The 115343-nt window shown below is 67.1% G+C and carries 101 protein-coding genes and 1 pseudogene (2 of these 102 running past the window's edge); 44 read left to right on the top strand and 58 right to left on the bottom strand.

Going from position 1 to position 115343, the window contains the following annotated elements; translation table 11 throughout:
* Positions 1-1081: the 5' portion of a M61 family metallopeptidase gene (locus ACZ1H8_RS13110; protein ID WP_465177625.1), read on the bottom strand. The gene continues 410 nt to the left of window position 1, outside the view; only the first 1081 of its 1491 coding nucleotides appear in the window; its start codon is at positions 1079-1081; the stop codon falls past the left edge of the window.
* Positions 1082-1268: 187 nt separating this feature from the next.
* On the opposite strand from ACZ1H8_RS13110, the gene ACZ1H8_RS13105 reads away from it, so the two are divergent.
* The 4 genes from ACZ1H8_RS13105 (at position 1269) to ACZ1H8_RS13090 (ending at position 4339) form a co-directional block, all read left to right on the top strand.
* Positions 1269-1811 carry a demethoxyubiquinone hydroxylase family protein gene (locus ACZ1H8_RS13105; RefSeq protein ID WP_465177624.1) on the top strand — a complete coding sequence of 181 codons (543 nt, stop codon included), beginning with the start codon at positions 1269-1271 and terminating at the stop codon, positions 1809-1811.
* Positions 1812-1843: 32 nt separating this feature from the next.
* Positions 1844-2515: a hypothetical protein gene (locus ACZ1H8_RS13100; protein ID WP_465177623.1), complete on the top strand. Its 672-nt coding sequence runs from the start codon at positions 1844-1846 to the stop codon at positions 2513-2515.
* Between the two features lie 63 nt (positions 2516-2578).
* Positions 2579-2929: a hypothetical protein gene (locus tag ACZ1H8_RS13095; RefSeq protein ID WP_465177622.1), complete on the top strand. Its 351-nt coding sequence runs from the start codon at positions 2579-2581 to the stop codon at positions 2927-2929.
* 126 nt (positions 2930-3055) lie between these two features.
* Positions 3056-4339 (top strand): M28 family peptidase, encoded by a 1284-nt coding sequence (locus tag ACZ1H8_RS13090; protein WP_465181396.1) that lies wholly within the window; start codon positions 3056-3058, stop codon positions 4337-4339.
* A gap of 18 nt (positions 4340-4357) precedes the next feature.
* Here ACZ1H8_RS13090 and ACZ1H8_RS13085 read toward each other — a convergent pair whose 3' ends face one another.
* Both ACZ1H8_RS13085 and ACZ1H8_RS13080 read right to left on the bottom strand, forming a co-directional pair.
* Positions 4358-5200: an HpcH/HpaI aldolase/citrate lyase family protein gene (locus ACZ1H8_RS13085; RefSeq protein WP_465177621.1), complete on the bottom strand. Its 843-nt coding sequence runs from the start codon at positions 5198-5200 to the stop codon at positions 4358-4360.
* An 83-nt stretch (positions 5201-5283) separates the two neighbouring features.
* Positions 5284-5688 carry a GFA family protein gene (locus ACZ1H8_RS13080; protein WP_465177620.1) on the bottom strand — a complete coding sequence of 135 codons (405 nt, stop codon included), beginning with the start codon at positions 5686-5688 and terminating at the stop codon, positions 5284-5286.
* Positions 5689-5776: 88 nt separating this feature from the next.
* On the opposite strand from ACZ1H8_RS13080, the gene ACZ1H8_RS13075 reads away from it, so the two are divergent.
* On the top strand, positions 5777-6499 hold the full coding sequence (locus ACZ1H8_RS13075) for a helix-turn-helix transcriptional regulator (protein WP_465177619.1): 723 nt from the start codon (positions 5777-5779) through the stop codon (positions 6497-6499).
* A 4-nt stretch (positions 6500-6503) separates the two neighbouring features.
* On the opposite strand, the gene ACZ1H8_RS13070 is transcribed toward ACZ1H8_RS13075, so the two are convergent.
* Positions 6504-7430, bottom strand: a complete 927-nt coding sequence (locus tag ACZ1H8_RS13070) for a DUF808 domain-containing protein (protein ID WP_465177618.1) — start codon at positions 7428-7430, stop codon at positions 6504-6506.
* 93 nt (positions 7431-7523) lie between these two features.
* Positions 7524-7721 carry a hypothetical protein gene (locus tag ACZ1H8_RS13065; RefSeq protein WP_465177617.1) on the bottom strand — a complete coding sequence of 66 codons (198 nt, stop codon included), beginning with the start codon at positions 7719-7721 and terminating at the stop codon, positions 7524-7526.
* Between the two features lie 218 nt (positions 7722-7939).
* On the opposite strand from ACZ1H8_RS13065, the gene ACZ1H8_RS13060 reads away from it, so the two are divergent.
* The 4 genes from ACZ1H8_RS13060 to ACZ1H8_RS13045 all read left to right on the top strand — a co-directional run bounded on the left by ACZ1H8_RS13060 (position 7940) and on the right by ACZ1H8_RS13045 (position 12611).
* Positions 7940-8560 (top strand): hypothetical protein, encoded by a 621-nt coding sequence (locus ACZ1H8_RS13060; protein WP_465177616.1) that lies wholly within the window; start codon positions 7940-7942, stop codon positions 8558-8560.
* Between the two features lie 129 nt (positions 8561-8689).
* Positions 8690-9436: a trehalose-phosphatase gene (gene otsB, locus ACZ1H8_RS13055; RefSeq protein ID WP_465177615.1), complete on the top strand. Its 747-nt coding sequence runs from the start codon at positions 8690-8692 to the stop codon at positions 9434-9436.
* Positions 9433-11214, top strand: coding sequence for a glycoside hydrolase family 15 protein (locus ACZ1H8_RS13050; protein WP_465177614.1), 1782 nt, complete (start codon positions 9433-9435; stop codon positions 11212-11214). Before otsB ends, ACZ1H8_RS13050 begins: the two co-directional genes overlap by 4 nt.
* Complete coding sequence (locus ACZ1H8_RS13045; RefSeq protein WP_465177613.1) at positions 11211-12611, top strand: alpha,alpha-trehalose-phosphate synthase (UDP-forming); 1401 nt, start codon at positions 11211-11213, stop codon at positions 12609-12611. Before ACZ1H8_RS13050 ends, ACZ1H8_RS13045 begins: the two co-directional genes overlap by 4 nt.
* 26 nt (positions 12612-12637) lie before the next feature.
* On the opposite strand, the gene ACZ1H8_RS13040 is transcribed toward ACZ1H8_RS13045, so the two are convergent.
* The 5 genes from ACZ1H8_RS13040 to ACZ1H8_RS13020 form a co-directional block, all read right to left on the bottom strand.
* Entirely contained in the window at positions 12638-13159 is a 522-nt protein-coding gene (locus tag ACZ1H8_RS13040; RefSeq protein ID WP_465177612.1) for a DUF3237 domain-containing protein, read from the bottom strand.
* Positions 13160-13260: 101 nt separating this feature from the next.
* A complete protein-coding gene (locus tag ACZ1H8_RS13035; protein WP_465177611.1) occupies positions 13261-13824 on the bottom strand; it encodes a hypothetical protein in 564 nt (187 codons plus the stop codon).
* A 183-nt stretch (positions 13825-14007) separates the two neighbouring features.
* Positions 14008-15495 (bottom strand): DUF4403 family protein, encoded by a 1488-nt coding sequence (locus ACZ1H8_RS13030; protein WP_465177610.1) that lies wholly within the window; start codon positions 15493-15495, stop codon positions 14008-14010.
* Positions 15496-15636: 141 nt separating this feature from the next.
* On the bottom strand, positions 15637-18033 hold the full coding sequence (locus ACZ1H8_RS13025) for a TonB-dependent receptor plug domain-containing protein (protein ID WP_465177609.1): 2397 nt from the start codon (positions 18031-18033) through the stop codon (positions 15637-15639).
* Positions 18034-18125: 92 nt separating this feature from the next.
* A complete protein-coding gene (locus ACZ1H8_RS13020) occupies positions 18126-18719 on the bottom strand; it encodes a cysteine hydrolase family protein (RefSeq protein WP_465177608.1) in 594 nt (197 codons plus the stop codon).
* 80 nt (positions 18720-18799) lie between these two features.
* Between ACZ1H8_RS13020 and ACZ1H8_RS13015 the strand changes: the two genes are divergently transcribed.
* From ACZ1H8_RS13015 to ACZ1H8_RS13000, 4 genes and pseudogenes are all read left to right on the top strand, one after another.
* Positions 18800-19000: a hypothetical protein gene (locus ACZ1H8_RS13015; RefSeq protein ID WP_465177607.1), complete on the top strand. Its 201-nt coding sequence runs from the start codon at positions 18800-18802 to the stop codon at positions 18998-19000.
* Positions 19001-19135: 135 nt separating this feature from the next.
* Positions 19136-19729 carry an SRPBCC family protein gene (locus tag ACZ1H8_RS13010; RefSeq protein ID WP_465177606.1) on the top strand — a complete coding sequence of 198 codons (594 nt, stop codon included), beginning with the start codon at positions 19136-19138 and terminating at the stop codon, positions 19727-19729.
* Positions 19729-20919 carry a zinc-dependent alcohol dehydrogenase gene (locus ACZ1H8_RS13005; RefSeq protein WP_465177605.1) on the top strand — a complete coding sequence of 397 codons (1191 nt, stop codon included), beginning with the start codon at positions 19729-19731 and terminating at the stop codon, positions 20917-20919. The genes ACZ1H8_RS13010 and ACZ1H8_RS13005 overlap by 1 nt, the downstream gene beginning before the upstream one ends.
* Positions 20920-21032: 113 nt before the next feature.
* A pseudogene (locus tag ACZ1H8_RS13000) lies at positions 21033-21813 on the top strand (SDR family NAD(P)-dependent oxidoreductase).
* A gap of 48 nt (positions 21814-21861) precedes the next feature.
* Here ACZ1H8_RS13000 and ACZ1H8_RS12995 read toward each other — a convergent pair.
* From ACZ1H8_RS12995 to ACZ1H8_RS12980, 4 genes are all read right to left on the bottom strand, one after another.
* The gene (locus ACZ1H8_RS12995) at positions 21862-24591 is read right to left on the bottom strand and encodes a valine--tRNA ligase (RefSeq protein ID WP_465177604.1); all 2730 of its coding nucleotides are present in this window, start codon (positions 24589-24591) and stop codon (positions 21862-21864) included.
* A gap of 80 nt (positions 24592-24671) precedes the next feature.
* Complete coding sequence (locus tag ACZ1H8_RS12990; RefSeq protein WP_465177603.1) at positions 24672-26732, bottom strand: ATP-binding protein; 2061 nt, start codon at positions 26730-26732, stop codon at positions 24672-24674.
* 2 nt (positions 26733-26734) lie between these two features.
* Positions 26735-28213, bottom strand: a complete 1479-nt coding sequence (locus tag ACZ1H8_RS12985) for an ATPase domain-containing protein (RefSeq protein ID WP_465177602.1) — start codon at positions 28211-28213, stop codon at positions 26735-26737.
* A gap of 97 nt (positions 28214-28310) precedes the next feature.
* Entirely contained in the window at positions 28311-29153 is an 843-nt protein-coding gene (locus tag ACZ1H8_RS12980) for an alpha/beta fold hydrolase (RefSeq protein WP_465177601.1), read from the bottom strand.
* A gap of 105 nt (positions 29154-29258) precedes the next feature.
* Here ACZ1H8_RS12980 and ACZ1H8_RS12975 point away from each other — a divergent pair, with 105 nt between their 5' ends.
* Positions 29259-32009 carry a [protein-PII] uridylyltransferase gene (locus ACZ1H8_RS12975; RefSeq protein WP_465177600.1) on the top strand — a complete coding sequence of 917 codons (2751 nt, stop codon included), beginning with the start codon at positions 29259-29261 and terminating at the stop codon, positions 32007-32009.
* A gap of 22 nt (positions 32010-32031) precedes the next feature.
* Complete coding sequence (locus tag ACZ1H8_RS12970; protein ID WP_465177599.1) at positions 32032-32415, top strand: VOC family protein; 384 nt, start codon at positions 32032-32034, stop codon at positions 32413-32415.
* A 136-nt stretch (positions 32416-32551) separates the two neighbouring features.
* Here ACZ1H8_RS12970 and ACZ1H8_RS12965 read toward each other — a convergent pair whose 3' ends face one another.
* The 5 genes from ACZ1H8_RS12965 to ACZ1H8_RS12945 form a co-directional block, all read right to left on the bottom strand.
* Positions 32552-33448 carry a glycoside hydrolase family 16 protein gene (locus tag ACZ1H8_RS12965; RefSeq protein WP_465177598.1) on the bottom strand — a complete coding sequence of 299 codons (897 nt, stop codon included), beginning with the start codon at positions 33446-33448 and terminating at the stop codon, positions 32552-32554.
* Positions 33445-33978, bottom strand: a complete 534-nt coding sequence (gene infC / locus ACZ1H8_RS12960) for a translation initiation factor IF-3 (RefSeq protein ID WP_346248166.1) — start codon at positions 33976-33978, stop codon at positions 33445-33447. The genes ACZ1H8_RS12965 and infC overlap by 4 nt, the downstream gene beginning before the upstream one ends.
* A 207-nt stretch (positions 33979-34185) precedes the next feature.
* Positions 34186-34653, bottom strand: coding sequence for an acetyltransferase (locus ACZ1H8_RS12955; protein WP_465177597.1), 468 nt, complete (start codon positions 34651-34653; stop codon positions 34186-34188).
* The gene (gene thrS / locus ACZ1H8_RS12950) at positions 34650-36653 is read right to left on the bottom strand and encodes a threonine--tRNA ligase (RefSeq protein WP_465181395.1); all 2004 of its coding nucleotides are present in this window, start codon (positions 36651-36653) and stop codon (positions 34650-34652) included. The genes ACZ1H8_RS12955 and thrS overlap by 4 nt, the downstream gene beginning before the upstream one ends.
* 131 nt (positions 36654-36784) lie before the next feature.
* Positions 36785-38875 carry a TonB-dependent siderophore receptor gene (locus ACZ1H8_RS12945; protein WP_465177596.1) on the bottom strand — a complete coding sequence of 697 codons (2091 nt, stop codon included), beginning with the start codon at positions 38873-38875 and terminating at the stop codon, positions 36785-36787.
* A 67-nt stretch (positions 38876-38942) separates the two neighbouring features.
* Between ACZ1H8_RS12945 and ACZ1H8_RS12940 the strand changes: the two genes are divergently transcribed.
* Positions 38943-40124: an acetyltransferase domain-containing protein gene (locus ACZ1H8_RS12940; protein ID WP_465177595.1), complete on the top strand. Its 1182-nt coding sequence runs from the start codon at positions 38943-38945 to the stop codon at positions 40122-40124.
* Between the two features lie 204 nt (positions 40125-40328).
* Complete coding sequence (locus ACZ1H8_RS12935) at positions 40329-40802, top strand: OsmC family protein (protein ID WP_465177594.1); 474 nt, start codon at positions 40329-40331, stop codon at positions 40800-40802.
* A gap of 7 nt (positions 40803-40809) precedes the next feature.
* Here the strand turns inward: ACZ1H8_RS12935 and ACZ1H8_RS12930 are convergent, their stop codons facing one another.
* The 5 genes from ACZ1H8_RS12930 to ACZ1H8_RS12910 all read right to left on the bottom strand — a co-directional run bounded on the left by ACZ1H8_RS12930 (position 40810) and on the right by ACZ1H8_RS12910 (position 44668).
* Complete coding sequence (locus ACZ1H8_RS12930; RefSeq protein ID WP_465177593.1) at positions 40810-42384, bottom strand: hypothetical protein; 1575 nt, start codon at positions 42382-42384, stop codon at positions 40810-40812.
* A complete protein-coding gene (locus ACZ1H8_RS12925; protein ID WP_465177592.1) occupies positions 42374-43090 on the bottom strand; it encodes a hypothetical protein in 717 nt (238 codons plus the stop codon). The genes ACZ1H8_RS12930 and ACZ1H8_RS12925 overlap by 11 nt, the downstream gene beginning before the upstream one ends.
* A gap of 89 nt (positions 43091-43179) precedes the next feature.
* The gene (locus ACZ1H8_RS12920; protein WP_465177591.1) at positions 43180-43935 is read right to left on the bottom strand and encodes a hypothetical protein; all 756 of its coding nucleotides are present in this window, start codon (positions 43933-43935) and stop codon (positions 43180-43182) included.
* The gene (locus tag ACZ1H8_RS12915; RefSeq protein ID WP_465177590.1) at positions 43932-44147 is read right to left on the bottom strand and encodes a helix-turn-helix domain-containing protein; all 216 of its coding nucleotides are present in this window, start codon (positions 44145-44147) and stop codon (positions 43932-43934) included. Before ACZ1H8_RS12915 ends, ACZ1H8_RS12920 begins: the two co-directional genes overlap by 4 nt.
* Positions 44147-44668, bottom strand: a complete 522-nt coding sequence (locus ACZ1H8_RS12910) for a DUF2975 domain-containing protein (protein ID WP_465177589.1) — start codon at positions 44666-44668, stop codon at positions 44147-44149. Before ACZ1H8_RS12910 ends, ACZ1H8_RS12915 begins: the two co-directional genes overlap by 1 nt.
* Before the next feature lie 157 nt (positions 44669-44825).
* Between ACZ1H8_RS12910 and ACZ1H8_RS12905 the strand changes: the two genes are divergently transcribed.
* Genes ACZ1H8_RS12905 through ACZ1H8_RS12895 form a run of 3 tightly spaced genes read left to right on the top strand, consistent with a single transcriptional unit; the run spans position 44826 to position 48594 of the window.
* Positions 44826-45320 (top strand): (2Fe-2S)-binding protein, encoded by a 495-nt coding sequence (locus ACZ1H8_RS12905; RefSeq protein WP_465177588.1) that lies wholly within the window; start codon positions 44826-44828, stop codon positions 45318-45320.
* Positions 45317-46333 carry an FAD binding domain-containing protein gene (locus tag ACZ1H8_RS12900; protein WP_465177587.1) on the top strand — a complete coding sequence of 339 codons (1017 nt, stop codon included), beginning with the start codon at positions 45317-45319 and terminating at the stop codon, positions 46331-46333. Before ACZ1H8_RS12905 ends, ACZ1H8_RS12900 begins: the two co-directional genes overlap by 4 nt.
* A gap of 11 nt (positions 46334-46344) precedes the next feature.
* Positions 46345-48594: a xanthine dehydrogenase family protein molybdopterin-binding subunit gene (locus ACZ1H8_RS12895; protein ID WP_465177586.1), complete on the top strand. Its 2250-nt coding sequence runs from the start codon at positions 46345-46347 to the stop codon at positions 48592-48594.
* 20 nt (positions 48595-48614) lie between these two features.
* Here the strand turns inward: ACZ1H8_RS12895 and ACZ1H8_RS12890 are convergent, their stop codons facing one another.
* Positions 48615-48911, bottom strand: a complete 297-nt coding sequence (locus tag ACZ1H8_RS12890; protein ID WP_465177585.1) for a plasmid stabilization protein — start codon at positions 48909-48911, stop codon at positions 48615-48617.
* A gap of 131 nt (positions 48912-49042) precedes the next feature.
* On the opposite strand from ACZ1H8_RS12890, the gene ACZ1H8_RS12885 reads away from it, so the two are divergent.
* Genes ACZ1H8_RS12885 through ACZ1H8_RS12870 form a run of 4 tightly spaced genes read left to right on the top strand, consistent with a single transcriptional unit; the run spans position 49043 to position 51453 of the window.
* A complete protein-coding gene (locus tag ACZ1H8_RS12885) occupies positions 49043-49555 on the top strand; it encodes a hemerythrin domain-containing protein (protein WP_465177584.1) in 513 nt (170 codons plus the stop codon).
* A 4-nt stretch (positions 49556-49559) separates the two neighbouring features.
* Positions 49560-49778 (top strand): hypothetical protein, encoded by a 219-nt coding sequence (locus ACZ1H8_RS12880; RefSeq protein ID WP_465177583.1) that lies wholly within the window; start codon positions 49560-49562, stop codon positions 49776-49778.
* A gap of 5 nt (positions 49779-49783) precedes the next feature.
* Entirely contained in the window at positions 49784-50578 is a 795-nt protein-coding gene (locus tag ACZ1H8_RS12875) for a histidine phosphatase family protein (protein WP_465177582.1), read from the top strand.
* On the top strand, positions 50575-51453 hold the full coding sequence (locus ACZ1H8_RS12870) for an NAD(P)H-hydrate dehydratase (RefSeq protein WP_465177581.1): 879 nt from the start codon (positions 50575-50577) through the stop codon (positions 51451-51453). Before ACZ1H8_RS12875 ends, ACZ1H8_RS12870 begins: the two co-directional genes overlap by 4 nt.
* A 5-nt stretch (positions 51454-51458) precedes the next feature.
* Here ACZ1H8_RS12870 and ACZ1H8_RS12865 read toward each other — a convergent pair whose 3' ends face one another.
* From ACZ1H8_RS12865 to ACZ1H8_RS12855, 3 genes are read right to left on the bottom strand one after another with little or no spacing between them, the layout of a single operon-like run.
* Positions 51459-52529 carry an LLM class flavin-dependent oxidoreductase gene (locus tag ACZ1H8_RS12865; protein ID WP_465177580.1) on the bottom strand — a complete coding sequence of 357 codons (1071 nt, stop codon included), beginning with the start codon at positions 52527-52529 and terminating at the stop codon, positions 51459-51461.
* Complete coding sequence (locus tag ACZ1H8_RS12860) at positions 52526-54121, bottom strand: carboxylesterase/lipase family protein (protein ID WP_465177579.1); 1596 nt, start codon at positions 54119-54121, stop codon at positions 52526-52528. The genes ACZ1H8_RS12865 and ACZ1H8_RS12860 overlap by 4 nt, the downstream gene beginning before the upstream one ends.
* Positions 54118-54948 carry an aldo/keto reductase gene (locus tag ACZ1H8_RS12855; protein WP_465177578.1) on the bottom strand — a complete coding sequence of 277 codons (831 nt, stop codon included), beginning with the start codon at positions 54946-54948 and terminating at the stop codon, positions 54118-54120. The genes ACZ1H8_RS12860 and ACZ1H8_RS12855 overlap by 4 nt, the downstream gene beginning before the upstream one ends.
* A 144-nt stretch (positions 54949-55092) precedes the next feature.
* On the opposite strand from ACZ1H8_RS12855, the gene ACZ1H8_RS12850 reads away from it, so the two are divergent.
* The 3 genes from ACZ1H8_RS12850 to ACZ1H8_RS12840 all read left to right on the top strand — a co-directional run bounded on the left by ACZ1H8_RS12850 (position 55093) and on the right by ACZ1H8_RS12840 (position 59747).
* A complete protein-coding gene (locus ACZ1H8_RS12850; protein ID WP_465181394.1) occupies positions 55093-56142 on the top strand; it encodes a Gfo/Idh/MocA family protein in 1050 nt (349 codons plus the stop codon).
* 99 nt (positions 56143-56241) lie between these two features.
* A complete protein-coding gene (locus tag ACZ1H8_RS12845) occupies positions 56242-58530 on the top strand; it encodes a TonB-dependent receptor (protein ID WP_465177577.1) in 2289 nt (762 codons plus the stop codon).
* Between the two features lie 11 nt (positions 58531-58541).
* Positions 58542-59747, top strand: coding sequence for an MFS transporter (locus ACZ1H8_RS12840; RefSeq protein ID WP_465177576.1), 1206 nt, complete (start codon positions 58542-58544; stop codon positions 59745-59747).
* Here the strand turns inward: ACZ1H8_RS12840 and ACZ1H8_RS12835 are convergent.
* From ACZ1H8_RS12835 to ACZ1H8_RS12825, 3 genes are all read right to left on the bottom strand, one after another.
* On the bottom strand, positions 59719-60726 hold the full coding sequence (locus tag ACZ1H8_RS12835) for a LacI family DNA-binding transcriptional regulator (RefSeq protein WP_465177575.1): 1008 nt from the start codon (positions 60724-60726) through the stop codon (positions 59719-59721). The two genes, ACZ1H8_RS12840 and ACZ1H8_RS12835, sit on opposite strands and share 29 nt — an antisense overlap.
* Positions 60727-60817: 91 nt before the next feature.
* Positions 60818-62800 carry a serine hydrolase domain-containing protein gene (locus tag ACZ1H8_RS12830; RefSeq protein ID WP_465177574.1) on the bottom strand — a complete coding sequence of 661 codons (1983 nt, stop codon included), beginning with the start codon at positions 62798-62800 and terminating at the stop codon, positions 60818-60820.
* A gap of 19 nt (positions 62801-62819) precedes the next feature.
* Positions 62820-64298 (bottom strand): serine hydrolase domain-containing protein, encoded by a 1479-nt coding sequence (locus tag ACZ1H8_RS12825; RefSeq protein ID WP_465177573.1) that lies wholly within the window; start codon positions 64296-64298, stop codon positions 62820-62822.
* Between the two features lie 279 nt (positions 64299-64577).
* Here ACZ1H8_RS12825 and ACZ1H8_RS12820 point away from each other — a divergent pair, with 279 nt between their 5' ends.
* The gene (locus tag ACZ1H8_RS12820; RefSeq protein WP_465177572.1) at positions 64578-65117 is read left to right on the top strand and encodes a DUF1826 domain-containing protein; all 540 of its coding nucleotides are present in this window, start codon (positions 64578-64580) and stop codon (positions 65115-65117) included.
* Between the two features lie 31 nt (positions 65118-65148).
* On the opposite strand, the gene ACZ1H8_RS12815 is transcribed toward ACZ1H8_RS12820, so the two are convergent.
* From ACZ1H8_RS12815 to ACZ1H8_RS12800, 4 genes are all read right to left on the bottom strand, one after another.
* Positions 65149-66102 carry a tetratricopeptide repeat protein gene (locus ACZ1H8_RS12815; protein WP_465177571.1) on the bottom strand — a complete coding sequence of 318 codons (954 nt, stop codon included), beginning with the start codon at positions 66100-66102 and terminating at the stop codon, positions 65149-65151.
* Entirely contained in the window at positions 66099-67163 is a 1065-nt protein-coding gene (locus ACZ1H8_RS12810; RefSeq protein ID WP_465177570.1) for a dipeptidase, read from the bottom strand. Before ACZ1H8_RS12810 ends, ACZ1H8_RS12815 begins: the two co-directional genes overlap by 4 nt.
* Before the next feature lie 69 nt (positions 67164-67232).
* Positions 67233-67856: an XRE family transcriptional regulator gene (locus ACZ1H8_RS12805; RefSeq protein ID WP_110149432.1), complete on the bottom strand. Its 624-nt coding sequence runs from the start codon at positions 67854-67856 to the stop codon at positions 67233-67235.
* A 164-nt stretch (positions 67857-68020) separates the two neighbouring features.
* Positions 68021-70462: a TonB-dependent receptor plug domain-containing protein gene (locus tag ACZ1H8_RS12800; protein WP_465177569.1), complete on the bottom strand. Its 2442-nt coding sequence runs from the start codon at positions 70460-70462 to the stop codon at positions 68021-68023.
* A 169-nt stretch (positions 70463-70631) separates the two neighbouring features.
* Here ACZ1H8_RS12800 and ACZ1H8_RS12795 point away from each other — a divergent pair, with 169 nt between their 5' ends.
* The 4 genes from ACZ1H8_RS12795 to ACZ1H8_RS12780 all read left to right on the top strand — a co-directional run bounded on the left by ACZ1H8_RS12795 (position 70632) and on the right by ACZ1H8_RS12780 (position 76027).
* Positions 70632-71924, top strand: coding sequence for a metal-dependent hydrolase family protein (locus tag ACZ1H8_RS12795; RefSeq protein ID WP_465181393.1), 1293 nt, complete (start codon positions 70632-70634; stop codon positions 71922-71924).
* A 65-nt stretch (positions 71925-71989) separates the two neighbouring features.
* Positions 71990-73540, top strand: a complete 1551-nt coding sequence (amaB, locus tag ACZ1H8_RS12790; protein ID WP_465177568.1) for an L-piperidine-6-carboxylate dehydrogenase — start codon at positions 71990-71992, stop codon at positions 73538-73540.
* Positions 73541-73566: 26 nt separating this feature from the next.
* Positions 73567-74562 carry a tetratricopeptide repeat protein gene (locus ACZ1H8_RS12785; RefSeq protein WP_465177567.1) on the top strand — a complete coding sequence of 332 codons (996 nt, stop codon included), beginning with the start codon at positions 73567-73569 and terminating at the stop codon, positions 74560-74562.
* 55 nt (positions 74563-74617) lie between these two features.
* Positions 74618-76027 carry an amino acid permease gene (locus tag ACZ1H8_RS12780; RefSeq protein ID WP_465177566.1) on the top strand — a complete coding sequence of 470 codons (1410 nt, stop codon included), beginning with the start codon at positions 74618-74620 and terminating at the stop codon, positions 76025-76027.
* 19 nt (positions 76028-76046) lie between these two features.
* On the opposite strand, the gene ACZ1H8_RS12775 is transcribed toward ACZ1H8_RS12780, so the two are convergent.
* The 4 genes from ACZ1H8_RS12775 to ACZ1H8_RS12760 are packed head-to-tail and all read right to left on the bottom strand — an operon-like array spanning position 76047 to position 79445.
* Complete coding sequence (locus ACZ1H8_RS12775) at positions 76047-76652, bottom strand: response regulator (RefSeq protein ID WP_465177565.1); 606 nt, start codon at positions 76650-76652, stop codon at positions 76047-76049.
* The gene (locus tag ACZ1H8_RS12770) at positions 76649-77752 is read right to left on the bottom strand and encodes a sensor histidine kinase (protein WP_465177564.1); all 1104 of its coding nucleotides are present in this window, start codon (positions 77750-77752) and stop codon (positions 76649-76651) included. The genes ACZ1H8_RS12775 and ACZ1H8_RS12770 overlap by 4 nt, the downstream gene beginning before the upstream one ends.
* A 32-nt stretch (positions 77753-77784) precedes the next feature.
* Entirely contained in the window at positions 77785-78537 is a 753-nt protein-coding gene (locus ACZ1H8_RS12765; protein ID WP_110149437.1) for an ABC transporter permease, read from the bottom strand.
* Entirely contained in the window at positions 78537-79445 is a 909-nt protein-coding gene (locus ACZ1H8_RS12760; RefSeq protein WP_465177563.1) for an ABC transporter ATP-binding protein, read from the bottom strand. Before ACZ1H8_RS12760 ends, ACZ1H8_RS12765 begins: the two co-directional genes overlap by 1 nt.
* 175 nt (positions 79446-79620) lie before the next feature.
* Between ACZ1H8_RS12760 and ACZ1H8_RS12755 the strand changes: the two genes are divergently transcribed.
* From ACZ1H8_RS12755 to ACZ1H8_RS12745, 3 genes are read left to right on the top strand one after another with little or no spacing between them, the layout of a single operon-like run.
* Complete coding sequence (locus ACZ1H8_RS12755; protein ID WP_465177562.1) at positions 79621-82812, top strand: intermembrane phospholipid transport YdbH family protein; 3192 nt, start codon at positions 79621-79623, stop codon at positions 82810-82812.
* Positions 82813-82820: 8 nt separating this feature from the next.
* Positions 82821-83036: a YnbE family lipoprotein gene (locus ACZ1H8_RS12750; RefSeq protein ID WP_465177561.1), complete on the top strand. Its 216-nt coding sequence runs from the start codon at positions 82821-82823 to the stop codon at positions 83034-83036.
* The gene (locus ACZ1H8_RS12745; RefSeq protein WP_465177560.1) at positions 83036-83413 is read left to right on the top strand and encodes a YdbL family probable chaperone protein; all 378 of its coding nucleotides are present in this window, start codon (positions 83036-83038) and stop codon (positions 83411-83413) included. Before ACZ1H8_RS12750 ends, ACZ1H8_RS12745 begins: the two co-directional genes overlap by 1 nt.
* Positions 83414-83460: 47 nt before the next feature.
* On the opposite strand, the gene ACZ1H8_RS12740 is transcribed toward ACZ1H8_RS12745, so the two are convergent.
* Genes ACZ1H8_RS12740 through ACZ1H8_RS12730 form a run of 3 tightly spaced genes read right to left on the bottom strand, consistent with a single transcriptional unit; the run spans position 83461 to position 87781 of the window.
* A complete protein-coding gene (locus ACZ1H8_RS12740) occupies positions 83461-84315 on the bottom strand; it encodes an alpha/beta fold hydrolase (RefSeq protein ID WP_465177559.1) in 855 nt (284 codons plus the stop codon).
* A complete protein-coding gene (locus ACZ1H8_RS12735) occupies positions 84287-85651 on the bottom strand; it encodes an NAD-dependent succinate-semialdehyde dehydrogenase (RefSeq protein ID WP_465177558.1) in 1365 nt (454 codons plus the stop codon). Before ACZ1H8_RS12735 ends, ACZ1H8_RS12740 begins: the two co-directional genes overlap by 29 nt.
* Positions 85652-85663: 12 nt before the next feature.
* Entirely contained in the window at positions 85664-87781 is a 2118-nt protein-coding gene (locus ACZ1H8_RS12730) for a TonB-dependent receptor (protein ID WP_465177557.1), read from the bottom strand.
* Between the two features lie 240 nt (positions 87782-88021).
* On the opposite strand from ACZ1H8_RS12730, the gene ACZ1H8_RS12725 reads away from it, so the two are divergent.
* The 3 genes from ACZ1H8_RS12725 to ACZ1H8_RS12715 are packed head-to-tail and all read left to right on the top strand — an operon-like array spanning position 88022 to position 91169.
* Positions 88022-89239: a class I SAM-dependent methyltransferase gene (locus tag ACZ1H8_RS12725; RefSeq protein WP_465177556.1), complete on the top strand. Its 1218-nt coding sequence runs from the start codon at positions 88022-88024 to the stop codon at positions 89237-89239.
* Between the two features lie 5 nt (positions 89240-89244).
* Positions 89245-89598, top strand: coding sequence for a hypothetical protein (locus ACZ1H8_RS12720; RefSeq protein WP_465181392.1), 354 nt, complete (start codon positions 89245-89247; stop codon positions 89596-89598).
* Entirely contained in the window at positions 89595-91169 is a 1575-nt protein-coding gene (locus tag ACZ1H8_RS12715; RefSeq protein ID WP_465177555.1) for an FAD-binding oxidoreductase, read from the top strand. Before ACZ1H8_RS12720 ends, ACZ1H8_RS12715 begins: the two co-directional genes overlap by 4 nt.
* Here ACZ1H8_RS12715 and ACZ1H8_RS12710 read toward each other — a convergent pair.
* The 10 genes from ACZ1H8_RS12710 to ACZ1H8_RS12665 all read right to left on the bottom strand — a co-directional run bounded on the left by ACZ1H8_RS12710 (position 91166) and on the right by ACZ1H8_RS12665 (position 100514).
* Complete coding sequence (locus ACZ1H8_RS12710) at positions 91166-91666, bottom strand: VOC family protein (protein ID WP_465177554.1); 501 nt, start codon at positions 91664-91666, stop codon at positions 91166-91168. The two genes, ACZ1H8_RS12715 and ACZ1H8_RS12710, sit on opposite strands and share 4 nt — an antisense overlap.
* Entirely contained in the window at positions 91659-92339 is a 681-nt protein-coding gene (locus ACZ1H8_RS12705) for a hypothetical protein (RefSeq protein ID WP_465177553.1), read from the bottom strand. The genes ACZ1H8_RS12710 and ACZ1H8_RS12705 overlap by 8 nt, the downstream gene beginning before the upstream one ends.
* Before the next feature lie 34 nt (positions 92340-92373).
* Positions 92374-93201 (bottom strand): alpha/beta fold hydrolase, encoded by an 828-nt coding sequence (locus ACZ1H8_RS12700; protein WP_465177552.1) that lies wholly within the window; start codon positions 93199-93201, stop codon positions 92374-92376.
* Between the two features lie 2 nt (positions 93202-93203).
* Positions 93204-94319, bottom strand: coding sequence for an alcohol dehydrogenase catalytic domain-containing protein (locus ACZ1H8_RS12695; protein ID WP_465177551.1), 1116 nt, complete (start codon positions 94317-94319; stop codon positions 93204-93206).
* Positions 94319-95179 (bottom strand): isocitrate lyase/PEP mutase family protein, encoded by an 861-nt coding sequence (locus ACZ1H8_RS12690; protein ID WP_465177550.1) that lies wholly within the window; start codon positions 95177-95179, stop codon positions 94319-94321. Before ACZ1H8_RS12690 ends, ACZ1H8_RS12695 begins: the two co-directional genes overlap by 1 nt.
* Positions 95172-95777 (bottom strand): 3-isopropylmalate dehydratase small subunit, encoded by a 606-nt coding sequence (gene leuD / locus ACZ1H8_RS12685; protein WP_465177549.1) that lies wholly within the window; start codon positions 95775-95777, stop codon positions 95172-95174. The genes ACZ1H8_RS12690 and leuD overlap by 8 nt, the downstream gene beginning before the upstream one ends.
* On the bottom strand, positions 95774-97180 hold the full coding sequence (gene leuC / locus ACZ1H8_RS12680) for a 3-isopropylmalate dehydratase large subunit (protein WP_465177548.1): 1407 nt from the start codon (positions 97178-97180) through the stop codon (positions 95774-95776). Before leuC ends, leuD begins: the two co-directional genes overlap by 4 nt.
* A gap of 80 nt (positions 97181-97260) precedes the next feature.
* Positions 97261-98214 (bottom strand): alpha/beta fold hydrolase, encoded by a 954-nt coding sequence (locus ACZ1H8_RS12675; RefSeq protein WP_465177547.1) that lies wholly within the window; start codon positions 98212-98214, stop codon positions 97261-97263.
* 16 nt (positions 98215-98230) lie between these two features.
* On the bottom strand, positions 98231-99583 hold the full coding sequence (locus tag ACZ1H8_RS12670) for an MFS transporter (protein ID WP_465177546.1): 1353 nt from the start codon (positions 99581-99583) through the stop codon (positions 98231-98233).
* Positions 99584-99611: 28 nt separating this feature from the next.
* Complete coding sequence (locus ACZ1H8_RS12665) at positions 99612-100514, bottom strand: alpha/beta hydrolase family protein (protein WP_465177545.1); 903 nt, start codon at positions 100512-100514, stop codon at positions 99612-99614.
* A gap of 185 nt (positions 100515-100699) precedes the next feature.
* On the opposite strand from ACZ1H8_RS12665, the gene ACZ1H8_RS12660 reads away from it, so the two are divergent.
* The 3 genes from ACZ1H8_RS12660 to ACZ1H8_RS12650 all read left to right on the top strand — a co-directional run bounded on the left by ACZ1H8_RS12660 (position 100700) and on the right by ACZ1H8_RS12650 (position 106297).
* Positions 100700-102208 (top strand): aldehyde dehydrogenase family protein, encoded by a 1509-nt coding sequence (locus ACZ1H8_RS12660; protein ID WP_465177544.1) that lies wholly within the window; start codon positions 100700-100702, stop codon positions 102206-102208.
* 138 nt (positions 102209-102346) lie between these two features.
* Entirely contained in the window at positions 102347-104401 is a 2055-nt protein-coding gene (locus ACZ1H8_RS12655; protein ID WP_465177543.1) for a hydantoinase/oxoprolinase family protein, read from the top strand.
* Positions 104402-104413: 12 nt separating this feature from the next.
* Complete coding sequence (locus ACZ1H8_RS12650; protein ID WP_465177542.1) at positions 104414-106297, top strand: hydantoinase B/oxoprolinase family protein; 1884 nt, start codon at positions 104414-104416, stop codon at positions 106295-106297.
* Between the two features lie 115 nt (positions 106298-106412).
* On the opposite strand, the gene ACZ1H8_RS12645 is transcribed toward ACZ1H8_RS12650, so the two are convergent.
* From ACZ1H8_RS12645 to ACZ1H8_RS12620, 6 genes are all read right to left on the bottom strand, one after another.
* Entirely contained in the window at positions 106413-107918 is a 1506-nt protein-coding gene (locus ACZ1H8_RS12645) for an aldehyde dehydrogenase family protein (protein WP_465177541.1), read from the bottom strand.
* Positions 107915-109060: an FAD-dependent monooxygenase gene (locus tag ACZ1H8_RS12640; protein ID WP_465177540.1), complete on the bottom strand. Its 1146-nt coding sequence runs from the start codon at positions 109058-109060 to the stop codon at positions 107915-107917. Before ACZ1H8_RS12640 ends, ACZ1H8_RS12645 begins: the two co-directional genes overlap by 4 nt.
* Before the next feature lie 91 nt (positions 109061-109151).
* Positions 109152-110051 carry a VOC family protein gene (locus tag ACZ1H8_RS12635; RefSeq protein WP_110149461.1) on the bottom strand — a complete coding sequence of 300 codons (900 nt, stop codon included), beginning with the start codon at positions 110049-110051 and terminating at the stop codon, positions 109152-109154.
* 31 nt (positions 110052-110082) lie between these two features.
* Positions 110083-110880 (bottom strand): SDR family NAD(P)-dependent oxidoreductase, encoded by a 798-nt coding sequence (locus tag ACZ1H8_RS12630; protein WP_110149462.1) that lies wholly within the window; start codon positions 110878-110880, stop codon positions 110083-110085.
* A complete protein-coding gene (locus ACZ1H8_RS12625; protein WP_465177539.1) occupies positions 110880-111185 on the bottom strand; it encodes an REDY-like protein HapK in 306 nt (101 codons plus the stop codon). The genes ACZ1H8_RS12630 and ACZ1H8_RS12625 overlap by 1 nt, the downstream gene beginning before the upstream one ends.
* A gap of 12 nt (positions 111186-111197) precedes the next feature.
* Positions 111198-112511, bottom strand: coding sequence for an MmgE/PrpD family protein (locus ACZ1H8_RS12620; protein ID WP_110149464.1), 1314 nt, complete (start codon positions 112509-112511; stop codon positions 111198-111200).
* Between the two features lie 223 nt (positions 112512-112734).
* Between ACZ1H8_RS12620 and ACZ1H8_RS12615 the strand changes: the two genes are divergently transcribed.
* The 3 genes in view from ACZ1H8_RS12615 to ACZ1H8_RS12605 are tightly spaced (at most 23 nt apart) and all read left to right on the top strand, a layout consistent with a single transcriptional unit that may run on beyond the window.
* Positions 112735-113943, top strand: a complete 1209-nt coding sequence (locus ACZ1H8_RS12615; protein ID WP_465177538.1) for an MFS transporter — start codon at positions 112735-112737, stop codon at positions 113941-113943.
* Positions 113944-113966: 23 nt separating this feature from the next.
* Positions 113967-115166 carry a class I SAM-dependent methyltransferase gene (locus ACZ1H8_RS12610; RefSeq protein WP_465177537.1) on the top strand — a complete coding sequence of 400 codons (1200 nt, stop codon included), beginning with the start codon at positions 113967-113969 and terminating at the stop codon, positions 115164-115166.
* A protein-coding gene (locus ACZ1H8_RS12605; RefSeq protein WP_465177536.1) for a hypothetical protein crosses the window boundary here: on the top strand, positions 115163-115343 show its 5' portion. The gene runs 176 nt beyond the window's last position; the window shows 181 of its 357 coding nt (coding positions 1-181); its start codon is at positions 115163-115165; its stop codon lies beyond the right edge, outside the window. The genes ACZ1H8_RS12610 and ACZ1H8_RS12605 overlap by 4 nt, the downstream gene beginning before the upstream one ends.

Raw genomic sequence — 115343 nt, 5'->3', positions numbered from 1 at the left:
ACTGGCCCGCCCGCGTCGCGAGCACCCGTCCCCAGAATTCGGTCTGTCCTTCGTACATCCACAACAGGCTGCCCGAGACCGGGACGTTCGGTGTCGGCGCCCACAGGTCGGCCGGGGTCCGATAGAAGCCGTTCCATGCATGGACGATCTCATGCGCGATCAGGTCACGGAACAGGATCTGCCCCGGCCAGTCGCGGAAATGCGACGATGCCAGCCCATTCTCGCTCGAGCTGCGATGCTCGGTCCCGCCCGTCGACCCATCGTCGCTCAGCCGCGCAAGGATCGCGTAGCGCTCGAACGGCGTCGCCCCGAAGACCGCCCGCATCTGGACGATCAGCGCACGCAGTTCCGCAAGGCGGGCCGCCGGGACGGCAAGGTCCTCGGGTCGCATCGCAACGATATCGAGTGACACTGCACCGCGACCGGGCGCGGTCAGCGGCACCTGCGCCGCATATCGACCGGCCAGCACGGGGGTATCGAGCAAGGTTTCCAGCGTCGCCCTGCCGAAACGCAGCGTCGCCCCCTCGGTCCGTTCGACCTGAAGCGCAGTGAAGGGACGCAGGCCACCGGGCAGGCTCAGCGTCGCCGCGACCGGGATGTTCCGCGCGTACCAGCCCGCCGGGTACAGGATCAGCCGCTGCCACGGCACGCTTACGATATCTGCCGTCAACAGGTCGCCACCCGCCACCATCTGGAAGCGCACATCGATGGCGCTCGTGCCGGAAGGCACGTCCAGATGAAAGGCATGCGGCTCATAAGGGTCGCGCCGCCATGCGATCCGCCGACCCGCCGCCTCGACCGTCAACCCAGCCAGGTCGGTGACGGCCAGGCTCGGCCCGTGACTCGCAGGTTCCCACCGGGGATAGAGCAAGGTCACCGCGCCACCCTTCCCGACGGGGATTCGCTGACGCACAGTGAAGATCCGCCGCTCGACATCGGTCGCATCGACATGAAGCTCGATCACCCCGCGAAATGCGCGATCGACCGGCTGGGGGACCGAGCGCATGGGCGCGACATAGGTCGGACCGGGCGTGGATTGCGCCAGTGCCTGCCCCCCAATCATCGCAAGCGTCAGCACCATTAAAGCAAGTCGATCGAACCGGATCGTCACCCCATCACTCTCCATTCGAAGATCAGCTGCGCCACCCGAAAGTCGAACGCACACGCTGCAGCCCGGACGGGCTCGCACTCCGCCAATCGGCACCGCCAACTGTCCGCAAGCTGAACGCATTGTTGCTCACGCCCCCCGGACCATGAGACAGTCGGACATGCTCATGGTCGCACGCCTTGCACAGGGAGAAACGCTCGGCGACCGAATCATGAAGGTGGATCATGCCGGCGAGCATGGCGCGGTGTGCGTCTACCGCGCGCAACGCTGGGCCGCACGCTGGCGGGCGCCCGAGATGGTCGCCGAACTCGACGAGTTCCTCTCGCACGAGCGCGCGCACCGGGCGTTGTTCGAAGCGGAATTGCTCCGCCGCGGACGTCCCCACTGCCGCAGTTTCACACTATGCGCCGCCGGCGGCTTCGTCCTCGGCATCCTTACCGGGCTGGCCGGCCGCCAGGCGATCGCCGCAACGACCGTCGCGATCGAACGCGTCGTGCTGCGCCACATGCACGAGCAGGTGCGCGCGCTGGAAGGCGTGGATGACCGTGCAGCGGCGACGCTCCGTCACATCCTCGTCGACGAACAGGATCATTACGACCGATCGGCGGAACGCGTCGATCGAACCACGCTCTGGGCCAGAGTGATCGACCCGCTCGTGACGCAGGCGACCGAAGCGGTCATCTGGCTCGGCATGCGTCTCTAGATCCGGCAGCGCCGGAGTTGACCGGTCCGCCCTTGCTTATCGTCACGCGCCGCCACCGTCAGCGCATGAGCCCCGCCCCCTCGCCCGCGACGCTCGCGCGGGTCCGCACTGCACTCGAGAAGGTCTATCGCGTATTCGATCGCCCTGTTCCGAAGGCGATCGAGGGTTGCCCGTGCTGCATTCGCAAGCGGAACACCGACGCGCTGCTTCGCACGCCCCTGCGGGAATTGAGTGGCACGACTTTATGGCCCTATGTGTCTGGCGCGTTCCTGACCGTCGGCGGCGAGGCCGATTTCCGCTACCTGCTGCCGCGCATTCTCGAGGTCTCGATTTACGACCCGGGAAATATGCTCGACCCAGAGGTCGTGCTCGGCAAGCTCAGCCTTGCACGCTGGCGGTCCTGGCCGTCTGCCGAGCAGGAGGCGGCCGAGGCGTTTATCGACGCCTGGTTCGATCATGCACTGGCGACGGACCTGTCGGCGGCTCATCAAGGCGAGATTGGGAGCACCGACGCCGAGGCCGTGTTATGCGGTGCCGCGCTGAGCGGAATGCCCTTGGCAAACTGGTTGCGGCGTCTGGGCGAGCCGGCCGCAGCCCCTGTCCTCGAAGACCTGCGCCAGCGCTTTCCGCACAGGCTGCCTCCTTTCTGGGAGGATAGTCCATCCGGGCTGGAGGAAGTCGTGAGCTTCCTTCAGCAGCACTAGCAAGCCGTCGGTATATGGCCCGCATTGCCGCCTAGCGGCCACGCTCGTACAACTGCTCATCCGATGGAGGCGAGCATGCCGACAAGGTTACGAGTTCGTACGCTTCAAGCACACTTCGGCCTGACCTATGCAGCACTCGCACTGATCGCCATCGCGAGATCACCGGACCTTGCGACCAGCCTCTCCGCCATCGCCCTCGGCTGCCTCGCCTATCTGTCCAACCGCACGGTCCCCGATCGCCTCGTTACGCTCGAGGAGGCGGTGAGGCTTTCTCCGATCGCTCTCGCCGTGATCGGCTTCGGCGTTGCCGCCGACAGCCTCGCCGGACTCCATGCCGTGGGATGGGCGGCGATCGTCATGTCCTACTGCGCAGGAAATCGCATGAGGGCGGCCGGCCTGGGACCGCTGGGCTAGCAATCGGGCCAGCATCCTCGAACAGGAGGATCTGCGCGCGATTTCAGCGCTATTTCTATCTCTTACCACTTCTTCCAGGCCGCTCGGCGATTGACCCGCGCGCCCATGGCGGTCACGTTCCGCCGGATGCGCATCCTCACCCTGCTCCCCCTCGCCCTTCTCGCCACCCCCGCGATGGCGCAGGAGAAGCCATCACCCGAGCGGCTCAAGGCCGATGTCGCCAAGCTGGTCAGCTTCGGCACCCGCCACACCTTGTCCGACCCCGACCATCCGACGCGCGGCATCGGCGCGGCACGCCGCTGGGCGATGGCGGAGCTCAGCCGGATCGGCGATGCATGCGACTGTATCGAAGTTGCCAATATCGCCCGCGGCTTCACCGGTCCGCGCGCGCCGAACGGGGTCAATGTCGTCGACGTACTCGGCTTCCAGAAGGGTCGCGATCCCAAGCGGGTCGTGATCGTCATGGGTCATATCGACAGCCGCGTGACCGATGTGATGGACATCACCTCCGATGCGCCGGGCGCCAATGACGATGCCTCGGGCGTCGCGCTGGTGCTGGAAAGCGCGCGGATCCTGTCGAAGGAGAAGTTCGATGCCACCATCGTCTATGCGGTGTTGTCGGGCGAGGAGCAGGGCCTGTGGGGCGGCCAGTTGCTGGCCGAGACCGCAAAGGAAAAGGGCTGGACCGTCGTCGCGGTGCTGAACAACGACATCGTCGGCAACACGGTCGGCCAGGACGGCACCCGCGTCGCCGACCGCGTCCGCGTCTTTTCCGAAGGCATCCGCGCATCGGAACCACTCGACGCACAGCTGGTGCGCCGCGCCGATGGCGGTGAGGATGACGGCCCGTCGCGCGCACTGGCCAAGGCGATCGACGGCGTCGCCGGCACCATCCCCGGCGGGCTGGACGTCTTTCTCGATCGCCGGCCCGACCGGTTCGGGCGCGGCGGCGACCACACGCCGTTCCTCAATCTCGGTTACCCCGCGGTGCGCTTCTCGGTAGGGGTCGAGAATTACGACGCCCAGCATCAGGACCTGCGCACCGACGGCACGCGCGTCTATGGCGACACGATCGACCGGATGGACTTCCCCTATCTGGCGAAGGTGACCGCGATCAACGTCGCGACGATCCGCCGCCTGGCCGGCGCGCCCGATGCGCCGTCGAAGGTCACTTTGGTCGGGGCATTATCGACCGACACGACGGTCAAATGGCCTGCGGTTCCGGGCGCAACCAAATACCGCGTACACTGGCGCCGCAACGACAAGCAGGACTGGGCCGGCCATGTCGACGTGGCCGGCACCGAGACCGTCCTGAAAGGTGTGGTCGTGGACGATAATTTCGTCGGCGTGTCTGCCCTTTCCGCGTCGGGTGCGGAAAGCCTGGTGACGTTCGGCGGGCGCGACCGCTAGCCGCTCGTGCGGTTGCGATCAGCCGGAATGGCCGGCGCGGGCGAGCACGGCCTGTGCCTGTTTCAGATGCGGGCGGTCGATCATCTTGCCGTCCAGCTTGAGCGCGCCCGCGCCGGGATTCGCTGCGAACGCATCGACGATGGCCCGGGCATGCTCGATCTCTCCCGCGCTGGGAGTGAAGCCATCGTTGATCGCCGCGACCTGTGTGGGGTGAATCGCCATCATCCCGGTAAAGCCGTCACGGCGCGCGCGCGCGACATAGGCCGCCAGCCCGTCGCCATCGGCAATGTTGGGGTAGACCGTCTCGATCGCCGCCACGCCTGCGGCATGCGCACCGAACAGGACCAAGCCACGCACCATGCGATAGGGATCGGTATAGCCGCCATCCGCCTCCCGCGATGTGGCCGCGCCGATCGCGGCGGGCAGGTCCTCGGCCCCCCAGGTCAGCCCCGCAAGCAGGGCACCGACCTGACGAAAGCTTCCCAGCTCGAAGATTGCCGCCGCCGTCTCGGTCGCAATCGGCAGGATCGGCGGACAGCCGCCCCCCGCTCGCTCTACGAGTTGCCGTATCGAGGCCGCCCCTTCGGCCTTGGGCAGGACGATCCCGTCCGGCGCGGCAGGCAGCACCGCGGCAAGATCCGCATCGCTGTGGTCGCCATCCAGCGGGTTGATGCGAATGAAACAGGGTACGCCGCGATCTGTACCAAGCCAGTCGGCAACCGCAGCGCGCGCGTCCGCCTTTTTCTCCGGCGCGACCGAATCCTCCAGGTCGAGAATCAGCGCATCCGCACCGCTCGCCGCAGCCTTGGCAAAACGGTCCGGGCGGTCGCCGGGGACGAACAGCAGCGATCTGAGCTTCACGGGCGGCGGACCTCATAGTTGCGTTTGATCCGGCGTCCTTGGCACCGCACATGCCATGCTGGCAACGTCCCGGCACGCGATCGCTACAGGATCGCCTTCTCCGCCGGCTCGGTCCACCAGCTGTCGTGCCGACCATCGCCATAGCGGATCGGCGTGGCCTCCAGCACGTCGAGCGGCACATCGTCGAGGCACATCACCGCCACCGAGACGAAGGCCCCCCCAATCTCGGGGACGTTCCCGTCGCCGAACGGCGCACAACCGCAAGTGGTGCAGAAACGGTGATGGCCGCTCTTCGTGGCGAACTGATAGTCGCTCATCGAGCTCTCGCCGCTCAGCAGGCGGAATTGCTCGGGCTTCAGCAGCACGTTCCAGGCACGACGCTTCGTGCAGATCGAGCAGTTGCACTTGCCCGTCCCCGCGTCGAAATCGATCTCCGCCTCGAAGGTCACCGCGCCGCAGTGGCAGCTTCCATGATAGCTATTCAGCATCGTCGTCCTCCTCGATCTTGTCCCGAGGCCGTCCTACTGACACGCTGCTGACAGCATGGTGTCAGCAGCGTGTCAGTAGGGAGCGGGAATGAGGAAAGCGGATCGCCTGTTCCAGATCGTCCAGATCCTGCGGCGCTCGTCGCGCCCGGTGACTGCCGACGCGATCGCCGAGGAGCTCGAGACGTCGAAGCGGTCGGTCTATCGCGACATCGCCGCCCTGATCGGGCAGCGCGTGCCGATCCGCGGCGAGGCGGGGATCGGCTATGTCCTCGACCAGGGGTTCGACCTGCCGCCGCTGATGCTGACCGCGGACGAAGTGGATGCGGTCGCGCTCGGTGCGCAGTGGGTGGCGGGCAATGCTGACCCGGTGCTTGCCCGTGCCGCGCGCGACGTGCTTGCCAAGATCCTCGCGGTGCTGCCCGATACGATGCAGCCCTTCCTGCTCGACCCGGCTGCACGTGCCGTGCCGAGTTGGGACCGGCCGCGCGACGGGATCGACGCGGCGCAGCTGCGCACCTGGATCCGGGCGGGGCGGACGATCGAGATCGACTATGTCGACGAAACGCAGCGCAGCTCGACCCGTACGGTCTGGCCACTGCTGATCGGCTATCGCGACGCGTCGCGCGTGTTGATCGGCTGGTGCGAGCTGCGGGGCGACTTCCGCACCTTCCGCCTCGACCGGATCGCCTCGGCCCGGTTCCTCGACACGCCAATCCCGGGCCAGCCTTCGCGGCTGCGCGCCGAATGGCTCAGGCAGATCCAAGCCTGCGCCGACCAGTGGCGCAGCGAGACCGAGACGAATCCCGGCTAGGCGATCAGTGCGGGCGGATGCGGTGGAGTGTCAGCGCGATCACTGCACCGACCGCGAGGCCCAGCAGGCCGGACAGGATCGCCCCGGTGACCCAGCCGAGCACGCCGCCGAGCGGGCCGGTGGCATGCGAGACCAGGTCCGATGCATGATGGACCACATGGGCGGGTGCGGCAAAGCCCAGCACGTCCATTCCGTGAACCAGGATACCGCCGCCGACCCACAGCATCGCCGCAGTGCCGACCACCGACAGGAAAGTCATCAGCTTCGGCATCGCCTTGACCAGCCCGCGACCGATGCTGCGCGTCGCGGCGCTACGCCGCTGGGCCATGTGCAGGCCGATATCGTCCATCTTCACGATCAGGCCGACGACGCCATAGACGCCGATGGTGATGCCGATGCCGACCAAAGCCAGCACGATCCCCTGGGTCACGATCGGCGATGTCGCGACGTCGGCCAGCGCGATCGCCATGATCTCGGCGGACAGGATCAGGTCGGTGCGGATCGCGCCGCTGATCTTTTCCTTCTCGATAGCGGCAGGATCCTGTTCGACCGCCGAGGCTTCTTCCTCGGCATGCTCGCCAAAGGCTTCGAGCAATTTCTCAGCGCCTTCAAAGCACAGGAAGGCACCGCCGAGCATCAGCAACGGAGTGATCGCCCAGGGCGCGAAGGCGCTGAGCAGCAGTGCCGCGGGCAGCAGGATCAGCAGCTTGTTGCGCAGCGATCCCAGCGCGATCCGGGCGATGATCGGCAGCTCTCGCTCCGGCGCCAGGCCGACGACGTAGCGCGGCGTGACCGCGGTATCGTCGACCACCACCCCGATTGCCTTCGACCCGGCCTTGCCCGCCGCGGCCCCGACATCGTCGAGCGAGGCAGCCGCAAGCTTGGTAATCCCGGCGATATCGTCGAGAAGCGCTACTAATCCGGAAGGCATGAAGCGTGATGTCCTGGCATCTAAGGTCGCGCCCTGATGCCCGAAGAAGATGAGCGCGCCAACGGGGAAATCGTCAGCGCGGAATCGGAAGGATCAGGCGGCGATCCCGCGCGCCACGTCGGAGAATAACAGCCGGGCGACAACCCGTTCCTGCTCGTCCTCGACATCGATATGGCCGCGGATCGTGTCCGGCCCGGTACCGCCCCGCGTGAGCATTCGAGCGATCATGCGGTTTCCCCGGATCATCGCCGCAACCAGATCCGAATCCTCGAGGCCAAGCGTGCGGGGCATTTTGCAGGGGCCATGGACCCGAAGACGATAGCGGGACATCCTGTATTTAATCCTGGAGCCGAAGCGATTGATCTCGCGACGGAAAACCGTAACCCGCCAGCCGCTCGGCGGTTCCTCGGCCGGTCGCATCGACTCCTGAAAACGCCAATGACACCGCCGAGTTGGAACCAAGCCAGCGCACTATCGGTCCTACTCCCGAACCAGAATCAGGAGTTTCGATGATCCGAGCATTTCACGCTGCCCGCATATGGCCGGTCGCCGCGATCGGCGCACTCGCGCTCGCCGGATGTTCGAGCCAGCCGTCCGTCGAGAATAACAACGCGTCGGTCGAAACCGCCCCGATGGCGATCGAAAGCCCGACGCCCGCCCCCGCAGCGACGCCCGCGACGGTCATCGAGAACAGCGTGGCACCCGAGACGGGCGAAGCCAATGCCAGCGCCGGCGCGACGATCGGCGGCGACGGGTCGGAGATCGTGCTGAGTCCGCTGACCCAGGAGGAGGTGAGGAACGCCAATCTTTCCGGCGAGCTTGCCTGCGGCTTTTTCGCCAAGGGGCAACCCACCCCGCTGTTGCTCGCCAAGGGCAATGTCGGATCGAGCGAGCGGTCGCAGGGCGTGGTCAAGGTCGCCGGCTATGTCGAGCCGGTCAGCGCCGCGGGCGGGTTCGACGGCATGACCAAGGGCGCCCGTTTCGCCGGGAAGGGCAAGACGCTGACCGTGCGTGTGACCGGAGCGGCGGTGAAGGGCGTCGAATCGCCCTCCTATCCCGCCACCCTGACCTATGACCGCGCCGACGGCGGGCAGCGCAGCTTCGGCGGTCTGTGGGTCTGCGGCCCCTGACGGCTCGCCTCGTCGCGCATATGCTGCAACGCAGCAGAAACTGGGCCGGCGATGGAACAATCGGCTGCGGTCACGCGTCCCCTAAGCAAGATCGATCGTCAAAACGGTCTCTTGCAGGGGAAACTACGCATGCAATCAGCCGATGCGGAAGCGCTGACCGCGCCGCCCGCAGACCTATTGGAAGAGGCCAGCCTGTTCCTCGATTTCGACGGAACGCTGGTCGAGATTGCCGAAACTCCCGACGCCGTTGCGGTCGACGCCCGGCTTGCCGCGCTGATGCAGCGGCTTCGCGAGCGCGTCGGCGGCAGGCTCGCGATCCTGAGCGGCCGCGCCGCCGCCGAGATCCGCGCCCTGTTCGGCGCCCCCGACTTCATCGTGTCGGGCAGCCACGGGATGGAGTTCCATTATCCCGACGGCAACACCGTCCTGGCGCCTCGGCCAGAGGCGCTGTCCTTCGCGCTGGCCGACATGCACGACCTGGCTGATCGCTGGCCCGGCGTACTGGTCGAGGACAAGCCGTTGGGCGCGGCGCTTCACTATCGCGGCAACCCGCAGGCGGAGCAGGCCTGTGTCGCGCTGGCGCAGACGCTCGCGGCGCGCCACGGGCTCCACCTTCAGACCGGAAAGATGATGATCGAGGTTCGCGCCGGCGGCGGCGACAAGGGCGATGCGCTGCGCCGGCTGATGGACGGCCCGACCATGCGCGGCACCCGGCCGATCTTCCTTGGCGACGACGACACCGACGAGCCGGGTTTCGTCGCGGCGGCACTGCTGGGCGGCGCCGGCATCCTGATCGGGCCCGAGCGCCCGACTGCCGCGCGCTACCGGCTGGCATCGGTCTCCGACACCCTCGACTGGCTGGAGGCAGCGGCATGAGCGATCTCGATCTCTGGGTCATCGGCAATTGCCAGGTCAGCGCACTGGTCGATCGCACCGGGCGGTTCGTCTGGGGCTGCGCGCCACGCGTCGATGGCGATCCGCTCTTCTCGTCGCTGCTGGGCGGCGAGACGCCCGAGACGGGTTTCTGGTCGATCGAGCTGGAAGACTGCGTGTCGGTCGAACAGCATTATGAGCGCAACACGCCGATCCTGGTCAGCCGTCACACCGATTCGGCCGGCAATGCGATCGAGGTGGTCGATTTCTGCCCCTATTTCCGCCGGATGGCCCGGCCCTATCGCCCGGTCGCCTTCGCCCGGATCGTCCGGCCCGTCGCCGGTCGGCCGCGGATCCGCGTCCGGCTGAAGCCGACTTGCGGCTGGGGCGGCAGCTGCGGCCAGCGGATCGGCGGCACCAACCATATCCGGTACCAGACCGACGCGATGACGCTGCGCCTGACCACCACCGCGCCGGTTGGGCTCGTGCATGAAGAACGCGTCTTCCGCCTGGAAGGCACGCTGCACTTCTTCCTGGGTCCCGACGAGAGCTTCGCCGGCGATATCGCCGCGACGATCGAATCGATGCTGACCAACACCGCCGCCGAATGGCGCGAATGGGTCCGCGGCCTCGCCATCCCGCTGGAATGGCAGGAAGTGGTGATCCGGTCGGCGATCAGCCTGAAGCTGTGCCAGCATGAGGAAACGGGGGCGATCGTCGCCGCGCTGACGACATCGGTGCCCGAGCATGCCGATTCCCAGCGCAACTGGGACTATCGCTACTGCTGGATCCGCGACGCCTATTATACCGTCCAGGCGCTCAACCGGCTCGGCGCGCTCGACGTGCTCGAGGGCTATCTCGTCTATCTGCGCAACATCGTCGACAGCGCCAAGGGCGGCCATATCCAGCCGCTATACGGCGTGCTGGGCGAGGCGGTGCTGACCGAGCGGATCGAGGAGAATCTGTCCGGCTATCGCGGCATGGGCCCGGTGCGCGTCGGCAATCAGGCCTATGAGCAGATCCAGCACGACGCCTATGGCCAGATCGTCCTGTCCAACACCCAGGCATTCTTCGATCAGCGGCTGTTCCGCATGTCGGGCGTCGAGGATTTCGAGGCGCTGGAAAAGGTCGGCGAGCGCGCCTGGGAGAATTACGACCAGCCCGACGCCGGGCTGTGGGAGTTGCGGACGCGCCAGTCCGTACATACATATTCGTCAGCAATGTGCTGGGCAGCCTGCGACCGGCTGGCCAATGCCGCGGCGGCAATCGGCCTGACCGAACGCAGCGCGCTGTGGCAGGAGCGTGCCGACAGGATCCGTGCCCATATCGAGGAAGCCGCCTGGCGACCCGAGACGAAGCGGCTGTCGGCGACCTTCGCGGGCGACGATCTCGACGCCAGTGTGCTCCAGCTGCTCGACCTGCGCTTCCTGGCGCCGGACGATCCCCGCTTCCTCGATACGCTCGCCGCGGTCGAGGCGGGGCTGCGCCGTGGATCGCATATGCTTCGCTATGCGATCGAGGATGATTTCGGCCTGCCGAAGACCGCGTTCAACGTGTGCACCTTCTGGCTGATCGAGGCGCTGCATTATACCGGGCGGAGCGAGGAAGCCCGCGCATTGTTCGAGGAAATGCTGCTGCGCAGGACCGCGGCAGGGCTGCTGTCGGAGGACATCGATCCCGAGAGCGGCGAGTTGTGGGGCAATTACCCCCAGACCTACTCGCTGGTCGGCATGATCAATTGTGCCGCCCTGCTGAGCAAACCCTGGAGTTCGATCCGTTGAGCAGGCTTATCGTCATTTCCAATCGCGTCAGTGCCGGGGGCGGCGCACAAGGCGGCCTCGCCGTCGCGCTGAGTGCTGCCCTGCGTGCGAATGGCGGCATCTGGTTCGGCTGGTCGGGGGAGCGGACCGAACAATTTACCGGGCATATCAACCTGCAGCGCCTGGACGGCGTCACCACGGCGACGGTCGATCTGGAAGATCAGGATATCGACGAATATTATAACGGCTATGCGAACCGCACGCTGTGGCCGCTATTCCATTATCGCATCGACCTGGCCGAATATGAGCGCAGCTTCGCCGGCGGCTATCAGCGGGTGAACGAGCGGTTCGCCGACACGGTCCGTCCGCTGATCGAGGACGACGACCTGATCTGGGTCCAGGATTATCACATGTTCCCGCTCGGCGCAGAGCTGCGCTCGCGCGGAGTGGCCAACCGGATCGGCTTCTTCCTCCACATTCCCTGGCCGCCGCGCCGCCTGCTGGCAACCTTGCCCGAGGCGCCGGCGCTGGTGCGCTCGCTGCTCGCCTATGACGTGATCGGATTCCACACGAAGGAATGGCTCCAGTCCTTCTGCGACTATGTGCGCGCGGAACTGGGCGGCGTGATCGACGACGATGGCACGCTGACGCTGGGCGATCGCAAGGTTCAGCTGCTCGACTGCCCGATCGGCATCGATGCGGGCTTCGGAGTGCTGGCAGATACCAAGCCGGCGCTGGAGACCTTCAACCGGGTGCGCGACAGCGCGGTCGGCCGCGCGCTGATCGTCGGAGTCGATCGGCTCGATTATTCCAAGGGGCTGGAAGAACGCTTCCTCGGTTATGAGCGCTTCCTGATCGAGAATCCCGACGAGCGCGAGGAGGTCGTGCTGCTGCAGATCGCGCCGCCGTCGCGCGGGTCGGTCGAAAGCTATCAGCGGATCCGCAGCTCGCTGGAATCGCTGGCTGGCCGCATCAACGGCGCGCATTCGGCACTGGACTGGGTGCCGATCCGCTACGTCAATCACGGCTATCCGCGCGACGTGCTCGCCGGCGTCTACCGCGCCAGCCGGATCGGACTGGTGACTCCGCTGCGCGACGGGATGAACCTGGTCGCCAAGGAATATGTCGCCGCGCAGAATCCCGAGGATCCGGGCGTACTGATCCTGTCGCGCTTCGCCGGTGCCGCAGAGCAGATGGGCGAGGCGCTGTTGGTCAATCCGTACAGCGCCGAGGAAATTTCCGACGCGATCCGCCAGGCGCTGGCGATGCCGCTGGCCGAGCGCAAGCGTCGCTGGGAGAGCCTCGCCAAGGGGGTGCGCGAACAGGACGTGATGTGGTGGCTGCGCCGCTTTACCGACGCGCTGATGCAGGTGACGCCGGATGCGTCGGCGACGTGCGCGGATTGCGAGGCTGAGTGACGAGCCTCCACTCGCCTCGCTGACTCTCAGGCCAGACGATAGACGGTAATCCGGACGGCCGGATCGGACCGTTCGGGGACCGGGCCGACCGTGCCGGTGAAGACCGACTGGTTGAGCCATTGATGCGGCCCGAGCGGGACCTCGAAGACGGGGGTCGAGCGGACATAACCAGGTCCGGCGACGCCGGTGTTGCGGATCTGGATCAACGTGCCGTCGCGCTCGCGCATCAGATAGCTTGCCTCCAGCACCGTATAGCCGTCGGCGCGGATCAGCTGCCAGTCCATGCCCTCGGGCAGGATCGTGCCGCGAATCCTGGGGCCTTCGAACGTCCCGCCGGTGATCGGGATACGCACCCGGCGGCCGAGCGGCGTCGCCCCGACCTGCTCGGCCAGACCGAGGGTCACGATCGCTTCATAGACGAATTCCAGCGGCAGGCTGGTCAGGCGTTCGGCGCCCGCTGCCGCGGCCTCACCCGGAGCGGCCAGTGCCGCCATGCCGGCAACACCCCCGACAAGCATCGTTCGCCGGTCCAGACCGATCGCCGCCATCACCCTCTCCCATCACTGACGCACATCGGCATCACGGGACGAGGCATAAGGCGATTGTTATCGATTGCAACAATCTCCCGGCAGCGCCAGCGCCGCGCATCCTACAGCAGGTAGATCACCAGATAGCGCAGCACGAGCGCGATCATCGCCACGCGCGCCGCCCGCTCGCCGCGGGCAAGCATCGCGGCGATCATCAGCGCGACCAGAACTACGGTCACTATCAGTGCCAGCGGATGAGTGAGCGCCACGGCCAGCTTCGGCACGCTGGCATACCAGACCAGCTGGCACATCAGCAGACCCAGCATCACCCCGAGCACGATCCGGCGCACGCGGAAAAAATGGGTGTCGAGATCGGGCAGGTCGGCAGGCTGGCGCGGAAAGACCAGGGTGGCCGCGAGATAATAAGCGCTCGCGAAGATCGTGATCGCGCTCAGCGAGAAACCCGAAACGGCAACTGCGTCGCGCGATATCCAGGCCGCTACCCAGAAGGACAGCAGGTCGAGCAGTACGAAGATGCCGAGCAGCGGCGTGAGCCAGCCGACGCGCAAGGTCGCCCCCGGCCGCACCCGCGCCTCGATCGTTCGCGCCAGGCCGCCCAGCACCTCGACGATCGACAGGCCGAGCAGCAGCCCGAACAAGGCGAAGATGAATTCGAACTCGGACATGGTCACCCCCTGGCGGTGGGAATTCCATATCGCACCGGCCAAGTCGAGGGGAGGATTCGCCCCTTACTCCCCCTCCCGCTTGCGGGAGGGGTCCGGGGAGGGCCTGTCACATTGCCAGGGCGTTTACGGGACAGGCCCTCCCCTAGCCCCTCCCGCAAGCGGGAGGGGAAACCCAGTCGGCAATCAGGGCGCCGGTCGGTAGGTCACGCTGGCGCTGCCATCGACGCGGACCGGCAGGTAAAGGCCCTGGCCATGCGCGGTGATCCGGCCGGTCTCGACCTTGCCGATCGTCGCGCGGATTAAGAAGTCGCCGGTGCGCTTCTCGTCGATCGCGCGGCGGACCTTGCCGAGCAGTTCGTTCAGGTCGCGGGTGAAATTCTGCGTCAGCGACGATGCGATCTCGTTCGAGAAGGCAGCGCTGCTGCCGAGTTGCAGCAACAGGTCGCCGCCGATGCCGTCGGTATCGCCGGTGACGCTGAGATCGGCGAAGCGGACTTCGGCCGAGCCGGGCGCGTTGACCGGGCGGGCGGTCAGCCAGATCAGGCCGCGCGTCGGCTCGCCGCCCAGCCGGTCCGATTTCGCCGCCAGGGTGACGCCGACGGCGATCCGGCCACCGGTCGTGCCGTAGACCACGACCTTGTCGAAGCTCGCGCTCACCGCGCCGACCCCGGGCAGGTCGAACGGACGGCGCGACCGCTTGACCAAAGCGCGCAGCACGACGGGCTGAAGCTCGGCATAATCGGCAACGACGGGAATGTTGAACTTCAGGCTGTTGGCCGGGTTCGAGCGCTCCAGCGCCGGCAGCGGACCGGGCTTGGGATCGGCGGGACGCTGCCCCACGAACGTCTCGGTCAGCGCATCGAGGCCGAGATTGAGCCGCAGTCGCTGGCCCTGGATCTCATAACCGCCGAAATGCAGCTTCTGCGGCGTGATCCGCATCCAAACCGGCGGCTTTTCGCGGTTGAGCTCGATCGAGGTGAAGCCCCGGCGCCACAGCCGCTCCACCTGACTGCGCAGCTCCATCTTCGCCAGTTCGCGCGGCAGGGTGCGTTCGAGGTCGCGGATCACCGGCTGGAGCTTCTCGTCCGCCTCGTCGGTGAAGGTGATCCGCTGTCCCAGGAAATCGATTCCGGGCGTCTCGGTCCAGCTATAGCTGAGCTTCACCGTCCCGCGCGGATTCCAGTTGCCGTCGATGTCGAGCCGGATGCGCGCATGCGCCATCGCCGAGGCGGTCGCCGTCTCGCCCTTCAGGATGCCGCCGACGTCGCGCGCGGCGATCCGCGCCTGGATCGGCATGTCGGCGATGATCTCCTGCCCCTCGCCGCGCAGCCGGATCGCGCCGCGCGTGACGGTGCCGACGATCGTGCAGCTGATCGGCGGGGTCACCTTCAGCTTCGCGCCGAACACCTTGACCTGCTTGGGCTTCACGCAGCGGTCGGAATGCTGGTTGATCGTCCAGAGCTGGCGCGGGATCGCCTGGTCGATCGCGCCGCGCAGCGCGGCGGTGTCGACATCGATCGGCACCGCGAGCGTCGAGGACTGGGTCGGCGTGGGGACCGCATCGGTCGCTCGCGCCGGCGGCTCGACCTTCTTCTTCGAACAGCCGGCAAGGACAGCGACCGCGGCGAGCAGGCAGAGCGGCACGAGCGCCGACGGTCGATTGGGGTTCACGCACAGCTCCGCTGAAGATCCCCGTCTGAATACCGGAGGGGCGGCGCGGGTTCCGTCAGCGGGAGAGAACCGCCCCAGCACAGGTGTCGCCCATGCCCGCCACCGGAGGGACGCCGGCGGCAGGCATGTGCCGGGGCGCTCCTACCAGCTAAGCCCGGCGCGGACGTACAGGAAGCGGCCGTTGAACCCGAATGGCGAGTAGAAGGGGAAGCCGACGACGCCGGTGCTGTTGTTCACCGTCGCGGTCGCATCGGGATAGACGTCGAACAGATTGTTGAAGCCGATCGCGAACTGGCCGCCCTTCACCGGCTGATAGCGCAGCTCGAGGTCGGTGATGACGTGACGGCCGCTGTTGATGTCGCCCGATCCGTCGACCGCGGTGCCCGGCTGGTTGACGTTGCCATAATAGGTCGCGCGGGCGGTGATTCCGATTCCGTCGAGCGACCAGTCGAGTGCACCAGTGATCTTTTCGCCCGGCGTGCCTTCCTCCAGCGTCAGGATGCGGCTGCGCGCGAACAACACCGGCGCCGGGTTCACCGTGGCGGTCGAGGTGGGCACGCGGGTCACCACCGTCTGGTTGATGTTGCCGGCCAGGGTGAAGTCGAACGCGCCTGCGCTTTCGGTGGTCAGCCGGTAATGCGCGACCGCATCGATGCCGCGCACGCGCGAGCGCAGCCCGTTGATGAAGAAGCGCGCAGAGGGGACGTTGAACGGCGCGAGGATCGCCGCGACCTGCGGGCTGAACGAGGCCGAGATATTCTCCGACAGGGCGATCTGGTCGCGCAGCCGGATCTGATAGGCATCCACGGTCAGGTCGAACCCGCCCGAGCGCAACACCGCGCCGGCGGAGAAGTTGGTCGACCGCTCGGGCTCCAGCGGCAGGCCGCCCAGCGCGGTGCCGACCGGGCTGACCGAGGGGAAGGTGCCGGTCAGCACCGGCGACCCGTTCTGCATCACCGAGGCGATCGAGGTGAAGTATTGCTGCTGCAGGCCCGGCGCGCGGAAGCCGGTCGAGGCGGTGCCGCGCAGCGCGAACCACTGCGCCACGTCATAGCGCAGCGACACCTTGCCGGTCGCCGTGTCGCCAAAGTCGGAATAATGTTCGAAGCGTCCCGCCAGGCCGACCCGGAACAGGTCGGTGAGCTGCGCCTCGAGATCGACATAGCCGCTGACGTTGCTGCGGTTGCGCTCGACCGCGTTGAGCGGGGAGAAGCCGCCAAAGCCCTGCGCGCCCGGCGGCTGGCCCGCGACGGCGCCGGTCGGGGGATAGTCGTAGGAAGCGCGTTCGCCCGGGGTGATCTTGTACCCTTCGTGGCGCCCCTCGACGCCGAATGCGACGTTGAGCGACTGGAACACGTCGAGGCTGCGGGTGACGTCGAGCCCGGCGGTCCATTGGTCATAGGCGACCGCTCCGTCGTAGAAATTCTTCGGCGACGCGCTGCCATAGGCGAAATTGGCCGAGTTGAGCGTGTTGAACTCGATCCGGTTGCGACCATAGCCGACGTTCAGGTCGACCGCCCAGCCGCTCACCTCGCCCTTCACCCCGACTGCACCGGTAATGTTCTGGGACTTGGTGTTGATGATCGGCAGAAATCCGTCGGGATAGCCGGCGGCCGTCGCGGCGGCACTGGGCAGCCGCGGAAAGGCGGCGCTGCGGGTGTCGCGCTCCTGATAGCCGCCCCAGCCATAGAGTTGCCAGCCGCCGCCGATGCCGGTGCCGGCATTCACATAGCCACTATACTGCTCGACCTCGGGATCGCCGAACCGGCCGGTGACGCGGCTGGGCGAGACGCGCGGATCGAAATCGGCGCGGTTGGTCGGCTGGCGCTTCACATATTCGCCCGATACGGTGACGAAGCCGTCGTCGCCGAAGCCGAGCCCCTGCCAGCCGTTGACGGTGAAGGTCGGCTCGCCGGTCGTGCTGCGGCGGCCGCGCGCGGTCTCGATATCGGTGGCGTAGAAGCCATAGGTCGCAGTGACGCCGCCGCCCGAGCGCGCCTCGCGCAGGCGCAGGTTGACGACGCCGGCGATCGCGTCCGAGCCATATTGCGCCGAGGCCCCGTCTCGCAGCACCTCGATCCGCTCGATCGCGCTGGTCGGGATGGTGTTGAGATCGACCGCGGCCGAACCGCGCCCGACCGATCCGTTGACATTGACCAGTGCCGAGCTGTTGGCACGCACGCCATTGACCAGCACCAGCGTCTGGTCGGGCTGAAGCCCGCGCAAGGTGGCGGGGCGGATTGCGTCGGTGCCATCGACCGCGGAGGGACGCGGAAAGTTGATCGAGGGGGCAAGGGTCGACAGCGCCTGGGCAAGCTCGGTGCTTCCCTGGCGGCGCAGCGCCTCCCCGCCCAGCACATCGACCGGTGAGCTGGTATCGAGCCGCGAGCGCCCGACGACGCGGGTGCCGGTGACGACGATCTCATCCTCGGGACCCGCCTCGGCGGCCGGCGCCGACTCCTGGGCCCAGGCGACGCCGCCATGGGTCAGGGCGGTGCTAGCCAAGGCAAGGCTGACGAGTACGCGTAGCTTGGTCATCGGAAATCCCCTTTGTGTTCGGTGCAAGCTAATTCCCATTGCGTACGTAGGATAACAAACTTTTGGTATCCGTCCGCCAATCCTGCCTTCCGTCACGCCCCCAGCCAGTCCGACAGCGATCGCTCTGCGGTCGATCCCGTCTCCGCACCCATGCTGTTCGCCATGATCTCCAGCGCCCATCGGCCCCGCTCGTCGCATTCCGCCGCGACCGCGTCGCACGGCACCCACAGCCGATAGTCGCGCATATGCGCGTCGGCCGCGGTGAAGAGCACGCAGATGTCGGTCGCCAGGCCCGTCAGGATGAGCCGATCGACCCCCAGCTTGGGCAGCAGCACCGGCAGGTTGGTCGCGTAGAAGCCGGAGAATTGCGGCTTGATGACGAAATAATCCTCGTCGTTGGGGCGCAGCGCGGCGGTCGGCGAGTCGCCCTGGCCGAAGGCGCGCTCGATCAGGCGTGACCGTTCCGAATGCCACTCGCCGAAATTGTCGTTCACATAGATGACCGGCATGCTGGCGCGCTCGGCCTGGTCGCGCAGCCGGCGGATCGGATCGACGATGTCGGCCGCGCGCGTGGCGAGCGCCTCGGCGCCTTCGAAATCGAAGCAGTTGATCATGTCGATGATCAGCAGCGCGGCACCTTCGCGCGGCTGATCCTCATGCGGTGCGGTTGCGCCATCCTGTGTCATCGGCGCGCAACGCCATGGCCGTGCCCGGGTTTCAACGGAACGGCGCATGGCCCACCGCGTTGCGGCGGCGGAGGTGAACCATGACCGACGACCACAAGACCGACACCCAGCCGCGCCCGAACCTGTCGACCGAACCGGGCGAAAAGGGACCGGCACCCGAGGGATCGACCGCGACGCAGGAGCGTCCGAATCTGTCGACCGAGCATCAGCGCGAGGGCGATGCGCGCAGCCCCAGTGACACGCTGGACCGCGGCCAGCCGCACGATGACCAGCCGAACTGACGGACCCACCAAGTCATTGTTAACACAGGTTATTATCGCTCGCCGCACCGTTGCGATTGCACGATGAAATCTTTGTCCCCCGCAGGAACGACGGCGCGTCCACCGGGTTCAGGCACGACATCTACGGAGGCCGGAATGAGCGATACGCTTGATCAGGTGCATCGCGACGATGCGCCGCTGACGACATCCACGCACGAATCCGCCGCGGTCGAGGCCGAAACCCAGGCGCGCATCGCCGCACGCGGTGACACGCTGATCGGCCGGACCGTGACGATCAATCGGCCGCGCGCCGAGCTGTTCGCCTATTGGCGCGACTTTTCGAACCTCGCGACCATCCTCGAGAATGTCGAGCGGATCGACGTGCTCGACGACAAGCGTTCGCACTGGGTGGTCAAGGCGCCGGGCGGCAAGTCGGTTGAGTGGGACAGCGTCATCACCGACGAGTCCGACGGCCACTGCATCGCCTGGGCGTCCGAGCCCGGTGCCGACGTGCCCAATAGCGGCCGGATCGAGTTTCGCGACGCGGGCGAGCGCGGCACCGTGGTGACCGCGACCATCCTGTACGATCCCCCGGCGGGCGTGATCGGCAAGCTGATCGCCAAGATGTTCCAGCGCGAGCCCGCGATCCAGGCGCGGCGCGACCTTCGCCGGTTCAAGCAGCTGATGGAAACCGGCGAGATCGCCACGGCGGCGCGCACCCGCGCCGAGCTGGAAGAGGAGAAGGACTGATGCGCGCACTCGTCTGGCACGGCCGCAAGGATGTTCGCGTCGACACGGTCGACGATCCCGAGATCATCAATCCGCGCGATGCGATCATCCGCATCACCTCGACCGCGATCTGCGGATCCGACCTGCATTTGTATGACGGCTATATCCCGACGATGCAGAGCGGCGACATTCTGGGCCATGAGTTCATGGGCGAGGTGGTCGAGACCGGCGCCAAGTCCACGCTGAAAAAGGGCCAGCGGGTGGTGGTGCCCTTCACCATCTCGTGCGGCAGCTGCTTTCATTGCAGCAAGCATCAATATTCGGCGTGCGACAATGGCCTGCCCGCCGACAATCAGGACATCGCCCAGACCCTGTACGGCCAGCCCATGGCCGGGCTGTTCGGGTACAGTCACATGACCGGCGGCTATGCCGGCGGCCAGGCCGAATATGTCCGCGTGCCGTTCAGCGATGTCGGCCCGATCGTGATCCCCGACGGGGTCGAGGACGACAAGGTGCTGTTTCTGTCGGACATCCTGCCGACCGGATGGATGGCGGCGGAGAATGCCCAGATCGAGCCGGGCGATACCGTCGCCGTCTGGGGCTGCGGCCCGGTCGGGCTGTTCGCGGTCCAGTCGGCCTTTCTGCAGGGCGCGCACCGGGTGATCGCGATCGACCATTATCCGCGCCGGCTGGAGCTTGCCGCCAAATTCGGTGCCGAGACGATCAACTACGAGGATAGCGACGTCTATGACGCGCTGATGCAGATGACCGGCGGTATCGGCCCCGACGCCTGTATCGACGCGGTGGGGCTGGAGGCGCACGGCGTGTTCTTCGACAATGTCGTCGACCAGATCAAGGCGGCGACCTTCCTGGGCACCGACCGGACGCACGTCATCCGCCAGGCGATCCTGGCGTGCCGCAAGGGCGGGCGTGTGTCGGTCCCCGGCGTCTATGGCGGGTTCGTCGACAAATTTCCGTTGGGCGCCTTCATGGAAAAGGGGCTGACGCTCAAGACCGGCCAGACACATGTCCAGCATTACATGCCGGCGCTGCTCAACGCGATCATGGAGGAGAAGATCGATACGACCTTCATGATCAGCCACCGGCTGCCGCTGGAGCAGGCGGCCGAGGGCTATCGGATGTTCCACGACAACCAGAACGAAGTGACCAAGGTCGTGCTCAAGCCCGAATGGGCCGAAGCCGCCGAGTGACACGCCTCCGCCGTTCGCCTGCCCCCCGCGAACGGCCGACCGAAGGTGAGCGGCGCGGTTCTCCCCCTCTTTCCGCGCCGCTCACCTTCCCCAACCCATCAGGAGCCTGATTCATGGCCCACAAATTCGCGATCATCACCGGTGCCGACCGGCATCGGATTGGAACTGGCCAGGCTGGCGGCGGAGGACGGCTATGACCTGCTGCTCGCCGCCGACACGCCGCTGGCGGATGCCGTCGCCTCGCTGCAGGGTTCGGGCGTCGAGGTCGGCGCAGTCGAGGGCGACCTGTCCACGACCGAGGGTGTCGACCGGCTGCTCGATGCGGCGCGCGGGCGGCGGGTCGACCTGCTGTGCGCCAATGCCGGCCACGGGCTGGGCGGTGCGTTTCTCGACCAGCCGGTCGAGAAGTGGCGCCATGTCATCGACACCAATGTCTTTGGCACCGTCTATCTGCTCCAGAAGGTGCTGAAGGACATGGTCGCGCAGGGCGAAGGCAAGGTGCTGGTCACCGGATCGATCGCCGGGTGGATGCCGGGCAGCTTTCAGGCGATCTACAATGGCAGCAAGGCGTTCGTGGACAATTTCACCGCCGCGATCCGCAACGAGCTGAAGGAGCATGAGGGGATCACCCTCACCACGCTGGAGCCCGGACCAGTCGAGACCGAATTCTTTCACCGCGCCGAAATGGACGACACCAAGGTCGGCCAGTCGGACAGCAAGTCCAATCCCGCCGATGTCGCGAAGGACGGGTGGACCGCGCTGATGAAGGGCAAGGACACGATCATCTCGGGCTGGAGCAACAAGCTCCAGGTCGCGGCGGCGGGCGTGCTGCCGCAGTCGGTGCCGGCGCAGATGCACCGCAACATCGCCGAGCCCGGCAGCGGCGACGAGTAAGCGACGGGACGTCGCCCGGCATCCGGCCGGGTCGACGCCCGCTTTCGTTTAGCCCAATCGCGCCAGCGCCGCGGACAGGCGCTCGGCCTCGGCCGATTTCTCGGCGTGATCGGCGCGGGCCTTTTCGACTGCCTCGGGCTTGGCGCGCTCGACGAAAGACGGGTTGTTGAGCCGTCCCGCCAGCCCGTCGCGCTCCTTTTCGGCCGCGGCGATCGCCTTGGTCAGACGGGCGCGCTCGGCCTCAAGATCGACCACGTCGCCCAGCGGCAGGACGAAGGTCGCCTCGTCCACCACGATCTGCAGCGCGCCGCCCGCAGGCACCTCGCCGCTGGCCTGGTCGACCCGGGCGAGGCGCGCGAGCGCCGCTTCCTGACGGCCCAGGCGTGCGGCGGTATCCGCGGAGGCATCGCGCGCGAAGATCGGCAGGCGCGCCCCCGGCGGCACATTCAGCTCGGTCCGCGCGGCGCGCACTTCGCTCACCAGCCGGATCAGCCAGTCGATTTCCTGCGCCGCCGAGGGGTCGAGCGCGCGCGCATCGGCCATCGGCCATTTCGCGACGATCAGCTCGTGATCGCGCGGGCCCATCTTGGACCAGAGCTCTTCGGTGATGAACGGCATGAACGGGTGGAGCATGACCAGGATCTGGTCGAGCACCCAGCCCGCGACCCCGCGCGTCTCGTCCGCCGCCGCTCCGGTGGCGGCGGTGCCGCCCTCGCCCTGCAGCACCGGCTTGGTCAGTTCAAGATACCAGTCGCAGAAGCGGCTCCACACGAACTGGTAGATGGTGTTCGCCGCCTCATCGAAGCGCAGATCGGCCAGCGCGAGGTCGAGCGCCTGCACCGTCGCCACCGTCTCGGCGACGATCCAGCGATTGACCGCCAGCTCGGCCGCAGGCGGCTCGATCGTGCTGCTGGCGGCAATGCCGTTCGACTGGCAGAAGCGCGCGGCGTTCCACAGCTTCGTCGCGAAGTTGCGATAACCCTCGATCCGCTTCTCATCCATCTTGATGTCGCGGCCCTGGCTTTCCATCGCCGCCATGAAGAAGCGCAGCGCATCGGCGCCATATTTGTCGATCAGCCCCAGCGGGTTGACGACATTGCCCTTGGACTTGGACATCTTCTGCCCGTCGGCGGCGCGGACCAGTCCGTGCAGGTACAGCTTGCGGAAGGGCACGTCGCCCATGAACTCCAGGCCCTGCATCATCATGCGCGCATCCCAGAAGAACAGGATGTCGAAGCCCGAGATCAGCACATCGTTGGGATAGCGGCCGCCCAGCGTCGGGTCGGCATTGTCGGGCCAGCCCATCGTCGCGAACGGCCACAGCGCCGACGAGAACCAGGTGTCGAGCACGTCATTGTCCTGCTCGAGCTTCACGCCCTCGCCGGCCTGGGCCTGAGCCTCGGCCTCGCTCTCGGCGACATAGATGCTGCCATCCTCGGCGAACCAGGCCGGGATTCGGTGACCCCACCAGAGCTGGCGACTGACACACCAGGGCTGGATGTTCTCCATCCAGTTATAATAGGTCTTTTCCCAGCTCTTCGGCACGATCTGGGTCTTGCCCGATCGCACCGCCTCGATCGCCGGCTTCGCCAGGGTGGCGGCGTCGACATACCATTGGTCGGTCAGCCAGGGCTCGATCACCACGTTCGACCGGTCGCCGAACGGGGTCTGCACGGTGCGCGGCTCGGCGTCGTGCTCGGCGCCTTCCTTGTCGACATGCGCGACCAGGAAGCCGGCTTCCTTCATGCGCAGCACCACGCGCTCGCGCGCGCCGTCCACGCCGTCGCGGCGGAAGCGGTGCAGGCCGAGAAACTCGTCGGGGACCAGCCCGTCGCTCGTCTGGACGACATTCGCCTTGCCGTCGAACATGTTGAGCATATCGCGCGCCTCGATCCCGGCGCGGCGGGCGACCTCGAAATCGTTGAAGTCATGGCCCGGCGTGATCTTCACCGCGCCCGAGCCCAGCTCGGGATCGGCATGCTCGTCGCCGACGATGCGCAGGCGGCGGCCGGTGATCGGCTGGTCGACGAACGTGCCGATGACCGACGCATAGCGCGGATCGGTCGGGTTCACCGCGACCGCCATGTCGGCCAGCATCGTCTCGGGCCGGGTGGTCGCCACGACGATATGGTCGCTGCCGTCGGGCAGCGTCACGCCATCGGCCAGCGGATAGCGGAAATGCCAGAAGCCGCCGCGGACCTCTTGCGTCTCGACCTCGAGATCGCTGATCGCGGTGCCCAGGCCCGGATCCCAGTTCACCAGCCGCTTGTCGCGATACAGCAATCCGCGCTTGTGCAGCTCGACGAACACCTTGAGCACGGCCCTGGAAAAGCCCTCGTCCATGGTGAAGCGTTCGTTCGCCCAGTCCATCGAGCAGCCGAGGCGGCGCAGCTGGCCGGTGATCTCGCCGCCGCTTTCCTCCTTCCACTGCCACACCTTCGCGATGAATTCGTCGCGGGTGAAGTCGGTGCGCTTCTGCTGATGTGCGTTGAGCTGGCGCTCGACCACCATCTGCGTCGCGATGCCGGCATGGTCGGTGCCGACGACCCAGCGCGCATCCTTGCCCTTCAGCCGGGCATGGCGGACCAGGATGTCCTGCAGCGTGTTGTCGAGCGCATGGCCGATATGCAGGCTGCCGGTGACGTTGGGCGGCGGGTTGACCAGCGTCCAGGGATCGGCGCCCGGACGCTCGGGTGCAAACAGGCCCTTCTCTTCCCAATGGCCATACCAGCGGGATTCGATTTCGGCGGGGTCGAAGGTCTTGGGAAGTTCGCTCATGATGCCGCGGCGCTTAGCGCGAAGCTGCAGGATTCCAAAGCCCCGAACGACGCGCCCATCTGCGGACGGGGACGGCGCGATCAGGCGGGATCGGCGACCGGTGTTCCGGCCAGCAGTTCTTCGATCTTGCGTGCCAGCGCATCGACCGCAAACGGCTTGGTCACCATGCTCATGTTCGTGCCGAGGAAGCCGGCGCGGATCGCGGCATTTTCGGCATAGCCGGTGATGAACAGGATCGGCAGGTCGGGGCGGTGCTGACGCGCGATCTCGGCAAGCTGGCGGCCATTCATCCCGGGCAGCCCTACATCCGAAATCATCAGGTCGAGCGAGGCGTCCGACGACAGGATCTCGATCGCAGCCCCCGCCTCGGGCACTTCGACCGCGTGATAGCCGAGCTCGTCGAGCAGGTCGCGCACCAGCAGCCGGACCGAAGCGTCGTCCTCGACCAGCAGCACATTCTGGCCGCGTCCGGCGGGCACCGCGGGTGCCGCCTGGCGCTCCTGAGTCACCGCGCCTTTGGCCGCAGGGAGGAAGATTTTTACGGTGGTACCGTCGCCCTCGCTGCTGTGGATCCGCACCTGGCCGCCCGATTGCTGGGCAAAGCCATAGACCATCGACAGGCCCAGCCCCGTCCCCTGCCCGATCGGCTTCGTGGTGAAGAAGGGCTCATAGACCTTGTCTAGCACGTCCGGGCCCATCCCGACGCCGGTGTCGGAGACCGCGACGACGACATAGCGGCCGGGCGACACCTCGGGATGCTTGTCGCAATAGGCCTGATCGAGATCGACCGTGCCGGTCTCGATCGTCAGCGCGCCGCCATTGGGCATCGCGTCGCGCGCGTTGATGCACAGGTTGAGGATCGCGTTCTCGAGCTGGTTGGCGTCGGCGACCGCATAGGGGACCGGCCCGTCATGCGCGACATGAATCGCGATCTGTTCGCCCAGCGTCGAGCGCAGCAGGTCGCCGAGCGAGGCAATCAGGTCGAGCAGGTTGATGCTCTTAGGATCCAGAGACTGACGGCGCGAAAAGGCGAGCAGCCGCGCGGTCAGCGCCGCGGCGCGCTGCGCCGAGGTGGTCGCCGCGTCGAGGAACCGATCGACATCGTCCAGCCGGCCGGCGGCGATCCGGCGTTTCACGATATCGAGCCCGCCGATCACGCCGGTCAGCATGTTATTGAAGTCGTGGGCGATACCGCCGGTCAGCTGCCCGAGCGACTCCATCTTCTGGCTCTGGCGCAGCGCCGCCTCGACCTCGGCGCGGCTGGCACTCTCCGCCTCCAACTCGCGCGTGCGAGCGATCACCCGCTGCTCGAGGATCTCGGCAGCATGTTTGCGTTCGGTGATGTCGGCGACGAACACATGGAAGCCGTCGACCTTGCCTGCCTCGTCGAAGCGCGGGATGTAGCGCACATCGGCGTCGCGCCGCGTTCCATCGGGCCAGGGCCAGGACAATTCGAACCGGCTCTCATCGCCGTTCAGCGCACGGTCGACATGCGGCCGCCGCATCTCATAGCCCGGCGCGCCAGCCAGGTCAGCCATGTGCCTGCCGACCACATCCTCGGCCGGGATGCCCAGCCACTCGCCATAGGCGCGATTGGCGAAACGATAGATGCGGTCGCGATCGACGAAGCCGATCAGCACGGGCAGCGAGTCGGCGATCAGCCGCAACTCTCTTTCGCTGCTCAGCAACGCCTCACGCGCAGTGTAGAGCTCGGCGAGCCGGTCGCGCATCTCGAACTGCTTCTGGCGCAGCCGAAGCGCGGTGGCGATCGCGCTGACCAGCGACTCCGATCCCAGCGGTCGTTCAAGGACGATGACGTTCATCGCCGCCTCGGGCAGGCGGCGGCGAACACCCTCGGTGCCGGTGCGCTTGCTCGCCAGCACCACGAACGGCACGTCGGACCAGCTTTGCTGCGCTTCCAGTACGTGGGCGAGCGGGCCGAGATCGCCGTTCAACGCCTCGTCGGTCAGCAGGATCGCGCCGACGCGGTCGTCGAACGCCCGAGCCGCCTCGGCCAGCGTCTCGTGACATTGCGGGTCATAGCGCCGGTCGCTCAGCAATCGGGCAAGGCTCTGGGCGTCGCGGCCATAGGGGGCAACGATCAGGACGCGATGTCCGTCCCAGAGACCCCGTTCGACCAAGGTCAGCGATCTTCCATCAGCGGCGTGGCGGATCCGATATATTCGGGCGTGCCGGTCAGCACGCCCTTGAACTCGCGCAGCGGCTCACCGACGCGAATGCCCTGGCTGTCGACGCGGAGCTCGCGGATCGTGTCCTCATGGGCGCCGCTGCGATTCTTCAAAACCGAAATCGCCTTGCGCAGCCGTCCTTCGGATTCGAAGAAGCGCAGCAACACGAGCCCGTCGGCGATATACGAGATGTCGAGCGACGCCGTCATCGTGCCGACCAGTCCGTGCTGCGGATTGATCAGCAGGGTCATCACGCCCTTCAGGTTCAGATAGGCGAGCAGTTCGTGCAGCTGGAGCAGCAGATGCTGTTCCTGCGGCATCGCCGCCAGATAGCCGTTGAGGCTGTCGAGGGTCAGCACGGTGCAGCCGCGATCCTCGACCTCGCTGCGAACCATCGCCGCGAACTCGCCCGGGGACACTTCCGCCGGATCGGCCTGTCGGATCACCAGCAGCCCGCTGTCGACATGCTTCTGCAGGTCGAGGCCCATCGCCTTGGCTCGAACCAGCAACGTCCCGATCCGCTCGTCGAATTGATAGATGGTCGCGGGCTCGCCGCGCTCGCAGGCGGCGTAGAGATATTGCAGGGCAATGGTGGTCTTGCCCGTGCCCGCCGGCCCGGTGATCAGCGTACAGGTTCCGCGCAGCGGCCCGCCGCCCAGCAGGGCGTCGAGTGCGGGTACGCCGCTCGGCACCGGATCGCCGACCCGCGATCCGCTATGGTCTGCAGCAATCAGGCGCGGAAACACCGCCAGCCCGCCCTTGCGGATCGCCAGGTCGTGATAGCCGGCAACGAAATCGACGCCGCGCAGCTTCTGTACCTGCAACCGCCGCCTCGCGCTGCCGAAGTCGAGCGTCAGCCGCTCAAGCGTGATCACGCCGTGGCACAGGCTGTGGAGATGCGTGTCGCGCTCGCCGCCATTGCTGGTCAGATCGTCGACCAGCAGCACGGTTGCGTTGCGCCCGACGAAGAACTGCTTGAGCGCCAGCACCTGTCGCCGATAGCGCAGCGGATCCTGCGCGAGCAGCCGCATTTCGGACAGGCTGTCGAACACCACCCGGGTCGGCTTCACCCGCTCGACGACATCCTCGATCAGCTTGATCGTGTCGCCCAGTTCGACTTCCCAGCTGTGCAGCACGGTCTGCTCGCGCCCGGGGCCCAGCACGTCCTCCGCGGAGGCGAGTTCGAACAGTTCGATGCCGTCGAGCGACCAGTCGTGCGACTGGGCGACCGCGCGCAACTCCTCGCTGGTTTCCGACAAGGTGATGTACAGCGTCGGCTCGCCCTTGCTGGCGCCGTCGAGCAGGAATTGCAGCGCCAGAGTCGTCTTGCCCGATCCGGGGGCACCTTCGAGCAGGTAGAGCCGATTTCGCGGCAGGCCGCCCGACAGGATGATGTCCAGACCCGGATTACCGGTAGAAATGCGATCGGTCATGGGAGGCCTGCACTGGGAAGATGTCGCTCTATAGCGCAGTTCCGGCAGGACGCTCATATTTCGATCAAGGTCGAAACGATTTAGGCCGCTGTTGCAATCACCTGCGCGGTAAAGCGGATGCGTCGGAAAGGCCGGTATCGCTCAGGAACAGCGAGACTGCGTCCAGGACGATCTTTGGCCGGTCGCGATGGGGCACATGGCCGCAGGCGTCGATCACCATCAACTCGGCCGGCCCCGCGACCCCGTCAGCAATCCGCCGGGCATGGGCTTCCGATCCGAACTCGTCGCGGTCGCCATGGATTGCCAGCACCGGACAGCGGACCCGCGCCAGTGACGCATCGAGCGCCCAGTCTGCCCGCTCCGGTGCCAGCCAGGTCCCGATCCAGGCATCGAGGATCCAGCGGGTCTTCTCGCCATGATGCCGCGCGATCCGCGCCGCCTGGTCCGGGTCGGCGAACTGCACCTCGGCCGCGCGGACGCCGGCCAGCGTGCGATCCTCGACAAAGGCCTGGGCCGATTCGCTGATCACCGCGCGGCATCGCTCGGGAAAGGCCGCCGCGCTCTCGATCGCCATCGCGCCACCGACGCTGTGGCCGAAGGCGACGAAATCGCGGATGCCCAGCTGGCCGAGCAGCAGCGGCACCGTCTCCCGCGCCTCGATCGCGATGAAATCCTGGTCGAGCGGCGCGTCCGCAGGGTCGGACCGGCCGAAGCCCCGGCGGTCATAGGACAGCACCGGCAGCCCGGTGGCCCTCGCGAGCGCTTCGGGAAAACCGCGCCACAAGGCGGTGCTGCCAAGCGAATCATGGAACAACAGGATCGTCGGCGCATCGAACGCCGCCCCCGCCGGCTGCCAGCGACACGCGAACAGCGTGCCGCCCGGCACTGCAACACGATCTTCGGTCACTACAGGCGGCGTCTCGGTCGATGCTCGGGTCATGCCGTCGCCTTGGCCGATAAGCGTTCTCGGCAAAAGCATTGCTTTACGATCGTACAACAGGATCGCGGCTGGCGCGCGGATGTCAGGTCGCTTATCTCCCTCTCCATGTCTTCGCGCTTCGATACCGTGCCGAACCGGCGTGCCATCATCGACCGGCGTCAGCTTGCCGACGAGCTCGCCTCGGTCGAGGGCAAGGACGAAGCCGCGCTGCGCCAGGCGGGGACCGCGGTGCTCAAGCGCGCGCTGCTGGCCGGGCGCGCCGAGATCGAGCGGCGGCTGCTCGACCATCCCTCGCGCGGGCTGGAATGCGCGGCATCGGGCGCCTTCCTGATCGACCAGCTGCTGCGGCTGTTATGGGATTTCGCGGTCGAGCGGCTGCACCCCAACCCCAACCCGACCGCGGCGGAGCGGATGACGCTGATCGCGGTGGGCGGCTATGGCCGGGGCGAGATGGCCCCGCATTCCGACCTGGATATCGGCTTCCTCACACCGTGGAAGGTCACCGGCTGGTCCGAGCAGGTGATCGAATCGATGCTCTATTCGCTATGGGACATGCAGCTGAAGGTCGGCCATTCGTCGCGCTCGCTCGACGAGATGGTGCGCCAGGCCAAGGCGGACGTCACCGTATGCACCGCGCTGCTGGAGGCGCGCTATGTCTGGGGTGATCTCGACCTCTACGACCAGGCCGCCGCCCGGTTCAAGGCGGAGGTCCAGGCCGATACCGCGCGAACCTTCATCGCCCAGAAGCTGGCCGAGCGCGACCTGAGGCACAAGAAGATGGGCGACAGCCGCTATGTCGTCGAGCCGAACGTCAAGGAGGGCAAGGGCGGGCTGCGCGATCTGCACGCGCTCTTCTGGATCGGCAAATATGCCTATAATGTCCGCGAACCCGCCGAGCTGGTCGAGGTCGGGCTGCTGACCCGCGAGGAATTCCGCCAGTTCCACCGCGCCGAGAATTTCCTTTGGGCGGTGCGGTGCCACCTCCACACACTGGCCAGGCGGCCCGAGGACCGGCTGACCTTCGACCTGCAGCGCGAGATCGCGGAACGGATGCGCTTCGCCGACCGGCCGGGCAAGTCCAAGGTCGAGCGGTTCATGCACCTGTATTTCCTCCAGGCGAAGACCGTCGGCGACCTGTCGGGGGTGTTCCTGGCGCATCTGGACGAGAAGTTTGCCGCGCGCGGCCGGCGCTTCGGCCTCACCTCGCTGTTCCGCTCGCCGCGCAAGCTCAAGGGCTTCTCCCTCGACCGCGGCCGGATCTCGATCCCGCGCGACAGTTTCTTCACCGAGGATCCGGTCCGGCTGATCGAGCTGTTCCAGCTCGCCGACCTGCACGGGCTGGAAATCCATCCGGTGGCGATGCGCACCGCCGCGCGCGATGCCAAGCTGGCCGACGATGTCCGGCGCGATCCGCGCGCCAATGCGCTGTTCCTGGATGTGCTGACCTCGCCGCGCGATCCCGAAACGGTGCTGCGCTGGATGAACGAGGCGGGCGTGTTCGGCCGGTTCGTTCCCGATTTCGGCCGTGTTGTCGCGCAGATGCAGTTCGACATGTATCATCATTATACGGTCGATGAGCATTCGATCCGCGCGATCGGCCTGTTGGCCCGGATCGAGAAGGGCGAGTTGAAGGAGGACCATCCGCTCGCCACCGGCATCATCGAGCAGGTCGTGTCGCGCCGCGTGCTGTACGTCGCAGTGCTGCTGCACGACATCGCCAAGGGGCGGGGCGGCGACCATTCCGTGCTGGGCGCCGATGTCGCACGGCGGCTGTGCCCGCGTCTGGGGCTGAGCGCGGCCGAGACCGAGACGGTCGCCTGGCTGGTGCGCCACCACCTGCTGATGTCGGCGACCGCGTTCAAGCGCGACCTCAGCGACTTCAAGACGATCCTCGACTTTGCCGAGACGGTGCAGAGCCCCGAGCGGCTGCGGCTGCTGCTGATCCTGACGATCGTCGACATCCGCGCGGTCGGCCCGGGCGTGTGGAACAGCTGGAAGCGTCAGTTGCTCGGCAACCTGTTCGAAGCGGCAGAGGAAGTGCTCCGCCTCGGCCACAAGCAGAAGGGTCGCAGCGAGCGGGTGGCGGTGAAGCAGGCCGATCTGGCCGAGCTGCTGAACTGGGCGCCCGAGCGGCTGGAGGCGCTGAAGAAGCGGCTGACCGAACCCTATTGGATCGCCGAGCCGCTCGACGTGCTGGAGCGCAACGCCCGGCTGATCGATGCCGCCGGCGACTCGCAGCTGTCGATCGAGGCACAGGTCTATCCCGAGCGCGGCGCGACTCTGGTTACGGTCTATGCCTCGGACCATCCGGGCCTGTTCTATCGCATCGCCGGCGCGATCCATGTCGCGGGCGGCAACATCATCGACGCACGCATTCACACGACGCGCGACGGCATGGCGCTCGACAATTTCCTGGTCCAGGATCCGCTCGGCCGTCCGTTCGACGACGAAGGCCAGGTGCAGCGGATCAAGAATGCGATCGCCGATGCGCTGGCCAACCGGTCGAAGCTGTCCGACCGGCTCAAGTCACGCCCGCTGCCCCGGCTGCGCGCCGACGCGTTCACGATCGAGCCCAATGTGCTGATCGACAACAAGGCGTCGAACCGCTTCACCGTGGTCGAGGTCAATGCGCGCGACCGGCCGGCTTTGCTGTTCACGCTCGCCCATGCGCTGTTCCAGTCGAAGGTCACGATCCATTCGGCGCATGTCGCGACCTATGGCGAACGCGCAGTCGATACCTTCTACCTGACCGACCTGCTGGGTGATAAGATCGATTCGGCCACGCGGCTGAAGACCATCGAGCGACGTCTGCTGGAAGCGGCGGCGGGCGACGGGAACCTCGCCCAGGCGGCCTGACACCCATCGAAGGGAGACGGGAATGCCGGTACTTGGGATTGGCGGCTTCTTCTGGCGCGCAAAGGACCCCGAGGGGCTGAAGAGCTGGTATCGCGACGTGCTGGGCGTCGGCGCTGGCTTCGGCACCGATGCCGAGGGGAACTGCAGCGACTGGTTCTGGCACCCCGAACCCGGCCCGGTGGTGTTCGAGCCGTTCAAGGAGAGCACCGACTATTTCGCGGCGGACAGGCAGTTCATGCTGAACCTGCGCGTCCGCGACCTCGACAGCCTGCTCGAGCAACTCAACGCATCGGGCGTCGAGGTGATCACCAAGGCCGAATGGGATTCGCCCGAAACCGGTCGCTTTGCGCGCATTCACGACCCGGAAGGCACGCCGATCGAACTATGGGAGCCCCCCGCCGAGTGAGCGACCTGCTGGGCGAGGGACTGGCCCTTGCGATCGCGGTGCTGGGCGGCGCCTGGCTGCTCGCGCGCTCGCGGCGTGGCGACGGGGGCGAGGACCGTTAAGGTCGCCCCAACCCGGTCATCGCCCGGACGACGCCCTACTTCTTCTGCCACACCCGGACATAGTCGACTTCCATCTTTGCCGGGAATGCCGCGTCGTCGATGCCCATCTGGCCGCCCCAGCCGCCGACGGCGACGTTGAGGATCAGATATTCGGGCGTCGCAAACGGCCAGGTGGCGGGGTCGCCCTTCTGGTCGTTGTCGAAGCGCATGTGCGCGCGGCCGTCGATGCCGATCAGGATGCGGTCGGCATTCCAGTCGAGCTGGTAGGTGTGGAAGGCGGTGCAGGCGTCGGGGACCATGCGGCTCGACCCCTTCTGGGTGTTCGCGACATGGTTGTACGCCTTGGTATGGACGGTGCCATGGACGCGGCCGGGGTCCCAGCCGACATGTTCCATGATGTCGATCTCGCCCATTGCCGGCCAGCCGGGCGTGTCGTCCGAGGCCAGCATCCAGATCGCCGGCCAGATGCCGCGACCGCAGGGCAGCTTCGCGCGCACCTCGATATAGCCATAGGTGAAGTCGGCCAGGCCGCGGGTGATGATCTTGCCCGAGGCATAGTCCTGCCCGCCGAAATCGGGCTTGTCGGACAGGCGCTCCTTGCGCGCCTCGATGATCAGACGGCCGTTCTCGACCCGGACATTCTCCAGGCGCCTGGCGGCATAATATTGCTTTTCTTCATTGTGCCAGCCCAGCTTGTTCCGGCTGGTGTCCCAGGTCCATTTGGCGGGATCGGGCAGGCCGGGCCGGTCGAATTCGTCCGACCAGACCTGGCGATAGCCCGCGGGCACCGCCATCGGCTCGTCGGCCGGGGCAGTGATCGCGGGACGATGCACGGTCTGGGCAGCCGCCGGAGCCGCCGCCAGTCCGGCACAGAAGGCGGCGAGGGACACCCCCGCGACAAGCGGGCGCAGCCCTCGCACGCGATTCGTCATTTGGGCGAGATCACCATCAGCATCTGGCGACCTTCCATGCGCGGATAGGACTCGACCTTGGCGATTTCCGCCGTGTCTTCCTGGACGCGCTTGAGGAGGATCATGCCGAGCTGGCCATGCGAAAGCTCGCGTCCGCGGAACCGGAGCGTCACCTTCACCTTGTCACCCTCGCCGATGAACTTGTGGATCGACTTCATCTTCGTATCATAATCATGATCGTCGATGTTCGGACGCATCTTGATCTCCTTGATCTCCTGCGTCTTCTGCGTCTTGCGGGCGAGGTTGGCCTTTTTCTGGGCCTCGTACTTGAACTTGCCGACGTCGAGGAACTTCGCGACGGGCGGGTCCGCGTTGGGCGACACCTCGACCAGGTCCAGCCCATGTTCGGCTGCCTGCTCGATCGCCTCGCGAGTGTACATCACGCCGAGATTCTCGCCCTCATGATCGATCACCCGCACCTTCGGCGACTGGATGAATTCATTGAAGCGAGGGCCGTTCATCGGCGGAGGCGCCAACGGGCGCCGGGTCATGGGAGGACGTATAAGACTTGCTCCTGTCGTCGTTGACATGCGGTTGCGGGCAAATAACGCACAAATGCGCGATCCGGTAGCCCGGGCCGCGCCATTTCGCTGAAAATACCGCGGACTGTGGCGCGCGGGCGACTCCCTATATCGGGTGCCGGGCGCAGAACCGCAACTGTCCTTCGCTCAGGGGAGCGATTCAATCGGCCAGGCTCATCACTCTGACGCTGCGCCGCCGTGCCGGAAATGTACCAGCGGATACGGCCGCCCCGCATCGTCGGTCGGCGACCGGCCGGTGCGGACAAAGCCGCGCCGCTCATAGAAGGCGACCGTATCGGGCACCTGCTCGTTCGCATCGACCGTCGCTGCGGGCGCGATCGCGAGTGCATGCGCCAGCAGGGCACTGCCATAGCCACGACCATGCAGGGCCGGATCGACGAAAAGCGAATCGATCTGCGCCCCGCCCGCCGTCGGAGTCATGCCGAGAAAGCCGACCGGGTGGCCGGTTACGTCCTCCGCCACCCAGAATTCTGCCGCCGCGACATAAGTCGCCACCTGATCGTCCAGTTTGGCGCGATCCTCCGGGCGGAGGAAGCCATGGGTCGCATCGACGGCGCCCCGCCAGATCTCGAGCAGCCGCGGGGCATCCGCCCGAACCGACGGGCGGATGCGAACGGCCCTCATCGCCGAAGGTCGGGCGGAGTCGCGTCGGCGGTCAGCATCGCCACCGCCTCGTCCAGCGTCATCACCCGCTGGCGATCGCTGCCCAGCTGGCGCAGCGCCACGGTGCCCTCCTCGGCCTCGCGCTTGCCGACGACCAGCAGGTTCGGGACCTTGGCCACCGAATGCTCGCGCACCTTGTAGTTGATTTTCTCATTGCGCAGGTCGGTCTCGACCCGGATGCCCGCCGCGGCCAGCGTCGCCGCGACCTGCTTCGCATAATCGTCGGCGTCGGACACGATCGTCGCGACTACCGCCTGGACCGGGGCCAGCCACATCGGGAAGCGGCCGGCATGATGCTCGATCAGGATGCCGATGAAGCGTTCGAACGTGCCCAGGATCGCGCGGTGGAGCATGATCGGCCGGTGGCGCTCGCCATCCTCGCCGATATAGCTCGCGTCGAGTCGCTCGGGCAGCACCGTGTCCGCCTGGATAGTGCCGACCTGCCAGGTGCGGCCGATCGCGTCGGTCAGATGGAATTCCAGCTTGGGCGCATAGAAGGCGCCTTCGCCCGGCAGTTCCTCCCAGCCGAATTCCTCGGTCGCACGGCCCGCGGCGGCGACGGCGTCGCGTAGCGTCTGCTCGGCCTTGTCCCACATCGCATCGTCGCCGAAGCGCTTGTCGGGGCGCAGCGCCAGCTTGATCGCGTATTTCTCGAACCCCAGGTCCTTGTAGACGCTGTCGAGCAGGTCGCAAAAGTAGCGGATCTCGTCGACGATCTGGTCATCGCGCACGAAGATATGCGCATCGTCCTGGGTGAATTGGCGCACGCGCATGATGCCGTGCAGCGCGCCGTGCGGCTCGTTGCGGTGGCAGCAACCGAATTCGGCCATGCGGATCGGCAGGTCGCGGTACGACTTGATGCCCTGGCGGAACACCATGATGTGCGCCGGGCAGTTCATCGGCTTCAGCGCCATCAGGTCGGCATCGCCCGACAGCACCGGCGCCTCGTCATCCGTGCCGGGAATCTCGTCGGGCACGACGAACATGTTCTCGCGATACTTGCCCCAATGGCCCGACTGTTCCCACTGACGGGCGTCCATGAGCTGCGGCGTCTTCACCTCGGCATAGCCCGCGGCGTCGAGCCGGCGGCGCATATAGGCCTCGAGCTGGCGCCACAGCAGAAAGCCCTTGGGGTGCCAGAACACGCTGCCCTGCGCCTCGGGCTGGAGGTGGAACAGGTCCATCTCCTGGCCGATGCGGCGATGGTCGCGCTTGGCGGCTTCCTCCAGCCGGACGAGATGCTCGTCGAGCTGCTTCTTGTTCAGCCAGCCCGTGCCATAGATGCGCGACAGCTGCGGGTTGTTCTGGTCGCCGCGCCAATAGGCACCCGACACGCGCGTCAGCTTGAACGCGTTGGGATCGACCTTGCCGGTCGAGGCGAGATGCGGCCCGCGGCACATGTCGAGCCACGCGTCCTCGCCCTTACCAGCGCGGTACACGGTCAGTTCTTCGTTCTCGGGCAGCTCGGCGGCCCATTCGGCCTTGAACGTCTCGCCCTGGGCGGTCCAGCGCGCGATCAAATCCTCGCGGCTCCACACTTCGCGGATTAGCGGCTCGTTCGCGGCGATGATGCGGCGCATCTCGGCCTCGATCGCCGGCAGGTCCTCGTCGGTGAAAGGTCCGCGATCCGCGGGCGGGGCGAAATCGTAATAGAAGCCGTCGTCGGTCGAGGGGCCGAAGGTGATCTGCGTGCCGGGGAACAGCTTCTGCACCGCCTCGGCCAGGATATGCGCATAGTCGTGGCGCGCCAGCTCGAGCGCGTCCTTCTCGTCCTTGGCCGTGACGAGCGCCAGACTGGCATCGCCCTCCAGCGGACGGGAAATGTCGCGCAGCTCGCCGTCGACGCGTGCCGCCAGCGCCGCCTTGGCCAGCCCCGGACCGATCGCCGCGGCGATGTCCGCCGGGGTAGTCCCCGGGGCTACCTCGCGGACGGAACCGTCGGGCAGCTTAATTCGGAACATCTCGGTCACGGGATCGGACTTTCTCTCTTGGGAATTCAGGAGCGCGGCTTATGCCCGCGAGAAGCCGATATAGGCAAGCGAAGAGGCGGGCGACAGGGCGCCGCCCGAATCAGTCCTTCGCCACGGTCCCCTTACAGCGAGAGTCGCAGCGACGCGCGGACCGTCCGCGGCGCTCCGGGGAAGATCCACACCGGGCTGTACGAACTCTGCGCGTAGCGTTCGTCGAACAGATTGTCGGCCTCCAACCGGACCGCGACGCGGCGCGAGAAGGTCCAGTCGACCGCCGCCTTCGCCTTCACATAGGCCGGCAGCACCAGCCCGCTGGTATCGATCGCCCCGGCACGGTCGCCGACATAGGCCAGCCCTGCGCTGACCGACGGGCCCCTCCCCTCGCCGTCCAGGAAGCGACCGATGGCGAAGATCGTGCCGGCATGTTCCGGCACGTTGAGCACCCGGTCGGTGGCGAAGGCGCTGTCGTCCGCGCGGGCGCGGGTCCAGGCATAGTTGGCGACCAGCTGCCAGTTGCGGCCCAGCTTCACCGCGGCGTCGAACTCGATCCCGCGGCTGGTCAGGCTGCCGACCGGCGCCAGGAAATTGGGGTCGACCGGATCGTTGGTCAGGATGTCGCGCTTGGCGATGTCGAACCAGGTGACGGCGATGTCGATGCCCGGCCAGGAGGCGGTCGCGCCCAGCTCATAGCCCTTGCCGCGTTCGGGGGCGAAGCCGCTTCCGTCGCGGCCGATACCCGAGTTCAGCAGGAAGCTTTCGCCCCAATTGGCGTGGAGCGCGAAGACGTCGCTGAGCGCATAGCGCGCGCCAATGCGAAAATTGACCGGCTCGTCGATCGTGCGCCCGACCGCGCCGGTGCGATTGTTGCGGATCCGCTGGCGATAGGCGTCGAACCGCACCCCGCCGCTGATCGTCAGCCGGTCGGTCACGTCCCACATATCCTGAACATACAGGGTCGCCGCCCAGCGCTTCTCGCGATTGTCGGTGAAGGGCAGCAGTGGCAGCGCGGTGCCGCCATAGACGGGGTCGAACACGTCGATCGCATGCGGTGCCGCGGCGCTGGGATTCCGGCGCATCAGCAGCTCGGTATAGTCGAGCACATAGCCCTTCACGCCGATGCTGGGGCGATGCGATCCGATCCGGCCGGTCAACTCGATGCGCGCGGACAGGTCATCGACGGTGTAGCCGCGCTCGCGCCGCTGGCGCCACAGGGTGCGGTTGTCGACCAGCCGCGACTGGTCGGACGAAAAGCCGCGCAGCGAGCCCGTCCGCCAGGCGATGCCGCCATTCAGCGACCAGTCGCCGCCCAGCCTGGTCTCGCCGGTCAGCTGGTGCCGCTGGTTGCGGAAGCGGGTGACCCCGTCGCCGGGCTCGCCATAGAAGCGGCTGGCGGGCAGCGCATTGGCGTCGCCGCCGATCGCGGGAATGCCGCGATCGAACGGCGCGTCGAACTCGGTCAGCTCGCCGACATAGGTGATGCGCGTGCCCGCGCCCGATTGCCAGCTGATCGAGGGGGCGAGCACGCGGCGCTTCAACGACACCGTGTCCCGCCAGCCGTCGCTGTCCTCGCCCGCCGCGACCAGCCGGACTGCAAAGCCACCGCCGATCGGCCCGGTCACGTCCAGCTCGGCCCGGCGCGTGTTGAACGATCCATAGGTGAGGATCGCGCTGGCGGCGGTCGTGTAGCGCGGCGTCTTGCTGACGATGTTCACCCGGCCGCCAGGATCGATATCGCCGAACAGCGCCCCGGCCGGCCCCTTGAGCAGTTCGATCCGCTCGGCAGTTGCGGGGTCGCGCGGCGGCGCAAGTCCGCGATTGGCGAGGAAGCCATCGACATAATATTCGGCACCCCCATCGGGCGTGCCGAGAAAGCCGCGAATCGCGAAATTGTCGAGAAAGCCGCCGCGGTTATTCTGGTTGCTCACCCCGCTCACCAGTTCCAGCGCATCGGCCAGACGATAGGCGCCCGCGGCGTCGAGCAGGTCGCGCTCGATCGAGCGACTGGACGGCGACATGCGCTCGGTCACGATGTCGGCCGAGAGCGTACGGTCGGCCCGGTCGCTGCGCGTGCCGAGCACGACGATCTCCTGCCCTTCGGCTTCCGCCTCGGTCGCAGTCTCTCCGGCGGGTGCGGGCCGCACCTCTTCCTCGGCCCGGGTGTCGACCGGGAACAGGCATGCGGCAACGAGCGCGGCAACGGCTGGACTGGTCACGCGGACCGGAAAGCGACGAACCAAAACTTGACCCTCAGTGTTATGTTGTACCATACCCATTGGCGTCATGCCCGATATCTTGTCAACCGCCCCCGCCCCCGCGGCAGCTGCCGTTCGCGCTGCGCGGATCGCCTCGATCGATGCCCTGCGCGGTCTGGTGATCCTGCTGATGCTGGTCGATCATTCGCGCGAATTCTTCTTCTATCACGCCCAGGTGAGCGACCCGATGGACGTGGCCAGCATCGCGCCGGACCTGTTCTTCACCCGGTTGAGCGCGCATCTGTGCGCGCCGATCTTCGTCGCGCTGACCGGCATCGCCGCCTATCTCTATGCCGAGGGCAAGGGCGGCGCCCCCGCGGCCTCGGCCTTCCTGTTCAAGCGCGGCCTGTTCCTGATCCTGCTCGAGCTGACCGCGGTCAGCTTCGCCTGGAGCTTCGATCTCACGCCGCCGATCCTGTTCCTTCAGGTCATCTGGGTGATCGGCCTGTCGATGATCGCACTCGCGGCCCTGGTCCATCTGCCGCGCGTCGCGCTGGCGGCGATCGGGCTGGCGATCATGTTCGGCCATAATCTGCTCGACCCGATCCAGTTCGCGCCAGGCGAGCGTGGCCATATCCTCTGGGCGATCCTCCACGACCGCGGCTTTATCGACCTGCCCGGTGGCATCCGCGCGCGGACCTCCTATCCGCTGCTCCCTTGGATCGGGGTGATCGCGCTCGGCTACGCGGCCGGGCCCTGGTTCGCCCGAGGCGTCGATGCGTTGTGGCGCCGGCGACTGTTGGCGACGATGGGACTCGCGATGCTGGCGCTGTTCGCCGTGGCGCGGGCGATCAACGGCTATGGCGAACCAATGCCCTGGAGCGTTCAGGATGGCACGCTGCGCACGGCGATGAGCTTCCTGAACGTCACCAAATACCCGCCGTCGATGGACTTCCTGCTGCTGACGCTGGGCGTCGGCGCGCTGCTGCTGGCGCTGTTCGAGACGCTGCCGGCGCGCGCGATCGGCTGGTTGGCCGTGTTCGGGTCGGTGCCGCTCTTCTTCTACCTGCTGCACCTCTATCTGCTGCACCTGCTGAACCTGGGCGCGCAGGCAGCCACCGGCGACTTCAGCGACACCTATTACGGCGTCGCGCAGCTGTGGCAGTTCCTGGCGATCGCCGCGCTGGTCGCAGTCCCCTGCTGGCTCGCCTGCCGCTGGTTCGCGGCGAAGAAGCGCGCGAGCGGCGCATGGTGGATGCGGTATCTGTAACGTCATGTCCCCTCTCCTCCCCCGCAGCTCCGCTGCGAGGGAGGAGAAAGACACCTAATCAACCCTGACTTGCTCCCCTCCCTTGCCAGGGAGGGGAGACCGTTCGCTCGATGCGCCGGCCTTTCGGGATGAGCCGATCCCGTGCAATTCGCCACCAAACCGGCGCTATAGCTCCCCAACCCGACTCGCCGACCGGAGCCCGCCATGCCGACCGTCACGCACGACTATACCGCCCGCATCGCCTGGACCGGCAACCGCGGCGAGGGCACACGCAGCTATCGCGGCTATGACCGGAGCTGGTCGATCGTCACGCCGGGCAAGGCGGAGATCGCCTGTTCGAACGACCCGCTGCTGGGCGGCGATCCCGCAAAGCCCAATCCCGAGGACCTGCTGCTCGCAATCCTCTCGTCCTGCCATATGCTCTGGTATCTTCATCTGGCGGCGAAGGCCGGCATCGTGGTGCGCGACTATCGCGACGATCCGCTTGGCGTCGGCGAAACCGGCCCGCGCGGCGAGGGCCGGTTCCTGAGCGCGGTGCTGCGTCCCGAGATCGAATTCGACCCCGGTACCGACCTGACCGCCGCCGATGCGCTCCACGGCGAGGTGCATCATTACTGCTTCATCGCCCGGTCGGTGAACTTCCCGGTCCGCGTCGAGGCACGCTATATCGAGGGCTAAGTCCGCATCATATCAGCCCGTCGCTCAGGCGAAGCCCCCGCCGCGTCTGGACGCGCGCGATCAGATCCTCGACGATCGGGACATTGTCGAACGCAAACGGGTGAAGCCGCACGCGCGCATTGCGCTGCGCGCGCGCCGACAGACGCAACTGGTCACCCTCGCGTGCCATCTCGACCTCGTCCCAGTCCAGCTCGACCGTTTCGCCGAAGCTCCAGGCGATGGGCAGCGCGATCGACTCGTCGCGCAGCACCACCTTTCCCAGCCGGATCGCCTCGCCGCGATGAAGGCGCGTGGCCAGCTTCTTCATCAGCAATGGTCCCCAGGCCCGTCGCATCGTGGCGACAATCTCTTCAAGCACGTCCTGCCCGGCGAGATTAACATTGGTCTTCTTGCCGCGCACGGTCCAGCTGACACCATGGGGCGCCACACTATCACTGTTGCCGGTGTAACGCCCCCAGCGGATCGCCTCGATATCGTGCACCGAGGTGAAGACATCGCGGTAGCGAACCCCTTCCGGCGAAATCCTCAACTCGCGGCTCAGGATCGAGCCGAGAGCAACCGAATAGTGCAGCATCGGATCACGCTTGCCCAGTTCGGCCATATCGCGATCGGTCTCACCCTGCTCATTCCGAAGGGTGCTCAGCGCTTGCGGCACGCCGGCCAGGGCGGCCATGCCCTGATCGGTCAGTGCAGCGGCGGCGGGGTGAAGCGCATTGCGCTGAAGCGCGTCGATCGCATGGGTCAGCGCCGCCGCGAGCCGGAGGCTGGCAGGATCGCCCGGCTCGCCCCGGAAGGCCGCCGCGCGCTGGACCGGCAGCGCGATCTCCGCCCAGTGGCCGAGCAGTTGCTCGAAGCTGTCGGTCAGCGGCGTCAGTGCGTCGGGCCGCAGTCTTGCGACGCGGGCGATCTCGTTGGACAGGCGGACCGCGGCTTCCGCCTCTTCGGCCAGCCAGTCGCCAACGCCGGCGGCGTGTCGATCGAACAGCGCCACCAGCATGGGATTGGAGGGCGCGGGGAACCGCTCCGCCAATGCGCGCATCGCGTTCAGCATGACTCGCGTGGGGCGGCCCGGCATCTCGGCGCAGGCGCGTTCGGTCAGCGTGGCGCGGCGTCGCGCCAGCGCCTCTTCCACGGCGCTCCGGCTGGATACCAGCATCACCCCGGCAAGCGCGCGATCGGCATTGATCTGCGCCAGCAGGTCATCGACGCTGTCGAACGCTGCGGCCGACGCGAGCAGTTCGGTCCACTCGGCCAGTCGCTCGGAATCGCTGTCGGGCAGTGCGGCGATCGCGTCGATCAGGATGTTGGCGCGGGCCAGGCCCTGCACGGGAACGGCAAACAGCGCGGTCGGATTGCCAAGGCCGGCGATCGCCTGAGCCCCTAGTTCCGGCGGCGCGCCCGGCAGCCATGCCAGTTCGGCATCGAGCCGCGAGGCGGAGGCGCCGAGCGTTGCCGAAGCCTCCCGGCGCGATGCGGCCTGGTCGCCCGATGCAGCATCGACCGCGGCGCGAGCCCGTTCGCTTCGGTCCCGGGGCGAGATGCCGAGCACCGCAAAGGGGTTGGATGCAAGGTCAGAAGACACGCGCTTGCCCTTGAAGCCGCAGGCTGGCGGGATCGGTCAGGCCCTTCTCTGCCTCTGCCCATTCGCGTTCGCTATGGGTCCGGCCGACACAGCGCCGGTTGAAGTCGTCGACGCGCCTGTTGAACCGGGGAGCGGCGCTATCATGGCGGTCGGGATCGTTTGCGCCCAGATCGGCCAGCGCGTCGCGCTCGGCGCCCAGCCGCGTCCGCTCTTCGAGACACTCGCGCAGCGCCTGCACCGCACGCGAGTCGAGCGGCAGCGTTTCGTCGGAATAGGCCTCCTCGGCGGGCGGCTCCGACAGGACGGCAGCGAGTGCATTGTCCATCATCGCGTTGTCGAGGATCGCATCATCGGCAATCACGTTGTCCGTGTCGCCGATCGCCGCATCGGCCAGCGGCTCGCCGCGTGGCACAGGCGCATAGGCACCCTCGTCGTTCCACCAGACGCTGCCCCGGCTTTCCCACCAGGCGATCGCACCGACCACCGCGGCAACGGGCAGAAGCCACAGCCAGAACTGCCCGATACCGCGGAAATAGCGCTGCGCGGGCTCGTCGCGCACCTCGCGCGATGCACCGAGCAGGGGATCGTCATGATCGGCGATATGAAGCCGCGCCTCGGCGATCGCGGCATCGACATCGGTCCGCCACCCATCGAGCCCCGCAAAGCCGCGCGGCTCGTCGCCCAAGTCGATGATTTCCCCCGGCATCCGTCCCCCTGCTGCCCGACAGCCTAGCCGGAACAGCGGGAGAGACAAGCGGTCCCGCAGCGCGTGCTTGCGGGACCGCCAAGGCAGGATCAGGCCAAAACGGGTCCTGCGCGGCGCAGCGCCCGCTCATCGATCGCCCGCGCGATACGGACGTAGAGCGCCGGTATCGCCGCCACCAGCAGGCCCACCATCAACGCGTCGACGATCATCAGTGTCCACACGGTCGCGGCGGGTTTCCCCAGCGCGAGATGATGGAAATATTGATGCGCGCCGTTGAGCGGCAGGCGACCGACGAAGAAGATCGGCAGCGCCCACAGATACATCCAGCCGGTCAGCCGAGCCGAGCGCAGCGGGCCGGACACGGGCCCGTCGGTGGCGGCGGAGACGATCCACAGCATCAGCAGCGGCTCGATCGCGACCTGGGACAGGCCAACCACGCTGCGGAAGCCCATGACCTGATCCTTTGGCAGGAAGCTCCCCGCGAAGAAGATCAGGACGAACAGCGCCAGCGAATAGGCGACATAAGGCAGATAGCGGGCCACCGTCGCCGCGGACGGGCGCATCGCCCGTCGGGCATCCCCCAGCACGAGATAGCGTATCGCGAAGAAGCCGCCGATATAGACCAGCGCCATCTTGGGCCAGGCGAACGCCATCCGGCCCGCGTCGAGCGCGACCGCCTCGCGGGTCGCGGCATCGACGAAGAAGCCGGTGCGGATCTCCACGACATGCTGGGCGAACTCGCACAGCACGACGACACCGAACAGCCAGGGCAGCGCGAGCATCACCCGCGCGCCGTCGACATGCGCCCCAATCAGGTCGCCGAAAAAGCGTTTCACCCACATCATTGGTCTTCCCCCTCATGAAAAGTCAGCAGGTCGCCGGGCTGGCATTGCAGAGCCTCGCACAGCGCCTCGAGCGTCGAGAAACGGATCGCCTTCGCCTTGCCGGTCTTCAGGATCGACAGGTTGGCGAGCGTGATGCCCACCGCATCGCTCAGTTCGGTCAGCGTTATGCGGCGCTGGTGGAGCAGCTCGTCGAGATGGACGCGGACCGCCATCAGATCGTGTCCGCCAGATCGTCGCGCATCGCCGTTCCCTGGCGGAACACCTCGGCCAGCACGAAGGCGACCAGCACCGCCAGCCAGCCGATCAGCGACGGCGTCCAGTCCGTATAGTCAATGCCGTGAGCTTCGAACCAGAAGCTGGCGGCGCCGGCGAGCAGGTCGAGGAGTTGAAGCGCGAGGAGCGACCAACCGACACTGCGCAAACGGCCGACATTGGCCGCGACAAAGGGGTCACCCGCCTGAACCGACTCGACCATTCTCACCAGCGCGTAGAACAGGCGCGCAACTGCCACGATCGCGAGCAGCCCGAGCAGCATCGTGCCGCGTATCGCGAGCAATGCCTCGCCCGAACCGAGCGCCGGACCATATTTGGCGACCAGCCGCGCCTCGAGCACACCAACGACCGGCAGCGTCGCGACCAGCCCCACAATGAACAGCGCGGCGCAGATATAGTTGATCGCCTGCATCACCATTAGCACGCGCGCCAACGCGGTGACCGACCACATCCGCTTCATCGTCCGACTCCATCGCCCATATATTGATTATCGATAATTCTGGTATCGATTGTCAATGCACAGGATATCGCGAATCGATGTGCGTCATATTGAGTTCCGGTTAGGTGGAACCTGCGACGCGCTGTCGCGCTATGGCCTGCCGCCTGCCGGAGTTGCCATGACGATCGAAGCCCCGCCCGCCCCCAGCACCCTGTCGGTATCGCTCACGATCAACGGCGAGGCGCGCAGCTTCGAGATCGCGCCCTGGGTCACCCTGCTCGACCTGCTTCGCGACCGGGCCGAGCTGACCGGCACCAAGAAGGGCTGCGACCATGGGCAATGCGGCGCCTGCACCGTCCTGGTCGGCGGCAAGCGGATGAACAGCTGCCTGCGGCTCGCGGTCATGCATGACGGCGACGAGGTCGTGACGATCGAGGGTCTGGCGCAAGGCGACGCGCTCCACCCTCTGCAACAGGCGTTCATCGATCATGACGCGTTCCAGTGCGGCTATTGCACGCCCGGCCAGATCTGTTCGGCGCAGGGCATGTTCAACGAGGGCCGCGCGAAGGATCGCACCGACATTCGCGAGCTGATGAGCGGCAATCTGTGCCGCTGTGGCGCCTATCCCAACATCGCCGATGCGATCGAGCAGGTAATGGGGACGCGCGCATGACTCCCTTCGCCTGGAGCCGCCCGACCACGCTGACCGAGGCAGTCACCGCGCTCGGCGCGCCCGGGGCCAAGGCAGTCGCCGGCGGCACCAATCTGGTCGACCTGATGAAGGAAGGCGTCGAGCGTCCCGATCGGCTGATCGACCTGTCGCGCCTGCCGCTGGGCGATATCGTCGAGCGCGAAGACGGCACGCTGCTGCTCGGCGCGCTGGTCACCAATGCCGACACCGCCTGGCATCCGCGGGTCGAGGCGCGTTATCCGCTGCTCAGCTCGGCGATCCTGGCCGGGGCCAGCCCGCAGTTGCGCAATGCCGCGACCAATGGCGGCAACCTCAACCAGCGCACCCGTTGCTATTATTTCTACGACATCGCCACGCCGTGCAACAAGCGCGAGCCGGGATCAGGCTGCGGCGCGATCCACGGCGTCAACCGGATCCACGCGATCCTCGGCGCCAGCGAGGCGTGCATCGCCACCCACCCGTCCGACATGTGCGTCGCGCTCGCCGCGCTGGAGGCGGTGGTCGAGGTCGCCGGCCCCGACGGCGCGCGCAGCATCGATTTTGCCGACTATCACCGCCTGCCGGGCGACGCACCCGAGCGCGACAATACGCTCCGTCCCGGCGAGGTCGTGACCGGCATCGTCCTGCCGGCCGAGGGCTACGCCGCCAACCATAGCTATCTCAAGCTGCGCGACCGGCTTTCCTATGCCTTCGCCCTCGTCTCGGTCGCCGTCGGGCTTAAGCTGGAGGGCGGCGCCATCGCCCAGGCCCGGATCGCGCTGGGCGGGGTCGCGCACAAGCCGTGGCGCGTGCCCGAGGCGGAGGCGCTGCTGAATGGCGCCGCCGCGGACGACGAACGCGCCTTCGCCGCGGCCGCCGAGCGGCTGCTAGACGGGGCGGTCGGCCAGGGCGAGAACGACTTCAAGATCCCGCTGGCGCGCCGCGCGATCGTCCGGGCGCTGCGTCAGGCGGCGGCCGGCACGCCGCAGTCGCAGACCGACAAGCGCGTCGCCTGAGGAGCATCGACATGGCCACCCCCTATATCCGCACCGGTATCGGCACCCCGCTCAGCCGGGTCGACGGCCCGCTCAAGGTCACCGGCAAGGCGCGTTACGCCGCCGAGCATCATCCCGAGGGAATGCTGCACGGTGTCGTCGTATCGTCGGCGATCGCGCGCGGCCGGATCGTGTCGATCGACGACAGCGCCGCGAGAGCCGTCCCCGGCGTGGTCGAGGTGCTGACGCATCTCAACCGGCTGAAGATCGCGGGCTCGGACAGCAATTTCCAGGACGATGTCGCTCCGCCGGGATCGCCGCTGCGCCCGTTGTGCGACGAGCAGATCCATCATTCGGGCCAGGCGGTTGCGCTGGTCGTCGCAGAGACGTTCGAGGCGGCGCGCCATGCTGCGCGGCTGGTCGACATCCGATACGAAGCGCATGCCCATAATACCCGGTTCGACGCGGCGCTGGCCGAGAAGTTCGTGCCCAAGCGCAAGCGCGACGGCTTCGATCCGCCCAAGAATCGCGGCGAGGCGCAGCGGGCATTCGATGCCGCGCCGATCCGTGTCTCGGGCGAATATCGCAAGCATACCGAGCACCACAATCCGATGGAGATGCACGCCACGACGGCCATCTGGGACGGCGAAGGCAAGCTGACCATCCATGACAAGACGCAGGGGCCGCAGAACGTCCAGTCCTATCTGGCCGGCGCCTTCGGGCTGAAGCCGGCGGACGTACGCGTGCTCAACCCCTATGTCGGCGGCGCGTTCGGGTCGGGGCTGCGGCCACAGTATAATGTCTACCTCGCGGCGATGGCGGCGCTGAAGCTGAAGCGGCCGGTGCGCGTGGTGCTGACCCGGCAACAGATGTTCACCCATGTCCATCGCCCCGAATGCATCAATGCGATCTCGCTGGGCGCCGAGCCCGACGGAAGGCTGTCGGCGATCGTCACCGACGCGACGTCGGCCACGTCGCGCTACGAGAATTACATGGAGACGATCGTGAACTGGGGCATGATGAACTATGCCTGCCCCAATGCCGAGGGCGCCTACAGCCTCGCCCCGGTCGATACCGCAACGCCGGGCGACATGCGCGCGCCGGGGGCGGCGACCGGCATGACCCAGTTCGAGATGGCGATCGACGAACTGGCTTATGCCGCAGGCGTCGATCCGCTCGAAATCCGGCTGCGCAATTATTCCGAAATCGATGCGATGAACGGCACGCCCTTCACCAGCAAGGCGCTGCGCGAGGCCTATGCGGCGGGCGCCGACGCGTTCGGCTGGGATCAGCGCAGCCCCGAGCCGCGATCGATGCGCGAGGGCAGCGAATTGATCGGCTGGGGCATGGCGACCGGCATGTGGGACGCGATGTTCCAGCAGACTGCGGCGCGCGCCACGCTGTCGCCCGACGGCCGGCTGGAGGTGGCGAGCGCCATGTCGGATATCGGCACCGGCAGCTATACGGTGATGACCCAGGTCGCCGCCGATGTGCTGGGCCTGCGGCCCGAGGCGATCGTCGCGCGGCTGGGCGATTCCGACCTGCCAGATGCGCCGGTCGAGGGCGGGTCCTGGGGTGCGGCATCGGTCGGCGCGGCGGTCCAGCTTGCCTGCGAAGGCGTCGCCGCGAGGCTGGCCAAGGCGGCGCGCAAGGTGGCCGGCGATCCGCTTCAGCGCGCCAAGGCCGAGGAGCTGATCTTCGAGGACGGCACGATGCGCCGCCGCGACGGTGAGGGATCGGTCGTCCGGTTCGAGGAGGCGATGCTGGCGGCGGGTCTGGATGACATCGAGGTCGAGGCCACCGCCAAGCCGGGCATCGGCGGCATGATCAGCATGATGCGCAAGTCGCGCAACACGCACAGCGCGGTGTTCTGCGAGGTCCGCATCGACGAGCAGCTTGGCGTGGTGCGGGTCACCCGCATCGTCAACGCGGTGGCCGCGGGCCGGATCATCAACCCCAAGACCGCGCGCAGCCAGATCCTGGGCGGCGTGGTGATGGGGATCGGCGCGGCGCTCCACGAGGAAAGCTTCGCCGATCACCGACTGGGCCGGTTCATGAACCACAATTTCGCTGAGTATCATATCCCGGTTCAGGCCGACATTCCCGAGATCGAGGTGATCTTCGTCGACGAACCCGATCCGGAAGTCACCCCGCTGGGCGTGAAGGGCCTGGGCGAAATCGGCATTGTCGGCACCGCAGCGGCAGTCGCGAACGCAATCTATCACGCAACCGGAAAGCGCGTCCGCGACCTGCCGGTAACGATCGACAAGCTGCTGGACTGAGGGCGACGTCGGGACGGGGATCAGCCCGTCCCGCGCTTGCGCCGCGTCTCCCAGCCCTTCTTCGCCGCGGCGGAGCGGTCCGCCGCGCTGCGACTACCCGACGACTTGCGACCGCCCTTGCTGGCGCTTTCGTGCGTGTCCTTCTTGCCGCGGCCCGATCCGGACTTGTTGCCGCCGCCCGATTCCTTGTTCACCGTGGCCCAGGCACGACGTTCGGCTTCCTTCTCGCTCACGCCGCTCTCTTCATAGCCTTGCTCGATATGCTCGGCCTTGCGTTTCTGCTTGTCGGTATAGGCGCTCTTGTCACCGCGTGGCATCGCATCCTCCATTGATCGATCGAGGCGCAACGGCATGGAAGCGCAGCGGTTGCGAGGATTCACATAGATCATGAAGCGGAACCGGCGGGTCGGCGGGGCTTTGTGACTCGACATTCATGGGAGCGCCACCGATGCCCGACCGCCGCTACACCGACGCGATCGCCCTGCTGAAGGCGGACCACCGCACGGTCGAGGAATTGTTCGAGAAGTTCGAGGCGACCAGCAGCAAGTCGAGCAAGCAGAAATTGGCGCAGCAGATCTGCACCGAGCTCAAGATCCACACGATGATCGAGGAAGAGATCTTCTATCCGGCCTTTCGCGGCAAGATCGAGGAAGATTCGCTGGACGAAGCCTATGTCGAGCATGACGGGGCGAAGGTCCTGATCAACGACATCGAGGCCGGATCGCCGGCGGATGACTTCTACGACGCGAAGGTCAAGGTGCTGTCCGAAGAGATCGAGCACCATGTCCATGAGGAAGAGATGCGCGGCGAGGGCATGTTCGCCCAGTGTCGCAAGACCGATGTCGACCTGGTCGCTCTGGGCGATGCGATGCTGGCGCGCAAGGAGGAGCTGATGGCCCAGGCGGAAAGCGCCGGGCTGCCCCCCGCCCAGACGCATGCCGTCGGCGTGCAGGCGGGCTGAGCGGATGGACGAGGACAGCACCGTCCAGCGCGCATTCGAACTCGTTCGCGACGGCAGGGCGCGCACCCTCGCCCAGCTCCGCAGCATCCTGGTCAGCGAACGGCATCTGGCAGTGGACGCGCAGCTTGCCGCACAGGGCGTCCGCCCGCGATTGCTGGCGCTGATGACGCAGCCGGGCGGGCCGGTCCGGCCGATGCGCGTCTGCCATGGCGGCGCTCGCTGACTCCGGTGCGCATCGTGCCCGATGACCGCCTGACTCACGCACCGCGCTGGCCCGAACGGTTGTGGGTGGTCCGCCACGGTCAGTCGGCGGGCAATGTCGCGCGCGATGCCGCGCATGACGCCCGGCTCGACCGGATCGCGCTGAACGAGCGCGATGTCGATGTACCGCTCAGCGCGCTGGGCCGCGACCAGTCGCGTGCTTTGGGCCAGTGGTTCGCCGCGATGCCCGAAGACGAGCGGCCGACCGCCGTCCTCGTGTCGCCCTATGTCCGGGCGATGCAGACTGCCGCGCTGATCCGCGAATGCGGCGGGGTCGATGCCGACGAGCCCCTGTGCCGCGACGAGCGCCTGCGCGAGAAGGAGTTCGGCATCCTCGACGGGCTGACCACGCAAGGCGTGCGCAACCTCGAACCCGAACAGGCCGAGTTTCGCCGGCTACTGGGCAAATTCTATCATCGCCCGCCCGGCGGCGAGAGCTGGTGCGACGTGATCCTGAGGCTGCGTTCGGTGCTCGACACCATCTCGCTCCACCATGCCGGCGGCCGCGTGCTGATCGTCGCGCATCAGGTGGTCGTGCTGTGCCTTCGCTACATCATCGAATCGCTCGACGAAGAGCGGATCCTGGCAATCGACGCCGAGGGCGATGTCGCCAATTGCGGGGTGACCGAATATCGCCTCGACCCCGCATTTGGGCATCAGGGCGGGCTGGTCCTCGAACGCTACAATCTGACCGCGCCGGTCGAGCATGAGCGGGTGCCGGTTACCACCGCCAAGGACCCGCCGATGGCGGCGCGCGGATGAGCCTTACCGCGATCGACTCGCCCTGGCTGGCGGCGCATCCGCTCCCCGGCGTCGGGGGCGGCAAGGACAAGGATGCGCGCGGCCGGGTGCTGGCGCTGGGCGGGTCAGCCGAGGTGCCGGGTGCCTTGCTATTGACAGGTGATGCGGCACTTCGTTCCGGAGCTGGAAAGGTTGCACTTGCAACTATTTCAAGCATCTCCATCGCACTTGGTGTCGCCTTTCCCGAGGCTGCGGTGATTGCGCTCGCAGAACGCGAGGGCGAGATCGATGCACCCCTGCCCGACAGCATCCATCGCCGCTTCGGCCAGATCGACGCACTGGTCGCTGGTCCAGGCATGCGGCGCAGCGACTGGACCGGAGACGTCGTTGCCGCACTGCTCGACCATTGCGAGGTGCCGATCCTGCTCGATGCCGGCGCGATGATTGCCGCGGCCGGATTGCTGCCCGGCGGGCGTCAGGTCGTGCTCACGCCGCATCCGGGCGAACTGGCGCGGTTGTTCGACTGCGACAAGGACGCGGTCGAGGAGGACCTGGCCGGATCGGCGCACCGCGCGGCGGACCGTTTCGGCGCGATCGTGGTGCTGAAGTCGGCGGACACGGTTATCGCCGCGCCGGGCGAGACGGACTGTCTTCACTATCGCAGCGGCGTCGCCGGGCTGGGCACCGCGGGATCGGGCGATGTGCTGGCCGGACTGATCGGTGGGCTGCTGGCGCGCGGTGCGCCGCCGCGCGAGGCGGCGGCATGGGGCGTGTGGTTGCACGGCGAAGCAGGGCGGCGCGCCGGCAATGCCTGCGCCCCGATCGGCTTTCGCGCCGGCGAGATCGCGGTGCATATCCCGCCCGCGCTCCATGCGATGGAAACGCGCGGCGGCTGACCGGCCTAAAGGGTCGAGGCCAAGGGTGCGTGGTCGATCCGCGGCAGGACGTGGCGCGAGAACAGATCGGCCTCGGCGGCATGGGGATAGCCCGACAGGATGAAGGCATCGATGCCCATCTCGCGGTAGCGGTTCAGCTTCGCCAGCACCTGGTCGGGATCGCCGACGATCGCCGCGCCGCAACCCGAGCGCGCCCGGCCGATGCCGGTCCACAGATTCTCCTCGGCATAGCCATCCGCCGCCGCGCCCTCGCGCAGCGCCGCCTGTGCGGCAACGCCGGCCGACTGCGAGTCGAGCGACTTCGCCCGGATCTCGGCACCGCGCGCGGCATCAAGCTTCGACAGCAGGCGGTCGGCATAGAGCCGCGCCTCCTCCTCGGTATCGCGGACGATGAGGTGCGCGCGGTAGCCGAACTTCAGCGTGCGGCCGTGGCGCGCGGCGCGGTCCTTCATGTCGGCGATGATCGCCGCGACATTCGCCTCGACATCGGGCCACATCAGATAGACGTCGCAGCCCTGGGCCGCGGCCTCGCGCGCGTCGGGGGACAGGCCGCCGAAATAGAGCAGGGGCGCCTTGCCCGATAGGGTCGAGATGCGCGGCGGATCGACCTTCAGCGTCCAATGCTCGCCCTGATGGTCGAGCGGCTGGCCGTTCAGCAGCGTCTTCAGGATATGCATCAGCTCGACGGTGCGGGCGTAGCGCGGCGCCGACCCCAGCGTTTCGCCCGGCATTTCGGACGAGATGATGTTGATGTTCAGCCGCCCGCCCAGCATCCGGTCGATCGTCGCGATCTGGCGCGCCAGTTGCGGCGGCCAGCTTTCGCCGACGCGCACCGCCATCAGCAGCGCCAGCCGCTTCAGCATCGGTGCGATCGCCGCGGCAAAGGCGGTGGTGTCGATGCCCAGCGCATAGCCCGAGGGCAGCAGGATATTGTCGAACCCGCCGGTCTCGGCCTGCATCACGATGTCGCGGCAATGCTCCCAGCTCGACTGAAGCATCGGATCGGGCACGCCGAGGAACTCATAATCGTCATCGCACAGCGCGGAAAACCAGCTGACTTCGCACGGAGTCGTCACTTCACATCCTTCCTGGCGGACCGCGCTTCGGGAATGCCGAGCGCGGCGAGCCTGTCCATCCTGTCCCGATCCGGCCAGGCAAGCAGCCGGACGGTGTCGCCAAAGCCGACCATCTGTTCGGCCGCCGGGGTGTAGCGCGGCCAGCGCAGGCCGAGCGCCCGAGTGTTCGGATCACCCGTCGCGGCAAAGGCGATGATCGCCGCCCGCATCCGCGCGCCCAGCGCCCGGTCTCCGTCCCGCCAGTCGCGGGTGCGACGCGGTCCGTTCAGGCTTTCGAACGTGCCGAGCCAGAAGGGAACGTCATCGGTATGGTTGATCCCGGTGGTCGCCGGATCGAGATCGGAAAAGGCGACTCCGGGCGTATAGGGGTGCCGGCGGTCGAACCAATAGGCGAAGACCGGCGCGCGGCCCGATGCAACCTGCATCCGCGCCCAGCTGCGCATCATCGTCGAAAAGCCGATGTCATGCGCCAGCGCGCGGGCGGCTATCCGCGCGGATGCGTCGTCGCTGGCCGGGTACAGCGCCAGCACCGCATCCGCGCGCTCGCCGAAGCTGCGCGCGACCGCCGCGCGATACTCCGCCAGCGTCGCCGCCGCGCCCAGCGGGCCCAGCGCCTCGTCGCGCACCGTGCCCATCAGCAGCGGCACATCCGCCTGACCATGCGCGGCATAGGCCGCCGCCGGCGCCATCGGCACCGCGAGACCATCGATGATCGGCATCGCCAGCGGCCCCTGCGCCGCGACGATGCGGTCGGCCGGCATCCGGCGCAGCGCCGCGAGATCGGGCGCGGCCAGCTTCTGCTGGAAGGCGGTGCCGGCGGCCTCGCCCTCGGCCAGGGTCGCGCTGCGATCGGTGGTGGCGGACAGATAGGGCGAGCCGCTGAGCGCGACGACGCGGTGGAACAGCCCGCGCGCGCCGGGGCTGACCTGGAGCAGCGCCAGGCTGATCGCGCCGGCCGACTGGCCCATGATCGTGACCCGGCCGGCGTCGCCCCCGAACGCGGCGATGTTCGCCTGGACCCAGCGCAGCGCTGCGATCTGGTCGAGCAGGCCGTAATTGCCCGAGGCATGGTCGGGCGATTCGGCGGTCAGCGCGGGATGCGCCATGAAGCCGAGCGCGCCCAGCCGATAGTTGATCCCGACGACGATCGCGCCGTCAGCGGCAAGCGCCTCGCCGGTGTAGAGCGGCTTGCGCGCCGATCCCGCAACGAACGAGCCGCCATGGATGAACACGATGACCGGCAGCTTCGCGCCGTGGCGCGCGGTCTTCGGCGCCCAGACATTGAGGTACAGGCAGTCCTCGGCAATCGGATCGTCGCCGACATAATAGGCGATGCCATGGTCGCGCAGCGGCTGCATGCAGGACGGGGCGAAACGGGTCGCAGGGTAGACGCCGTTCCAGCGCGCGGCCGGTTGGGGCGGCTTCCAGCGCAGATCGCCGACCGGCGGCGCGGCAAAGGGAATGCCGAGCCAGGCCCGGACACCGGTATCGAGCGTCACCCCCTCGACCGGGCCGCGATCGGTCGCGACCGGATCGGCCAGTGCGGGCGACGCGATCGTCGCCAGCAACAGGGCGACGACCGCGCGGATCACGGCAGCCGCTCTCCGCGCGCCGCGACCAGCACGTCATACCAGTCCTGGCGGGTCCACCGGATCGCATGCGCCTGACCCAGCTCGGCGATGCGCGCCGCATTCTGCGTGCCCACGATCGGGACCGGCCGGGCGGGATGCGCCATGATCCAGCTATAGATTGTCGCCGCACGGCTCGCACCGGTCTCGGCCGCCTTGCGATCGAGCACGGCCGCGATCGCCTGACCGCGGGCATCCTGCGGATCGCCGAGGCGTCCACCGCCCAGCGGCGACCAGGCGAGGATCGCCAGATCGAGTTCCATCGCTTGGTCGAACACGCCGTTCACCAGCGGATCGAGATGCAGCGGCGAATATTCGGGCTGGTGGCTGGCGAGCGGGATGGTCAGGAATGACGCAAGCGCGCGCACCTGGTCGGGGGTGTAATTCGACACACCGACGGCGCGCACCTTGCCCGCGGTCACCGCATCCTCCAGCGCGCGCGCCGCTTCCTGCGGGTGGGTCAGGATGTCGGGACGATGGATCTGGTAGAGATCGACCTGCTCGACGCCCAGCCGTGCCAAGGAGGCGTCGAGCGCGCTGGCCAGATAGGCGGGACTCGAATCATAGGGTACCGGCGGCGTGATGCCGCCCTTGGTCGCGAGCACCATGCGCTCGCGCAGCCCCGGCGACTCGGCGAAGACCTGTCCGAGCAGCGCCTCGGCATCACCGAAGCCGCCACTGCCGTCGAAGCCATAGATGTCGGCGGTGTCGAACAGCGTCACGCCGGCCTCCAGCGCCGCCTCGATCAGCGTCCTGCCGTGCGCGACTCCCGCTCCGGCGAAACGCCACATGCCCCAGGCTATCGGGGCCACAAGGATTCCGCTCTTGCCGAGGGGAATGGCTTTCGGTGTAGGATCAAGCTGCGACATCGCTGTCACGCAATAAGGGATATCGGCTTGGTCGAGCAAGTACGTTACGGGCTGGTCGGAACCGGCATGATGGGCATCGAGCACCTGCAGAACCTGGCGATCACGCCGGGCGCGGTTGTGACGGCAATCGCCGATCCGGTCGAGACGTCGCTGGGGTGGGCGCGGTCCGCGCTGGGCGATCGGGCCGCGGGAGTCGCCGCCTTTGCCGACAGCGCCGAACTGGCCGCCAGCGGCCTGGTCGATGCGGTGATCGTCGCCAGCCCCAACTACACCCACCGCACCGTGCTCGAGCCGCTGTTCGATGCCGATGTCGCGATCCTGTGCGAGAAGCCGCTGGCGACGACGCTGGACGATGCGCGCTGGATCGTCGAGCGCGCCGAGGCGATGACCCGCCCCTTCTGGACGGCGATGGAATATCGCTACATGCCGCCCGCGGCCGAGTTCGTGGCGCAGGTCCATGGCGGGCGGATCGGCGCGCTGCGCATGCTGTCGATCCGCGAGCATCGCTTCCCGTTCCTGCCCAAGGTCGGCGACTGGAACCGGTTCAGCCGCAACACCGGCGGAACAATGGTCGAGAAATGCTGCCACTTCTTCGACCTGATGCGGCTGATCGTCCAGGCGGAGGCGGTGCGCGTCTATTGCTCGGGTGCGATGGACGTGAACCATCTGGACGAGCGCTATGGCGGCGAGCGGCCCGACATCATCGATAACAGCTATACCGTCGTCGATTTCGCCAATGGCGTGCGCGCGATGCTCGACCTGTCGATGTTCGCGGACGGCGCCGAGAATCAGGAAGAGATCACCGCGGTCGGTGACCGCGCCCGGCTGGACGTGCTGATCCCCGAAGGCGCGCTGGTATTCAGTCCGCGCACCGGTTTCGGCAATGCCAAGCAGGTTGAGCGCCACATCGTCGAGGTCGACCAGGCCGCGCTCGATGCCGGCAGCCACCATGGATCGACCTTCTACCAGCATCAGCGGTTCAATGCCGCGGTCCGCGGTGCCGGCCCGGTCGAGGTGACCGCACGCGACGGGTTGATGGCGGTCGCGATCGGCACCGCCGCCGAGATCAGCGCACGCGAAAAGCGCGCCGTGGAAATGGTCGAACTGGGGTTCTGAATGAAGCCGGGCTTGACTCGGGCAAAGACAAACTGATGAGTGACAGCGCGGGACATTAGATAACCCTACCAAACGAGTAGGGATTATGAGGGGAATGTCGTGACGAACCAGTGGTTGATGGCCGGAGCGGCGATGGCCGCGCTGATGAGCGTGCCCGCCAAGGCACAGGACGCACCGCCGGCCGAGCGCCAGGCAGACCAGGGGCGCGACGCCCCGGCGGAGATCATCGTCACCGCGCAGAAACGCGAGCAGCGGCTGCAGGACGTGCCGATCGCGGTGTCGGTCGTCACCGGCGACACGCTGGCCGCGCAGGCGGGCGTCAATCTCGAGAATGCGCAATATCTCGTGCCAACGATGAACTTTCGCAAATCGGGCACGACGCTGAACCAGTCGTTGTTCCTGCGCGGCGTCGGCACCTCGACCTTCTCGATCGCGGGCGAGCCGTCCATCTCAACCGTGGTCGACGGCGTGGTCTATAGCCGCGCGGGCGAGGCGTTCAGCGACCTGATCGATATCGAGCGGATCGAGGTGCTGCCCGGACCGCAGGGCACGTTGTTCGGCAAGAACGCATCGGCCGGCGTGATCAACATCGTCACCAAGCGGCCGGGCAATGATTTCGGCGGCTTTGCCGAGGCGAGCTATTTCACCGGCGGTAACGAATATCGCGTCCGCGGCGCGATCGACGTGCCGCTGGGCGACGTGGTGAAGAGCCGGGTCACCGGCTTCTACGGCAATTGGGAAGGCAATATCCGCAACATCGCGCATGGCGGGCGGCGGGTGAACGGGTACGACCATTGGGGCCTGCGCGGGATCGTCGTCGCCGATCCGACGCCCGACCTGAGCTTTACCCTGATCGCCGATTATCGCGAAAGCCGCGACGATTGCTGCGCCGAGGTGATCGGCACGCCGCCGACCAGCGGCGCGTCGCCCCCTTTGCTGCCCGACATCAACGGCAACAAGTCGCGCACGATCAACCAGGACCTGATCACCGCGACGCGCGAGACCGGATGGGGCGTGTCGCTGCAGGCCGACTGGACGCTGGGACGGCACCTGCTGACGTCGATTACCGCCTATCGCGACTGGAACAATGAGGAGATTCGCGACGGCGACTGGCTGCCCGCCGCCTATGTTGGGCTGAACCAGTTGCACGATACCGGTCCGCAGACCGGCAACACGTTCAGCCAGGAATTGCGGCTGACCTCGCCCAGCGGCCAGTTCCTCGAATATGTCGTCGGCGCCTTTTATTCGCGCGCCGATTCGCGCCGCATCTTCACCCGCAACGACATCGTCTGCACCGCAAACCCCGCTCCCGCGGCGGGCGTGCTGGTGCCGTGCACCACGCCGGGCCTGACCGTCACCCGGCCCAGCGGCACCGCCGATTTCGGGTCGACCTTCACCAATTACGCACTGTTCGGCCAGGCGACGCTGAACTTCGGCGCAGGCTTTCGCGGCATCGTCGGGCTGCGCTACACGATCGACGATCTCGACGTGTTCCACCAGCGCGTGACGACGCTGGCCGGTCCCGGCATCAATCCCAGCTTCGGTCCGTTCGCCGATAGCACCAGCAACCAGAATGTCTCGGGCAAGGCCGGGCTGCAGCTAGACCTGAGCCAGACGTCGATGGCCTATGCCACCTATGCCCGCGGCTATAAGGGGCCGGCTTATAACGTATTCTTCAACCTGACCGCGACCGGCACCAACATCGTCGATCCGGAAACCGCCGACAGTTTCGAGCTGGGCCTGAAGAACAGCTTCTTCGACGGCAGACTGGTGCTGAACCTGGCCGCCTGGTACGCGAAATATCACAATTACCAGGCGAACAATCCCGATCTGGTCGCCGGCGTGCTGGTCACCCGCTTCACCAATGCCGGCGAGATCTCGACCCGCGGCGCGCAGCTCGACTTCCTCGCGCGGCCGATCCCCGACCTGTCGCTGTCGGGCGGCCTGGCCTATACCGACGCGCATGTCGATCAGTTCAAGCTGCCGACCAACGGCGTGGTGACGGGCGTGATCCCCAGCGGCACCCAGCTGGGCGCCGGCATCCGCTGGAAGGGATCGTTCAATGCCGATTACCGGATCCGCACCGGCGGCGCGTTCGACATCGGGCTGGGCACGCAGATCTCGACCCAGTCGAGCCAGGCGGGGCAGTTCGACGCCAATCCCACGATCCGCGCGCTGACCGAGATCCCGGCCTATACGCTGATCAACCTGTCGGCCTCGCTGATCGATGTCGATGACCGGTTCCGGATCACCGCTCAGGTCAAGAACCTGCTCGACACCAGCTTCCCGGCATCGATCGTCAGCAGCGGGCCCGGCGGCGCCTATCGCTACATCATCCCGCGCGAGGCGGACCGCTATGCCGGCATCACCGCCCGGCTGAACTTCTGAGGATGACAGGCATGACGCGACGTGCGGGCGCGGGACGCTGGGCGATCGTCGCGCTCGTCTTCTTCGCGATCATGCTCAACTATGTCGACCGCCAGATCCTGGCGCTGCTCAAGCCGACGCTGGAGCAGGAATTTGGCTGGTCCGACCAGGATTATGGCAACATGGCCTCGGCGTTCCAGTTCGCCGCGGCGATCGCCTTTCTCGGCACCGGCTGGTTCATCGACCGGGTCGGGCTGCGCATCGGCTTTGCGATCGGCGTGGCGGTGTGGAGCGTCGCCGGCATGGCGCATGCCTTTGCCGCCAGCGTGTCGGGCTTTATCGCCGCGCGGATCGTGCTGGGGGCGGCCGAGTCGATCGGCACCCCCGCCGCGGTGAAGACCGCCGCCACCTATTTCGGACCGAAGGATCGGTCGATCGCGCTGGGCATCGGCAACACCGCGCCCAATATCGGCGCGATCGTCACCCCGCTCGCCATACCCGCGGTGGCGATCGCCTTCGGATGGAAGGCGGCATTCCTGATCGCCGGGGGGCTCGGCCTGGTGTGGGTGGTGGCGTGGTTCGCGCTGCGCATGCCCGCGCCGATCGCGCAGGACGACGACGCGCCGTCGATCCGCTGGATCGACCTGTTCCGCGACCGGCGCACGCTGGCGATCGCGATCGCCAAGGTGCTGTCGGATCAGGTCTGGTTCTTCATGTTGTCCTGGCTGCCCGACCTGTTCCACCGGTTGTTCGGCCTGCCCCAAGGGACGGTCGGGCTGCCGGTCGCGCTCGTCTATGCGCTGGCGGCGTGCGGCGCCCTGACCGGCGGCTGGCTGCCCAGCTGGCTGATGGCGCGCGGATGGAGCGTGAACCGCGCGCGCAAGACGACTTTGCTGCTCTATGCGCTGCTGATCCTGCCGGTGCCGATCGTGCTGTCGCTGCAAAGCCCTTGGACCGCGGCGCTGGTGCTGGGCCTGGGGCTGTTCGCGCATCAGGGCTTTTCGACCAATGTCTTCGCGCTGACCACCGACGTGATGCCGGCGCGGTCGGTCGGCTCGACGATCGGCATCGCGGCATTCTGCGGCAATATGGGATCGATCGGGATGATCCAGCTGTCCGCCTGGTCGCTGGGCAACGGGCTGGGCTACGCGCCGATGCTGATCATCTGCGCGTTCAGCTATCTGGCGGCCTTGGGCTTCATCCAGCTGCTCATCCCGCGGATCGCAGCGGCCCGGTAGATTCGCGGCGGACCAGCTCGAACGGCACCTCGCGCCGCTCGATCCGGAACTCGCCGGCCAGCAGCAGGTCCGCCGCCTGATAGCCGAGCGTGCGCGTCGGCTGGCGGATCGTGGTCAGTGGCGGCCACACCATGCGCGACACCGCATCGTCGCCGAAGCCGGCGATCGACAGCTGTGCCGGCACCGACAGCCCGCGGCGATGCGCGACGCTGAGCGCGCCGGCGGCCATGTCGTCATTGGCGGCGAAGATCGCACTGGGCGGATCGCGCAGCGCCAAGAGCGCCTCGGCCGCGTCGGCGCCCGAGGCAAAGTCGTAATCGCCCGGCCGGACCAACTGCGGATCGAAGGCGATGTCGGCATCGTCGAGCGCGGCGCGATAGCCCTCCAGCCGCTGGGTGCTGGTGGCATAGCTGGCATGGCCCGAGATGAAGCCGATCCGGCGATGGCCGAGCGCCAGCAAATGGCGCGTCATCGCGGTCGCCGCGCCGACATTGTCGATGAACACCGACGCGGTGAGGTCGAGATCGGTCCCCGGCGAGACGCGCACGAAGCGGACGTTGCGCCGCGCCATCAGCGCCAGCACCTCGGGATAATCGGTCGCGGGCGGGGTCAGGATCAGCCCGTCGACGCCCGAGGCATCGACCAGGCTCTCGATATCGTCGAGCAGCCGTTCGGAATCATGATCATAGGGCTGTGCGATCATCCGCACCCCGTCGATCAGGCAGCGGTCGCGGATTCCCGACTGCATCTCATAGACATAATAGGGGCTGGGATTGTCGCAGGCGAGCGCGATCTGGAAGCTGCGATGCCCGGCCAGCGTGCGCGCGGCGACATTGGGGCGATAGTTGAGCGAGGCGACCGCGGCGTTGACCTTCGCGCGCGTCGCCTCCGACACGCGCTTCTCCCGGTTGAGCACGCGCGACACCGTCTTGATCGACACGCCGGCAAGGCGGGACACGTCACTGATCGTTGCTCGCACAAGTCCTCCCGCCGAACGAATGGCGGATGCGCGCGCGCGGGTCAAAGCCGGCGAAGCAGCGCAGGAAATTTCCTATGCGCTCCAGCAGATATCAGCGGCCGTCCTCGACATAGACATAGTCATTCTGCTGACCATCGTTGATCGACAGCGTCCGCTTGTCGCCCTGCTTGCCGACCAGCGCCTCGATGGTGATGATCCCCGGCCCTGCCGAGACGATCGAGGTCGTGCCGTCGGCATTGGCGCGGGTCGCGATCGGCCCCTCGACGAAGCCGGCCTTCATCCACTTCGCGCCGCCCCGCTCGCTGATCGTAATCTGACCGACGCCGGGCGCCAGATAATGCGGCGCGAGGCCGGCCAGCACCGCGGGATCGCCCGGGAAGGTCAGGCCGTCGCGCTTTGCCTTTGCCTCGGCGCGGATGCGCTGGGCGGCTGCCGCGACTTCCTGTTCCGCCTGGGGCTGACCATCGTACAAGACCTCGACCAGCCGGCGGAGGAACGGCGCCAGCATCTGCGCGCCGGGATCGGCATTGGTCAGGATCACCGCCCCCACCCCGGCCTCGGGCAGCGCGAACCAGGTGGTGTGATAGCCGACCAGCGTCCCGCCATGGGTGACGACCGGAATGCCCCAGGCATCGCGCTGGAACAGGCCCATGCCGTACCAGCTGTCGGGCCCGACCTGGACGCCCTTGCGGCGGCGCTCGAACAGATTGGCCTGGCTCACCATCCGCTTGCCATTCGGCAGCACGCCGCCCGACAGTTCGAGCTGGACATAGCGCACCATGTCCGCGGTGCTGGCAAAGGCGGCACCCGCCGGCCGGTGCGGATGGGCGGCGAAGTTGAAGTCGTTCGACATGCGGACCGTGCGCCCGTCAATGTCGAGCCCGTGCGGCGCGGCCCAGTTGCCCGCCATCCCCTTGGCATAGTCGAAGCTGCTGTCGCGCATGCCGAGCGGGCCGAATACCTTTTCCTGCATCGCTCGGTCATAGGCGGCGCCGATCTCCATCTCCGGATGGACCAGCGCCCCGCCGATATAGCCCGCGGCCGACGCCATCAGATTGTTATACTGGAACAACTCGCCGAACTTGCTGGTCGGATGGGTCGCGGCAAGCCCGCGAAACGTCTCCGCCGCCGGCTGGCCCGCATCGGCGAGGATGAAGCCGTAATCCTGACGCGGCAGGCCGGTGCAGGCGCAGACCAGATGCTTGACCTGAACCGAGCGCGTCACCTCGTCGCTGCCCAGGCGGAAGGACGGGTAGAGATCGATCACCGGCTGGTCCCAGCGCAGCTTGCCCTCGTCCGCCAGCACCGAGAGGAGCAGGGTGGTCAGCCCCTTGGTGTTCGAGGCGATCATGAACTTGGTATGCGCATCGACCTTTTCGGGCGAGCCGAGCGCGCGCACGCCGACGCCGCCTTCCCAGATCACCTTGCCGTCCTGGATCAGCGCCAGCCCGACGCCAGGCACTTCGAGCGCGGCCGCGCTCTGCTCGACGAAGCGGCGGAGCTGCGCGACGCGCTCGGGGGTCAGGCGGTGCGCGGTCTTGCCAGCGAAGCTCTCGACCTGAAAGCCGGTCGGGCGCAGCCCCTGCTGCACCACCGAGATCGCGGCCGACCGCTTGTTCGCGGTACCTGCGGCGCCATCGACCAGCATTACCGTCCAGCCCGTTCCCTTGCGCAGCGCCAGCGCGGCGCGGATCGCGCGTTCGGACGGCAGGGTGCGATAGGCGATGCTGACCCGTTCGTCCCAGCCATCGCCCGCAGGCGCAGCGGTGCTGACCTCGACCGCGGGCGCCGCGCCCTGGCGATAGGCGGCCCAGGCGGCGGTGGCCGCCGCTGCCGCATCCGCCGCCTGGCCGATATCGACCAAGATGATGCGCAAATCCTTTTCCGGTGCGGCGAGTATGATCGCCCTGCCCTGCCGGTCGGCGGCCCAGTCCTTGGGCTGGACATAATGGACACCGGCATCGGTGGTGCCGGGCGTGTCCGCGGCGGCAGCGGCCGTGCTGGTGGCGGGAGCGGTCTGGGCCATGGCGATGACGGGGGAACAGGCGAGCGCGACGGCGAGCAGCGGCTTCATGACTTTCCTCTCCGATCGGTCAGGGCTGGACGAGATGATAGGCAACATGCGGTTGCGACGAGAAGCCGAGGCGCCAGCGCCCCTCCTGCCCGTGGAAGCGCAACCGTTCATAGGGACCGCCGGCCCGGGCGCCGGTCACCTGTTCGAACAGGCCCGGCCCGATCCGCTCCCAGCTGGTGGTGCGCCCGCCGGCGGTGACGGTAATTGCGTTGGGTCCGGCCGCCGCGACCTTGAGATCGCGGTCCGGGTCGATCGGCAGGCTGTGGTCGCGGCGGTTCACGCGGTAGGAACCGAAGGCGAGTTTCTCGTCCGCGGGCGCAGCGATGCGCGGTGCCGGCGCCTGGGGGAAGAGCCGGCCGATCAGCGCCTCGGTCAGTTCGGTGCGACCACCATAGCTGCCCTGCCCACCGGTTTCGGACACGAAGAAGCCGATCCCAGCCTCGGGCGCGAGGATCATGTTCGAGTGGAAGTCGACCGTGTTGCCGCCATGTCCGACCAGTCGCGGGCCGGTCTGACGGACGACGAAGAAGCCGTGCGCCATGCCCGGCAGGCCCGGGGTGTTGGCGATCGAATCCGACATCAGCAGTCGCACGGATTCGGGCTTGAGGATGCGGACCTTGCCCAGGGTGCCGCCGCCCAGCAGCATCATCATGAACCGCTGCATGTCGGGCGCGCTGCTGGTGCCCGATCCGGCCGGCATGATGTTGCTGAACAGCTCGAACGGCTTTGCCCGGAAGCGGCCATCCGCGACCTCATAGCCATTGGCCATGCGCGGCAGCAGCGCGGCGGGCAATGGCTCGCGGAAGCTGGTCGAGGTCATGCCGAGCGGCTGGAACAGGTGGCGCTCGACATAGTCGGCGAATGGTTCGCCCGACACCTGTTCGACGATATAGCCTGCCAGCGCCGCGCCATAGTTGGAATAGGACACCTCGGTCCCGGCCGGCCACAGGCGCTGGGGAATGTGCGTCTTCATCCAGTCGCGGTACGGAACCAGCTTGTCGACCGAGGGCGCGACGATGTCGGCGACGTCGCTCATCCCGACCGCATGCGACAGCAGGTCGCGCACGCGGATAGGCTTGCCCTCGAACGGCGGGATAGTGAAGTCGAGATAGGTGTTCACATCGGCGTCGAGATCGACCTTACCGAGTTCAACCTGCTGCAACAGCGCGGTCCAGGTGAACATCTTCGACACCGATCCGGGACGGAACAGGGTCTGCTGCGGATCCACCGGCACGCCCTTCGCGACATCGGCAAAGCCATAGCCACGGGTGAACAGCACGCGGCCGTCATGGACGACGGTGACCACCGCCCCTGCTACTTCGCGCGTCGCGATCTGCTGCGCCATGATGCCATCGACGAAGTCGGCAAGGCCGTCGGTGCGGGGCTGAACAGACGCGGTGGCCGCGGTGGTTTGCGCGGGAGCGGAGATCGGGACGGCGCAGGCGGCGAGCAACGCTGCTGCCAATGCAGTACGGCCCAGCTTCGGTTTCATGGTCATGACGACTCCCCCGATGTCTATTTCTGATCAGGATCGTATCGTCCTTATTGGAAACGTCAACGCCCAGTCCGGATGACGGGTTGAGGCCCGTTATTTGCCGTCTCGACCACAAACATCCGGCGGACTATGATATGTTGTATCATATGATACATGGGTAAGATGATGTTGTGTCCGGTGATGGTCGAGCATGAAGCAATCGATATGCCCTTGGTGCACGCGTGCTTCGACACCGATGCGCGGGTTCTGACTGAGATTCGGAGACCTGGGATCAATCTGGCGGTGTGGCAGCGGAAAAACCTGCCGCCGCTGCCCGGCGGCGAGCTGCTGGAGCGGATCGATGACATCGGCGTCGAGATGGCCGTCGCGCGGGTTGCAGTTGATCTGCCGCCGGTGCTGCGTCGGGCCCGCTACCCCAGCGGCTGCGTGCCGGGGCTGGCGAAGGATGTGGCGATGCTTGCCCGCCACATGGGCGGGATCGCCGGGTGCGAGAGCGTGGCGATCCGGCTGGAGATCGTCGAGACCGATGCATGCAGGCGATTCCACACCGACTATGTCACCGTCCGGCTGATCAGCAGCTATGCAGGACCGGCAACCCAGTGGCTGTCAGACCTGGACGCAGCAGCGCTGCGCGACGGCGCCGACCCGTCGGCGCTCACCATCCGGGCGCTGGCGACGGGCGACATTGCAGTGTTCAAGGGCAGGCGATGGGCGGAGCATGGCGCGATCTTTCACCGGTCGCCGCCGGTCGCCGGCACGGGCGTGCGGCGGCTCGTGCTGGTCATCGACCCGGTATCAGACGCGCCGCGCCTGCACGGCTGATCGGGTCTTGGCGAGTTGGCGGCGTCGGCCGTCAGGACCGGCTTTTCCCACGACTGGACGTGCGGTCGGGATCGGCCAGTTCGGCCTCGGACGGCCAATGGCCCTGCGGGTTCTCGCGGACGATCTCGGTCAGCAGCGCCTTGGCGCCTGCCTCATCACCGGCGAAGCGGCGTTCCATCGCGATCGCGAACTTGATCGTGCTGTCGCGCGTATCCTTGAAGCGGGCCGGGTCCAGCCTGCCCTGCATGATCTTCACCGCGTGATAATAGAAGTCGTTCTCGATCAGCTTCAGGCCGGGTTCGATCGCGTCGATCACGCGGCGCGCCTCGTCGTGGCGACCCATCTTGCGCAGGGCGAGATAGGTCCAATAGGCAGTCGGCACGCGCATGTCGTCGCGGGCGAAGTCGGCAGCAAGGTCGAGCGACTTCGCCATGCCGGCGACGACGGTTTCATAGTCGCCCGTCGCGAAGCTGGTCTGCGCATGATAATAGACGATGTTGCCGCGATAGGTGCTGATCGTCAGCGCCAGCGGATTGGGCATGCCATCGGGCTCGAATGTGTCGGGCGTGTCGCCCATCAGCTCGAGCGCCTTTTCGTAATCGGCCAGTGCCGCATCGAACCGCCGCGCGCGCGTCAGGTCGCGGGCGCGGAAGCGGTAGAGCTTGTAGCTGTTCGGGAAGCGGCGGATGCCGGCGGTGAAGGCATCGACCGACTCACAGACACGGCCGGCATAGTCGAGGCGACGGCCATACCAAATATGGCTGTCCTCGCGGTCGGGCGCGATGCGCAGCGCCGCCGCGGCGATCGCGATGTCCTCGTCGAGGATCTTCTGCGTTGTGGCGGAGAATTTGGGGATCGACAGCTTCGTGCCGATCAGGCTGGTCGCGCATTGACCGGTCGCATCGGCCGCCCCTTGCGCGGAGGCGGCCGTGCTCAGCATGATGAGCGCGGTCGCGGCGGTGGCGAGAAACGGAAAGCGGTTCATCCGATCACCTCCTGATAGATGCGTCGCACGTTGAGGCCCATGATCTTCTCGACCGTGCTCGACGGGTAGCCGAGCTTGCGGACGCCGTCCCAGACCACTTCCATCCGGCGCGGACCGTTCAGTTCGTTAATGAACAATGGCCAGTCGGCCTCGTTGAAATTGGCGCCTTCCTCGCGCTTCAGCTCGGCGACATAGGCGTCGGTCATCTCGACGACGCGGTGGTCGCGGTCGCTGCCGATGCCGACATGGTCGGCGCCCATCAGCTTCACCGCATGGTCGATATGGCGGAAATATTCGGGAAGCGCGTCGTCGCGCTTCGTCGTCAGGAACGGCCGCATCTGGCAGATACCCGCCACGCCACCGCGATCGGCCAGCAGGCGGAGATTGGCGTCGGTGGTGTTACGGGTGTTGCGATGCACCGCCATGCAGGCGGTGTGCGAGACGATCACCGGCCGCTTCGACGCGGTGATCGTGTCGGCCATCGTCGCCATATTGGCGTGCGACAGGTCGATCAGCATGCCGCGATCGTTCATCCGCGCGACCAGCTCGCGACCGAAATGGGTCAAGCCATTGCTGCCCAGCTCCTTGCAGCCGGCGCCGGCCCAGTTCTGGTCGTTATAGGTGATCTGCGCCGAGCGGACGCCCAGTTTGTGGAACAGATCGACAGTGTCGAGGTCGCGGCCGAACTGGGTGCTGTTCTGGAACAGGTAGAACAACGCGATCTGGCCGTGTCGACGCGCGACGTCGATGTCGCTGGTCCGGGTCGCCTTGAGAAACAGCTTGGGGTGCTTCGCGATATGGGCGTCGTGATCGAGCACTGCCTGCAGCGCTTCCTCGCGCGCCTGGCCCTCATAGGCCTTGGGATCGCACAGGGTCACGGTGATCGCGTCGAGGCCGCTGTCGCGCATCTGGCCGATCAGCGCGGCATCATATTCGAAGCGCACTTCCCCCATCGCGTCGAAGGTGAGCGGGCGCCCCGGCGCGCGCGCAGCGAGCGCTGGCCCCGCCAGGGTCAGCGCCGAGAATGACGTTGCCGACGCGATAAACTGACGCCTGTCCACGATAGCCCCTCCCGATATCTTATCGGAAAGTTCATAGCTAATCGGAAAATTAAAGCAAGTGGCTGGAACTCATCCGGTATTGACCCACAGCACGACCGCGTCCTTCTCGCTGGTCGAATAACAGGCATGCTGCATGCTGCTGTCGATATAGATGCAGTCGCCGACGCCCAGCGTTACCGATTCATAATGTTCGGTGTGGAAGCAGATCTCGCCCTCGAGGACATAGACGAACTCCTCGCCGCCATGTTCGGACCAGCTGGTGAACTCGTCGAGCGAGCGCGCCTTGATCGTCGTGACGAAGGGCAGGACCTTCTTGTTCTTGAGCTCGGCTGCGAGCAGCCGGTGACGATAGACCTCGGTCTCCATCAGCCGGCCGGCGCCCGCCATGGTGACGCTACGTCGCCCGGTGCCGTCCTGCGCCGAATTGGTCGCGAACAGGTCGGTGATGTCGATGTCGAAGCCAGAGGCGAGCTTCTGGACCACGTCGAAGGTCGGCGACATCTGGTCGTTCTCGATCTTCGACAGCGTTGACGCCGCAAGGCCGGTCTGGCGGCCCGCATCCTCCAGCGTCAGACTGCGCTCGCGGCGCAGCTCGCGCAGGCGGCGGCCGAGGTGGAACGAGTCCACCCGGCGCCGCCGGGCCGAACGAATAGCGCCCAGAACCTCAGGCTCGTCTCCATCCGTCGACCGCATTGTGGCTGTTCCTTGTGCAAATTCCGGACGACGGGGGCGGGGCACCGTCCCCCGCCGTCCGGTCGGTGTTCCGACATAGAGGAGAAATTTCCGATAGGCCATGCGACGGACGTCCGCCCGGCGACCAGCCTATCGGAATTTCAGACCATATCGGTGCGACCCGATCAGAATTTGAACTTGGCGGTCAGATAGTAGAAGCCGCCGGCCACGCCGAACACGCTGTGATTGTCGTAGATCAGACCGGTGCGGGCACGCGCCGCGCCGCGATCGGGCGGGAAGATGTTGAACAGGTTGCGCGCGCCGATGCTGAGATCGACGTTGCGAATCCCCGAATAGGTCAGCTCGGCGTCGAACAGGGTCACCTCCTTGCGCGGCAGGAAGGTGTTGCCGTCCAGGCGGCGCCAGGCGCCGTAGTGGATCGCCCTGCCCATGACCGCGAAATCGCCGATCCGCGTCGTGGTCGAGAAATTGCCGCGCCAGCGCGGCGTGCCACGTTCGAACTCGGTGACGATCGCCGGGCTGAAGCCCGGGGGCGGCGAGCCGCGCAGATGCTGCTCGTTATAGTTGACCGCCAGGCTGAAATCGGTCGAGGCGATCGACGACCAGCGATGGCGATAGGTGCTGACCAGGTCGAAGCCGCGGACGCGGGTGTCCATTTCGTTCTGGAAATAGCGCACCTGCTCGATATCCGCCCCGTTGGGGAAGCCGAGCGCGGCAAGCGCCGCCCGCTCGGCCGGGGTGGTATCGCGCGACGGGGTGAGCAGCAGACGGTCGTCGACATCGATCTGATAGAAATCGAGCGTCGTCAGGAAGCCCTCGAGCCCGGTGAAGACGATGCCCGCCGACATGTTGAACGAGGTTTCCGGAATGAGCGACTGCGAGCCGAAAACCTGCGCCGCGGGCGAACCCGGGACCAGCACCGCGTCGAGGATGAAGCCGCCCAGCCCGTCGAGCTGCGAGGTCAGGCTGGTACCGAACACCTGGCCGGCGGCCGGAGCGCGGAAGCCGGTGCTGACCGAGCCGCGCAGCGCGAAGGCGTCGTTCAGCTTGAAGCGGGTTGCCGCCTTGTAGCTGAAATTGTCGCCGAACTGGTCATAATCCTCGTAGCGCGCGGCGACCGAGAGGTTCCACCAGGGCGTGATGTCGGCATCGACCTCACCGAACACCGCATAGCTCGACGAATCGAAGCTGCCGGCGAAGTCGGGCGAGAAGCCCTGAAAGCCGTTGGCGCCGGCGGGAAGATCGCGCAGCGGTCCGGTGATGTAGCTCCCCACGTCGCCCTGGCCGATCACATAGGTCTCGTTGCGGTAGCTGGCGCCGGCGAAGACCAGGATCTCGTCGGTCAGGTCATAGGAGACCTCGCCGTCGAACTGCAGCTCGCGCTGGGTCAGCGATCCGGGCTTGAACGAGGTGGGCGAGTTGACGCCCATCGACGCGTTGATCGTGTTGGTGATCGTATAGTCGACGGTATTGCTGCCATAGCGACCCGACACGTCCCATTTCAGCCGGCCGCCGCGATCGCGCAGGCCGAACACGACGCTGATATCCTCGAGATCGCCGGCGAATTCCGGCGTGAAGCCGCCGGGGTAGATCGCCGCCAGATTGAACGCCTGCGGGTGGGTGGGCGTCAGGTCATAGGCGGAATTGGCATAGGTGTTGTGGCCGTTCAGGCCGCCGGCAGCATAGGGCTGGCGCAGGCCGAAGGTAACCGAGCTTTCGCCAATCATATAATTGCCGAAGGTGTAGAGCTCGGCATCGCCGCTCACCGTCACGCCGGCATTCCAGACCAGCTTGAACGCGCGGTAGAGCGGGTCGAGGTTACCCTCGGGGTGCTCGGGCACGCCCGGAACGCCGGCCGCGCGCAGCGCCGCCGCACCCTGGTGCACCGCCTTGCCGGCATGCGCCTTGGCCTGGTCAGTATATTGGGCCGCCAGGTTCAGATAGGCATTGTCGCCAACCGGGACCGCGACATGGCCCTGGATGTCGTAGGTGCGCCCGCCGGTCTCATAATATTCACCGACCTGCGCGATGATCGCGCCGCCGCTCTTCGCGCGCTTCAGCTCGAGGTTGATCACGCCGGCGATCGCGTCCGAGCCATATTGCGCCGATGCGCCGTCGCGCAGCACCTCGACGCTGGAAAGCGCGATCGGCGGGATGACATTGAAGTCCTGGCCCTGCGAGCCGGACGTCGAGGCATGGCCGGTGCCGATCTGGACGATCGAGGCACGGTGGCGACGCTTGCCGTTCATCAGCAGCAGGACGTGGTCGGCGGGCGAGCCGCGCAGCGTGATCGGACGCACGAAGGACGAGCCGTCATTGCCCTGGAGACGCTGGGCGTTGAACGCGGGGACCAGCGTGCGCAGCGCGTCGTTGACGTCGGCATAGCCGGTCGTGCTGATCTGTTCGGGCGAGATGACGTCGATCGCGACGGCGCTGTCGGTGACCGAACGGTCCATGCGGCGCGTTCCGATGACGACGATCGAATCGGCCGCCTCCTCGCTCTCGGCGCGCTCTTCCTGCGGCGCGACTTCCTGCGCCTGGGCCAGCGGCGTGACCGCGAACGCCATGGCGGACGACACCAGCAGGCGTGACACGAGCTTGGACATTATACCCTCCTTTTTCCCCGGTTTTTCGATCGGCGACCCCGCCGGTTTCCGATCAGTGTCAGATTTCTTGCAATTTTCCTATCATAGAAATTATTGCCTAACCAGTAAATCCTACCTATGCCTTTCCTGTCGGCGCGAAATGGCGCCCGGGGAGGGTTCACGCGTGGCCATGATGATGAAGTCGCTCGCACTGGCCGCCAGCCTCGCCTGCTCGACCGCGGCGATGGCGCAGCAGGATGCGCCCGAATCGCTGGCGATCCATGCTGGCCGGGTGATCGCCGTCCCCGGCGAGAAACCGCTTGGTCCCTCGACGATCATGGTTCGCGAGGGGCGGATCGCCGAGATCGTGCCCGGACATGTCGAGCGGACCGGCGTCCGCAAGGTCGACCTTCGCGACCGCACCGTGCTGCCCGGGCTGATCGACACGCATGTCCATCTCAGCTTCTCGCCCGACACCGCGCTGACGTCGGCAGCGGTCGATACGGCCGAGGATGTCACGCTGATCGCCTATGCGAATGGGCTGAAGACGCTGCAGGCCGGGTTCACCACCGTGCGCGATGTCGGGTCGGACGGCTATTCGATCCATGCACTGCGCGACGCGACCGAGGAGGGGCGGGTCGTCGGTCCGCGGATCGTCCTGTCGGGCACCTCGCTGTCGATCGTCGGCGGGCATGGCGACATGTCGGGGCTGAACCGCAAGGCGACCGAGGCGCTGTACCCCTATGACTATACCGGCGCCTGCACCGGCGCGGTCGAATGCGCGCTGCGCGTACGCGAGGCGGCCAAATATGGCGCCGACCTGATCAAGATCACCTCGACCGGCGGCATCCGTTCGCAACAGGCGCGCGGCCTGGGACAGCATCTGACCGACGAGGAACTGACCTCGATCATCACCACCGCGCACGGCCTGGGCCTGAAGGTCGCGGCGCATGCGCATGGCGGCCAGGGCGTCGAAGCCTCGGTGCGCGCGGGCGTCGATTCGATCGAGCACGGCACCTATCTGGACGACGCCACCGCGAAGCTGATGGCGCAGCGCGGGACCTGGCTGGTCCCGACGCTCGGGCTGCTCGACGGGCATGATCCGGCCGAGGCCAGCCCGGCGGTCCGCGCCAAGATGGAAGAGGCGCGGCGGGTCCGCGGCCGCAACATCCGGCTGGCGATGCAGTATCGCGTGCGGGTCGCCTTCGGCACCGACGCCGGCGTCTCGCCGCACGGCGAGAATGCGCGCCAGTTCCGCCTGATGGTCGAGCAGGGCCCGATGACGCCGATGGCGGCGCTGCGATCGGCGACGGTCGATGCCGCCGCGCTGATCGACCGATCGGACACGGTCGGCACGATCGAGCCGGGCAAGTTCGCCGACCTGATCGCCGTGTCGGGCGATCCCTATTCCGACATCACCGTGCTGGAGCGCGTCTCGACCGTCATCAAGGGCGGGCGCGTCATCCGGCACGACGTGCCATGATGCGCGCATCAGCCGCTCCGGCACCTGCCCTTCAACCGAACACCGCAATGGACGCTCTTCATATTATGCACCCAAATGATGCCAGCCCCCCCGCCCCCGGCAGCTTCGCGACATCGGTCGGCGAGTTGTTCGGCCAGATCGGCCTGTCGCTCGCCCCCCATCAGGGATCGGCGCTGACGGTCGCCTCCCCGATCGACGGATCGACGCTCGCCAGCCTGCGCACCGACAGCGCCGAAGCGATGGACGCGATGGTCGCGCGCGCGCGCACCGCGTTCCTGGCGTGGCGGACAGTGCCTGCGCCGCATCGCGGCGAACTAGTGCGCCGCTTCGGCCTGCTGGTGCGTGAGCACAAGGAAGCGCTGTCGCAGCTGCTGACGATCGAGAACGGCAAGATCCTGACCGAGGCGCGCGGCGAGGTGCAGGAGGTCATCGACATTTGCGACTATGCCGTCGGCCTGTCGCGCCAGCTGTTCGGCATGACGATCGCGTCGGAACGCGCCGAGCATCGCCTGACTGAATATTGGCATCCGCTGGGCGTGCTCGGCCTGATCTCCGCATTCAACTTCCCGGCCGCGGTCTGGGCCTGGGGTACCACCGTCGCGCTGGTATGCGGCGACAGCGCGATCTGGAAGCCGTCGGAAAAGACGCCGCTGACTGCGCTCGCCTTTGCCGGGCTGCTGCAGAAGGTAGCGGCCGAGGACGAGCGGGCCCCCGAGCATCTGGTTCAGGTCGCGCTGGGCGATGCCGCGTGCGGCATGGCGCTGGCCGATCATCCCGATGTCGCGGTCGTCAGCGCGACCGGCAGCGTCCGCATGGGCCAGGATGTCGGTGTGCGCGTCCAACGCCGCTTCGGCCGGCCGATCCTGGAGCTGGGCGGCAACAACGCCGCGATCGTCACCCCCAGCGCCGATGTCGCGCTGGCGCTGCGGGGCACGATCTTCGCCGCCACGGGCACCTGCGGACAGCGCTGCACGACGCTGCGCCGGCTGATCGTGCATGAGGATATTCGCGAGACGTTCGTCCAGCGGCTGATCGCCGCGGTCGGCACGCTGAACATCGGCAGTCCGCTGGACGAGGCGACGCATGTCGGCCCGCTGATCGACAATGCTGCGTTCGACGCGATGCAGCGCGCGCTGGACGCGGCGCGCAGCCAGGGCGGCGTCGTCCATGGCGGCGAGCGGATCGATCGGGGATCGCCCGACGCCTATTATGTCCAGCCCGCGATAGTCGAGATGCCGGGTCAGACCGAGATCGTCCGCGAAGAGACCTTCGCCCCGATCCTGTATGTCCTGTCCTACACCGAGCTGGACCAGGCGATCGCGCTGCAGAACGGCGTGCCGCAGGGCCTGTCGTCGTGCATCTTCACCCGCGACGTGCTGGAGGCCGAGCGTTTCCAGTCCGCGCTGGGGAGCGATTGCGGCATCGTCAACGTCAATATCGGCACCAGCGGCGCCGAGATCGGCGGCGCATTCGGCGGCGAGAAGGTGACCGGCGGTGGCCGCGTCTCGGGCTCGGACAGCTGGAAAAACTATATGCGCCGCGCGACTGCCACGGTGAACTATTCGACTTCGCTTCCGCTCGCCCAGGGTGTGAAGTTCGACCTCGACATCCAATGACACCAGATATCCGCAGGGGAGACAGAATGAGAAACATCCGGAAATTCGCGCTGGCCGCGTCGTTCGGCCTGGCACTGGCGGGCGCGCCGATGACCGCGTGGGCCCAGAATGGCAGCTTCCAGGGCACCTCGCTGCTCGGCCAGCCGATGTACACCGCGCCTGCGCGCAACGCGAACGTCGCCGCGGTCGAGACGCTGGAACGCGCCGCACGCGAGGCGAAGGCGGCGTTCGAGGCGAACATGACGGTGGACAATGCCACCTGGTATGGCCGGGTCCTGTTCTACCAGGGCTATACCCGCGAATCCGCCGAGGTGTACGACAAGGCACTCAAACGCTTCCCCAATTCGGGCAAGCTGCTGCGCCACCGCGCGCATCGCCATTTCTCGCTGCGCGAATTCGACAAGTCGATCGAGCTGGGGCTGAAGGCGGCGAAGCTGTACGAGAACCAGCCGCTCGAGCGCGAGAAGCCGGGCCCGGACTATTTCCCGGGCGACCCCGACGTGGTGCAATATTATCTCTATTACCATCTCGGCCAGGCCTATTTCGCCAAGCATGATTTCGACAATGCGGCCAAATGGTTCGCGCGGTCGGCCGAGGCGGCGTCGTTCACCCACGACCTCGATGCGCGCACCGCCAATGGCTATTGGGAATATCTGTCGCTGGCACGCACCGGCCGGCTTCGCGAAGCGCAGAAGCTGCTCGACAGCTATGACCTGACCCTGTTCGAAGTCCACCCGACGGGCGGTTCGGACACCTATTTCGACGGGTTGCAGCTGTTCAAGGGCCACCGCGCCGCCGACAGCTTCTTCAGCGACAAGGATGGCGGCCGCGCCTTCGCAACCGCCGACGGCGTCGCGGCGTCGACCGCCTACAGCCTGGCCAACTATTATATCCTGCGCGGCGAGCCGGAAAAGGCGAAGCCCTGGCTGAAGCGGTCGATCAATGTCGACAGCTGGAGCTATTTCGCCCGCATTCAGGCCGAGGCCGATTGGATGTTGCTCTTTCCGAACGAGAAGCCATGAGGTGACATGCCGAGCCGGCGGCGCATGACCAAGGGCCGATGAGGGAGAGAATGACGTGAACGACTGGACCCGCTGCAAGCCGCTGCTCCCCCCGGGCGAGCGCAGCGCCGATGCGCTGACGCCCAGCCTGTCCTGGCCGCAATTGCTGGCCATGGGGGTCGGGGCGATCATCGGGACCGGTATCCTCACCCTTATCGGCGTCGGCGTCGACCGGGCGGGCCCGGCGGTGCTGATCTCGTTCGGCATTGCCGGCCTGGTCTGCGCCTGCGCCGCGCTTGCCTATGCCGAACTGTCGGCGATGATGCCGGCAGCGGGCAGCGCCTACAGCTATTCCTACACGGGTCTCGGCGAGGGCTTCGCCTGGGTCGTCGGGTGGAGCCTGATCCTCGAATATTCGCTGGTCGTCTCGACCGTCGCCGTCGGCTGGTCGGGCTACGCCTCGCCGTTGCTGATGGGGATCGGCTTTCCCGAGGCGCTGACCAAGGGTCCCGAGCTGGGCGGGCTGATCAACCTGCCGGCCGTGGCGATCATCGCGATCGTCACCGGCCTGCTGATGCTGGGCACGCGTGAGAGCGCGCGGATCAACTCGGTGCTGGTGGTGGTCAAGATCCTCACCCTGCTGCTGTTCGTCGGCTGCACCCTGCCCTATTTCGACGCAGCCAATTTCAGCCCGTTCATGCCCTATGGCTATATTTCCCATGTCGACAGCGAGGGCGTCCAGCGCGGTGTGATGGCGGCGGCGGCGATCATCTTCTTCGCCTTTTACGGGTTCGACGCCATCTCGACCGCGGCCGAGGAAACCAAGCGCCCGTCGCGCGACCTGCCGATCGCGATCATCGGATCGATGGCGGTGTGCACCTTGGTCTATATGCTGGTCGCCGCGTCCGCAGTCGGCGCGGTACCGTTCGTGCACTTTGCCAACAGTCCCGAGCCGCTGGCGCTGATCCTGCGATCGATGAACCAGGACGGCATCGCCCGGATCGTGGCGACGACCGCAGTCGTCGCGCTGCCGACGGTGCTGCTGGCCTTCCTGTTCGGCCAGAGCCGGATCTTCCTGGCGATGGCGCGCGACGGCTTCCTGCCGCAGCGGCTGGCGCGCATCTCGAAGCGCGGCACGCCGACGCGGATCACGGTGGTGACCGCGATCATCGTCGCGGTGCTGGCCGGGCTGCTGCCGATCGGCAAGGTCGCCGCGCTCGCCAATGCCGGTACGCTGATCGCCTTCATCGCGGTCGGCCTGACGCTGCTGGTGCTGCGCCGCCGCGCGCCCGGCGCCCCGCGCCCGTTCCGCCTGCGCGCTGTGTGGCTGGTCGGCCTCGGCACGATCGGCGGCTGCCTCTATCTGTTCCTCAGCCTGCCGATCGAGACCCTGCTCTGGTGCCTGGCGTGGAACGTGATCGGCCTCCTGATCTATGTCGGCTATGGTCGCCATCGCAGTCTGCTGAGGCGGGCCAGCGCGAAGTAGCGCTACGCGGCGCTGGCCCTCACAGCCAGCCCTGTTCCCGGGCGATGCGGCTGGCCTCGATGCGATTCGAGGCGCCCAGTTTCGCGGCGGCTTCGGAGAGGTAGTTACGCACGGTTCCGGGGGAGAGTTCGAGCGCGCGGCCGATCTCCTTGTTCGAACGGCCGTCCTGCGCCAGCCGCAGCACCGCGCGCTCGCGGTCGGTCAGCGGATCGGGCGGGGCAAAGGCAGCGGTGGCGGCAAGGTCGGGGTCGATCACCCGGCCGCCGGCCGCGACCTGGCGGATCGCGTCGGCCAGCCGTTCCGCCGGGCTGTCCTTGAGGAGATAGCCGCGTACCCCGGCATCGATCGCGCGACGCAGATAGCCCGCGCGGCCGAAGGTGGTGACGATCAGGACGCGCGTCGCCGACCGCGCCGCGCCGAGCCGGGCGGCGACCTCGATTCCCGTCATGCCCGGCATCTCGATATCGGACAGCAGCACATCGGGCCGAAGCGCGGCGACGAGGTCGAGTGCGACGGGGCCGTCGGGCGCGCGGCCGACGACGTCGATATCGGGCTCGAGCGCCAGCAGCGATGCCAGCGCGCCGAGCACCATGCCCTGATCCTCGGCGATGACGACGCGGATCATGCGGCCGCCGCGACCGGAATCGCCGCGGTCACTTCGGTACCGCCGCTGCCCGCCCGGACCTGAAGACGGCCGCCAGCCGCAGAGAGGCGCGCGCGCATCCCGCGCAGGCCCGAGCCTTCGTCGAAGCGGCCGCCCTGGCCATTGTCGGATACGGTCAGGCGCACGTCATGGTCGTCCTGTGCCAGCACGATGTCGCAGCGCGTGGCGGCGGCGTGGCGGATCACGTTGGTGACCGCCTCACGCAATGCCATCGCCAGCACCGCGCCGTTCGCGGGAGGGATCACGATTTCCTCGCCCTTGACCGCGCAGTCCAGGCCCGCGGTCGCCAGCGCGGCGCGCGATGCCTCGATCTCGCGGCCCAGGCCGGCGGTGCTGATGCCGGCGACGGTGGCGCGAACCTCCGCCAGGCCGCCGCGCGCGGCCTCACCCGCTTCGCGCATCTCGCGCGCCGCGCCTTGCGGATCCGACGCGATCAGCCGGGCAGCGAGGTCGCTCTTGAGCGCGATCAGCGTCAGCGTACGGCCGAGCAGGTCGTGGAGATCGCGCGCGATCCGCTCTCGCTCCGCCTCCTGCGCCAGCAGGCGAACTTCCTCCTGCGCCTTCAGCAGCGCGCGGTGTTTATCGCCCAGCGCCGTGCCTGCCATTTTGCTGTAGACAACCATCGTCTGGAACAGCGCCGCCATCGCGACGGCGTACCAGGGCGCACCCTGAAGGATCAGCGCGGCAACCGAGATGGTGATGAAGGTCGCGATGATCCGCACCGCATCCCTCGCTGGCCGAAGCTCGGCGGCGACGGCACAGGCATAGACCGAAAGGACCGACCAGTTGCCGCCGAACGGGATCAACGCCAGCGCGAGCACGAAGATAAGGATTGCCGGCAGGATCACCGCCCTGCCCGAGCAGCGCGCGCCGTAGATATAGAGGGCGAGAAACACGCACAGGCCCGCCACCGACACCGTCAGGTCGAACAGGGCTGGCGGGTGATAGAACCAGGTCATGCCGAACAGCGGCAGATAGGCGAGCCAGAGCCAGGGACGCCGGACGTCGATCAGCTTGTGATACCAGCGCTGGCTTGCCGGGAATGCCGCTTCGGATTGCATGATCGTGATGCTTGCGCGGGGCGATGCGGCGGTCAAGCCGGGCTGCGCCGCCAGCCGCCCAGTGCCAGCCACGCGACCAGCACAGTGATGGCGATGATCGCGGCGACATGCGCGAGCACCGATCCCTGCGGCGGGATCCCGATCGCCGCGAGCGCGAGTTGGCCGAGATGGAAGGAGGGCGTCGCCCAGGCGGCATGCTGCATCCAGGCCGGCAGGATCGAGATCGGCATCCACAGCCCGCCCAGGATCGAGAAGCCGAGATAGAAGGCGTTGGCGGCGGCGATCGCGCCCTTGGCCCCCATGCGCATTCCGACCGCGAAGCCGATCAGCGCGAACGGCACGACTGCCAGCAGATGGACCGCGACCAGCATCGCCCACACCCCTGCCGGAAACCGAACGCCGCCGATCAGCGCCAGGCCATAGATCAGCGCCAGAGCCAGCGCCGCCATCGCCCCGGCCGAGACCAGCTTGGCGACGATATAGGCACCCGCGGGAAGCGGCGAGACGCGCTTGAGCTCGATGAGCCCGCTCTCGCGCTCCACCGCGACCCCGGCGCCGAAACCGAACAGTGCCGGGCCGGTGGCGGCGAACACCCCGAAGGTCGCCAGCGAATAGGCCGTCGCCTCCGGCCCGCCCTTGTTCAGCGCGATCGCGAACAGGCCGTAGAAGACCGCCGGGGTGATGATCGTCGGCAGTGCGAATTGCGGCAGACGCAGATTCTTGAGGAGTTCGGCGACGCTCTCGCGGGCGAACACGCCCAGCGGGCTGGCGAGTGCGGTTGCCATCAGGCTGCCTTTCGGGTCGAGGGGGAGAGGTTGGCGAGCGCTTCCTCGAGCGAGGCGGCACTGATCGTCAGTTCGGCAAGCGACGGATCGGCGGACAGCAGCGCCCGCGCGCTCACCACAGCATCGGCGACGAGCAGGGTCGCTGCGGCGCCGCTTCGACTGACCGAGCGGACACCCGGCAGCGCCGAGAGAAGCGGATCGCTGAGCGCAGTGCGGCAGCGGATGGTCGAGCCGCCGACGCTCGCCTTGATCCCGGCGGGTGCATCGTCGGCGATGATCCGCCCCTCGGCGATCACGACGATGCGATCGGCCAGCGCGTCCGCTTCCTCGAGATAATGCGTCGTCAGCAAGACCGCCGCCCCGCCATCGGCCTCTTCGCGAACGGTAGACCACAGATGGCGCCGCGCTTCGTGATCGAGCCCGGTCGTCGGCTCGTCGAGCACGAGCAGGTCGGGCCGGCCGCAGATGGCAAGCGCATAGAGCAGCCTACGCTGCTGACCGCCCGAGAGCTTGCCCGCGGGGCGCTTCTCGAGGCCCTCCAGCCCCGCCAATGCGATCGTCTCGCCGATCTCGCGCGCGTCACGGTAATAGCCCGACTGCAAGGTCACCAGCTCGCGCACGGTCAGCACGTCGGGCAGGCCCGCGCTCTGCAGCATCACCCCCATTCGTGCCCGCGCCACCGGCCGCGAAGGATCGAGGCCGAACAGGTCGACCTTGCCCGCATCGGGCGCAATCCGGCCGGTGAGCAGGCCGACGCTGGTCGTCTTGCCCGCACCGTTCGGCCCGAGCAGCGCGGTCACCTCCCCCGCGCGGATATCGAGGCTAAGTCCATCCAGCACCACATGGGTGCCGAACCGCTTCGAGACGCCGTCGAGCCGTCCCACGACCAGCATGTCATCCCTGTCCATCACCTGCTCCCTTCGTGACCGGATTCATTCTGGATGAGGCGATGTTGCGCCAGTGCGGAGTGTCAGGTCGCGAGGGTGACAGATGTCACCTTCGATCGGCAGCCGGGAAGCAGACCAGCGTCCGGAACTGCGAGCACGCAGCCGAGTTTTTGCACGGCGGGACAGCTCAGGTTAAGTGCCGTTCAGCGACGAGTGGGGCGTGGTGGCTGGAGCGGGCGTGGACCGAAGCGAGGAAGAGTCGGGCGCCGACGCGACGCGACTGGTGGGCCGGCGACCTGCGCGGCGATGGCGCCGCGTCGCGCTGATCCTGATCCTGCTGATCGCCGTCATGCTTGCCGCCGCCTGGCTTCAACGACGCACCATCGCGCGCAGCTTCGTCGACCGTGAGCTTGCCAGGCGCGGCGTGCCCGCGCGCTACGAGATCGAGCAATTATCGCCCTGGCGCCAGCGGCTGACCAACGTCTCGATCGGCGATCCGCGCAATCCCGACCTGACCGCCGACTGGATCGAGCTTCGCACCGCGCTCACGCCGTGGCGGGCCGAGGTGCTGGTGGCGAAGGCGGGCACGGTCCGGCTGCGGGGTCGCATCGTCGATGGCGCGCTGTCGCTTGGCTATCTGGACCGGCTGATGCCGGCGCCGTCGGGGAAGCCCTTCTCCCTGCCACAGCTGAGCGTCGAGGTGGCGGACGCGCAGCTTGCGCTCGACAGTGGCAGTGGACGGATCGACATCGGCCTGAGCGGCAAGGGGTTGCTGACCGACGGGTTCGCCGGTGCCGCTTGGGCGCGCGCGGATCGGCTTGCGGCGTCCGGCTGTACGCTGGACCGGGTCGCGGCGCGGATGCGGCTGCGCATCCGGCGCGGCGCGCCATCGGTCGAAGGGCCGGTCGATGCGGCCGCCATTGCGTGCGGGACGACGCGCCTGACCCGGCCGCATGTCGAGCTGACCGCCGATCTAGACGCGTCGCTGGCGCGGTGGTCGGGGCGGGCGACGCTCGGCGCGGCGCGCTTGAACGCGCCTTTCGCGCGGCTAGATCAAACGACAGGCACCATCGACTTTGCCGGCGACCGCGCGAGGACCCAGGGCAGTGTCGCGCTGCGCTCCGGGACGCTTGCCGCGCAGGGGATCACTGCAGCGTCCGCCACGCTTGCGGGCCGCTACTCCGTCGGCACTGCCACGGGGTTCGACGGCAGGATCGAGCTGGCGGGGGCGGCCCTGCCCTCGCCGATGCTCGGCCTGATCGCCGCCTATGGAAACACCGGACAGGGCACACCGATCGCGCCGCTGGCCCGACAGTTCGCACGCGCGCTGCAGCAGGCGGGACGGGGCTTCGGGGGATCGGCGGACATCGATCTGCGGACGGGCAGCGATGGGACCTTGCTCCATCTGAAGACGCTTGACCTCGCGGCACGGTCGGGCGCGCGGCTTCGCTTCGGCGGCGGGCCCGGGATCAATTTCGGCCTTGGCAATAGCGCAGTCGATCTGGCGGGCAGGCTGTCGCTGAGCGGTGGCGGAATGCCCGATGTCTCGGTCCAGCTCACGCGCCAGCCGGGAAGCGCGGAGCTTCGCGGCACCGGCGTGGTCCGGCCCTTTGCGGCGGGCGGGGCCAGCCTCGCGCTGTCGGCGCTGGACTTCCGGGTTCGCGGCGATGCGGGCGAAGTGCGCACCGTGGCGACGCTGTCGGGGCCCCTGAGCGGCGGGCGGATCGACGGGCTGTCGATGCCGCTCGCGGCGCGCTGGGACGGGCCGATGCTGGCGGTGAATTCTGAATGTCAGACGGTCAGCTTCTCGCGCATTGCGGCTGCCGGCATGACGCTGAATGCTGATCGCGTGACGCTGTGCCCGATCGGGCCGGCAATGGTGCAATGGGGAGCGCAGGGCCTGACCGGCGGTGTCCGCACCTCGGCGCTCAAGCTGGCGGGCAGCATGGGGGAGAGCCCGTTGAGCCTGTCGGCGGATGCAGCGCGGCTGAATCTGACTGAAGGCACCTTCGGGATCACCGGAGCTGCGGTGCGACTGGGTGCCGACCAGCCGACGCAGCTCGATATCGGCCAGCTGACCGGCGGCTACCGATCGACACTGGGCGGCGAGTTCGAGGCACTCGGCGGCCGGATTGGCCCGGTGCCGCTGATCCTGTCGCAGGGCAAGGGCACGTGGCAGGTTGAGCAGGGTGTGCTCTCGCTGATAGGTGGCTTTCGCCTGACCGACGCGGAGCCGACGGCACGGTTCGAGCCGCTTGCCGCGACCAATGCGCGCCTCAGTCTGCGCGACGGGACGGTCGAAGCGCAGGCGGAGCTGGTGGGCACCAAGCGCCCGGTGCCGGTCGGCAAGGTGACCGTCACCCATCATCTCGACACGGCCAAAGGCGAGGCGCTGCTCGACGTGCCCGGCATCCGCTTTGCCGTCGATGGCCTTCAGCCGACCGACCTGACCTCGTTGACCTATGGCGTCATCGCCGACGTGCAGGGGCTGGTCGCGGGGACCGGCCGCTTTGCCTGGTCGGGCGACGGCGTCACCAGTACCGGCCGCTTCACCGCGACCGATGTCGATCTGGCGGCCGCCTTCGGTCCGGTACAGGGGCTGACGACGCAGCTCGACTTTGTCGACCTGCTTGCGATGCGCACCGCGCCGGGCCAGGTCGCGCAGGTGGACGAGATCAATCCCGGTGTCCCGGTGCGCGACGGTGCCTTCCGCTATCAGATTCTCGACACCCGCCGTGTGCGGGTGGAAGGCGCGCGCTGGCCGTTCGCGGGCGGCGAACTGATCCTCGACCCGACGACGCTCGACTTCAACGAGGCGGGCGAGCGGCGCATGACCTTCCACGTGAAGGGGGTCGATGCTGCGCTGTTCCTCAAGGAAATGGCGTTCGACAATCTCGACGCGACAGGCACGTTCGACGGGACGCTGCCGATGATCTTCGATGCCAATGGCGGACGGATCGAGGGCGGCGAGCTGCGCGCCCGCGCGGGCGGCACGATCGCCTATGTCGGCGAGATCTCGCAGCGCAATCTCGGGCTGTGGGGCAATATGGCGTTCCAGGCGCTCAAGTCGCTGAATTATGCCAACCTGACGATCCGGATGAACGGCCCGCTGGCTGGCGAGATGATCACCGACATCAGCTTCTCGGGCGTCACCCAGGGCAAAGGGACGAAATCCAACTTCCTGATCCGCCGTCTGGCCAAACTGCCCTTCGTGTTCAACGTCCGGATCAACGCGCCCTTCCGCCAGCTGCTCGACTCAGTTCAGTCCTGGTACGATCCCAAACGTCTGATCGAGCGCAATCTGCCCGCGTTGCTCGAAGAGCAAAATCGTGCAGAGGAAGCACGGAAGCCGGTCGTTCAGCCCCTCGAAAGCGTCCCCGTTCCATGAAAGGCACCATGATGAGCTCACAGGTTTCGACGCGCCGACCCGACTATCCGGGACTGGGCTTTGTCGGGCTCGCGCCGCTGCTGATGGCGGGCGGCTGCATCAACGTTACCGCGCCCGACAAGCCGATCGTCATCAACCTCAATATTTCGATCACTCAGGAAGTGGTCTATCGTCTGGACAACAAGGCGAAGGCCATCATCCAGGACAATCCAGGGATCTTCTGATGCGCAACCTGCTTCTCACCTTCGGTCTGGCGACGACGCTTGCCGCCGGCGTGACCCTGCCAGCCTTCGCCCAGCGCGACCCGGCCTATCAGGCCGCGCGCCAGCAGGGCCAGGTCGGCGAGCAGCCCGACGGCTATCTCGGCATCGTCGGCACGCCCACGCCCGCGCTGACCGCGATGGTGAACAACATCAACATCCAACGAAAGCGCCAATATACCCAGCAGGCCTCGGCCAGCTCGACCGTGGAGCAGATGGCGTTCGTTACCGGCTGCAACCTGATCCTGCGCACGGTCGCGGGGGAAAAGTACCGGACACCGGATGGACGCTGGCTCACCCGCGGCAGCGATGCCCCGGTGCGGGATCCCCGCTGCCTGTGAAACGCGTCTGACCTCGGGGTGCGCGGCGGACAGCGACGCCCCGAGGCTCAATTCCGGTCGACAAAGCCTATAATATGCTCGGCGGACTGCGCCGGCGTCGTGCCAGGCGGGAACAGGGTCATGGCGGCGTCCGGGCGCAAGGCCGCGGCCTTGGGAAGATCGCCATGTGTCGGGTCGCTGGCGCTGCAGACGAGCAGCATCTCGTGACGGCTGGCCGCGAGTGCCTCGGCCATGTCGTAGGACCAGGCAGCGCGATAGGCGCAGTGATAGGTCGTCAGCGCCTTCAGCACATCGACCACGAACGGGTGCAGCACCTCGGGGTGTGGAACGCCATTGCCGGTGCGGTGCGCGGCGTCGCGATCGAAATAGGGGTAGAACAGAAACATGTCGCGGCAGAACTGATAGGCCCAGCCGAACTGGCCGCCATGGGCATCGGGCCGCATCGGCGGCGCGTAATGTTCGACCATCCGAGTGCGCTCGCTTGCCTCCATCAGCACGACGCCGTCCAGCACGAGCTTGCCGACCCGGTCGGGGTGGCGGCGGGCCAGCTCGACCCCGATCATCGCGCCGGTATGGCTGCCATAGAAATCGACCCGGTCCAGCCCCAGCGTGTCGATCACGCGAAGCGCGCAATCGGCATAATAGGCGATATCGGTATCGAGCCGCGCCGGCGGGCAGGAGTCGCCGTTGCCGAGCATGTCCGGCGCGATCACCCGCCGCCCACGCGCAAGTTCGGCGGCGAGCAGTGCCAGCTGCAGCGACGAGCCCGGCCCTGCATGCGCCATGTACAGCGGACGCGTCGCCGAAGCGGGATCGCCGGCGCAGCGATAATGGACCAGCCCCTCCGCCAGGCGGAGGAAGGCGCGATCGATGTCAGGCGGCGGCGAAGACGAGACGGACATTGACGAACTCCATCATTCCCCAGCGGCCGAGTTCGCGCCCGATGCCGGACCGCTTGATCCCGCCGAACGGCAATGCCGGGTCGGACACCGTGTTCGCGTTGAAGAAGGTCATGCCGCATTCGAGATCGTCGGCGAAGCGCGCACGCTCCCCCGCATCCTCGGTCCAGACGCTGGAGCCCAGGCCGAACGGCGTTTCGTTGGCGACGCGGACGGCCTCGTCGATATCAGCGACCTCGAACAGCAGTGCGACCGGGCCGAAAATCTCCTCGACCCGCGCAGCAGCGCCCTCGGGTAATCCCTCGATGATGGTCGGCGCATAATAGGCGCCGGCCCCGTCGATCACCGACCCGCCGCAGACCAGCGCGCCGCCCTGCGCAAGCGCCCGCTCGACTTGTCCGACCAGTTCGTCGCGCGCGCCATGGCTGGACAAGGGACCCAGATCGTTTTCCGATTCGAGCGGATCGCCGATGCGCAGCGCCGCAACTGCCGCCACGAACTTCTCGCGAAAGGCGGCATAGATGTCGCGGTGGACGATGATCCGCTTCGCGCAGACGCAGGACTGGCCGTTATTCTGGTATCGGCCCGTCACGGCACCGGCGACAGCCTTGTCGAGATTGGCGCTGGGCATCACGATCAGCGGGTCGCTGCCGCCCAGTTCGAGCACGCAGGGCTTGAGCGCGCGGCCGCTGGCTGCACCGACCGAAATGCCCGCCCCCTCGCTGCCGGTCAGCGTCACCGCGGCGACGCGCGGATCGTCGATCACCTTCGCCAGTTGCGACCGCGTCAGATACAGATTCTGGAACACGCCCGCCGGCAACCCCGCGGCCACGCCGGCAGCGGCAAGCGCCGCCGCGCATTGCGGCGTGCTCGACGCGTGCTTCAACAGCACGACATTGCCTGCCATCAGCGCCGGCGCGAGGAAGCGGACCACCTGCCAATAGGGGAAGTTCCACGGCATCACTGCGAAGACAATGCCGAGCGGTTCGTGACGCACCTGTGCGTCGCCCGCCGCATGCGGCACGGCCTCCGTTGCCAGCAGCGCCTCGCCATGCTGCGCATACCAACGGCAATTGGCGGCACATTTGAGCACTTCGGCCCGCGCGCTGGCGATCGGCTTGCCCATTTCCAGCGTGATCAGCCGGGCATGATCATCGGCATGCGTCTCGAGCTGCTCGGCCAGGCGGATCAGCGCCGCACGACGCTCGGCGAAGCTCGTCCGGCGCCAGGCGGCGAACGCCCGATGTCCCTCCTCCAGAGCCCGCTCGACCGCGGCGTCGTCAGCCTCGTCGAAGGTGGCAAGCGTTTCACCTGTGGCTGGGTTCACCGAACGATACACGATAGTCTCCCGTCAGAACTTGTAGCGCAGCGTGCCCAGGACGGTCCGCGGCTCGATCGAGAAGCGGGGTTGCACGACGGAGAAGCCGAAGCCGGTCTGCCAGCCCTCGCGGTTGAGAAGGTTCTTCCCGTTCACCTGCACCGTCCACCGGTCCCACTCGTAACCGACATAGCCAGCCAGGAAGTCCTGTGACGGGATGAAACCGATCTGGGCGTTCTCAGGCGTCGAGAAATAGGAGGCGCGATTGTTGTAATCCGCGCCGAAGATCAGCTTGCCCGGCCCCGCCGCGACGTCGCCATCGAAGCCGACGCTGAACTGATAGCTCGGCAGGCTCGGCGGCTCGTTGTTGATGAGCGTGCCGCCGACACCATTCTCGTCATATTTGCCGTCGTTGAGCGAGCCGTTGGCCCATAGCGTCAGCCACGGGGTGGCGCGCACCGACAGCTCCGCCTCGATGCCCTTGATCGTCATGTCGTAATTCTCGACCAGGAACCCGCCGTCATTGGTGTTCACCGGCTGCTGGCGATCCTTGATCCTGTTGTAGAAGGCCGCGACGTTGATGCGGGCGCGGCGACCGAACAGGTCGGATTTGAGGCCGACTTCATAGGCCTCGGTCACCTGCGGCCTGAACGGCAGGGCAAGCTGTTCCGCGCTGCCGGCGAGGCCGTTATAGCCGCCTGCCTTGAAGCCTTCGCTGTACGAGACATAGGCGAGAATGTCGTCGGTCAGCTTGTAGTTGACGCCAAGCTTCGGCGTGAACTTCTCATAGCTGTTCTTCAGGTTGACCGGCACATTGTCCATGCGCGCGTTCAACTGCTTGTCGTCCACCGTGTAGCGGCCGCCGGCGACGATCGCGAGCCTGTCCGACAGATTGAAGGTCAGCTGGCCGAACCCGGCGAAGCTGTTGGTCCGGATGCTGAAGACCGTGTTGGACGGCGCGAAGAAGATGACCGAGTCGATGTCCTGGCGGCCGCTCTCGTTGAAATAATAGATGCCGGCGAGATATTGCAGGATATCGGACGAGGTCCCGCCGGAGACCTGCAGCTCCTGGCTGAACTGGCGCTGGGTGCCGAACAGCGTGCGATCGAACAGCGCGAGCGGCACCGTGCCGGTCAGACCCAGTGCGGACGGCCGGACCCCGCCCGAGAAATCCTGGCGCCAGCTGTCCTTCAGTTCGGAATAGGCGGTGATCGAGGTGATGCGGCCATTGGGCATGTCGGCCGACAGGCGCAGAGTTCCGCCATATTGCTCGACCTTGGTAAAGGACGGGACCGGCGACTGGACCCGGCGATAGGACCCGCTGTCCGGCACGATCCGTCCATCCGCATCGAGGCGCGTCGCCACGGCATATTGCCCGTCGGTGTCGCCCTTCATGTAAAAGCCGGTCAGTCGCCCCTCGACCGCGTCACCGACATAGGCAAGGTCGGCCTGGACGCCGGTGAAGTCCTCCTTGCCGACCTTCCTGTCCAGGGTCGTGTTGAACTGACGGCCACCGTCGCGCGCACGGACCATCGCGTTGACCGACCCGCGCCATTTGCCGTCCGCACTCAGCGGCGCGGCGATATAGCCGCGCAGACGACGCTCGTTCCAGCTGCCGAAGCCGGCCTCGACACTGCCCTTCAGGGAAGCCGCCGGGCCCTTGGTGATGAAGTTCACCGCGCCTGCGGACGAGTTGCGGCCATAGAGTACGCCCTGTGGCCCGCGGAGCACCTCGATCCGTTCCAGTTCCATGAAGTCGAGCATCGAGGCCGACAGGCGGGCGCGATAGACATCGTCGACATAGATCGCGACTTCGGACTCGGCCGTCACGAACGCCCCGTCGGTGATGCCGCCGCCGCGGATGAACGGCTTGAGCCCCGCCGTTCCACCGGTCACCCCGTCAAACTTCACATTGGGCGCCAGGCGGTTCAGATCCTGCGGGCTCGTCACCGCAAGCCGCTCGACCGTCTCGGCGGAAACCGCGCTCACTGCGACGGGCACGTCCTGCAGCCGTTGGTCGGATCGCTGAGCTGTGACGACGATTTCCTCCAGACCTTCGGCCTCGGGCGGCGCATCCTGCGCATGGCCGGTGGTGGCAATGAGTGCAGACACGAGAATGACGGCGGATCCGCCGCAAAGCTGGTTGCGCATGATGACTCCCCGAGAGTCCGACGTTCGCCGAGCCGGCCATGGTCAGTGGGGCTTGTTGCCCCTGGACCCGACCCTGCCCCCGAGATTTGCGGTCCGTCTGCGCGGCGTCGCGCCGCTATCCGCCAGTCGATCAAGCACCGGCAACGCGCTGCATTGGCAGGGAGGCGGCGCCTAGCTTAATGCAGATCGAGCGACAGCCGACCGCGAGACGCGGCGGTTCGGGCGCGAACGGAGGTCGTGATGCTGAACACCTTTCAACAGGCGCCGCACGCCGTGCTGCCCAAGGCAACGCCCCAGGAGGCCTCGCGGCAGGAGTTCGCGAAGAGCCTGAAGCAATATATCCAGCAGGGCCTGCTGCCTGGCCTGCAGCCCGTCTATCGCGGCCGGGCCGGCAAGCGGTTCGAGCGCGAGGCGGGCCGGGCGCCCGCCGACCGCCACGACATCCGCAAGGCGATGGTGCCCGACACCTATTTCCAGCATTATGCAGCGGTGAACCGGATCAGCCAGGAGCTGCTCTGGGACAGCGTCATCGACAGCATCGACAGCGCGCCCGATGCGCTCCGGGCCGAGGCAGCGGGTGCGTCGGCGGCAAACAAGGGCAAGCTGGTGATCCCCGAGCGGTTCGACGTTCCGCGTTACGTCAGCGCGCTGGACATCCACTGCATGCCGGGCGGCTATGCCGGCGAACCGGGCGAGCAGGACGTCACGCTCGGCGCGCTCTACGACCGCGGCGTGTTCCTCTATGCGATGGGCTATACCGGGCCGAACAATGACGACATGGGCCGTTCGGTCTGCAACTATATCAAGCGCCGCCTGAACGGCTTCACGCCGCGACGCATCCTCGACATGGGCTGCACCGTCGGCCACTCCACCCTGCCCTACAAGGAGCTGTTTCCCGAGGCGGAGGTGTGGGGCATCGACGTGGCCGCGCCCCAGATCCGCTACGCCCATGCCCGCGCCGGCGCGATGGGGTTCGATGTCAACTTCGCCCAGATGAATGCCGAGAGGACGGAGTTCGAGGACGGATATTTCGACCTCGTGGTCAGCCATATCCTGCTGCACGAGACCTCGGGCAAGGCGATGCCGAAGATTTTCGCCGAATGCCACCGACTGCTCGCGCCCGGCGGCTATATGATCCACGCCGATCTGCCGCCGTTCGACCTGATGGATCCGTTCACCCAGTTCATCCTGGACAACGAGACCTATTATAACAACGAGCCGTTCTGGGGTGCGATGCGCGAGCAGGACCAGGTCGCGCTGGCCGAGGCTGCAGGCTTCGCCGCCGACACGATCCGCTTCGATACCGCGCCGATGGCGGTGATGGAGTTCGCCGCCGCGGACGCCGCCGGCTATAGCCAGGATGCCGCCGACAGCGTCGCGGAGCGCGAATTCACCGCCGGCGAATTCGCCCCGGGCGGTGGTTGGGAAGTCCTCATCGCCCAGAAGACAGGCCAGTGACCGATATGACCGACAGCGCAAGGATGCGCCGCGACGCCCGCGGCAAGCGGCCCAGTTTCTACGACACGCCGGGGCTCGACCAGATGATGTCTATGATCATGGTCCTGGCCAGCGAAGTGTCCGTCCTCGCCGACGAGCTCGACTCGATGCAGCGCGTTGCCGCGGCCAATGGCCTCGACCTGAAGAACGGCTTGGCGACGCTGGAACTCGATCAGGCCGCCCTGGAGGCACGCGAGGCGCGCCGCCAGGCGCTGCTCGATCGCCTGTTCTACCTGATGCGCAAGGAAGCCGGTGAGCTCGCCGCGCAGGAAACGAGCGAAACCTATCTCCGCACGATCGACGACATCGCAGTCGGATGAGCGACGGGACCGAGCGGCTGGCGCTCCTGGCCGCGCTGCAAGCGACCATCGGCACCGAGAATGTGCTGATCGGCGACGCGACGCTCGCCCTCACCACCGATGTCTATCGCCGCGCGCAACCCCCGCTCGCGGTGGTCCGGCCGGGCAGCGTCGATGAACTCCAGGCGTTGGTGCGTGTGACGGCGAAGGCCGGGATCAAGCTGTCTCTCCGGGGCGGCGGCGCGTCCTATACCGACGGCTACATCCCCTTCGCTTCCGACATGGTCGTGATCGACCTGGGCCGGCTCGATCGCATCATCGCGATCGACGAGGTGAACGGCCATGTCACGGTCGAGGCCGGGGTCACCTGGGCGGCCCTTCGGGATACGCTGGTCGAACGCGGTCTGCGCACGCCCTTCTGGGGTCCATTCTCCGGATTGGCGGCGACGATCGGCGGATCGATGTCGCAGAACACGATCAGTCATGGGTCCGGGGCTTACGGCATTTCGGCGGATTCGGTCCTGTCCTATGACGTGGTGACCGCCGACGGGTCGCTGCTTTCCACGGGCACGGCTGCAGCCGGTACCCTTCCTTTCACGCGTCACTTCGGGCCGGATCTGACCGGTGTCTTCAGCGGCGATTGCGGCGCGCTGGGCATCAAGGCGCGCGTGACTTTGCCCCTGCTTCGCAGCCGCCCCGCGCACCGTCCGATTTCCTTCGCCTTTCCGGACCTCGCATCGATGCACGAGGCGATGCGCCGGGTGGCGATCGAGCGGATCGAGGACACGCATTTCTCGCTCGACGCCGCATTGTCGCAGGGGCAGATCGCACGCCAGGAGCGCGCCGGCGCGACGCTCGACATGGCGCTGTCGATCCTGCGCAGTTCGCCCTCGCTGGCGGCGGGAACGAAGCAGCTGGTGCATGCCGCGACCACCGCGCGGCGGACGATCCGCAAATCGGCGTTCATGGTCCATTACATCGTCGAGGGGCTCGACGATGCCGAGGTCAAGGCGAGGCTTCACCGCATCCGCCAGCTCGTGACCGGGTTCGGCCATGAGATTCCCGCGACCGTGCCCGCTGTGGTGCGCGGCATGCCATTCGCGCCGCTGTTCAACACGCTGGGCCCGGCCGGCGAGCGCTGGGTGCCGCTCCACGGCATCCTGCCGCACAGCCGCGTTGCCGATTTCGAGCGCGATTATCGCGCGTTGCTCGCCGGGCGCGATGCAGAGCTGAAGCGCTTGGGCATCTGGCTTGGCGGCATGTTCGCGACGGTAGGCTCGGGCGGCTTCCTCTATGAGATCGCGATCTACTGGCCGGACGAGATCACCGACTATCATCGTGCCGCGGTGCCCGCCGATTACCTAGCCGGCCTGCCGACCTATCCGGCAAGCCCGGAAGCGCGCGACTATGTCCATCAGCTCAAGTCGGCGATCATCGACCTGTTCGTTCAGCATGGCGCGACCAATTTCCAGCTGGGCAAGGCCTATCCCTATGCCGACCGGTTGAAGCCGGAACCGCTGTCGCTGATCCGGTCGCTCAAGGCGGCGCTGGATCCGGACAATCGACTCTCGCCCGGCAATCTGGGGCTTTAGGCCCCCTCGCGTCCGGTCAATTCCTGCTCGGCCGGGTCGGTTTCGACCAGGTTGAGCAGCACGCCGTCCGGGTCGCGCAGGCACACTTCCAGTTGCGCGCGATGATCCATGCGGAACAGCTCCGGTTCGGGCGACCATGTCGCGCCGGCGGCACGAAGGGCGGCGAGTGTCGCGTGGATGTCGCGCACGTAGAAGACCAGCGCGACCTCGCCGACCTGTGCCGCCCCGGTGCGCGGAGGGGGCGCCACCGGTTCCAGCGCGGGATCGATGCGGAAAAGGCCGATCATGCCGTAGTTCGGCCCACCGCGCTTCACGATCCGCACCGCGAGCGACCCATGATCGGAGAAGCCGAGGATGGTCGATGCCGAGCGGTCGGTCAGCACGCCTTCCCAATAGACCTGCTCGAACCCCAGCGCAGAATAGAAGGCCGCTGCGCGATCGAGGTCGCGGACGAAGATCGTGCCGCGGATGAGCGCCGATACGTCGCCGCTATTCATCGATTCGCTCCAGTTCGTACCAGGTCTCGATCAGCGGCCAGCGCATGCACAGGAAGACGCAGTCCCCCTCCCGGACCCACAGATCGGCCGGTGGCCAGTCCGCCCGCCAGCGCAGGGCGTATCGCCGCGCGGCGAAGTCGCCGGCGGCGACCCGAATCGGCTCAGTGCCCAGATAGGCGATCTCGATCGCCATCTTATGTGCGCCCGGCGCCTCGTCGCCATTGGGCGAGATCGAATTGGTGACTGCCGCGACGGGCAGATACTCGCCGATTGCGTGCATGCCCCGGGCTTCGACGATCAATGCGTCGCCCTGCAAGGGGTGTAGCCCGAGATAGGGCAGACGGCCTTCGGTCTCGATCCTCTGGACCGTCATGCCACCGCCGCCGGCCTGCGCCGCCACGTCGACGGAGGTGTCGCCCACCGTGAACCAATGGGTCGCAATTGCCGCGCCGGCGCGGACCAGACGGCAAAACCCGTCCCGCGGCCGCCAGTCGGCGTCGGTCGCGATCGTCACATCGCGAAGCAGGCCGATCTCGTCGATTTCACACATCGCCCGCAGGACGTGACCGCCGTCATGGGAGATGAGTTCGAACCGCTCCCGCCCGACCGACCGGCCGTCGCTGGCGCGATAGGCGATCGAGCCGGCTTTCGTGACGGGTGAAGCGTGCGTCACAGGCGGTCCTCAGTCCGCTGGGCACAGCCGCCCGTCAGCGCCCCAGGTCCAACTCGGCAACGAAGTCGGCGATGGCGTCGGCCCATTGCCTGGGTTCCTGATCGACGATGTCGATCCCGCCGCCCTCGATCTCGGCATAGGCGAAGTCGGGACGCAATGCTCGCGCAGCGACCGCCGCGTCATGAATCATGTCGCCGCTATTGGTCAGGATCAGAGCCGGCACGGTGAGCGCGCGGATCGCACTGGCATGGTCATAGCCGAACGCTGCATAATGTCCGTGCCAATAGGGTCCGCGCGCCACCATGGCCTGGGTCACATAGTCGTTCAGCCGCTCGACGCTGATCGTGCCGTCGGCGTATCGGGCGCGCGTTTCGTACATTGCGGCCATATGCGCTGCACCGGGGAGCGGAACGAAGCCCTTCTCCCGTTCGGCATATTCGTCTCGCATCGCAAGGCGTTGCTGATCGGACATGACCAACGTGCCGCCCATCACGACCGCATCGACACGATCGGGATGCCGCAGGCCGACTTCGGTGGCGACGAGCGCCCCGGTGTGATGCCCGGCGACGATCGCGCGGTCGATGCCGAGCGCATCGAGCACGGGCATGACCACAGCGCTGAAATCCGCGACCGTCGGCACATCCGCCGTCGCATCCGACAGGCCGAAGCCCGGCATGTCGATCGCGATGGGGCGCAGGCCGCGCGCGACGAGTGGTCCGAACACGTTCGTGAACTGATCCGAATGCATCACGGCCTGGTGCAGCAGGACCAGCGGACGGCCATCGGGCGCCATCTGGTAATGGATCTGGCCGAATGGACCATCGGCGTAGCCGCGGCGCATGCTGATCGATTGTGTCGCCATGGTCACGGCACCATGACCTGGCGGATCGCCCTGCCGTCCGCGAGTTCGTCAAGCAATTCGTTGATCTCGCCGAGCGGACGCACCGAGGTGAGCAGTCGCTCGACCGGCAGCCGCCCCGCTCGCCACATCGCGATATATCGCGGCAGATCGCGCGCCGGAACCGACGATCCCATATAGCTACCGATCAGCGTCTTGCCGTCGGCGACCAGTGCCACCGCGGGAATTTCGAACATTTCCGCCGGGTTGGGCAGGCCGACCGTGACGATCCGCCCGCCGCGCCGTGCCGCGGCATAGGCCGCCCGGAGCACCGCCGCCTTGCCGACGGTTTCGATGACGACGTCGGGCGCCCGCTCGGGGAATAGTCCGGCAAAATCGACGCCCGGTTCGATCGCCAGAGCGCCGCATTGCTCGGCGATCGCGCGCTTCTCGGGCGACGGGTCGATCGCGACGACCGGCGCCGCGCCACTTGCCACCGCCGCGAGCAGCGCCGACAGTCCCACGCCGCCAAGGCCATAGATCAGGACGGACTCGCCCCGCTTCACCACGGCCGAGTTCATCACCGCCCCCGCCCCGGTCAGCACCGCGCAGCCGAACAGCGCGGCGATTTCCGCCGGCATGTCGGCATCGACCTTCACCGCCGAGCGGCGATCGACCACCACATGCGTGGCGAAGGCCGACACGCCGAGATGGTGATGTACGTCACCGCATGCATCATGCAGGCGCCGTCCGCCGTTGAGCAGCCGCCCCTCGCCATTCGCTGCCGCACCCTTGCCGCACATGAACGGCTCGCCCGCCTGGCAGCGCGCGCACTCACCGCATGCCGGGAGGAAGGCGAGGATCACGCGATCACCGACTGCAAAGCCGGGATCCTCCGGCGTGCCGGTGGCCTCGACGATGCCGGTCGCCTCATGCCCCAGCGCCATCGGCATCGGCCGCGGCCGGTCGCCGTTCACCACCGACAGGTCCGAATGGCAAAGCCCTGCCGCGTCGATCCGGATCAGCAGCTCGCCGCCGCGCGGCGGATCGAGCGTCAGCTTGGCCAGCTCGAGCGGTGCATGGTCGCGATACGGCCGGGCGTGCCCGCCCGACTGTTTGAGCACGGCAGCGGTGATCTCCATCAGTCCGCTTGCCCCCACTTCTTGTCGAACGCCCACACGTCCTCGAACCCGATCATGCTGCAGAAGGTCTTGAAGTCGAACAGCGGAATCTCGCCGGGCTCGCCGTCCAGGTCGTCGCGCAGGCGGATCAGCGCCTGCTCGACCGCTGCCGCGGACACGAGGCTGGTCAGCGAGGGATAGATAGCGAAGGCGAAGCCGATTTCGGCGAGCACGTCGCCCTTCATCGGCGGCGTCAGCCCGCCATTGGCCATGTTGACGAGCACCGGCTGGTCGAACGTCTCGCAGACCTTGCGCATCTCCTCCTCGCTGGTCAGCGCCTCGGGGAAGAGGATGTCGGCACCTGCCTTGGCATAGGCTTCAAGACGGCGCAGCGTACCGTCCATCCCCTCGGACGCGCGGGCGTCGGTGCGGGCAATGATCAGCATGTCCTCGCGGGCGTCGACCGCGACCTTGACCTTCTCGGCCATGTCCTGTGCGGACACGACGCGCTTGTACGGCGTGTGGCCGCACTTCTTGGGAAATTCCTGGTCCTCGAGCTGGATCGCCGAGATTCCCGCAGCCTCATAGCCGCGCACGGTGTGGTGAACGTTGAGCAGGCCGCCAAAGCCGGTGTCGGCGTCGGCGATCAGCGCAGCCTTGCACGTGCGGCGCACGGTCTGCATCCGGTCGAGCATCTGATTGTAGCTGACCAGGCCCGCATCGGGCAGGCCATAGGCCGAGGCGGTGAGCCAATAGCCGCTGCCATAGGCGATGTCGAAGCCGACGCGGTCGACGATCGTTGCGGTGATCATGTCCTGTACGCCAGGCACGACGAAGAACTTCCCTGCCGCCAGCTTGTCGCGCAATCTCGTGTCAGCCATTCACAATGCTCCTTGTCCATAGCCAGGGGAACGCTGCGCGCTGCCCCGCCTCGTAAGTCCGAATATCGGCGCCATGCAGCGCCCGGATGCGTGCAATCTCGTTCCAGCCGTTGAGCAGCGCCTCGCGCCGGTCATCCGGCACATCGAAAGCGATCGGCGTTTGGCCAGCAGCAGCGATGGTCCGGGCCGTCAGATCGACCTCGATCCCCCGACCGGCCTCGGCCGCGGTCCGCAGTGCGGCGACGCTTGGCGCGCCCAGAACGACCGGCAACATGCCGTTCTTGAAACAATTGGAGTAGAAGATCTCGCCGAAGCTTTCCGCGACGATCACCCGAATCCCCAGTCCGGCCAGCGCCCAGGGCGCGTGTTCGCGGCTGGATCCGCAGCCGAAATTCGGGCCTGCGAGCAGGATCGGCTCAGCGCTCTCGGCATCCGGCGCGAGGTGGAAATCACCGTCGCGGCGGTCGTGAAAGGCGTAGCGCCCGAGCCCCTTCTTCTCGGTGATCAGCAGGAAGCGCGCGGGAAAGATGATATCGGTGTCGATATCGGCATCGGGCAGCGACCAGGCCTGACCGGCGACGGTGACCAGCGGAGTCATACCCGTTCCCTCACATCGACGATGCGTCCGGCGATGGCGGCGGCGGCGACCATGGCCGGGCTCATCAGATGCGTGCGAGCGCCGGCGCCCTGCCGCCCCTCGAAATTGCGGTTCGAGGTAGAGGCACAGCGCGCGCCGGCGGGCAGGCGATCGTCGTTCATCGCGACGCATAAGGAGCAGCCCGGCTCGCGCCATTCGAAGCCGGCGGCGGTGAAGATCCGGTCGAGACCCTCAGCCTCCGCCTGTGCCTTGACCGCCATGGAGCCTGGCACCACGAGCGCGCGGACATGGGCCGCAACATGGCGGTTGTCGACGATCGCGGCCGCGGCTCGCAGATCCTCGATCCGCCCGTTCGTGCAACTGCCGATAAACGCATGGTCGATCGCAAGGCCGGCGATCGCAGCACCGCCTTCCACATCCATGTAGCGCAGCGCCTTCGCCGCGGTCTCGCCATTCGAGACCGGGATCTTGGAATCGATGGCCATCACCTGGCCGGGGCTGGTGCCATAGGTCACCTGCGGCGCGATTCCGGCCGCGTCGATCCTGATGTCGGCGTCGAAGATCGCATCGGGGTCGCTGGCCAACGTCTGCCAATAGGCAATGGCCGCTTCCCAGTCGGCGCCATCAGGCGCCCGCGGCCGCCCCTGGACATAGGCGAAGGTCGTTTCATCCGGGGCGACCAGGCCCGTGCGGGACCCGGCTTCGATGACCATGTTGCACAGCGTCATCCGCCCTTCCATCGAGAGCGCGCGCACCGCGTCGCCCGCGAACTCGACGGCGAAGCCGGTCGCACCCGATGCACCGACCTGGCCGATGAACGCCAACGCCATGTCCTTGGCACTGATGCCGGGCGACAGCGCACCCTCGAAGGTCACGCGCATCCGCCGGGCCTTTTCCTGCCACAGCGCCTGTGTGGCCATGACGATGCCGCACTCGCTGGCGCCGATGCCGAACGCCAGTGCGCCGAATGCGCCATGCGTCGAGGTGTGGCTGTCGCCGCACACCAAGGTGATCCCTGGCAGAGTGAAGCCTTGCTCGGGGCTGACGACATGGACGATGCCCTGCCCCGGGCCGGTCAGCGCGAGATATTCGATGCCGAACTCGGCACAATTCCGCTCGAGCAGCGCGACCTGCGCGCGGGCCATGGGATCTGCGATCGGCTGGTCACGATCATGGGTCGGGACGCTGTGGTCGGCCACGGCCAGTTGCGTGGCGGGACGATGGACCGGGAGGCCGTCGTCGCGCAGCATCTGGAAGGATTGCGGCGTGCTGACTTCGTGCAGCAGGTGGCGGTCGATATAGAGCAGGGTCTGCCCGTCGCCGCCCTCGACGACGACATGCGCGTCCCACAGCTTGTCGTAAAGCGTGCGGCCGGTTCCGGATGAGGTGATGTTAACCGTCATGATGATGTTCGCGGGTGCGCCTGTCGGAGCTGCAGAACAAGCGAGCCCCGGTGGCTCTCCGCTCTACGGACACGCCGCGCTCAGCGCGCCGCCTTGAGCCAGGCCAGGACCAGGTCGGCGTAGCGGTCGGGCACTTCGACCGGCGGATAATGACCGACATCCTCCATCGCGATGAACGACCGGCCCTTCACATTCTTGAGATAGTCGAACAGCTTTTCGCCGAGATAGGGCGGCAGAACCGGGTCGCGCATCCCCCAGATGATCAAGGTCGGCGCCGTCACCGCGTCGAGCCGTGCCATCGTCGCCGCCTTGTTCGAGGTCAGCGCCTGAAGCCCGGTATAATTGGGATCGATTCCGCGCAGGTTGTAACTGTAATAAGCGTCGACCTGCCGCTCGGTGATCCGCGACTTGTCACCCCACAGCCATTCGAAATAGGTCCGCCAGAAGGCGCGGTCTTCAAGGCCGTTCGCCTTGGCCCGCGCATTCGCCGCTTCCATGTCAGGCGTCAGCACCGGCTTGAGTTCGTTGACCGGATCGGACGGCGTGTTCGACAGCACCAGGCCGTCGACCATCGCGGGATAGGTCGCCGCGAAATAATAAGCGAGCGTGCCGCCGCTCGACGTGCCGAGCACGGTCGCCTTGCGGACGCCGAGCTTGTCGAGGAACTGCTTGACCATGTTCTCGGGCGAACCGACCGCGGCGATCGCCTCTTTCGAGATCGGACCGGACAGCGCGTGCGGCGGCTGGTCGAAGCGGACGACGCGGTAATGCTTCACCAGTTTCACGACCATGGGATCCCAGCTGGCCAGCGAGCTGCGCGAGCCGTGTAGCAGCAGCAATACCGGCCCTTTGCCCTCGTCGCGATAGCGCAGCTCGACCCCGCCGGCGATCTTCATATAGCGGTCGGCGGGCGTGCCGAGCTTCGCGCGAAGCTCCGCCAGGGGCACCTTTTTTGGCGCATCGAGCGATTGCGCGGCGGCAACGCCGGGGATGGCCATGAGGACGGCCGTGGCCAGGGCGAGGAGACGACGCATGAAGCAGCCTTTCAGGTCAGCGATTGGGCGAGAGACGCATCAGCAGCGCGCCCAGCATGTTGAGGAGTCCCGGCACGATGCCGAATGCGACCATCACCCCGGTCAGCGCCTGTTCCGATTGCGGCAGCCCCGCCACGGCCCGCGCACTGTCGAAACCGAACCCGCTGAAGATCAGTCCGGTCAACAGCGTTCCGCCGAGCGCGAAGGCGATCTTGTCGGTCGCGATCCACGCGGCCGAATACAGGCCCGCGCGGCGCTCGTCCTCGGCCGCGACGTCGGCCACCATCGAGAAGCCCAACATCGCCCAGCCGGAGTTTCCAACTGCCGCCAGGAAGGACAGCGCCAGCGCCGCTTCCGCCCCCCAGCTGGCCCCGAACGCCCAGACGAAATAGCACATGCCGTGGAACAGGCCGCCTGCGACATAGCAGTTGCGCTTGCCGAACCGCGCGGCCAGCGCGACCCAGATCGGCTGCGCGACGAGGATGCCGACGCATGCGGCCATGACGATGCCACCTACCAGCGTCAGCGCATCGGCTCGGCCCATATTGTAGCTGAGAAAATAGAGGATGGCGGCATAGGACATGCCCTGTCCGACCAACTGCATGAGGTTGGCGCCGAGCATGATCGAGAATTTCGGCGCCAGCAGCGCGCGCACCGCCTCGCCCGCGGACATGCGCACGCGTGGGCCATCTGGAAGGATTTCGGTCCGGCCGCGAGACGCGCTGCGCGCGCCGAACCACGCGATCAGCAGCGCGACGGGGCAGATGATCGCCAGCACGACCGCCATCAGCTCGTAACCGCGGGCGCCCCCGCCGAAATGCTGGACCAGTCCAGGCGCGATGCCACCGGACAGCATGACGCCCGCGGCGGTGAACGCCAGCCGCCACGCCATCAGGACATTGCGCTGACGCGGGGTCGCGGTCAGTTCGCCGGCCAGCGCAAGATAGGGCACCGAGAAGCTGGCGAAGACGATCATGTACAGGCTGAACACCGCCGCGACATAGGCGATCTGCACGCCGGTCGAGGCCTGCGGCACATGGAAGAGGAGGAGCATCGCAGCCGGCGCGCCGAGCGCTCCGACCAGAAGCCAGTTGCGGCGGGGGAAGCGCCGCTTCCAGCGATCGGACATCACGCCGACCAGCAAGTCGCTGCCGACGCCCCAGACGAGTTTCGGCACGAAGATCGCGGTGCCGGCGATCGCCGGCGCGATGCCGAGCACGGAGGTCATGAAGAACAGCAGCAACAGCGACGGCAAATCGCGGAATACCTGGCCCGCGACCTGGCCGAAGCTATAGGCGACGATCGGCGCCATCGCGAGACGCGGCGCCGGCGTCTCCGCCATCGGATCGGTCATCGTCGTCGCGGTCATGGCTGTCGTTCCAACTGGCTGGAGTATGTCATTTGCGAGTCAGCTGAACCGGGCCGGCAGCCGCCAGGCGGCCGTCGAGCGCGCGGCGCGACCTGGCGTCCCGCCCCGAAAAGCCGTTCATGAACAGGGTGGAGAGGTGGATCGCGGTCGCCAGCTGCGCCGTCTGGCGTACGCCATCGATCTCGCGGCAGATCAGCCCGCCGAAATAATGGTCGACGCCCCCCAGCACGAGCGCATAGCGGTCGCCGCCGGCACTGGCTGCATCATAGGCCGCAAGGTGCCCGCGCCAGCCGGCGGGGTCGGTCGATCCCTGCGGCACGTCGCGGTCGCCGGTCTGAATGAATGCGGGGACGGCAAGTTTCGCATAGCCCGCCAGGTCGATCAGCGGCGGGGTGATGCCCGGCGGCGAAAAGGCGACGACCGCGGCCACCCGCGGCTGGCGCTGCGTGCTCGTGACGCCTTCGGGCATCATCGCCTGAGCGCCGCCCATCGTGAGTGCGGTCAGTCCGCCATAGCTATGGCCCGCCGCAATGAAGCGCTCGGCCGGGATCGCCTGAGAGACCGCCCGCATATCCTCGATCCGCGCCTTCCAGCTGGCAAGGCCGGCAAAGTCCTTGGTCTGCGGATGATCGGTCGAATCGACGTGCAGCGGCGCCAGGATCTCGTAGCCGGCATCGGCCCATGGCCCCAGCAGCCGCTCATATTTCCAGGGTGCCGACGCCGCCCCGTGCGAGAAGGCGATCACGCCGTTGCGGCGTCCGATCGGTGCCCAGCGCCACACATCGACGGAACGGCCTTCGGCAGTGGTCAGCGTGATCTTGCTCGCCGGCGTCGCACCCGCCGCAGCCGCGCCACACGCAGTGAGCAGCGTCAGCCCGGCAGCACCCTGAAGCAGCAGGCGGCGCGAGACGATGTCGGACTCAGAACGCATGGACAGCTCCCCCGCTGACATTGCAGTGCAACGGCATGTATCGGGGAGTATCCGCACGCAAGCGCCCCCATCGCGAGCATGCGCGGTTAAACTATCCGCCTGCCGGAGACGTCGCGTGCCCTCCCCTTCTCGCTCCCGCCCTTTCGTGGTGGCTTGGCACCACGAAATCTGAGGATTATCTGATCATGCTCGACATTCGCCAGCCCCAGCTCCGCCCTGAAGTCCAGGCTTTCCTCGACCGTCGTGGAAGGGGTGAGGGTCTGCTGATCGGGGGCGGCTGGCGTACTGCGTCCGACGGCGCAACGCTCTCAACGGTCGACCCCGCGACCGGACGCGAAACGGCACGAATCGCCGCGGCCACGGCCAGTGACGTCGATGCCGCCGTCGCCTCCGCCCGCGCCGCGTTCGACGGCTGGCGCAGCACGACGCCGGTCAAGCGCGCCCGGATCCTGTGGGCGATCGCCGACCTGATCGAGGCTCATATCGACGAACTGGCCGAGCTGGAGACGCTGGATCAGGGCAAGCCGCTGTTCGTCGGGCGCTGGGCCGAGATTCCCGGGGCGGTGAACCAGTTCCGCTTCTATGCCGGCCAGGCGATGGCGATCGAGGGGCAGACGCTGAACAGTTCGATCGACTATCAGCCGGCGGGCAAGCAGGTATCGGCCTGGACGGTGCGCGAGCCGGTCGGCGTGGTGGCCGCCATCGTTCCGTGGAACTCGCCGCTGGTGCTGACCGCGATGAAGCTGGCGCCCGCGCTCGCCGCCGGATGCACGATGGTGCTGAAACCGGCCGAGGACACCTCGCTGACCGCGTTGCGGCTCGCCGAGCTGATGCTCGAGGCCGGCCTGCCGGAAGGCGTACTGAATGTGGTGACGGGTCTCGGTTCGGCGACCGGTGCCGCGCTGGCCAACCACCGCGATGTCGACAAGGTCGCCTTCACCGGGTCGACCGCGACCGGGCGCGCGATTCTCGATGCTGCAAAGGGCAATTTCAAGCGCGTGACGCTCGAGCTGGGCGGCAAGTCGCCCGCCATCGTGCTGCCCGACGCGGATCTCGACCTCGCGATCCCCGGTGTGGCGAACGCGATTTTCTTCAATGCGGGCCAGGTGTGCATCGCCGGGTCGCGCCTCTATGCGCACCGCTCGATCTTCGACAGGGTCGTGGAGGGCGTCGCCGATTATGCCAAGGGCCTGTCCATCGGCCACGGTCTGGATGCCGCAACGCAGATGGGCCCCCTGGTGTCCGCCAAGCATGCCGAGCGGGTAGCCGGCTTCGTCGAGGGCGCGCGCAGCGGTGGCGCGACGTTGCTGACCGGCGGCGAGCGGCTGGGTGAGGCCGGGACGTTCGTTTCGCCGACCGTCGTCGTCGACGTGACGCCCGACATGGCGATCGTGCGCGAGGAAGTGTTCGGCCCCGTACTGGTCGCGCAGGCCTATGACGATCTCGACGAAGTGGTGAACGCGGCCAATGACAGCGATTATGGCCTGGCCGCCAGCGTGTGGACGCAGTCGCTGTCCGATGCGCACCGCATGAGCGCCGCCATCCGCGCCGGGACGGTCTGGATCAACTGCCACGCGATGTACGACCCATCACTGCCCATCGGCGGGATCAAGCATTCGGGCTGGGGCCGCGACAGCGGGCGGCAGGCGATGGACAGCTACCTCGAATGGAAGACCGTCTGCGCCGTCATCTGACCGAGGTGCGACCGGACATGTTCGCATAGCGGAGAGTCGGGCGGCCGCCCCTGTCGCGGCGCGCGCCAGGCGACACAATCAGCCGATCGTGGGCCGCACTGAATGGCCCCTCAAGCTAGCGAACTGGAAGGGGTTGCTATGGCATATCGCCTGGGCGTCGACGTCGGGGGCACGTTCACCGACTTGCTGTTACTCGAAGAGCAAAGCGGTGAGTTCTGGCGGCACAAGACGCCGTCCACGCCTGCCGACAGTTCGGTCGGCATCCTGACCGGCGTCGAGGCGATTTGCGCCAAGGCCGGCGTTACGCCGGCCGAGGTCGAGGTGTTCCTGCACGGGACGACTGTCGCGACCAACGCGATCCTGGAAGGCAAGGGCTCGCGCGTCGGCCTGATCGTGACCGAGGGTCACCGCCAGATCATGCAGATCGCACGCAGCTTCGTGCCCGGCGGTCTTGCCGGCTGGATCGTATGGCCCAAGCCCGAGCCGCTCGCCGCGCTGGAGGATACGTTCGAGATCAAGGGGCGGATGGACGCGTTCGGCAACGAGCTGCGCCCCGTCGACGATGACGACATTCGCGCCGTGCTGGAGAAGGTGAAGGCGCGCGGCGTCGAAGCGGTGACCGTCAGCCTGATGAACAGCTACATCAACGGCGCGCACGAAAAGCGGGTCGCGGAACTGGCGGCGGAAATCCTGCCGGACGTGCCGATTTCGCTCAGCCACATCGTCCTGCCCGAAATGCAGGAATATGAGCGCACGCTGACCACCGTCGCCAACGCCGCGGTGCGCCCAGTCGTCGGCCGCTACGTCCGCAACCTGCGCAGCAAATTGCGCGAGTCGGGCATGGCGGGACGCATCTCGCTGCTCCGTTCGGACGGCGGCCTGATGTCGTCCGAGGCATCGGAGGAGCACCCCGTCGCGCTGCTGATGTCCGGCCCGGCGGGCGGTGTTACCGGCGCGCTGTGGGTCGGCAAGAATGCCGGCATCCGCAACATCCTGACGCTCGACGTCGGCGGCACCTCGACCGACGTGGCACTCATCGAAAATCTCGAAGCGCGCCGCGTGCGCACCACCGAGGTCGGCAGCCTGGCAGTCCGTGCCTCGGCACTCGACGTGAAGACCGTCGGCGCAGGCGGAGGGTCGATCGCCTATGTGCCCGAACTGACCAAGGCGCTGCGCGTCGGCCCGCAATCGGCGGGGGCGGTCCCGGGCCCGGTCGCCTATGGCAAGGGCGGCACCCTGCCCACCGTCACCGACGCCAATGTCGTGCTCGGCTATCTGCCCGAGGCGCTGCTCGGCGGCACCTTCAAGCTCGACAAGGCGGGGGCCGAAAAGGCGGTGCAGACCATCGCCGACGCACTCGGCATCGGCCTGTACGAGGCGGCGCGGGGCATCATCGACATCGTCAACGAGAACATGTTCGGCGCGCTGCGCATGATCTCGGTCCAGCAGGGCTATGATCCGCGCGACTTCGCGGTGATGGGCTTCGGCGGCGCCGGGCCGCTGCACGTCAATTCGGTCGCGCGGCTGATGGGCAGCTGGCCCGCCATCTCGCCGGTCAGCCCCGGCGTTCTGTGCGCGCTGGGTGATGCGACCACCCAGATGCGCTCCGAAACCGCCCGCTCCTTCTCGCGCCGCTTCAGCGAGACCGACGAAGCGGAAGTGCGCGCGATCCTGGACGAGATGGCGACGCAGACGCGTGACGCCCTGAAGGCCGATGGCGTGCCCGAAGCGGAGATCTCCAGCCTGTTCGAGATCGACGTGCGCTACGAAGGCCAGGCGTTCGAAGTGCCGCTGTCGATCGACGCCGAGACGCTGGCGAAGGATGGGCTGGCGGGCATCACCGCGCGCTTCGATGCGGAGCACAAGCGCCTCTTCACCTTCAACATGGAATCGGCACATGAGCTGGTGAACCTGCGCGCCGTGGCGCTGGGCAAGCCGCTCGAACTCGAGGCGGCCGAATTGCCCAAGGGCAATGGCGATCCGATCGAGGCGAAGATCCGCGATCACCAGCTGTGGATCGACGGCGAGCTGCGCCCGGCGGTGATCTACGACCGCGCCAAGCTGCGCCAGGGCGACCGCCTCCCCGGTCCCGCAATCGTGACCGAGATGGATTCGACCACGCTGATCGAGGCCGACTGCACCGCGACCGTCGACGCTGTCGGCAACATCCTCATCAACCCGACCAACGCATAAGGAGCCCGAGCGATGGCAACGATCGTCCAGAGCAACCCCGCTCCGTTCAACCCCAAGCCGATCGATCCCGTCACCCTGGAGGTGATCGAGAATGCACTGCGCAACGCGCGCGTCGAGATGGACGCGACACTGGTGCGCACCGCCATGTCGCCCGGCATTCGCGAACAGGGCGACGCCTTCCCGCTGATCGCCGACCATCAGGGCCGCATGATCGTGGGGCAGTTCGGCTCCTATATCGGCCCGTTCCTCGACGGCTATGACGGCACGATCGAGGACGGCGACATGATCATGCTGTCCGACCCCTATTCGGTCGGCGGCGCCATCAGCCACTCGAACGACTGGCTGGTGCTGCTTCCCGTGTTCAAGGACGGGCGGCTGATCGCCTATACCTCGATGTTCGGTCACCAGAGCGACATCGGCGGCATGGTGCCGGGATCGATGCCGATCCACGCCACGTCGATCTTCCAGGAAGGCGTGCGCATCCCGCCGGTCAAGATCTGGAAGAAGGGCGAGTATAATGCCGACCTGATCGAGCTGATCATGACCCAGGTCCGCACGCCCGACTGGTGCAAGGCCGACCTGAACGCGCTGATCGCCTCGTGCCGCGTCGCCGCGCGCCGCGTGGTCGAGATGGCCGAGCGCTTCGGCGACGACGTGTTCGTTGCCGCGACCGAGGAGCTGCTGCAGCGCAATTATCGCGCGATGAAGCAGCTGATCGCGACGTCGGTCGGGTCCGAGCCCGTCAGCTTCGAGGACTATATCTGCGACGACGGCATGGGTTACGGCCCGTACAAGATCAAATGCACGATGTGGCGCGAAGGCGAGAAGGTCGTGCTCGACTTCTCCGGCACCGATCCGCAGAGCCCGGCGTCGATCAACTTCTTCCTGAACGAGAACATGCTGAAGATGTTCTTCGGCATCTACATGATCATGGTCTTCGACCCGCAGATCCTGTTCAACGACGGCTTCTACGACCTGATCGACGTGCGCATTCCCAAGGGATCGCTGCTCAAGCCCGAATTCCCGGCCGCATTGTCGGGCCGCACCCATGCGCTGGGCCGCATCTTCGACGTGCTGGGCGCGCTGCTGGGACAGAAGACCCCGGAATTCCTCAACGCCGCAGGCTTCTCGTCCTCGCCGCACCTTTTCTATTCGGGCACGGACCGGAAGGGGAAATATTTCCAGCTGTTCCAGATCGGCTTTGGCGGCGTGCCCGGCCGCCCGCTGGGTGACGGACCGGACGGCCACTCGCTGTTCCCGGCCTTCACCAATGTTCCGAACGAGTTCCTGGAACGCTATTTCCCGATGGTGATCGAACGCTACGAGACCGCGCCGGATTCGGGCGGTGCAGGCCTGCATCGCGGCGGCAACGGCATCCACATGACCTATCGCTTCCTCGAGCCCGGCAACATCGCGATCCATGACGATCGGTGGTTCGTGCCGCCCTGGGGCGTCAATGGCGGCAAGCCGGCACAACGCGCGCGCAAGATCCTGGAAAAGGCCGACGGCACCCAGCACATGGTCGGCAACAAGCAGGAGGACATCCCGGTCGAAGCCGGCGATCAGCTCCACTTCATCACCTGGGGCGGCGGCGGCTGGGGCGACCCGCTGGAGCGCGACCCGGCGCTGGTCGAGAAGGAAATCCGCCAGGGCCTGGTCACCGTTGATGGCGCCCGTGCCTATGGCGTGGTCATCGTCGACGGCGGCGTCGATGCGGCGGCGACAGAGGCGCTGCGCAGCGAGATCCGCGGAGGACGTGGCGAGTTGCAGACGTTCGATTTCGGTCCGGACATCGAGACGCTGCGCGCCAATTGCGAGGCCGAGACCGGCCTGCCGGCGCCGCGCCAGCGGCTATGGTCGGACGTCGAGCTGCCGGAGGCGCTCGCGGTGGAGTAAGTGCATTCGGCCCCGCGGCGAATTCGCCGGGGGCCCTTGCCGCCCCTTTGCCCAACCATCGGGCGGCATGCCGGCTGTTGTCCGCAGCCGGGAACAGCGGTGACGGCGCGGCCCCCTAGAGCTGCGCCGTCACCGCCTTTGTTTCGAGATAGGCGTCAAGGCCATCCTGGCCGAACTCGCGCCCCCAGCCCGACTGGCCAAAGCCGCCGAACGGCACGTTCGTGCCGACCGCGCCATGGCAGTTGATCGAGACATGTCCGGCGCGAATGCGCGACACCAGCCGGTGCGCGGTCGACAGATCGCGCGTCCACACGCTGCCGGACAAGCCATAGGGCGTGTCGTTCGCCATCGCCGCGATCGCATCGAGATCGTCGCCGGCGAATCGCTGTACCGCCATCACCGGCCCGAAAATCTCCTCCCGCACCACCGCCATATCCGGCGTTGTCGCGGTGAAGATCGCCGGCGAGATGAAATTGCCGGCGCGATCGACCTTCTCGCCACCGGTCACGAGCGTCGCTCCGGCCGCCTTTGCCCCCTCGATATGGCCCATCACCTTGGCGGTGTGCGCGTCCGAAATCATCGGGCCCAGCATCGTGCCCGGGTTCAGCCCATGACCCAGGGTCATGGCCTGCGCGAACCCGGCAAGCCGCTCGATAAAGGCGTCATGGATCGCCTCGTGCAGGAAGATGCGCGTCCCGGCCATGCAGTTCTGGCCCTGAAGGAAGAAGGTCGCCATCGCGACGCCCGGCACGGCACGGTCGAGATCGGCGTCCGGCATCACCACCACGGGCGACTTGCCGCCCAGTTCGAGCGACACCTTCTTGAGGTTGCCCATCGCCGCCTGGACAATCCGGCGCCCGGTCGCGGTCGATCCGGTGAAGCTGATCTTGTCGACACCCGGATGCTCGGCGAGCGCCGCACCGGCATCGACGCCGAGCCCGTTGACGATGTTGACGACGCCCGCGGGAAAGCCCGCGTCGAGAATCATCTGGCCGAGCGCCAGTGCCGACAGCGGAGTCTCCTCCGAGGGTTTCATCACCACGGTGCAGCCGGCCGCCAATGCAGGCGCGAGCTTCAGGATGGCGGTCGACAGCGGTACGTTCCACGGCACGATCTGGCCCGCGACACCGACCGGCTCACGCAGCGTGTAGGTGAGCGCTTCCCCGCCCGCCGCGATATGGCGCGGCGGGGCCATGGTCGCGCCCTCGATGCGCAAGATCGCCCCCGCATAATAGTCGATCATCTCGACATTGTTCGCCACCGTCAGCTCGGCGATGAACATCGGCATGCCGTTGTCGATCACGTCCAGTTCGGCGAGCAGGCGGGCATTGTCCTGCATGATCCGCGCGAGACGCGACATCAGCGCGGTTCGATCGCCTGCCGACATGCGCCGCCATGGTCCCTCGAACGCGCGCCGCGCCGATGCGACCGCGGCATCGATCTCTCGCGCACCGCCCAGCTGCACCTCGGCGAGCCGCAACCCGGTCGCCGGATCGCGCGTCTCGTGCGAAGCGGTTCCCTCGACCCAGTCGCCGCCGATCAACAGGCGATGCGGCCGGGCGAGAAATGCGCGCGTTTCCGGCGCGATCTCATGGCCGTCAAAGGGAAGCACGCCGCTCATACCGCTACCGTCCTGCAATCATAGTCGAACAGGCCGAGCGATTCCTCGTCCTTCATCTGGCCAAGACCGAACAGGTCGCTGTCCGCACCCTGCATCCGATCGGCATTGGCATTGCTTTCCGCCTGGATCCAGGTCGCGCGGTCATGTCGCGCCTCGACATAGCGGCGCAGCCCTTCGGGTACATCGTTCGCAGCCGCGAGCGCGCGCGCCAGGACGACGGCATCTTCGATCGCACAGGCCGCGCCATGACCGAGGAACGGGGTCATCGCGTGCGCCGCATCGCCCATCAGCGCGACACGCTCGTCAACGATCCAGTCGGCCAGGGGTCGACGCGCGTTGATCGCCCATTTGAACAGGGGCTGGCGCGACGCGGCCGCGATGAGCCGCTGCACGTCCTCGCTCCATCCGTCATAGGTCGCGGCGAGATCCGCCGGGTCCGCGGGGATCGTCCACCCCTCGTCGGTCCAGCCGTCCTGCCGCGCGAAGAAGACCATGTTGAGCCACTGATTGCCGCGAACGCCGTAGCGGGTGACCATGCGGCCCGGGCCGATATGGATACCGGGATATTCGGTGAGGTCGCGGATGCTGTCGTCCACGGGCGCCATTGCGCGCCACGCGACGTGACCGGTGAACATCGCCGGTCCGCTTTCGAAGCGCTTGCGGATGACCGACTTGACGCCGTCCGCGCCGATCAGCGCATCGCCCTCGACCCGTTCGCCACTGGCGAGGATCGCGCTACTGCCGTCACTGTCGACAACCGCAGCACCGTTGCGCAATTCGACGCCGGTCTCGCGCGCCGCGTCGAGCAGCAGCTTGTGCAGATCGGCGCGGTGGACGGTGACATAGGGCGCGCCATATTTCGCGCGCTGGCTGGCGCGCTCCATCGGGACCAGGATGCGTCCATCCTGCCAATGCTGGATCCGCTGGCGACTCGGCTCGATCCCGGCCGCGGCGACCGCCTCGCAGATGCCGATATGATCGAGGCCCTTCATCGCATTGGGGGAGAGGGTGACGCCGGCGCCGATCTCACCGAATACCGGTGCCGCTTCCAGAAGCACGGCCTGCATCCCGGCCTGTGCGATGGCGGTGGCTGCGGTCAGGCCGCCAATGCCGCCGCCAACGATCACGATTTTCTTGCTCACTCATTCGCTCCCGCGCTGATGTCCGCTTGTAGGACCCGGCGCACCGTTCCACGCATAAACCGCACCCGGATTGATCGCCATGCGGACAGGTTCAACCGGTCTCGATCAGCTCGATCAGTTCCCCGGCCGGCCCGCGCAGTGTCACCGCACGGCAGCCGGCGTAGAGCGGCCCGTCGCGCGCGACCGGCGCGCCGATACCGGCGATATCCAGCGCATCGAGATCGGCGACTGCCAGCGTCACCAGCGCATTGCCTGGCGGCAGTGCGCCGGGGCGGCACGGTCGTTGCACGGTTGCCTCCGGAAAATCATCGACCTCCAGGATCGGGAGCCGCCCCTTCTGGACCACGGTGATGGTGGTCAGGTGATCCTCGGGCAGGTCGAACGCCTTGTTGATCATCGTATAGGGGATGACATGCGTATCCATGATGTCGAGATCGAGCGTGCGCGCATACCAGTCGACGCTGGCCATGCGATCGGGCGTCGCCAGGATCGCAACGAAGATATGATCGACGGGCGAGCGCGCCTTGGGCAGGTCGCAATTGGGCATGTCCGCCGCGACCTCGTTCAGGTAGAGCATCTCGTGCCCCGGCCCGAACACCTGCATCGGTACGAAGAACGGCATCGACGCGATCATGCGCGGCGGGCCCACCACCTCGAACCCGCTGCCCGCCAGCCGCTCGGGCCAGCCGAACACGTCCTGCACGGTCAGCTCATAGGCCGCCCAGCCATAGCTGCGCATCGGGCGGAAATCGTCCGGCACCTCACCCTCGATCAGACGGATGAAGCAGGGCGCTCCGCTTTGCGGCTGAAGCGTCGCCATGCGCGCGCCGGCACTGGCCGGGCAGTCCCAACTCGCCGCGATCCCGGCGGAGAGCTCGCCCTGCTCGATCAAGGTCAGGCCGAGCCGCCCCCGATAATCCGCAATCGCCACCTCGAGATTCGGGACGGTGACCACGCCGCCCAGGATCGTGCCGTGCGTCGCGACCATCATGCTGCGGCAGTCCCCCTGCGCGGCGCGCGCATCAATGCATTTCCTCGCCGCCCGAGACGTTGAGCGCCTCGCCCGTCACATAGACCGCATCGTCGGACGCCAGCCAGGCGCACGCATTGGCCGTATCGCTCGGCAGACCGGGGCGGCCGAGCGGGTTCCGGGTCTTCATGTTCTCGATATAGGCTTCGACGCTGGCAAAGCCGAGCAGCTTGGAGAAATACGCATTCTGCTCAGCCCCGAGCGCCGTCGTCACATGGTTGGGGCATACCGCGTTGACCGTGATGCCATGCGCGCCGAGTTCGATCGCGCTCGCCCGCGTCAGGCCGACCATGCCGTGCTTGGAGCTGACATAGGCCGCCAGATGGGGAAAGCCCGACTTCGCCGCCTGGCTAGCAATGTTGATGATCCGCCCGCCTTGGCCGCGCGCGACCATCGCCCGCGCCGCGGCCTGGGTGCAGTAGAAGGCGCCCGACAGATTGACGCCGATGACCTTGTCCCAGTCCGGCGTCTCGACGTCGAGCAGCGGCTTCATCATGAAGCCGATACCGGCATTGTTGACGAAGACGTCCACGCCGCCGAACTCAGCGACCACCGCATCGACCAGCGCGGTGCAGTCAGCCGCCTTGCCGACGTCGCACGCGACCGTCGCGACCCTGGCCCCGCGCCCGCGCAAGTCCTCGGCGACGCCCTCGGCCTCAGCCGTGATCGCAAGGTCGGAGACGACGCAGTTCGCGCCCTCGTCGGCGAAGCGCTGGAGGATGGCCTGGCCGAGACCCTTTCCGCGGCCCGATCCCGTCACGACGATCGTCTTCCCCGAAAAGCGTCCCATCACAGATCCTGCGTCAGCATGAACTGCGGATTGTCTGCAAAATCGCCGAAAGCGGCCGCCACCTTCGTGAATGCCTCGGTTGAGATGTCCGCCACGAACGGGTCCATGTCGGCGATGTCGATGATCTCGACATAGTCATAGGGTGCCGGCAGGTCGCTGCCGAACAGGGCGGTCGTGCGATGCACGGTGAAGCGATCGACCGACGACAGCGCATTGACGCCGGGAATGTCGGTGCCGGTGGCCCATGCTTCATAGACTGCCGGATCGACGCCCGGCTTGAGATTGAACAGGACGACGATGCGCATCGGTGAGTCTCCTTAGGCGGTGGCAAGCGGACGGTCGGTGGGCCCGCAGAAATAGGCGAGCGGTGCGGCGAAGATCTGAGGATCTGCGGCCGGCGCGAGTTCGGCGGCGAGCGCCCGCTTGGCCGCGGTCTGCGCTTCGCTCATGGGTGCGTCGGGATGGCCCAGGGTGCGCGCGATATCGCGCTCGACCCTGGTGCCGTCCTTCAAATTTGCGACCACGCGCTGCGGTCCGAGCGCGTTGAGGTCCGGATTGCCGTCCAGCGTAATGGTGAGTTTGGCGGCCAGTTCGGCAATCGCCGGATCGCGGAAATGCTCGGGCGTGAACCGGCGCGGGTCGATCCGGCCATCGCTCAGCATCAGCGCGGTCAGCAACGGCAGGCACAGCCGCGCATAGGCGGGGCTCATGTCCGGCCCGAACGCGCGGCCGACAAGTCGCGGGATCAGCGGCGGGGCCAACAGCTCCAGCGTTGCAATGTCTTCAACGGCGACCTCGCTCAGCATGTCGTTCAATGCGGCGAGCAGTCCATGACTCGCGCGCCCCGACGGCCATGGCTTGATCGAGCATTCTGCGATCCGCCACACATTCCCAAGCTGACCCGCGTAATCCTCGAGCTCGCCTTCATCGAACAGCCTGAGATAGCCGAACGGCCCCTCCAGCGCGTCATGCGGGCCGGTCAGCCCTGCCTCGACCAGATCGACCGCGGCGACTGCTGCACGCGCTGCATTGGCGACCTGCAGCGGCAATGCGATCGACCCTTCGACATGCGCCTGCATCGTGCCGGCGATCTGCGCCACGGCGAGGCCCAGCACGTCCTCGAACCGATCGACCCCCATGATGCGCGCCACCGCCAGCGCGGCGCCGACCGTGCCCGCGGTCGCCGGGCGAAAGAAGCGGACGGGCGTCCTGGCGATCACCCCCAGTCCGCTCGCCACGTCGACCCCCACGGCAATCGCCGCCAATGCCTCATCGGGATCGCAGCCGCCGCGCCGATCGATCGCCGCGCCGACCGCGGCAGTGACGCTGGAAAGCGCATGCACGACCGCCGGCTCGTGCAATGCGTCCCATTCGAGGCAATGGATCTGGAACGCGTTGACATACGCCGCGCCCGCCGCCGGCAGCCTTTGGTCGACCCCCAGCAGGCGACTGTCGGTCCCCGCTCCCCAGCGCGCGGCTGCCTGCCGCACGCCTGCCGCACCCGGTGCGGTCGACCCGGCGGCGCCCACGGCCAGGGTATCGGCCAGCATCGCTTCGGCCGCCGCGCGCACCGACGGGGGCAGGCGATAATCGGCACGCGCGAAGTCGATCAGACGGGCGGTTGCGCTCATGAACCATGCTCCAGAGGGCGGTGACGGTATCGGCACGATCGCGACGAGACAGGCGAGCGACTCTGCCGCCCGGTGCCCTGCCCCTCCATGCCGGTCGCGCCGGATCGCCGCCTGCCGGACAAAATCGATTGCCCGCTGGCATGGCCGGGCGCGCGACATAGCCTGCGCCCTCAAAGTGGAAGGGAAAGCGATGCACGGACCAGCGCCACGATCGGAATTCCGCTTGGGTACCAAGCCTTTGGTCGCGGCGCTGCTCGGCGTGACCTGCGGCGCGTCGCCGCTGCCGTTCAACGTCCTGCCGCTGATGATCGGGCCGATCCATGCGGAGCTGGGCTGGGATTTCGCATTGATCAGCGCGGGCGTAACCGTGTTCGGCGTGATCGGGGCATTGCTCGCGCCCGTCTATGGCGGTGCGGCCGACCGGTTCGGCGTGCGCAGGGTGGCCTTGTCGTCGCTCGCAGCCTTCGCGGTCGGCTTTGCCGCGCTCTATTTCATTCCGGCCAACCCCGTCGGCTACATCGCCTGCTGGGCGGCGCTCGGGCTGATCGGCATCGGCTCCACGCCGGTGACCTGGAGCCGCGCGATCAGCCTGTGGTTCGACCGGCATCGCGGACTGGCACTCGCCATCATGCTGATGGGCACCAGCCTTGCGGCGCTGATCGTGCCGCAGATCGCGCAGCGCGCGATCGACGCCGGGGGCTGGCGCGCGGCATTTCCGGCGGTGGCGCTGATGCCGCTCCTCATCGCCTTGCCGGTCGCACTGCTATGGTTCCGCGAACCCAAATCGCATGAGCGGCCCGCCGGCGTCGAAACCGCGTCGGGTGAGGTCTGGGGTGTCACGCTCCGTCAGGCGACCGGCGACTATCGATTCTGGGTGCTGCTCGCCTCGATCCTGCTCATCGCCTTCGCCTATGGCGGCGCGCATATCCACATGGCGCAGATGGTCCAGTTGCATGGCTTCTCGCCCCAGGTCGCGGCGAGCGTGATGGGTGTCGTCGCGCTGGGCATCTTGTCGGGCCGCCTGATCGTCGGGTTTTTCTTTGACCGGCTCTGGGCGCCCGGTGTCGCCTTTCCGGCACTGATGCTGCCGGCGCTTGCCTGTTTCATGCTGATGGGGACGGACACGTCGCTGCCGCTGGTCGTCACCGCCGGTTTCCTGCTCGGCGTCGCGGCGGGGACCGAAGCCGATGTGATCGCGTTTCTGACCGCCAAATATTTCGGGATGGCGCATTTCGGACGAATCTACGGGATGCTCTACATGCCGTTCGGCGTAGGCGCGGCGATATCGCCGATCATCTACGGCGTCGTCCGCGACCGTTCGGGGAGCTATGATCCGATGCTGATGGCCGCGAGCCTGTTGTTCGCCGTGGGCGGCGCGCTCCTGCTGACGCTCGGCCGCTATCCCCGACACGCCGCCGCAACCCTTGCCTGACCTTTCGGAACCAGAGTAAAGCGATGAGACAGGACGTCCCTCCCCCCTATACCGCGGTCACCCGGCACGCGGTGTTTCCGACGCCGAGCCATGACGAGGCCGCGCGCTACAATTTCCTAGCGAATTTCAACAAGCACATGTCTGGGACGCTGGGCGCCGGCAACAAGCTTGCCTATGACACGCGCGTGCTGCCGACGTTCCGCGCCGAGCATGGCCGCGATCCGACGGACCGGTTCGAGATCCGCCATGCGATGAACCGCGATCCCTGGCACCGGCTATGGTCGGCGTGCCGCCGCAATTCGATGGAGATGCGTCAGCAGAACGGCCGCTCGGTCGTGCTGCGACAGCTCGACGAACTCGATGCCAGGGCACGACAGTTCAACGAGGGACGCGACACGCTGGAGCTCGATCCGGCGGTGAAGGTGCCGCGCTATCAGGGCGCGGTCGACATCCACTGCATGCCCGGCAGCTATCATGGCGAGGAACGGCCCGGCGACGTTTCCGCCGGCGCCAATTACGACAGTGGTCTGTTCGCCACGACCGGAGGCCAGCTCGGCGCGCTCAATGATGGCGGCGGCCAGGCGCTGGTCGAATGGATCAGGCGCGAAAAGCCGGGCTGGACGCCCCGCCGTATCCTCGATCTCGGCGCGACGGTCGGCCACAATATCGTGCCCTTGGCCCAGGCTTTCCCCGACGCCGAGGTGATCGCGATCGACACCGCGGCGCCGGTCCTGCGCTATGGCCATGCCCGGGCCCAGGCACTGGGTGTTCGCAACATCCGCTTCGTGCAGATGGATGCCGAGCATATGGATCGCTTCCCCGACGCGCATTTCGACTGGGTGCAGACGACGATGTATCTGCACGAACTGTCGGGAAAGTCGCTGCCCGCAGTGATCAAGGAGGGTGCGCGCGTGCTTGCGCCGGGCGGGCTGATGTTCCACCTCGAACAGCCCCAGTATAGCGACGACATGCCCCTGTTCGAACAGTTCCTTCGCGACTGGGACGCGTTCAACAACAACGAGCCTTTCTGGTCGGCGATGCACGCGCTCGACCTCAAGCAGATCATGGAGGATGCCGGCTTGCCGCACAGCTGTCAGTTCGTCACCGGCGTTCGCGCCGTCGCCGACCGCACGATCTTTCCCGATGCGCCCGCACCGGAGGAAGAGGATTTCGGGCGCACGGCCAAATGGAACGCCTATGGCGCGTGGAAGCCGGCGGCATGAGCGAGATCGACTGGATCGCCCGCGCCGGTGCCCGCGCCAAGGGCAAGCGACCCGATTTCCTCGGCGACCCGGTTGCCGAGCGAATGCTCTCGATCCTGCTCGCGGTGGCGGGCGAGGTGTCGGTCCTTAAGGAACGGCTCGATACGGTCGAGCGGCTGCTCGAGGCCAAGGGGTCGA

The sequence above is a fragment of the Sphingomonas sp. BL-S-25 genome (genome assembly GCF_055521555.1).
The sequence above is the reverse complement of the archived record's forward strand: the minus strand, read 5'-3'. Positions and strand labels throughout refer to the sequence as shown.

Coding starts and splice junctions, on each gene's coding strand:
- ACZ1H8_RS13105 (WP_465177624.1), top strand. CDS start 1,269: ATGCTCATGGTCGCACGCCTTGCACAGGGAGAAACGCTCGGCGACCGA.
- ACZ1H8_RS13095 (WP_465177622.1), top strand. CDS start 2,579: ATGGAGGCGAGCATGCCGACAAGGTTACGAGTTCGTACGCTTCAAGCA.
- ACZ1H8_RS13090 (WP_465181396.1), top strand. CDS start 3,056: ATGCGCATCCTCACCCTGCTCCCCCTCGCCCTTCTCGCCACCCCCGCG.
- ACZ1H8_RS13080 (WP_465177620.1), bottom strand. CDS start 5,688: ATGCTGAATAGCTATCATGGAAGCTGCCACTGCGGCGCGGTGACCTTC.
- ACZ1H8_RS13075 (WP_465177619.1), top strand. CDS start 5,777: ATGAGGAAAGCGGATCGCCTGTTCCAGATCGTCCAGATCCTGCGGCGC.
- ACZ1H8_RS13070 (WP_465177618.1), bottom strand. CDS start 7,430: ATGCCTTCCGGATTAGTAGCGCTTCTCGACGATATCGCCGGGATTACC.
- ACZ1H8_RS13065 (WP_465177617.1), bottom strand. CDS start 7,721: ATGCCCCGCACGCTTGGCCTCGAGGATTCGGATCTGGTTGCGGCGATG.
- ACZ1H8_RS13060 (WP_465177616.1), top strand. CDS start 7,940: ATGATCCGAGCATTTCACGCTGCCCGCATATGGCCGGTCGCCGCGATC.
- otsB (WP_465177615.1), top strand. CDS start 8,690: ATGCAATCAGCCGATGCGGAAGCGCTGACCGCGCCGCCCGCAGACCTA.
- ACZ1H8_RS13050 (WP_465177614.1), top strand. CDS start 9,433: ATGAGCGATCTCGATCTCTGGGTCATCGGCAATTGCCAGGTCAGCGCA.
- ACZ1H8_RS13040 (WP_465177612.1), bottom strand. CDS start 13,159: ATGGCGGCGATCGGTCTGGACCGGCGAACGATGCTTGTCGGGGGTGTT.
- ACZ1H8_RS13035 (WP_465177611.1), bottom strand. CDS start 13,824: ATGTCCGAGTTCGAATTCATCTTCGCCTTGTTCGGGCTGCTGCTCGGC.
- ACZ1H8_RS13025 (WP_465177609.1), bottom strand. CDS start 18,033: ATGACCAAGCTACGCGTACTCGTCAGCCTTGCCTTGGCTAGCACCGCC.
- ACZ1H8_RS13020 (WP_465177608.1), bottom strand. CDS start 18,719: ATGACACAGGATGGCGCAACCGCACCGCATGAGGATCAGCCGCGCGAA.
- ACZ1H8_RS13015 (WP_465177607.1), top strand. CDS start 18,800: ATGACCGACGACCACAAGACCGACACCCAGCCGCGCCCGAACCTGTCG.
- ACZ1H8_RS13010 (WP_465177606.1), top strand. CDS start 19,136: ATGAGCGATACGCTTGATCAGGTGCATCGCGACGATGCGCCGCTGACG.
- ACZ1H8_RS13005 (WP_465177605.1), top strand. CDS start 19,729: ATGCGCGCACTCGTCTGGCACGGCCGCAAGGATGTTCGCGTCGACACG.
- ACZ1H8_RS12995 (WP_465177604.1), bottom strand. CDS start 24,591: ATGAGCGAACTTCCCAAGACCTTCGACCCCGCCGAAATCGAATCCCGC.
- ACZ1H8_RS12985 (WP_465177602.1), bottom strand. CDS start 28,213: ATGACCGATCGCATTTCTACCGGTAATCCGGGTCTGGACATCATCCTG.
- ACZ1H8_RS12980 (WP_465177601.1), bottom strand. CDS start 29,153: ATGACCCGAGCATCGACCGAGACGCCGCCTGTAGTGACCGAAGATCGT.
- ACZ1H8_RS12975 (WP_465177600.1), top strand. CDS start 29,259: ATGTCTTCGCGCTTCGATACCGTGCCGAACCGGCGTGCCATCATCGAC.
- ACZ1H8_RS12970 (WP_465177599.1), top strand. CDS start 32,032: ATGCCGGTACTTGGGATTGGCGGCTTCTTCTGGCGCGCAAAGGACCCC.
- ACZ1H8_RS12965 (WP_465177598.1), bottom strand. CDS start 33,448: ATGACGAATCGCGTGCGAGGGCTGCGCCCGCTTGTCGCGGGGGTGTCC.
- infC (WP_346248166.1), bottom strand. CDS start 33,978: ATGACCCGGCGCCCGTTGGCGCCTCCGCCGATGAACGGCCCTCGCTTC.
- ACZ1H8_RS12955 (WP_465177597.1), bottom strand. CDS start 34,653: ATGAGGGCCGTTCGCATCCGCCCGTCGGTTCGGGCGGATGCCCCGCGG.
- thrS (WP_465181395.1), bottom strand. CDS start 36,653: ATGTTCCGAATTAAGCTGCCCGACGGTTCCGTCCGCGAGGTAGCCCCG.
- ACZ1H8_RS12940 (WP_465177595.1), top strand. CDS start 38,943: ATGCCCGATATCTTGTCAACCGCCCCCGCCCCCGCGGCAGCTGCCGTT.
- ACZ1H8_RS12935 (WP_465177594.1), top strand. CDS start 40,329: ATGCCGACCGTCACGCACGACTATACCGCCCGCATCGCCTGGACCGGC.
- ACZ1H8_RS12925 (WP_465177592.1), bottom strand. CDS start 43,090: ATGCCGGGGGAAATCATCGACTTGGGCGACGAGCCGCGCGGCTTTGCG.
- ACZ1H8_RS12920 (WP_465177591.1), bottom strand. CDS start 43,935: ATGATGTGGGTGAAACGCTTTTTCGGCGACCTGATTGGGGCGCATGTC.
- ACZ1H8_RS12915 (WP_465177590.1), bottom strand. CDS start 44,147: ATGGCGGTCCGCGTCCATCTCGACGAGCTGCTCCACCAGCGCCGCATA.
- ACZ1H8_RS12910 (WP_465177589.1), bottom strand. CDS start 44,668: ATGAAGCGGATGTGGTCGGTCACCGCGTTGGCGCGCGTGCTAATGGTG.
- ACZ1H8_RS12905 (WP_465177588.1), top strand. CDS start 44,826: ATGACGATCGAAGCCCCGCCCGCCCCCAGCACCCTGTCGGTATCGCTC.
- ACZ1H8_RS12900 (WP_465177587.1), top strand. CDS start 45,317: ATGACTCCCTTCGCCTGGAGCCGCCCGACCACGCTGACCGAGGCAGTC.
- ACZ1H8_RS12895 (WP_465177586.1), top strand. CDS start 46,345: ATGGCCACCCCCTATATCCGCACCGGTATCGGCACCCCGCTCAGCCGG.
- ACZ1H8_RS12890 (WP_465177585.1), bottom strand. CDS start 48,911: ATGCCACGCGGTGACAAGAGCGCCTATACCGACAAGCAGAAACGCAAG.
- ACZ1H8_RS12885 (WP_465177584.1), top strand. CDS start 49,043: ATGCCCGACCGCCGCTACACCGACGCGATCGCCCTGCTGAAGGCGGAC.
- ACZ1H8_RS12880 (WP_465177583.1), top strand. CDS start 49,560: ATGGACGAGGACAGCACCGTCCAGCGCGCATTCGAACTCGTTCGCGAC.
- ACZ1H8_RS12870 (WP_465177581.1), top strand. CDS start 50,575: ATGAGCCTTACCGCGATCGACTCGCCCTGGCTGGCGGCGCATCCGCTC.
- ACZ1H8_RS12855 (WP_465177578.1), bottom strand. CDS start 54,948: ATGTGGCGTTTCGCCGGAGCGGGAGTCGCGCACGGCAGGACGCTGATC.
- ACZ1H8_RS12850 (WP_465181394.1), top strand. CDS start 55,093: ATGATGGGCATCGAGCACCTGCAGAACCTGGCGATCACGCCGGGCGCG.
- ACZ1H8_RS12840 (WP_465177576.1), top strand. CDS start 58,542: ATGACGCGACGTGCGGGCGCGGGACGCTGGGCGATCGTCGCGCTCGTC.
- ACZ1H8_RS12830 (WP_465177574.1), bottom strand. CDS start 62,800: ATGAAGCCGCTGCTCGCCGTCGCGCTCGCCTGTTCCCCCGTCATCGCC.
- ACZ1H8_RS12825 (WP_465177573.1), bottom strand. CDS start 64,298: ATGACCATGAAACCGAAGCTGGGCCGTACTGCATTGGCAGCAGCGTTG.
- ACZ1H8_RS12815 (WP_465177571.1), bottom strand. CDS start 66,102: ATGAACCGCTTTCCGTTTCTCGCCACCGCCGCGACCGCGCTCATCATG.
- ACZ1H8_RS12805 (WP_110149432.1), bottom strand. CDS start 67,856: ATGCGGTCGACGGATGGAGACGAGCCTGAGGTTCTGGGCGCTATTCGT.
- ACZ1H8_RS12800 (WP_465177569.1), bottom strand. CDS start 70,462: ATGTCCAAGCTCGTGTCACGCCTGCTGGTGTCGTCCGCCATGGCGTTC.
- ACZ1H8_RS12795 (WP_465181393.1), top strand. CDS start 70,632: ATGATGATGAAGTCGCTCGCACTGGCCGCCAGCCTCGCCTGCTCGACC.
- amaB (WP_465177568.1), top strand. CDS start 71,990: ATGCACCCAAATGATGCCAGCCCCCCCGCCCCCGGCAGCTTCGCGACA.
- ACZ1H8_RS12785 (WP_465177567.1), top strand. CDS start 73,567: ATGAGAAACATCCGGAAATTCGCGCTGGCCGCGTCGTTCGGCCTGGCA.
- ACZ1H8_RS12775 (WP_465177565.1), bottom strand. CDS start 76,652: ATGATCCGCGTCGTCATCGCCGAGGATCAGGGCATGGTGCTCGGCGCG.
- ACZ1H8_RS12770 (WP_465177564.1), bottom strand. CDS start 77,752: ATGCAATCCGAAGCGGCATTCCCGGCAAGCCAGCGCTGGTATCACAAG.
- ACZ1H8_RS12765 (WP_110149437.1), bottom strand. CDS start 78,537: ATGGCAACCGCACTCGCCAGCCCGCTGGGCGTGTTCGCCCGCGAGAGC.
- ACZ1H8_RS12760 (WP_465177563.1), bottom strand. CDS start 79,445: ATGGACAGGGATGACATGCTGGTCGTGGGACGGCTCGACGGCGTCTCG.
- ACZ1H8_RS12750 (WP_465177561.1), top strand. CDS start 82,821: ATGATGAGCTCACAGGTTTCGACGCGCCGACCCGACTATCCGGGACTG.
- ACZ1H8_RS12745 (WP_465177560.1), top strand. CDS start 83,036: ATGCGCAACCTGCTTCTCACCTTCGGTCTGGCGACGACGCTTGCCGCC.
- ACZ1H8_RS12740 (WP_465177559.1), bottom strand. CDS start 84,315: ATGTCCGTCTCGTCTTCGCCGCCGCCTGACATCGATCGCGCCTTCCTC.
- ACZ1H8_RS12730 (WP_465177557.1), bottom strand. CDS start 87,781: ATGCGCAACCAGCTTTGCGGCGGATCCGCCGTCATTCTCGTGTCTGCA.
- ACZ1H8_RS12725 (WP_465177556.1), top strand. CDS start 88,022: ATGCTGAACACCTTTCAACAGGCGCCGCACGCCGTGCTGCCCAAGGCA.
- ACZ1H8_RS12720 (WP_465181392.1), top strand. CDS start 89,245: ATGACCGACAGCGCAAGGATGCGCCGCGACGCCCGCGGCAAGCGGCCC.
- ACZ1H8_RS12715 (WP_465177555.1), top strand. CDS start 89,595: ATGAGCGACGGGACCGAGCGGCTGGCGCTCCTGGCCGCGCTGCAAGCG.
- ACZ1H8_RS12710 (WP_465177554.1), bottom strand. CDS start 91,666: ATGAATAGCGGCGACGTATCGGCGCTCATCCGCGGCACGATCTTCGTC.
- ACZ1H8_RS12700 (WP_465177552.1), bottom strand. CDS start 93,201: ATGGCGACACAATCGATCAGCATGCGCCGCGGCTACGCCGATGGTCCA.
- ACZ1H8_RS12695 (WP_465177551.1), bottom strand. CDS start 94,319: ATGGAGATCACCGCTGCCGTGCTCAAACAGTCGGGCGGGCACGCCCGG.
- ACZ1H8_RS12690 (WP_465177550.1), bottom strand. CDS start 95,179: ATGGCTGACACGAGATTGCGCGACAAGCTGGCGGCAGGGAAGTTCTTC.
- leuD (WP_465177549.1), bottom strand. CDS start 95,777: ATGACTCCGCTGGTCACCGTCGCCGGTCAGGCCTGGTCGCTGCCCGAT.
- leuC (WP_465177548.1), bottom strand. CDS start 97,180: ATGACGGTTAACATCACCTCATCCGGAACCGGCCGCACGCTTTACGAC.
- ACZ1H8_RS12675 (WP_465177547.1), bottom strand. CDS start 98,214: ATGCGTCGTCTCCTCGCCCTGGCCACGGCCGTCCTCATGGCCATCCCC.
- ACZ1H8_RS12670 (WP_465177546.1), bottom strand. CDS start 99,583: ATGACCGCGACGACGATGACCGATCCGATGGCGGAGACGCCGGCGCCG.
- ACZ1H8_RS12665 (WP_465177545.1), bottom strand. CDS start 100,514: ATGCGTTCTGAGTCCGACATCGTCTCGCGCCGCCTGCTGCTTCAGGGT.
- ACZ1H8_RS12660 (WP_465177544.1), top strand. CDS start 100,700: ATGCTCGACATTCGCCAGCCCCAGCTCCGCCCTGAAGTCCAGGCTTTC.
- ACZ1H8_RS12655 (WP_465177543.1), top strand. CDS start 102,347: ATGGCATATCGCCTGGGCGTCGACGTCGGGGGCACGTTCACCGACTTG.
- ACZ1H8_RS12650 (WP_465177542.1), top strand. CDS start 104,414: ATGGCAACGATCGTCCAGAGCAACCCCGCTCCGTTCAACCCCAAGCCG.
- ACZ1H8_RS12645 (WP_465177541.1), bottom strand. CDS start 107,918: ATGAGCGGCGTGCTTCCCTTTGACGGCCATGAGATCGCGCCGGAAACG.
- ACZ1H8_RS12635 (WP_110149461.1), bottom strand. CDS start 110,051: ATGATGGTCGCGACGCACGGCACGATCCTGGGCGGCGTGGTCACCGTC.
- ACZ1H8_RS12630 (WP_110149462.1), bottom strand. CDS start 110,880: ATGGGACGCTTTTCGGGGAAGACGATCGTCGTGACGGGATCGGGCCGC.
- ACZ1H8_RS12625 (WP_465177539.1), bottom strand. CDS start 111,185: ATGCGCATCGTCGTCCTGTTCAATCTCAAGCCGGGCGTCGATCCGGCA.
- ACZ1H8_RS12620 (WP_110149464.1), bottom strand. CDS start 112,511: ATGAGCGCAACCGCCCGTCTGATCGACTTCGCGCGTGCCGATTATCGC.
- ACZ1H8_RS12610 (WP_465177537.1), top strand. CDS start 113,967: ATGAGACAGGACGTCCCTCCCCCCTATACCGCGGTCACCCGGCACGCG.